The following is a 114,993-nucleotide window of genomic DNA, read 5'->3' as shown; positions in this document are numbered from 1 at the left end:
CACCTCAGCCAGTTCTTTGACCGCCTCGACCCCGCTCTTTACCCATCAACCGTTAAAATCGCTCCTCAGCTTTCCAATATTTCAATCGACGATGAATTCTCCTTTGGCATGAAGCTTATCATTCACGGCTTAGATTATGAGCTTAACCAAGCCAAACTTGCATAATATGCGCGCATCTTCATCCGCGAGAAGTGCCAGTGAAAACACAGTTCTGGGAAAGCACTGGGCTGGTACTAATCGGCACCTGGGGGCTTGTCGAGTTGCTCTCCTACCGTTAAAGCGGCGTATCGGCGTAGCCAGCATATCTACTTCTGAGAGCCAAAGTGGGCAGAGTTCATTATCAAGACCTCCGCATTTAGTCCAATGTGGGACAGGCATTACTGCCGATAGGATGTCGCCATGGTCTGTTCAGCTCTCAATCAAACCAGACTATTTGAACTCTGGTTCGGCCTGCGATGAGCTGCATCGCGCTTTCAGTCCCCTTGACTGGGCATCGAGACGCACAGCTTCATCAAAGGGGACATGCAGCAGCGCCCTCAGCCGAAGCGCTCAGCCGCTCTGCATGATGCATTGGTGTTCGCTAAGGGTTACACATCCCAATGCTATTACTCCTGAAACCGCTACCGCCCATCGGGCGTTTTCATCATAGAGCTTGAGGCTCTGCTGCACATGCCCTCATCTGCCTAGCGATGAAGGCGCCCTTAAGCTATAAAAAAAGACAAAAGTGGATAGCTGGATGCAAGATCATGGTTTCCCGAATTCACAATTCACACCCCCTTAAACATCATGAATTTACTTGGTTATTGGCGACGTTTAGCAAAGTTAATCCCGCGGTTCAGCGAGAACTCCTTAAGACGATCCACGAGCCCATCACTGCTGCTTGCACCCTGCACTTCTGCACTTTTTCCATAGCCTTTTCTACATACTTCGTCACTAATACCGCTTGGTCTTTAATCTGGACCTGCTCCGAAGCCCTAGTCGCGCTTATTAGAATAATACTTCTTCGACGCCTCAAAAGTGCGTTATCCGAAGTAATCCCTCTGTGGCTGCACCGGGTCACCGCCTTGTGGTTTATGTCCTTGGGATTTGCCGCTCTGGAGAGTATCAGGGAAGGCAATCCATTCTTTATACTTCTTACTTCAAACATGATCATCGTCTTGCAGGGTAGCATTGCTTCGAGATCCGCCCCCGCCCCTCGTCTCGCAGCGTTTCTTAATGTTGCGTTAATAACTCCCAGCATACTTGGCGCTTGGAGCAGCCAGGAGAGCTGGGCCTATGCTATACCTATCAGCTATTTCTTTTGCTTCCTAGGTATCCATCAGCTTACTAGCCGCAATTACAATATCTTGCGAGACAAAATAATCGCAGAGCATAAGAATCAAATTCTTTTGGGTCGCGATGCACTGACGGGGCTCGCAAATCGCCGCGAGCTGCGCAGCAAGATAGAAGCACTCAATTCATCTTCGTGTAAAAACTATGCCCTACTTTGCCTAGATCTCGACGGCTTCAAGGCCATCAATGATCAGCATGGCCACCTAATTGGTGATCAGTTACTTATTGCTGTCAGCCAACGCATTACCAACATGATCCGCTCGGAGGATCTTGCCTGCCGGGTGGGTGGCGACGAATTCATATTAGTTCTCGAAAATATCGACAAGGAAGGTGCAGGGCGCAAGGCTGCCGGAATTATCTCAAACTTGAGCGAACCCTATAATCTTCCGAACGGCATCAAATCTTGTATAGGCGCCAGTATCGGAATTGCCTTAGCAGGCGCCGAAAACAAATCTTTGGGAACAATAGTCAAGCAAGCTGATGATGCCCTTTATGAGGCCAAACGAGCAGGAAAAGGAATATATAAGTTCTGGGCAGACAAGGATACCGCCCCTCTGGACCAAGGCCGCACTATATCGGAGACAGATCAAAAAAATCAGAGCAACTAATATGAACAGATACACAGAAGGTCAACATGCATAGGCAAAGTATAATCTTAGCGGCACTGCTCGCTCTGTCTAGCCCCGCAATCGGTAAACAATTAACATGGTATACTTTACCACTAGCAGGCCTTATCGAACTTAAAGATGGGAAGCCATCGGATGGAGCAGTATTGGCCATTCAGAATCTCATCGAGGCAGAGCTTAGCGAGTTTAAGCACCAATATATTGTCAGCGCCGCCAATCGCATTGTATACGAGATGTCAAATGGATCACCCTTCTGCACTACAGTAGGGCCACAGATTTCTGAAAGAGACCACTTAGGTTATTTTGTACCCTTTCTTCCGATCCTACCCTTGCATCTTGTTGTCCGTCCGGAAACTCGCAGACACTTACCACTGAAGAATGGCGTAGTGAGCTTTGAGCAATTAATCCACAGCCAGAAACTTCGGGGGGTAATAACTCCAACACGAATATATCCCGCGGATCTGTCAAGCTTGATACATGAAGCAGCGCGAGACGGCCGGATATCCAGCATCAGTAGCAACTCATTAGGTGCCAACTTGCTGGCAATGGTTAGCTACAAAAGATTCGACTACACAATTGATTATCCAATCGTTATTAGCTCGGTTAATAAATCTAGGGAAAACCCAGCCAAACTCGTGAGTATTCCTATTGCAGAAGTCACTCACATCGGAACAGCTGGATTCTATTGCACTCGCAATAGCTGGGGAAGGAATATCGCACAGAAGTTAGACTTGGCGGTGCGCAATGTTGCTAGTAAGCCCGAGCAAATTATTGATATCTATCGGAACGCCAATGACGATGCAACCATTCTGCACTATGAATCGCAGATTCGAGCCTTCCTAAAAGAGCGCGCCGAGACTGAAACCCAATTCTAGGCCGCCGAGGCCATTCTGGATCAAATAGGTTACCAGGAATTATGCAAGAATCGCCTCCCTTCCATACAGTCAAGTAGACTCGATCGGCCTCGCAGCTGGCCGCCAATGCCTTCGTTCGCGCTACTACCACCACTATACTTAGGACGGCCTGTCATTGGTAAGGGGTGAGAAAAGCAACATGGCAAGTTTCGCTTACCTTCACGATCGTGAATGGGGGGCTCACCGGCCTCAGTCACCGGCGGATTTTTCTAGGGACTGGGTGCCGTGCTAGCGCGGCTACCGCTCTATTTTCGCTGTGCGTCACGCCTGATGCGGAAACAAAAGGGGCCGCGAATGCGGCCCTTTTTTACAGCTATAACTGGCTTATTGCAGCCAGCTCTCAACGTTTTCAGCTCCGTACTGCTCTTTCCAGGCCTTCAGCACTTTGTGGTTACCGCCTTTAGTTTCGACCACTTCGCCAGTTTCCGGATTCCGATATATCTTCAGGACGCGCTCGCGGCGGACGCCCTTCACCGGTGCCACAGAGCCCCTACTGGCGCTCGGATCGAGTAGAGCAATAATGTTTCGTAAAGAGTAACCGTAGTCAGCCAACAGTGCGCGGAGCTTGGTTTCGAACTCAAGCTCGCGTTTGAGTTTTTCGTCACCCTTGAGTGCCTCCAGGCGCTTTTGTTGCTCTGCGATTTGGGCCTCCAGAGCTTTGTATTCGGCAATAATCGACATTGCAATTCCTTAGATCATTGTTGACTTTCGTACGATACCTAGTAGGCGAGACAGAGTTCAACTAGAGATCGACTAAAAGAAGCCGCAACGACCGTTAGATCTCTTTCGTTGAGATGGCGGAGCGAGCGAAGCAATAATTGGACTGCTTCTACCTCTTCGCACGATGCTTCGCTATGAGGCGATCGCCGAATGGCTGCTTCTGGCCGGAAGCAGACGCCGGTGACATGTCTATCGGCCAAAATCTAGCGCTGGGTGGCAGCCCGGAAGAGCCTGATAATGTGTTAGATCAAACACGAGCAAAGAAGGCTGCCGGAGATACGAACAAGTGTGTCGGGAATGCGAATGGCTGTTGGAGTTACGCGATTGGCTGTCGATTTTGAAAATCAGTGTGGTGTCGATTTCGAGTGCGAATCAGTGTCGGAACCGATGCGAGTACTCACTCAGGCTCACGAACTAGTCGTGAACGTGCGAGCTCCGAGAATTGTTGGCATCGCGCCGCCCCTGGAGACACATGAAAGCCCGCCAATTGAGGACTTTTTTATTGCCTACGTAGGCCGGCAGAAGATCGCTTGACTATGGGAAGAGGCCCAGGAGCATCCACCGTAGCGGGCGGCTGAAGGCTCTGAGAAGGACTTTATAGGGCTTTATAGTCAATTATAGAGCGATTATAGAATCCGCTTTCGGACGCGCGGATTACGCTGCCCATTAGACAGCTGCGATCCTGCGGCGGCGGCACCGGCCGTTCAGGCGGACTACCTGAGCGGCTACCACCACCAGGGCCAGAAACATCAACCTGCAGGCTGCCGGAAGTTCTCTTCGTTGGGCCCACGTACTAGATGTAGGCCCGAACAACTCGGCCAGTTGCTTTGTGCCCAGTGTTTTCACTCTGAAGCCCCCCGGGACCGAAGCCACCTTTATGGTCTCCATCACTTCCTCACGTAGCTCTTTTTCCGGGAGGGAGTTAGGCAGTAAACGCCTCCGCGCGGGCCCGTGCAGAAAGTATTGGTGCCGCACGTGCACTCGCCGTTGTCTTGCAGAAGCTGTTGAGGGGCCGCAGTTGGAGCACTGCTCCCCACGTAGGCCGAGCAGCTCTTCTTTGAGCCGCTGATGGAGCCGTCATTGCATAGGAACAGGTCACCATCGCAGCCGGCGATGCCACCTTTCCTGCCCGAGCAGGGAGTGTTAGCCGCGATGACTTGGAGCGAAGCCAGACCGAGCACGGCAGCAATGATCAAGCACAGCGAGAAAGATGTTTTGGGCAGCCGTGCGGATGGGCTATTCATCGAGACCACTACAAGGGGTCGCCGACTAAGACCGCACGACCTGAGTCGCCCTTGCATCCAGCGGGAGGAGACCAATTCAATGCTGCAGAACTGTCAGTGACGTGAATAACGAGGCGCCGCTCCAAACAGTCACCCATCGCCCTCTCAGCTACGGCCTCAAGCCGAGTCGCGTCCCAGAGACTGACCTTGTAGCTAAATACTTGCGCTTCCAGGTCTTCACCCTCGGCATGATGGAGAATCAAGGCGATCGCCTCATGGCACGTACCGGCGGTGCGATTGCAACGGATTTCAACAGCATTAGCTCCTGGAGCTTGATAACCCGCAATCGTTTTCCAGCCTCCCCAGATAACGAGTTCGTCCTGATCCTCCTTGATGATCAGAGGTGGAATCGTGGTGTTCTAGAGCGGAGCAGGCTTCACGAACCAAAGCACTAGGTAGGCCGCGCCTAGAGCCGATGCGAGAACGATGAGCAGCATGTTGAGGTAGCGCATACAGAGTCCTTTCTCGAGTCCGCCATCCTAGCAAACCTCACACTAGAACACTTTGTGAAATCGAGCTAATCGACAGACTACTTCTGCCCCCGAACCTACCTTACCGACCAAAGCAAACTTGGCATTGAGGAAGAGGCAGCCGAACACCTCGTGCGGCTCATGCGGATGTATTTGAGTCTGTCGCAGCGGTAGCAACGGGCAGCCTCGGAAAAAAGTGGCACTTTGACATTGAAATCACCTTTTCTGCCCATAAGTAAAGAGGACTCAATCACAAATCGGTCAAGGACAAGAGCGAAAATGCCCCAAATTTCTGACGAGTCTCTTAGCGAAACCGCCTCCCCTCGCAATTTTGACGATCAGAGTTTGGCCGCCTGGCTAAAGGGTTGCTTGGCGCAAAAGCATCGAGTCGCATACGTCCGCGCAGGCTATCTGTGCAAGGTGGTCGACCTTGATGATTCTGCCCTTGCTCTTCACCTTGCTGATCCAGGACCAAAAGCTAGGGGCGTATTGCAGAGCCTGGTTGGAAAGAAGCTGCTCTCTAGCCTTGATCTTTCGTTTGAGGTCCTCAGTGATGCCCTGGTCGCAAATACTGAGTGGAGATATTCCCTAGTACCTGAGAAAGGCATCGTTACCACCCTCATTGCCGAGCGAGACGGCTTACTTGGAAGGACCAGCGGCCGAGGAAAAGATATTTCGCCTAAAACAGCTCAGAAGGTATGGGCTGATGCAGGCGCCAGGTGCATGTTCCATGGGTGCGGTAAAAATCTGTCAGAAATCCCCCTATGGACTCCGCCCGCCCGGGTCGGATACCTGGCTCACATAGTTGCCTCCGATCCGGCAGGCCCTAGAGGTAGTCAAGCGGACTCTCACAGACTCTCAGACGCTCCAGACAACATCATGCTGATGTGCGACGAGCACCACCGTTTGATTGACTCTTTCGCACCTCAGCACTACACAGCAGACGTTCTCAATGAAATGCGCCAATGCCATAGAGATATGGTCCGAAACTATCTGGACTCGATGGCATTTCCCCATACGAAAGCAGTCACCCTGCATGCCAATCTGGCAAACGTTCCAACCTACTTCCACGACTCCGAGCTGATTGAAGCCATCGTCGCTACGAAAAGAGCGATGCTGCCCGGAGTGGTCCACTACATTCGAAGGAAGTCACAGCGCGACGATCGTCATCTTCCAGGATTCTGGCACCAGTATCTAAGAGAGCATGAGAGTCACATCAGGCAGCTCGTGGCAGGGTTCGAGGCGAGCAACTCAGCCACGGAAAGCATGGCTGTTTTTCCGCTACACCACATCCCGACACTTGTTTTGGCTGGCCGGGTGATGGGAGAGGCGCAGGCCATTCAAGTCTTCCAATACGACAAGGCACGGAGAACATGGGCATGGAACCCTCAGGCCACAGCGCATCCACCGGGAACGTTCAACGTTGGGCCACTTCCAACGGGTCGTGTACAAGAAGCCCTTATTACACTTGAGCTGACAGCTCAAGTGGATGAGGAAGCGTTACCAGCAAACCTGAAAACATCTTTAGCTTCTGGCAATCTTCCGTGGATTCGAGTGACGACCTCCAAGACAGGGCACGACTGCATCAGCCACCCTGAAGATCTTGATCAGTTTGCGCAAACAGCTCGCAAAGCAATCATTCATGCCCAGGATGTAATGCGGGTTCAAAAGGTCCATCTCATCGCTGTAAGTCCCGCGAGTACAGTACTTCGCTTCGGTCAAATGCTTCAGGCAGGAAACCATCCCGAATACCTCGTCTATGACCGTGCTGGCCGCGACTATGACTTTGCGCCTGCCCTATCGATTACTGGCCATCAAGTGTCAGCCACTTATGGACAGAGCACCTGCACCATCTCTCTCCGATAAGCCGCCTGAACGAGCCCGAGACCATGAGCATTACTAAAAGCGCAGCCCTGGTGAACTACGCCGAGCAGGCGAAACCCGCTCGACTGACGAAGTCGCTCGATTCCTTCGCAATCTTGAACGAACGCTTCGTTACCAACGATAGGGAGAGGTATCTCCGATACAACCCCTGGGCCCAAGCGCTAAACGCAGCGAACTTGCACATTACTGTACGTGAAGACGAGATCAGCGCAGCAGCGAGTGCTTACCAAGAGGTCGCTGAGCATCTGGCCGCAAATCTTTCCTGGCCCCCAGAAGCGATATCGATTCGGACACAAGGCTCCGTAAGCACGAAGACTCTTATTCGCTCACCTATGGGTGGAGAGAAGTTCGACATCGACGCTGTGTGCGAAGTCGACATCTCTCGCGTTCAGGCAGCGAATCCTATGGGGTTCTTTGAGTCCGTTGGTCGAGCTTTGGCGGAGTTGGAAGCCCAAGCAAAACGGCGATGCTGGAACATCCCTTTCCCTCGGCAGCCCTTCTACCTCGAGTTCACGCCCTCTGTACCTTTGGATAACGTACCTGCACAGACGCTAGCGACCATGGCACCGCGCTATCGCGCGTCCCGATACGAAAGAACTGCACTTGCGGTTGTAGACACGCCGACTCGAAATTGGAAAACCTCAAATCCGGCAGGCATGAGCCAATGGGTTGAAGACACGTCGAAACGCTCCCTCATACGGGTGGTGACGATGGAGGCCTATGCAAAGGACGAGGCTCGGGCAAGCGTCTCTCCAGTTCCGGATCAGACTGTGGAAATCACAGACACCCTACGAGTTGCCATCCGACTGTTTAAACGGCACCGCGATATGTGCGTTAGACGCAACGTCATTGAGGCCGGTGTAAAGCCGATCTCCATCATCATCGTGACCTTACTGACCACCTGTTATGAAGGGCTTGCCGACCTCAATCGCTCCTTCGTGCACCCGGTGGAGCTGCTGGATGAGCTTGCCGCCTTAATGCCTCACCTCGTTCTAAATCTCGACGGTAAGCACCGAGTCGATAACCCTACAGTCGAAGGGGAAAACTTTGCTGAGAAGTGGAACGATGACGATGGTGAACGTTATCGGGCATTTATGACTTGGTGCGATGCGCTGTCTGCAGATCTGAAAACCATCCTTGCCCTGACCGATCCGCAGGAAATTTCCAAGCGGGTACGAGAAGTGTTCGGGATTCCTGCCCCCTCAGGCGGGGGCAATGGTCTTCCCAGCATCCAGATCCCAGCACCGAAAGCCACGCCAGCAAGTCGCGGATTGGCCTAAGCAGCGAGGGATAAATGGGCCTCGATCTGACATTCTTATGTTCGCGGTTCCCGGCCTTGCAGCCATCATCTGTAAGTCGGGAGCCAGGGGTTACTTGCTACCAGTTGTTGTTGCCGCAGCTCCCGCAAGGAAGGGCGTTCAAGTGGGCAGAGCTGCGTGTGCCTAAAGGGTTCCCTGAGCATGACAGTGCTTTTGTTCAGTTGTCTCCCGATGCTGTGCTGAACGTCCCACACCTCGATGGCGCAGGGGTGCTTTGCATTAAGGGAGATCCAGGACCTGGTCCTGGCTACTCGGCAGAAGAGCGGATCTTGTTCCTCCTTCACGCCTACCTCGAGCAGTTCTTAAAGCCCTGGTTGAATGGCGATCTTGACGGGGACTTTGAAGCGGAAGCCCTGAACTATTGGGCGATAGAGGTAACTCGAGCACGCTCGAACACAGACCCGGTGCGAGCTGTTTGGACAGTCGATCAGCCTCCACTGAGGGCAAGACTCAGAAATGGTCTGCTTCTCATTCCAAACAGAATCATCATCGCAGCTGATGAGCAGCTGCGCATTACAAACCGCGTCGTGCAATCCATGGGGCAATCAGCAGCACAGCGTGTCAACGTGCTGATCGCGGACATCCCAATTGCACATGCATTGATCCCAGCCACATGGCCACACACCACATCTGATTTAGATCGCATTCTCAAAGGGCGACTTCCTAGAGCGGAGTTTTTGCGACTTAAGGGCAGCCAAAGCCGCCGAGGGCGAGAGATACATCGCGTCGCTCTCTTAAGAACCCCCGACTTCGCTTTTGCCTATCTTCTTCCCGGCGGTCCGCCGACTGTTATCAAGCTGGATCGAGGCAAGAAGACGTTCCCTCCTTTAAGAAAACCTCTACCACTCATGACGTCGCGCTTGGATCCAGACTGGACGGTCGGACGAGATCAGCACCCAGAAGTGAAAGCACGTCAGACAAAGCACGTTCTCGTATTGGGGGCTGGTGCACTTGGAAGCCCCTCCATTGACCAATTGGCAAAAGCAGGAATCGGGCAGATTACCGTTGTGGATGCTGACACGATGTCCTCCGCAAACATCGGGCGGCACCTTCTCGGCGCTGAATCAGTGGGTAAAACAAAAGCGGATGCCATCGCTCAGCGGATCAATCTTGGTTATCCAGCAACCGTAGTGATACCTCATGCAATTACCACCGCAGAGTGGCTAAAGAAAAACACCCTTGCTGATGTCGACGCGGTGTTAGATCTCACTGGCGAACCAGATGTACGGGCTCAACTCGAACAGGCCCGATTGACTCATCCATGTCCGGTACTGATTGGGTGGATGGAGCCCTATGTTGCCGCCGCCCATGTCTGCCTTTTACCGGCAGGTCAGAGATGGCTACAGGGGGCCCAGGATCCAATGTCTGGACTTGAAGCAGTGGTATGGCCAAGCGAAGTAATTCGCCAGGAGCCTGGTTGCAGTAGCCGATTCCAAAGCTACACCGCGGCGGCAGCAGCGCACGCAGTGGCACTTGTTGCCGAGTGTGCATTGGAGATGATCGACAGCGCTTCAGACTCGCTTGATCCCATAGTACGGAGCTGGGTCCGCGGACAACGTTTCTTAGACAAACACTGGCCAGGCCTCTTGCACAAGGAATGGGCGTCATCTGCGCGCGAGCACGATGGGATGACCCTTGTCCGGCCGTTCCCATGAACAGGATTTTCTTTTACCCCGACAATACCCGCTACGTCCTATTTACTGACCAAGCCCTACTTCACATGTACGCTCACGCCCAGCGAAGAATCTGGCAAACGGAAGCTGGCGGAGAGATATTCAGTTCCGAGCCAGACTCCAACGGCATGATCATTACCACCGCCACAGGACCGAATCCCACGGACTATCGACGTAGAAGCGCGTGGAACCCGGACACACGGGCATCAGATAGGAACAGGGAGGTCGAGTTCACGCACAATCGACATGTAGTAGGACTATGGCACACACACCCCGAGCGCTCGCCGTCCCCGTCGGGTCGTGATCAAAAAACGACATGGGAATACCTCGACTCATTCCAGGGCGATAGATCTCGGTACCTGATGGTGATCGTTGGCAATCATGGTCGGATCCCCAATATTGCGGTGTGGGTTGCGTCCGACGGCCCCAAGCGTGAGTGGACCCAACTAGGTGAAATCTCAAACTCGCAGGCTGATCGGGTAAACATTCGGTGAGGCATCCAAATGGTGCCACTACGCGCATCGCAGGTCGCGGAAGGGAGTAGTCGCATCGGTTCCGACACTAATTCGCCTGCCTAATCGACACCGACTCGCACTCAAGATCGACACCAAACAGTGCCCGCTCTTGGCCGAAACAGACGCTGGGGACAGGCAGCTATCGGCCAGAAGCGGACATTAGCTATTCGCCACTAGCCTTGCATCGAACCGTCTCACCCACTTCTGATCACGGGAGTGCTCGGCCAGGTGATCAATGAACGCCCGTGTCTTGGCCGGTAACAGCTTCTGGCTGGCAAAGTACAGCGAGATGGGGCCGGCATCGACATACCAGTCAGGTAAGACGCGTTGCAGCGCACCGCTTTGCAAATGGCCCAGCACATCGGGTACAGCAAGTAGTGCCACGCCCAGCCCGAGCAATGCGCTCTGACATAGCGCCTGCGGATCATTCACTAGCATCCTCGGGCGCAACTCCAGCGGCGCGCGCTCGCCCTTGGGGTTCTGTAGCATCCAGTTTCGCACTTTACCGCTCTGCGCCGACCTCATGCCCAAATGGTCGATTTCGGCGAGCTGCCCTGGCTGACGTGGTGCTGGCCTTCCGGCTAAGTAGGCTGGCGAAGCAACCATTACCAGATGCGCTGGCGCCAGTTCGCGCGCCACCACGCCGGGCGTCAATTCGATGCCGCCGCCAATAGCTGCATCAAAGCCATCCGTGATCAGCTCAACCTGGCGGTTATCGAAATGCCATTCCGGCGTGACTCCCGGGTAGCGGGCCAGGAACTCGGGCATCAGGGGGAGCAGATAGTCGCGACCAAAGGCCGGTGCCGCCGAGATGCGCAGCAGGCCGGCCGGGGCACCGGCGCTGCTGGTGAGATCGGCAACGGCTGCCTGGATGCTTTCCAGCCCAGCGCCGACATTCCCGAGGAAGCGCTCCCCGGCTTCAGTCAGGGTCAGACGCCGGGTGCTGCGCTGGAATAGGCGTACGCCGAGATTGGTTTCCAGCTTAGCTACATTACGACTGATGGCCGCTGGCGTTAAGCCAAGACGACGTGCGGCTGCGGAGAAGCTACCGCACTCGGCGCTGCGAACGAAAGATTCTAAATTTGCCAAGGTCTCCATAACCGCACCTTCAATCATTGATTGGAGGTGATTCTAGTCATTACCTGCTACTGCGGGGAAAGCGAAAGGCGTTTCATGAGCACACCAACCATCCACACGAGGTCTGCATCATGAACAACGTCAATCTTCCCCTGAGTGGCCAGGTCGCCCTAGTCACCGGCGGATCGCGCAGCATCGGCGCCGCTATCGCCAAACGCCTGGCCGCCGACGGAGCCAGTGTCGCCATCACCTACAACGCCTCGCCGGCCAAGGCCGAGGCACTGGTCGACGAGATAGTTGCCGCCGGTGGCAGTGCAATGGCCATTGCCGCCGATGCGGGTGACCCGCAGGCGGTACGCAAAGCGGTGCAGCAGGTCGCTAGCACGTTCAGTCGGCTGGACATTCTGGTCAACAACGCCGGCATCAGCGTACTCGGCGCCCCGGAGGAGATAGCCTTCGAGGATTTCCAGCGCATTCTCGCGGTGAATGTGACTGGCGTGTTCGTCGCCACCCAGGAGGCGCTCAAGCACATGGGGCGCGGCGGGCGAATCATTCATATCGGCAGCTCCATGGTGCAGTACGCCGCCTTCGCCACCGCCTCCGCCTACACCCTGACCAAGGGCGCCTTGGCCGGCTTTAGTCGCGGGCTGGTGCGCGATCTCGGCCCGCGCGGCATCACGGTCAATACCGTGCATCCAGGCCCGACCGACAGTGACATGAACCCGACGGATGGCCCTGTGGCCGATTTCGTCCGCCCCAACATTGCCGTCGGCCGCTATGGCGAGGGTCGCGATATCGCGGCTGCCGTGGCCTGGCTGGCCAGCCCCGAGGCGGCCTTCGTCAGCGGCGCCGAGCTGCTGGTAGATGGCGGTTTCACCGCCTGAGGAGAAAGGACATGAAGATTGGAATCATCGGCGCCGGCGCCATAGGCAGCGCCATCGCACGCGCCCTGAGCAAGGCGGGTATTGAGATCGAAATCGCCAACAGCCGTAGGCCGGAGAGCTTGCAGAGCCTCGCTGACGAACTGGGGCCAAAAGTCATACCGGTAAGCCGGGAGCAAGCCGCCCAGGCGGACATCGTCTTTCTTGCGGTGAACTGGTCGAAAATTCCCACCGTGCTAGAAAATCTGCCTCCCTGGAATGGACGCATCGTGGTCGACACCAACAATCCAATCGAGGCGCCGACTTTCAGCCCCTTCGATCTGGGCGGCGAGAGCTCTAGCGAGGTGGTTTCACGGCTGCTTCCAGGGGCGCGCTTGGTCAAGGCGTTCAACCACCTGCAACCGGCGCTGCTAAGTGGCGATCCCACGGCCGAGGGAGGCCGAAGGGTGCTGTTCTACTCAGGGGAGGATGCCGAGGCCAAGGCCGAAGTGGCCCAGTTGATCGAGCGACTGGGTTTCGCCGGTATCGACCTGGGTGGCCTAAGCGAAGGGCGCCTGGCGCAATTCCCTGGGGGCCCATTACCGGCACTCAATCTAGTAAAACATAGCTGACCCACAATTGGCGGACGTTCTAAGCGTCCGCATCTAGACGGACCGCTATCGACCAGAACCACCGCTCCCGACGATTTGAACTGGTCAACTGACCCGCATCATCAAGATGCCATCGTATTGGGGGACGTCCATCTCTAGAGGAATCGCCTTTGGAGCAGTTCGGGTGCTCCGATTCAGAACACTTTTGAGTGGCTCCAATTGGTAAATTGCGAGACGACAGGCCCGCTCTAAATCCTCCAAGCCTTGGATAACCGTGTTCGCATAGAGGATGGCTTCGCTCCGACCATTGAACCTGAGGGTGACCAGAAGCAGCTTCTCCTGCTGGCACACCACTTCGAGTTCCGCCGCTTTACCACCAAGCCAGTTGGGCACCTCGAAGGTTGCCCGAGTTAATGGCTCCATCTCTATCCTTTCTCTCGATCCACGCCCCTCAGAAAGAGCTCTGTTTGGAGCCCCGCAGCCGAAACTCTCCTGTGTTATAGCGGCACGCAGCCCACTAAGCTAGGGCCGTCTCGCCGAGTTTTATGCGATTTGCAGTTGGCTCACATTGCGCGCGTTGAGCCAGCCCAGACCAGGAGCTCCTGATCGCTGGGCCGGCTCCTTAGTGGGCAGTTCGGGGCCTAGGTAAGTGCGGATTCCGCCAAGTAGCGGGACGTGTTGCAGCGAGAACAGCTCTGGCAGAGCAGCACTTCCCTGCCGATCTTGATTGGCGTGGCCTCGCACCAGTCACAGCCTTTCAAAAAGCATATGAATGTCATGGAGCCTCCCGTCTAGCTGATTACCTCTCTTGTTTCGAGGGAGCTTGAGGGAGAGAAGTTGCCACCAGAACCGGTCGGTCGCCGTGGTTCTTATGCGCCTTTGATCTAACGGGGTTGGTCGGGCACTGATAGGGTCGCTTCCTCCAATGCCTACTGCTGCGACAAGCGTCCCTCAACCAGACGCCTGGCGGTTTCCGCTTCGTACGCATCACTGTCGTACACATAAACCAGCGTAGGCTCAAGGGCTGACGTGAGGATCAAGGTTGAGGCTGAGCGCTCCAGCAGATCTACCAGGTACCGCACGACGGCCACCTTGTCTTGTACTTCCACCTGCGCACCGCGTATGCCTGCAATTCCATTGCTTAGGACTTCGGCGACAATCTCATTCGGATCAGCAGAGCTGTTGAAGATGGTGGTCATTCCATCGCTATCCCTAAACACTGGAGGCTTTGCTCGCCGGAGCCCCTTTCGGCGTACTGAAATAGTGGAACTGCATAGCCATCGCGACTTGAAGCTCCATCACAGCGGCGTTCTACCGAGAAATCAAGCGAAGTTGCGGCAGAACCGCTGCAACTGACTATCGCTACTGACCATAAATTACTTGGATTAGATGTGGCCAACGCCCATTGGCCATCGGCGACTTGCTCGTGGTGTTCAAGGTTACAATGTAGGCACTTCTTTGGCCCCGAAACCTGAGGACGATGCAATCTAGAGCGTATTCTTCCGGCACTTCGTGCCATTGGCCGCGCCAGTAATCAGGCTTATTAGACTCTGCATCGTCGACAAGAAAGCGCAACGCATAAACCAAGCCACGCTGATATCTAAAAGTTGTGTTTGTCGCCTCGTCTTCGGTTAACCATCCTCCTTGGGGTAGATCTCCTTTCTCACCCTCGCGTCGCCCCCAAGTGATCCATTCGAGCCGACCTCCAATCCAAACAGGCAATGCCGCGATGTGGCTAGGAGCAAAAATCTCCCAGCGCTTGCCCTCCTCGATCACCTCAACGCCGTTGCACATTCGACTGGCCCTTTACCTCTCCTACGGCACGTTAGACCTCGGTGCGAAGAGCAAGCTCCATTAGTTTGCACGTGCAGGGCCAAGATCGAGTCCAGGGTTAATCGACTACCGCAGTTGATTTAGAAACCGTGGAGCACCGGAGTGCCAGGAGAAGCGCAGTCAAAGCATTTGGTATCTCTTCGTCGCTTTCTCGGATCCGTAGCTGACGCAGACTAGACTTAAAGTAGGCTCAAAGGAGCTAGATCATGCGATGCCCCGTTTGCCAGAGGCATGCTAAAAGCGTGAATCGGACAATCCAGTACCACCGCATAAGCTGTCCCAGGTGCGGTGAGTTCAAGATCTCCGATGCTCTGGAAATGGCTCTGAATGATTGCTCCCTAGACATGGAGCCGAGCCAGCATCGCCTCGCCGTTTTAAGGGAAACCACGAAAGTCCCAACGCTGACAGCCTACGACAGCGATTTGTTGATTCCGCGATAAGACAGACGTGCCGCGTCGCTTAAGCCGTTGGATCCCACTCCGGCGAGCCAGCTATGGCCTATGCGCCCCCTCTCTAGGGAACAGCTACGAGTCTCGGCTAATGAAGCAAGGCAGAAATGCGAGCTTCCAAAGCGCCAGGAAGAAATGGCTTCTCCAGCAACTCAAAGCCCTCCAGTTCGACCTGCACGACCTTGGCGTATCCCGTGATGATCAGTACAGGTAGGTTGGCGAAGCGCTGACGCAGCTCCTTTGCAAGCTGAAGCCCATTCTTCTGCGGCATAGTGAAGTCCGTGATAAGCAGCTCGGGAATGAATCCGAGATCTACCAGGTTCAACGCCGCCTGCGCAGACGCTGCCTCGGAGACGTGGTAACCCAAGTCTTCCAGAAGCATGGCGGCGGTGAGACGAACCATACGGTCGTCATCGACCAGAAGCACTCGCCGTTTCGTGTTGATCTGAGCTGACATCAGAAATTCCGTACATCGTGTCTACAAATCGGAACAGCTGCTAACTCGGTTTCTTCCTGAGCTTTTCGCTTCGTAAAGAAGCTCATCTGCTGTCTTGAGTGTTTGTATGGGGCTGCTGAAGTTGCTGGACGACTGGGCCACCCCAAGCGAAATCGTCAGGCGTCCGACCCTTGGAAACTCGGTTGACTCGACCGCAACCCGTAGCCGCTCAGCAACCGTATAAGCAGTTTCGACCCCAGTCCCTGGAAGCAGGATGCTGAACTCTTCACCGCCGGTACGGCAGGGCACGTCTGACTCACGCGAATGTTGGACAATGAGCTCAGCTACCCGTTTGAGAACAATGTCACCGAGGTCATGCCCGTAGGTATCGTTAACGCTTTTGAAGTGGTCGATATCAATCGCAATAACGGAAAACTGTTTGCGCTCCGCCTTCCATCGCTTGAGTGCGAGCTCCATGCATCGGCGGTTGTTAAGTCCAGTCAGTGGGTCGGTCTGGGCTTCGTGATTGAGTTCGCCGAGACGATCATGCATCTGCTCCAGACCGACAAGCAGCGCGCGCTTCAACTCTTCTGCTTCGAAGTACCACGCATTGATCACCTTGATCCGCTCCGCTGTCTTAGGACGCCCAATCTCCGGCGCGCCCTGAGCCATAAGGGTTAAGGGAAGCGAGATCCTTCGGGCAATCCACCAGACCAGGACGAAGCTCATGACCGCGAATGGAAACGTTTTCATCACGACTCTGAGCATTAGATCGTCCAACGGAGCTAGGGTCTCATCTACGGGACGTTGAGAAACGATTCCCCAACCGGCGGTGGGCACAGTGGCGAACCCCGCCAGCATCTCTACTCCCTGGCTATTGATAACTCGCTGAGTTCCATCAGAGACGTTGGCCAGGTTATCTACGAGAGCGTTGTTCGCGACCAGCGTACCAACCCGCTCCGGTTCCGGGTGATAGAGCAGGCGCTTGTTGCGGTCGACGACGTAAACGTATGAATCCCGTTGGCCAGCTTGCTCGGTGAGCAGCTGACGGAGGGTGTTGTCGTGCTTCAAGTGAAGCGTTCCACCCACGTACCCCAGATACGATCCGTTGGAGCCGGTGATCGGCTGGGAGATAAACACCACCAGGTTGCCGGCGGCCGACATGTACGGCGAGGAAACTGTGGCAGCGCGATTGCGCAAAGCCTCATGAGCGCCAACTGAGTCGAGCCTCTTTCCCTGAAGCGACAGGGAGAAAGGCGCGGTAGCTCGAACAACGCCCGCTCGGTCGACCACGGCAACTGAATTGAAACTCGTGGTTTGCCGCAGCAACCGCTCCGCCTCATCCTGAAGAACTTGCTGGTCGTCGAAGGAGCGGCCCTGAAGTCGAGCGCTAAAGTTGAGCTGTTGCAACGCGGAGCGCAGGTAAGCCTCGGTGCTGACAGCAAGCTTAGTGGCGTAGGCGTGATTGGAATCGAGAGCGTTCTCGATGAGCAGACGGCGCTGTACGTCATAGCTCGCGTAGAAGCTACCAGCGAGCATCCCCAAGGCAGTTAAAGCAGACAGCGAAACGATGAGTACGCTCAGCCCAATTCGAAAGCGCCGCAAGGGCAACCCCCATTTAGTAATCGAACGTCGTCCCTGACAATAACCACTGAAATTGTGCTGGAATGATAGCACTTTGACTGCCGACGCTTGTGACTGGTCGTCTGCTTTTGGCCGATAGGGGCCTGCCACCGGTGCCCGCTACCGGCCAGGAGCGGTCATTCAAGGCAAGTCTCTTATGGTTTCGGCTCCAGTATCGGACTTTTGAAAACTCCGCCTAATGCCTTCCGCTCGGATAGTACGTATCCGTGCTAATGGGGTAGAGCCCGGCCAAGGGAATACCGCTAGCGCTACTGGGTTAAATAAGCAGTGAAGTACTCATCTAGCTCGCCTTCGTACTCATCCAAAACACTCAGTGCTGAAGAAGCAAGTAAATCCAGCAGTATCAGCCCGTTTACGCTTGAGTCTTCCTGGGCTGCGTGACGCAGACGCTTTGCGATGCCTTGGTTGACCTGCCGAAGCTTCTTGTAAGCCTCGCGCAGACCGCCCAGAGACCAGTCGGCGTCCAGCCCGTGCATGGCGCGCAGGTGCTGGCCAAGCAGATAGGTTCCGACGGCGCGAAACAGGGTTTCGTCGTTGTCACTGAACGGCTGGTGGAACCAGGCCATGGCCCTGAGAAACTCGGTATGCGGGCAGCCGCTGGTTGCACCTACGGCACCCAGCATGGTGCCGACGGCGCGCTGTAGCGTCGTGTGCTGTCGGATGTCTCGGTCGCGATAAAGCACCTGCACGTCCACCTCGGTGTGCGAGAGGCGATCCCCGAGAAAGCGCACCGGGGTTTCGAGCGCTGTGGCGAAGGGGCAGTGCTCCACCTCGTCGTTTGCCAGGGGGCAGTGCGGGCATTGGTGGAAGCCCAGCCTTGTCCACTCGGCGTGCTCGCCGGGCGTTGACCTGCCCGCCGGGAATATTGAGTGCTCTACCACCTGGCCATCGGCGAAGCTGAAACGGTAGAGGATAAAACTTTCATTCCTGTCCAGTGTCATCAGCTAATCTGACCTCCGCACTCGGTTATTCGGAGTATGGCCTATCGCCATCATGACTTTCTTGTGGCGCCCGAATCTTGACGCCATAATCAAGTCACAACATCAGAGTCGGTCTGCATCAGGAATGAATCTGGAGTAGAACATGGACAAATCTTCCCCAGGGTTATTCGGCGCCTTGGTCGAGCAGATCGATCTTGGAATCATCGTCCTGGATTCCAATCTGTGCATTCGCTGCTGGAACGGCTTCATCAGCCAGCGTAGCGGAAAGGACCGAGCAGAAGCCATCGGACGCCCCTTTCTGGAAGTGTTTCCGGATGCCGACCAGAACTCCTTCACCAAGACCGTCGAGTTGGCTCGGCAGCGCGGCATTCACGTCTACAACCATTGGTTGGAGCAGGCACCTCTGGTCAGATTGAGCAGCGAGGCTCCTGCCGAGATGGGCCAGCACCTGCAGAGCACGCTGTTTTTTCCCTTCGATGGTGAGGATGGTGAGCCGCTGTTCGGCCTGGTGATGTACGACACGGGCGCCATCGCCAAGTCCAGTGCCCACCTGGAATCTGCGCTCAATGCCCTGCGTCGCAAGCAGGTGGAACAAGATCAGCTGCTGCGCAAACTGGAGACCGCCAACAGCCAACTGCTGCAATCCGAGAAGCTCGCGGCCATCGGCCAACTGGCAGCTGGTGTGGCCCACGAAATCAACAACCCCATCGGCTTCGTGTTCTCCAATCTGAAAACCCTCAGTGGCTATGTACGTGACTTGCTGAAGATCATCGATGCTGTAGACGGTGTCGCCGATCTCGATGAGTTGCGCCAGATCAAACGTGGCCTCGAATACGACTACATCCGCAGTGACGTGGAGGCGCTGATCCACGAGTCCGAGGACGGCATAGACCGGGTCAAGCGCATCATCAGTGCGCTCAAGGACTTTTCCCATATCGAAGAAGAGGAGTTCCGTCCGGCTGACCTGCATCGTGGTCTGGACACCACCCTCAACGTGGTCAACAACGAGCTCAAATACAAGGCCGAGGTGGTCAAGGAGTACGGTGAACTGCCCGAGGTCGAATGCATTCCATCGCAGATAAATCAGGTCGTGATGAACCTGCTGGTGAACGCGGCCCATGCCATCGAACAGTTCGGGCGGATCTCCCTGCGTACCGGCTGCGAGCAGGACGAGGTCTGGCTTGAGGTGGAAGACACCGGCAAGGGCATTGAGCCGAAAGTTCTCAATCGCATCTTCGAGCCGTTCTTCACTACGAAGCCGGTTGGCAAGGGCACGGGCCTGGGGCTGGCGCTGTCCTACAACATCGTACAGAAGCACCACGGCCGCATCGATGTGCAAAGCGAGGTTGGCGTCGGCACACGCTTTCGCATCTACCTGCCGATAACACAGCCGGACGAGCCGCAGCAGGAGGTTTCTCCATGACGGCTGCGCCCGGTGAGAGACTTACCCTCCTACTGGTAGACGATGAGGAGAACATCCTCAACAGTCTGCGCCGGGTATTGCGTAGCGAGCCCTATGAGGTGCTGACCGCCGGTAGTGGCGAGGCTGCCTTGCAGCAGCTGGAGTCGACGCATGTGGATCTGGTGATTTCCGACGCGCGCATGCCGGGTATGGATGGCGCCACTCTGCTAACCCAGGTTCAGCAGCGCTGGCCGCACTGCCTGCGCATCCTGTTGACCGGCTACGCCGACCTGACTACCACGGTCAAGGCGATCAACGAGGGGCAGATCTACCGCTACATCAGTAAGCCCTGGGATGACGACGAGCTGCGTCTGATCATCCGCCAGGCCCTGGCCTTCCAGCATTCTGAGCGTGAGCGCGGTCGGCTCGAGCTGTTGACCCTCGAGCAGAACCGCCAGCTGCAGGAGCTCAATGCTTCCCTCGAGCAGCGCGTCAAGGCGCGCACGGCCGAACTGCAGCAGACCGCCGATATGCTCGACCTCGCCTACGAGGAGTTGCGCAACAGCTACATCACCGCAACCGAGGTGTTTTCCAACCTGGTCGCCCAGCGCCTGAGCAAGGAGCGTCAGACCAATACCCAGGTGATCGCATTGGTCAAGGCCTACGCCGAGCACTATCAACTGGACGCCCGCCTGGGCGGCGATCTCGCCATGGCGGCGGCGCTGTACAACATCGGCAAGCTGACCTGGAACGACCATCTGCTCTCGCGGCCCTCCGACCTGCTGTACAAGGAGGAGAGGGCGCGTTTTCGCAAGTATCCGGAAATCGGTGAGAGCCTGCTGATGACGCTCGAACCGATCCAGGATGCGGGACTCATCATCCGTAGCCACCAGGAGCGCTGGGACGGCCAGGGTTACCCCGATCGGTTGGAAGGCGAAGCCATTCCACTGGGCTCGAGGGTCCTGCGGTTGGCGGTGGATTTCATCGAGTTGCAGCGCGGCATGATCCTCGAGCGCAAGCTCAGCCGCGACGAAGCACTGCTGCTGATCAAGAAATTCGCCGGACGCCTCTACGATCCACAGGTCTGCGATTGCTTCATCGAACTGTGCACCACCCTGGCCCCCGACCTGGTGCTCGCCGACAACAGCATCATCGCGCTGGATACCCGCCGTCTGGAGCCTGGCATGGTGCTGGCGCGCAACCTCTATGCGGAGAACGGCATGCTGCTGCTGAACGAGGGCAAGCCTCTGACCCGTCCGCTGATCGACAAACTCACGGCCTTCGAGGCGTCCGAGGGCGCGCGCTACACCTTGTTCGTGCGTAAGCCCGAAGCCGTGGCCGAGTCCGGTGTTCTGACGGGAGTATCCTGAGTGATCAAGATCCAGTTGGTAGATGACGAGCCGAACATCCTTGCCGCGCTGCAGCGCTTGCTGCGTCCGCATCATTGGGAGGTACAGGTTTTCACCGATGCCCAGGAAGCGCTGCAGGCGCTGACCGAGCATGAATATGCGGTGATCATTTCGGACTACAAGATGCCCAGCCTCGATGGCATCACTTACCTGCAGTTCGCCAAACAGCGCCAGCCACAGGCCATGCGCATGGTGCTCAGCGGGCATGGCGATCGCCAGTCGATGATGCAGGCAATCAACCGCGCGGAGATCTACCGCTTCCTGTCCAAGCCCTGGGAAGACTATGAGATCGAGACGGCGCTGAAAGCGGCCATCGACCTGTATCAGCTGCGCTCGGAGAACCAGCGTCTGCTGGCCCGGGTGCGCAACCAGCAGAGCGCGCTGGAGCGTCAGCGCCAGGAGCTGCAACGCCTGGAGCAGGAGCATCCGGGAATCACCCGGGTGCTGCGCGACGCAGACGGTGCCTTGCTGCTGGACGACGTTGACGACGAGAGCGGCCATGGCTGAGTACCTGGCGCCTGAGCGCAAGCTGATGCTCAAGGTGGTGTATTACGGGCCGGCATTGAGCGGCAAGACCACCAACCTGATGCAGCTGCACACATTGTTGCAGCCGCAGCGCAAAGGCGAGCTGATGGTGCTCGAGACCCGCGACGACCGCACCCTGTTCTTCGATGTATTGCCCATTGGCCTGCGCAGCGCGACCGGCCTCGATCTGCGCCTCAAACTCTACACCGTTCCCGGCCAGGTCCAGCACGACAGCACTCGCAAGGCCGTGCTGTCGCGTGCCGACGGGGTGATCTTCGTCGCCGATTCGCAACCGGCGCAGCAGGATAACAACGCCAATGCCTTCGATAACCTGGCCGACAGCCTGCAGAAGCTGGGCATGGATATCGAACAGCTGCCGCTGGTGGTGCAGTTCAATAAGCGTGATGTGCCCGGGGCTGTGGAAGAGGCTGAGCTGCAGGCGCGCTGGGCGGCGACGCCCTGGGCGCCCTTGAGCATGGCCTCGGCGCTCAATGGAGTAGGAGTGGTCGAGAGCTTTCGCCAGCTGCTGCAGCGCCTCTATCCGCGCCTCGATGCCGAGTTTCAGCTGGCCGAGCGCGAAGGCCTGTCGCGGGATGATTTTGTCCGACACCTCAGCAGTCTGGGTGGTACCGCGCATGCGCAGGTTCGATGATGATCCGGGCCTGAGCGATCTGCTCGACGATGAGCGGCGTGCACGCCTGCTCGGCCTGTTGCAGGGCCTGTGTGTCGATGGCTTCGGACTGCAGGCCGAGGCCTGCGCCGGAGCGGAGCCGGTGGAGTTCAATCTGGAGACCATTGCCTGGCTGAGCTGCCCGGCGGCGCCGGCTCGGCAGGCGCCGGCGGCGCGTCTTGTGGAGTTCATTCTGTATTACGTGGCCAAGTACCGCCTGGCCGCCAGCCTGCACCATGACACCACCGAGGCCAGCTTTGCCGAGCTGCAGCGCCAGCATGCGGCGCTGCAGGAGTCTGAGGCGCGCTACAGGGAGCTGTCCGAGCAGCTGCAGTTGCGTGTGAGCGAACAGGTGCGGGTGATCGAGGATACCCAGCAACAGCTCTACGAGAGCGCGCGCCTGCGTGCCATCGGCCAGCTTGCCGCGGGGGTAGCCCACGAGATCAATAACCCGATCGGCTTCATCGCCAGCAATCTGCGCGTGGCCGACGAGTACCTCGATGAGCTGGGCGGCAAATTGCCCGCGGAACAATCCATCGCGGCTGTGCTGGAGGACTTTCGCGCGCTGTTGCAGGAGTCGCTAAGCGGTGCGCAGCGTATCGCCGCGATAGTGGCCGACCTGAAGACCTTCTCCAATATCGATCAGGAAGACTTCGTTCCCTGCGATCTCAACCAGCTGATCGCCAGCACCTGCCACCTGGTCGAGGCGGAGTTCAACCATGCGCTGACGATCGAGCAGCGCCTGGCTCCTCTGCCGCAGCTGGCGGGCTATCCGGCCAAGATTTCCCAGGCCCTGTACAACGTTCTGGATAACGCCGCGCAGGCGATTGCCGCCGATGGCCGGGTTCGCATCACGAGCCGGGTGGGCGAGGGTGGCTGCAGCGAAGTCCTGGTGGAGGACAACGGCTGCGGCATTTCAAGCGAGAACCTGGAGCGCCTGTTCGATCCTTTCTTCACCACGCGCCCGGTGGGCTCCGGCACCGGGCTGGGCCTGAGCGTGGCGCGCGACATCATGACGGCGCATCGTGGAGAGATCCTCGTGCGCAGCAAGCCAGATGCCGGAACGCGCGTGACCCTGCGCTTTCTGTGTCGGTAAGGAGCTGAAGTGGCCAAGCACTACGCATCGTTGTTCCTCGGCAAGGCGGCCCCCGCAGGGGAGGCCGTGGATGCGCAGCCCGAGACGCCTTATCAGCTGCTGCTGGTGGATGACGAACCGGGCATCCTGGCCGCGCTGCGCCGGGTGTTCCAGCGCGAAAACTACCAGCTGCACTTCGCGCGCAATGGCATCGAGGCCCTGAAGATACTCGCCAGCCAGGACATCCACCTGATCATCAGCGACTTCATGATGCCGGAGATGAACGGCAGCGAGCTGCTGGCGCAGGTGCGCGAGCGCTGGCCCGACTCCATCCGCATCATGCTCACCGGACATGCCAATACCGAGGCTGTCATGGGCTCGATCAGGGATGGGGCGGTTTACCGTTTCATCCTCAAGCCTTGGAACGACGATGATCTGCGGCTGACCATCGCCCTGGCGCTCGAGCAATACGCGCTGCAGCAGCGCAATCGGGCGCTGGAACAGCAGAATCAGAAGCAGCACCGCGATCTGGAAACCCTGGCCAAGCTCAGTGTGACCAACCGCAGCCAATTGGCCATCCTGCTGCACAAGAAAGGTCTGCTCAACGCCCAGCAGATCCAGCAGCTGCACAAGGAAATGCAGGTTCACAAGACGCCGGTGCTGCGCCAGTTGATGCAACACGACTGGATCGACAGCCAGAAGATCCATGAGCTGCTGCGCAAGGACCTGATGTTCGAGGAGATCGACCTGCGTGAATTCGAGGTTGACCCGGCGCTGTTGTCACTGATTCCGCAAAGCGTGTGCATGCGCCAGTTGGTGCTACCGCTGCGTGTGCTCGACAAGCGTCTGCGCCTGGCCATGGCCGACCCTTTGGACCAGGGGTTGATCGACGAATTGGGTTTCATGACCGGGCTCAGCATCCACCCACTATTGTGCGATCTGCAGCAGATGCAGGCCAAGCTGGGCGAGCTGTTCGGCGACTCGGAGAGGCTTGAAGACATTGCTACCGTGGTCGGTAGCAGCGACCCTTACGAAGGCATCGAGATCGTCCTCGATGACGATGGCGGTGCCGAAAGCCTGGAGCAATTGCTGGGCAGCTCGGAGGAGCCGCCGACGATTCGTCTGGTCAATGCCATCATTCTCGAGGCACTGCGCCTGAGGGCCAGCGATATCCACATCCACCCGCGCACCAAGCATGTGGTGGTGCGCTACCGCATCGATGGCGTGCTGCAAGACAAGATTCAGGTTCCCAGCGCGCTACTGATGCCGCTGGTGTCACGGATCAAGGTCATGGCCGAGCTGGACATCACCGAGCGACGGCGCCCTCAGGATGGTCGCATCACCGTCAAGACGCCGATGCGCATCGTCGATCTGCGCATCTCCACGTTGCCCACCATCAACGGCGAAAAGATCGTGATGCGCGTGTTGGAGCGCCAGTCGGCCGCGCAGTCACTGGAGGAGTTGGGGCTGTCTCCGCACAACCTGCGCCGCCTGCTGCATGTGGTGAACAAGCCGCAGGGCATCATTCTCGCCACCGGGCCCACTGGCAGTGGCAAGACCACTACCCTGTTCGCCCTGCTGCAGCACGAGGCCTCGTCGGAAAAGAACTACGTCACCATCGAGGACCCCGTGGAGTTCCACGTTGACCTGGCCGGCCAGGTGCCAGTTCGCGAGCGCATCGGCCTGAGCTTCGCCAGCGTGCTGCGGGCCATCCTGAGGCAGGACCCGGACGTGATTTTGCTCGGCGAGATCCGCGATGAGGAAACCGCCGATGTGGCCTTCCATGCCGCGCTGACCGGCCACCTAGTGTTCTCCACCCTGCACACCAACTCGGCGGCGGCGACCATTGCACGATTGTTCGATCTGGGCCTGAAGCCCTATGTGCTGGCCTCGGCCCTGGAAGCAATCATCGCCCAGCGCCTGGTGCGTCGCATCTGTCCTAACTGCAAAGAGCCTACGCAACCCAGTGAAGCGCGGCTGCGTAGTTTGGGTGCGGAGTTCCTGGCGCCGGATATGCAGTTCTTCCAGGGCAAGGGATGCAATCAGTGCAATCAGGGGTATCGCGGGAGGGTCGGTATTCACGAGGTTCTGACCATGAGTGATCGTTTGCGCGATGCCATTGCCCAGGGCGTCGGTGCCATGCAGTTGCAGGCTATCGCGCGTGAACAGGGCATGACCACGCTGCTCGACGATGCCCGGGAGAAGATCCACCAGGGGCTCACCACCATAGACGAAGTCCTGCGCCTGCTCGGCCCGCAGGACCTGCAGGAATAGAGATGAGCACGCGTCAGCTGATCATCGAGGCCTACCTGCATGTGCTGGCGTTCGCCCTGCTGGCCATGGGGCTGATCAGCCTCGCCGGTTACCTGGGGCTGGATAACCCGACCGTGCACACGGTGGTGCTGCTGCCGGACAGTGCGGTCCTGTCGACCTTGCTGGGCGGGCTGCTGCTCTGCGCCGTACGCCGTGCGATGCGTCCGCTGTGGCTGTTTGCTGCACTGATGATTGGTTGCACCCTGTATACCCTGGTTCACAACTATCTGGCGGGTGGCTCTGAAGTAGGTCGATCACTGCTCACCGGCTTCATTCGCATGCGCAGCGCGCTGGTGGCGACCCTGTTGGTCAGTGCGCTCGCCATCTGCCTGTGCCTGGGACCCGCACTGGCCAAGCGAGTCGCGCGGGCGCTCGGGCTGGCGATCATCCTGCTGGCTGCTGTCGCGCATTTCTCTTGGGATCTGTCTGCAACGAGCATGTTCAGCCTGGGTTTCAAGTTCTCTTCGACCCATATCGCCAACCTGTTCACCTTCCTGCTGGGGGGCGCCATCATCCTGCTCAGCCTGCAGGAGTCGCGGGCCGACGTGCCGATGTGGCGCTTGCCGCTGCTGGCCGGAGCGCTGGGGGCGACCCTCACCTGTGGCGGCTGGTACCTGCTGAGCCTGCAGACCATCGATACCCTGACCCGAGAAAGCGATCTGCTGCTGTCCAAGGTGCAGACCCTGGCCGAGGGCACTCTGCAGAACCGGCTGGATCTGATGAAGCGTATGGCGGAGCGCTGGCAAGTGCTGGGTGCCCTGCCATCTGAGGCCTATTGGCAGCAGGAGGCACGCAGCTATCTGCGCGACTTCCCCAACCTGCATCTGGTCGGTGTGCTCGACGAACAGCTCAAGCCTCACTGGCTGGAGGCCCGTGATGAGGAGAAGGCGCGGCGGCTAAGGGACTTTCTGGCCCGCCCAGAGCAGGCCGAGTGGTTGAACCATGCCCTGAACGACGATGTACCGCATATCAGTCGGGCCGTCGGACGTGTGGATGGCGCCGGAGCTCACGCCCTGCTCGCCAGCTCTTTGCGCATTCCTGGCGATGCACCCCGGCTGATTGTTGCCATGCTGGATATTCAGGGCGCACTGGGTGAGCTGCTGGGCGACGAACTGGGTGGCTTCATCGTCAAGGCCTATGAGGGCGAGATGCCGATCTATAGCTCTCGGAGCCACGGGCGGCAGCGCTTCAACACGCCGGTGGGCGAGGGTCTCATCGACTTCCATCACGATCAGCGCTGGCGACTGGTTTCCTATATCGACGATTCGGTTGCCCTCAATACTTCACGCTTGTTGCCTGCGCTGATCATGCTGTTCGGCTTGGTCCTGAGCTTCTTCCTGATGCTCAGCCAGCGCCTGGCTGGCCTGGCCATCGAGCGTGCGGCTCACCTCCAGGGGGCCAACGGCGAGCTGCAGCGGAGCCTGGCCAGTCAGCTCAAGGCCCAGGCGCTCAACCAGCGGATCATGGCGTTCACCCAGGACGTGCTGTGCTCCTTCGACCGCGAGGGACGTTTTCTCGAGGTGAGTCCCTCCTGCGTCAAGCTGTTCGGCTACCGGCAGAATGAGCTGATCGGGCGCCCCTATCTGGAGCTGGTGTTGCCCGAGGATCATGAGCTGACGCAGATGGAGGCCGCGGAGGTGATGGCCGGACGACCATCCTATGGTTTCCGCAACCGTTATCGGCACAGGGATGGGCGCATCTTGCACATCCTCTGGTCTGCCGACTGGTCGGCGGAGGAGGAAACCCTCTTCGCCGTTGCCCACGATATTACTGCGCTGGTGCACAACGAGGCCTTCACGGAGAGCCAGCGCGATATTCTCAGCATGATATCCATGGATCGCCCGCAGTCAGAGACGCTCGAGGCCATCTGCCATATGGTCGAGGCACAGGAACCCGGATCCTTCTGTTCGGTACTGCTGCTCGACGCCGAGGGCAAGCAGCTGTATACGGGGGCGGCGCCGAGCCTGCCGGCGGCCTACAACCGCGCCATCGATGGCGCCGCCATCGGTCCCAATGCTGGCAGCTGCGGTACGGCGGCCTACCGCCGCCAGCTGGTGGTGGTCGAGGACATCGAAATCGACCCGCTCTGGGCGGACTATCGTGACCTGGCCAGGCCCTACGGCTTGCGTGCCTGCTGGTCGTTCCCGCTGATATCCCACCATGGCCAGGTGCTGGGTACCTTCGCGTTGTATCAGAAGGCACCGCACGCACCCAGCGACGAGCAGATCCAGCACCTGGCCATGGCCGCGCAGCTGGCGGCGATAGCCATCGCCCGCACCCGAGACCGCCAGCAGCTGCAGGAGAGCGAACAGCGCTTCCGTTCCCTATTCACCTTCAACCCCGACCCGGTCTTCGCCTTCGATCTCAAGGGGCACTTCCTCAGCATGAACGGGGCCGGCATGGAGCTGACGGGGCTGCGCGAGGAGCAGATTCTTGGGCGCCATTTCGCCGAGCTGGTGGTGGCCGAGGATCTGAAACGTGTCCTGCAGCATTTTGCTTCGGCCTGTCGTGGTATTCCCCAGCGCTACGAGATGAGCATCCAGGATGCAGCCGGCAGACAGCTGCACCTGGATGTCAGCAATCTGCCGATCATGGTGGATGGCGAGCTGGTCGGGGTTTTCGGTCTGGCCAAGGACATCACCGAGCGTGAGCGCATCACCGCCGAGCTGAACAGCACCCTGGCGCGCAGCGAGCGGCAGGCCGAACAGCTGCGTGGCCTGGGCGCGGCGGCAATCGCCACGGCCAAGCTGCACGATCACCAGACGCTGATCAATTATCTGGTGGAGCAGGTGCGCATGGTGATCGGCGCGCACCAGGCGGTGCTCAGCCTGACCCGGGAAGCGGATTGGAGTCAGGCCATCAATGGTGTCGCACTGTCGGACAAGTACGCCGCCTGGCGGGAGTACGTCGCGGTTCCCGACGGCAGTGGCATCTATGCCCTGATCTGTGAAACCAATGAGCCGCTGATGCTGACCCAGGAGGAGCTTGAGCGGCATCCGCGCTGGGCTGGATTCGGCGAGCATGCCGCGGCGCATCCACCCATGCGCGGCTGGCTGGCCGTGCCCCTGATCGACAAGAACGGTGCCAATCTCGGCCTTTTGCAGCTATCGGACAAGATGGACGGCGAGTTCGATGCCGACGATTTGACGATCGTGCAGCAGTTCGCCCAGATGGCCGTCTCTTTCCTGGAGAACAACCGCCTGCTGAACGAGGTCATGGCCGCGGAGCGGCGCCTCAAGGCCCAGCTGGATTTCACCTTCGCCATTACCGACTGTCTGGCCGAAGGGTTGCTTGCCATCGATGAACACGGCGTATTGACCTTCGTCAATCCGGCGGCCAGAAGGCTGCTGGCGGCTGAACAGGAGCCGCTGGGGCTGCAGATGAAGCAGCTGCTGCCGCTGGATCCGCGAGTCTGGGAGACTGCTGCTGCAGGCGCGGGCAGTCGTGGCGAGTTCGAGCTGCAAGGACAGACCCTGCACTATGACGCCCGCCCGCTTATCAGCCTGGTCGGAGCCCATGGCTGGGTGGTCGCGCTACGCGACGTGAGCGTCCAGCGCCGCGCCGAGCAGGCCATGCGCGAGCGCAACCAGTTCTTCAGCCTGTCGCTGGAAATGTTCTGCATGGTCAGCCTGCAAGGGCACTTCATCCAGGTCAACCCGGCCTTCGCCAGCATCCTGCATTACCGTGCCGAGGAGCTGGTCGGGCTGCCCTACATAGAGCTGATCGATACGGCCGACCGTGACCGGGTGCAGCAGGCCATCGAGCAGTTGCAGGATGGCGAGCTGATCCGCGATCTGACCATACGTGTCTGGGATGGGCGGGGCCGTCCGCACTGGCTGCAGTTCAGCGCCGCGCTGGGCGAGGATCGGGTGATTTACTGTGCCGCCCGCGATATCACCGAGCAGAAGGCCATCGAAGATCAGATTGCCCAGCACAACCTGATCCTGAGCATGGCAGGGCAGACCGCCAGGCTGGGGGGGTGGAGCATCGAGTTGCCCGGCCGCGAGGTTGTTTGGTCGGAGGAAATGTTCGGTCTGCTTGGCTTCGAGCCGGGCAAGGTTCCAACCCTGGACGAGGGGCTGGCGCTGTATCCGCCCTACCATCGCGCCGCCATCAGCGCCGCCCTGGAGGCCTGTGTCACCGAGGGGCAGAGCTTCGACCTCGATGTGGAAATCAGGCATGCCAGCGGCATGCTGCTGGATGCGCGTCTGGCTGGCCAAGCCGTGCGTGGGGAAGATGGTCGTATCGTGCGCATTTCGGGCGCGCTGCAGGATATCAGCGAGCGCAAACGTGCCCAGCGCGAAATTCAGCGCCTGGCCATGCGGCTGACCACTACCCTGGAGAGCATCACCGATGCCTTCTATACCCTGGATACCCGCTGGCACTTCAGCTATGTCAACCAGGAGGCCTCCCAGCAGCTGCGGGTATCGGTAGATGAGATGCTGGGTAAGGACATCTGGGAGGTGTTCCCGGGGGCTCGTGAAAGCGAGATCGGCTCGCGCTATATGCAAGCCATGGCGGATCACCAGGCGGCGCATTTCGAGGCCTATTATCCCCCCATGGAGCGCTGGTTCGAGGTGCATGCCTACCCATCGGAGGAAGGTCTGGCGGTTTATTTTCGCGATATAACCGAGCGCAGACGCACCGAAGAGGAGCTGCAGGCGACGCTGCTCGAGCTGGAGCGCAGCAATCGCGAGTTGCAGGAGTTTGCCTTCGTCGCCTCGCATGATCTGCAGGAGCCGCTGCGCAAGATTCAGGCCTTCTCAGACCGCCTGGCCGCCCGGGCCGACGGATTGGACGAGGAGGGCCGTGACTACCTGCAGCGCATGACCTCGGCGGCCTCGCGCATGCAGGCACTGATCATCGACTTGCTCAACTATTCGCGGGTCAACACCCGTGGTCAGTCGTTGCAGGCCGTGGAGCTGGAGCGGGTCCTGGACGAGGTGCTGCTGGACATGGAGGCCGGCATCGAACAGGCCGCCTGTCGCATCGAGCGCCAGCCATTGCCCACTGTGCTGGGTGACGCCAGCCAGTTGCGCCAGGTGATCCAGAACCTGCTGAGCAATGCCCTGAAGTTCCAGGCGCCCGGCAACTCGCCGCTGATCCGCATTTATGCGGAGCCAGCAACCGGCGGCGGATCGACCCTGTGCATCGCCGACAACGGCATCGGTTTCGACGAGAAATACCTGGATCGTATCTTCAACCCCTTCCAACGCCTGCATGGCCGCGAGGCCTACTCGGGAACAGGAATAGGGTTGGCGATTGTCAAAAAAATAATTGAACGGCACGGCGCGAGTATCACGGCCAGCAGTACGCCAGGTCAGGGCAGCGTGTTTCGTATCACCTTCCCGCGAATCAACAAGGACTCGCCATGAAGACCAAGATCGCCAATATCCTGATCGCCGATGACGATCAGGATGACTGCCTGATGACCCGGGAGGCTTTCCGGGAGTGCCGGATCGCCAATCGACTGCACTTCGTGCATGACGGTGAAGCCCTGCTCGACTACCTCAAGCGACGTCCGCCCTACGACGACGAACAACGTTTCCCGATGCCCGGGCTGATTCTGTTGGATCTCAACATGCCGCTCAAGGACGGGCGGGAGGCGCTGATGGAAATCAAGGCCGATGCCGCGCTGCGGGTCATTCCCGTGGTCATCCTAACCACCTCGTCGGCTGAGGAAGACGTCCTGCGCAGCTACGATATTGGAGTGAATTCCTTCATCACCAAGCCGGTTAGCTATTCCGGGCTCCTCGAGGTCATCCGTGCCCTCGGTCGCTATTGGCTGGATATCGTCGAGCTACCACTCGAGGGGGCTGGTGTATGACTCGAGGAGAGACGCATTGGCGTGTGTTGCTGGTCGATGACGACGAGGATGACTTCATCATCACTCGCGACCTTCTGCGTGGCTCCAAGCAGGAGCAGGTCAGCCTCGACTGGTGTGGCTCCTCCGAGCTGGGTTTGGCGGCGATCTGCCGTCAGGAGCACGATCTGTACCTGGTGGACTATCGGCTGGGCTCCGACACGGGCCTGGACCTGATTCACAAGGCCCGCCAGGCCGGCGTCAACAGGCCGATCATCCTGTTAACCGGACAGGGAGATGCCCGTCTCGATGCCTCGGCCATCGAGCAAGGTGCTGCTGATTACTTGGTCAAGGGCCAGTTTGATAGCCAGCAGTTGCTGCGCAGCGTGCGCTATGCCATCGACCGTAGCCTGGCCATGGCCAGGTTGGCCGAAAGCGAGGTGCGCTACCGTCTGCTCTTCGAAGCCAACCCCGAGCCCATGTGGGTGTTCTCCAGGGAGAGCCTGGGCTTCGTGGCGGTCAACCAGGCGGCTGCCCACTTCTTCGGTTACAGCCAGGATGAGCTGCTCGGCATGACGATTCTGGACATTCGCAGCGAGCAGGAGCGTGCGCGTTTTCTGGAGTATTTCGATTCCTCCATTCGCGAGCGCATCACCGATCCGTCTGCAGGGATCTGGTGCTACCAACACAAATCCGGGCGCGAGCTTTACGCCGAGATCCTGGTGCATGACTTCGACTTCGATGGCCAGTCGTCCTGCCTCGTGCTGGCCATCGATGTTACCGAGAAGCAGGCTGCCCGCGAGCAGGCGCGCCTGCGTGAGCAGGCTTTCCGCCAGCTGCTGAGCGACAATCGGGATGCGCTGCTGGTGATCGACGGCAAGGGCAGCGTGCGCTACACCAACCCGGCGGCCCAGAAGCTGCTGCAGTTGAGTGCCGAGCAATTGCAGGAGCGTCGCCTGCCACTGCCGCCCGTGCAGGAGCGTTTAGTCGAGTGGACACTGCCTCTGCCCGAGGGGGGGCAGGTCGAGGTAGAAATCCACAGTTCCACCACCGACTGGGAGGGAGAGCCGGCGCAACTGCTCTCGCTGCGCGACATCGCCGATCGCAAGGAATCAGAAAAGCAGTTGCGCCTGTTTCAGCGCAGCCTGGAGGCCAGTTACAACGGCGTGGTGATCGTGGATGCCTGCGCCACCGATATGCCGATCATCTACGTCAACCCAGCCTTCGAGCGGATCACCGGCTACAGCGAGGACGAGGTGATGGGGCGCAATTGTCGGTTCCTCCAGGGCCAATCGCGCGACCCTATGCGCGTAGAAGAGATCCGCCGCGGGCTGAGCCAGGCTCGTGACGTTCACGTCGTGGTACGCAACTTCCGCAAGGATGGGCAGGCCTTCTGGAATGATCTGTACATCTCGCCGATCTTCAGCGAGCGGGGCGTCATAACCCATTTCGTCGGCGTGCAGAATGACATTTCCGAGCAGAAGCGTTTCGAGGACGAGCTGAGCTTCAACGCCAGCCATGATGTTCTGACCGGTCTGCCCAACCGGGCTCTGCTCGAGGATCGTCTGCGTCAGGGCTGCAAGATATCCCAGCGCTATCAGCGCAGCCTGTCGGTGATGTTCATCGACCTGGACGGCTTCAAGCCGATCAACGACTCCATCGGGCACAACTTCGGCGATCTGTTGCTGATTGAGGTCGCCAAACGCATGTGCGAGCAGGTGCGTCCCGGCGATACGGTAGCGCGGATGGGCGGCGACGAGTTCATCGTCCTGCTGCCCGATCTGGCCATGGAGGAGGATGTGATCCCGGTCGCGGAGCGATTGATCGCGAGTATCTCCAAGCCCTATCGCATCCAGGGCATCGATCTGCATGTCACGGCCAGCATCGGCATCACGCTGAGCGACGGTGCCCTCGAGCAGCCCATGCAGCTGATCCAGCAGGCCGACCTGGCCATGTACAAGGCCAAGCAGGAGGGGCGCAACAACTACCAGTGGTATACCAACGATCTCAATCTGCGGGTCAGCGAGCGGGTAAACCTGCGCAATGAGTTGCAGAAGGCCATCGAGTCGGAAGGCTTCGAGCTCTATTACCAGCCACAGATCGATGGCCGCAGTGGCCGGGTGGTCGGCCTGGAGGCGCTGTTGCGCTGGCAGCATCCGACACAGGGATTCGTTTCGCCTGCCGTGTTCGTGCCAGTGGCCGAGGATACCGGGCAAATCATCCCGCTGAGCATTTGGGTGCTCGATACTGCTTGCCGGCAGATACGTCTGCTCAGCGAGCAAGGCATGAAGGGACCTTCGGTTGCGGTGAACATTTCCCCGGTGCAGTTTCAGCGCAGCAACTTCGTAGAAAGCGTGCAGGCGATGCTGCACAAGCATGACCTAGGCGCCGATATGCTGGAGCTGGAGATCACCGAGACCGTTCTGCTGAACAACGCGGACAAGGCGATCGAGACACTACATCGGCTCAAGGCGCTGGGCGTGCGTATCGCGATCGATGACTTTGGCACTGGCTTTTCCAGCCTCAATTACCTGAAGCGTTTGCCCATTGATAAGGTCAAGATTGATCGCTCTTTCGTGCAGGAAATCATCAGCGACCGTCACGATGCGGCCATCACTCAGGGCATCATCTCGATGGCGCACCATCTGCGACTCAAAGTGATAGCCGAGGGAGTGGAAACCGAGCCTCAGCTCGCCTTCCTCAAGAAGAGTCACTGCGACGAGTTCCAGGGTTACTACTTCGCCAAGCCGATGCCCTCCTCCGAGGTCGAGGACTACCTGCGTCAGCGCATGCTGGTGCATGAGCCTGCCACTAGCACGGTGGCCGAGGAGCAGGTGCAGACGGTGCTGCTGCTGGACGACGAGGAGAATATTTTGCGGGCGTTGGCGCGGGTTCTAAGGCGCGATGGCTACAAGATCCTGATGGCTACGCGAGCTCAGGATGCATTCGAACTGCTCGCCAAGCACGATGTCCAGGTGATCCTCTCCGACCAACGAATGCCAGAGATGAACGGGACGGAGTTCCTTAGCAGGGTCAAAGACCTGTACCCAGACACTATTCGTATTGTGCTTTCTGGATATACCGACCTTAAGTCGGTGACTGATGCCATCAATAAGGGGGCGATATACAAATTCCTCACAAAGCCCTGGGATGACGAGCTTTTGCGTCAGGACATCGCTCAGGCCTTCAGGGAGCTGAGTGTGGGCCGTGATTGAGGGATTAATCTGCCTAGAGCATGGTTTTCTATTTGTCTCTTTTCAAGGAGGCGCATTGGCTTGAGCCGGGCATGGCATATCAATATGGCGGGCTTTTGGCTGTGTGTCTTTTGCCCAGAATTACCTGCTTCCGGCCGGAAGCAGTAAGTAAAATGGGTTGAGCTGCCAGGGTCAGCTTTTGGCCGGCAGCTGCCTGTCATCGATGACCGCGTCCGGCCAAAAGGAGGCGCTGGGTGGCAGTCCCGTAAGCACATGTCGGTGCGTTAGATCAAACACGAGCGAAGCAGGCTGCCTGTTATAGGACTGGCTGTCGATTTTGAGTGCGAGTCGGTGTTGATCAGGCATGCGAATTAATGTCGGACCCGATGCGAATACTTACCTAAGGGCCAGTGCCTGCTTGCATGCTGCGGGCCAATAATCCTGGCGGTCTCTGGCCTTCGAGTCGACAGCTCCATCATGCTGTCGCAAAGGGGATCGTGAAGCGCGCTTATCGATCAGCAGGACTGAGATGCAAGTCCAACGATTATGTGCAGAAGGGGATGGTGATACTGCTTGTCACCATTGAGTACCTGCCGGATGGGTCTCTGGAGAAAGCCCGCAGGCTCAAGCGCCAGGAACCTAAACTCCCCCCAAAATGGAAGCTGCGCTGCGATCGCTTCTGTCGCCCGCACAAGCGTTAGCGATGCTCGACCGTCTACCCTCAAGCGTTCTAATGGAAGCTCATGATTGATTAGTCGCTCGGTTAGGCCTGCAATGTCTTGAAGAAGTGCTGAGTTTGCACATCTTGCGGGAGCCGAATGAGCTTTGATGCTCGGATGATCTGGCAGCGTAAGAAACTGGATGTGATTCTTCAGCCAAACATCGTCCATGACCCGCAAGAGGCACCTGTGGCGATTACAGACGAAGACTCCTGCTGGTTGGTGCTCGCGATGCCAATACGGCTGCCCCGCTTCGATGTTGTCTTGCACGATGCATTCTTCACAGTATTTCCCGCGGAGCTGACCGTGGGTCGAAAGGTAGAAGCCAAGCGACCGCTTCCTTCTTGTAGAACTGGTTGCGGCTAGGCAGCTCTCGAGCTGGGGCTCAGAAAGGAAAGGAGAGAAATAGGGCAGCCAGGTATGACGCTCGATCAAGTGGGGAAGAGATATCGAGTGCCCCAAGGCGGTCTTGGTGATGAGGTTCTGGCACGCGATAGGGACGTCCGCAAAACCAAAGCAGGTACGATCGCACCCAAGGGCTTTTCTAGTTCGAAGTGGATTATCGCTTGCTGAAACCTGGTGGAAGCGAGCGCACAGGCTGTACAGGGTCTCCCCGGGAAATGGCGTAGGGAAGTAGCTCGTTGCGCCCAGCATCACAGCGTTTCTCTTACCGCTTTGCTCCAGAATCCAAGAAGTCTAGGACATGGGGTACGACGTGTTTGGTGACGTCTATCTTCATCGCGTCTACAGCAGGCTTCTTTACGGTGCGTTTGCGGCGCTGAGGCTCTGCTTGAGCAGGAGGGGCTATCTCTTCTTCAACGTAAGAGTCGAGCGCTTCTAGGACCGATTCAGCATTGAAGGGATCGAACTGACACATCGCGGCTATCTGATCAGCGGTGGGTAACAGGTCTTCAAAATGCTGGGTTTTGTACCCGCCGTCTCTAAGCGCATGGAGCGCTGGCTTAAGAGTGATGAGATAGCGGTCAAACGCATCAATGAAAAGCGACGCTGTCAGCTTTTCCACTCCCGTGCTGATCGCATGGTGCTGCGCGGCCTGTAGAAGTACAGCGAGCACCGCGGTTACACCCTGGGTTAGTTGAAAAAGGGTGTCTTCGATTTCAAGGGTAAGTGGAGCAATTTCACGACACCACTGATACTTCCAAAGACGCTTTAACAAAGAGTGCCATTCGGGGTCATCCTTCTTGAATGGGGAGAATTCAATGTGGCTTAGCCCTGTGACCCGTCTCGCAGTCTTTAGGTCACTGCTAATCAATTGAAGCGCTGAGTAGGTTCCCACGAAAAGGAAAGGAATGCCGACGTCGTTTACCAGATTAACAAAGAAATTGATAAGTTCTACTTTATTGCTGGCTTTCTTGACTGGTCGATTGGGCTGGCTCTTCCGCGTAAGGTTTTGCAGTTCGTCGATAACAATTAGACCGATACTATAGGTCTTCGAGAGCTGCGCCATCTTCTGCACGAGTTGCGTTGTGCCGATCCTGGGGTTTATCGCCGATATAGACGCGTCGCCAAGTGCTTCTCCAAGTTTTCGAAAGAAGCTTGCGCATAGTGTTTTAAGTGAACCATCGGGAGGGCAATCAAGTTTAAGCCAAACTACTTGAGTCTGGGTAAGCATAGAGCCTTGATAGCTGGTGTGCGAAATTGTTTGCGGGTATAGCGACAGAACGCGTTCGATCGCTGTGCTTTTCCCCATTCCGCTTAAGCCGATTACTGAAGCAGTAGAGGCAGATGTAGAAAATCCATCGCTTAAATGTGTCGGGTTGTGGAGATGACGGACCATCGTAGGCGAAAGCGGGTTTCGGGCAACATAACCCTTACGGAGCAGTACCGATATCATCCGTTCGAGATGAATATGAACGGCGCGCGGTTGTACGACAAACGATAGCTGGCCAATCGCGTGGTAACGGAGTGCGTCGGACATCGTGGATGAATCTTTGGGGATATCAATGTAATTTTTTAAGAGCTTGACTATCTCCTGAACATCTTCGGCAATTGGAGGTAAGGCCTCAATAAGAGGGTTCCCTTTGTATATGTCGAGCGCTTGATCAATGTAGACGGCATCAGTCATCGTCGTTGTCCAAGCTGCTGAGGATGTCGATAACCTGCATTTTTAGATTATCGTGAGAGTCAGTTGCCGTAACAGCAGTTGATTGCAAAGGCCTTATGTGGACGATGTTGTCATGTACGCCCTCGATTTTCTCACGAGCGTTATCAAGTAGCGCCTTCTCCTTCGTGCGGTGCTCCCGGATATCCGAGGTCTTGGCTCTCTTGGATGTGTGTTTCGGTAGCTTTGCTTTTTCTTGCTTAGCGTTCTTCTCCATATCTTTGTAGTCCAATAGGTCTGCTACTTTGGCCGCTAACCCTTTATGCTTTGTGCTCGCCGGAACATAGCTGTAGCGCTGCTTCGCATCAGCAATCACCTCATGTCGCAAGTCTTGGAACGGTTGTTCATCTTCTCGTGGAAGGAAACACCTTTCGATCTTTCCGTCAGCCTGTTTAAACCAGATGTGGCGTACGGAATGAGGTTCGAAATAGATCTTAATCTTCTTGTTGCCCGTTACTGCGGCGTTCTTGAAGGTGACATTGAGTTCTTCATTCTCAAAGAAGTAATGGAGGTGGTTGTAGGTAATGCCACTGCGGGTGATCCAAGCGTCATCTTGCCGAAGGAGATTCAGATAAACTAAGTCGCGAGGCATGCTGTGCCCCTGCATTCTGTCGTTCGCAATGGACCAATTCCAAATCGAGATTGGAGTCGGTTCGATATCATCGCGCATCATATCGATAGTAAGCAGGTCTGGCTTTAGAGCGTGACGGTTGTTCCTCAATACGTTTTGAATAATTATCTTCGAAAACTCTTCCAGCGTGAAAAGCGCGCTCAATCGAGGGTCGGGCTGACCTCGCTGACCGCTTCTCTTGTCTGTGGCGCCTGGTGCCGTTTTGAGAGGGCCGCCTTGGACAATCGGAAAATGGCTCTCAACGACAGCTTTGAGTTCGGGCCTTCCAGCCGGAGCATAGGTTAGGTTAACGTTGATTCCTTCAATAATTCCTTCGGCTGGGAGGCTCTTGATTTCCCCTCCGTCTGCAGTAATCTCCTGCGGCAATAGGGCGCTTGGCCATTCCTGCTCGCTAATTTCAACTCCATTCAGCTTGCAGTAATAAACTTTATCCGTGAAGGCATTAAAGAGCGCTTGCTTAGCCTCATCCCAACTAGGGCCAGCGAGACCAATGTGTAGGCCAACTATCATCCCGGAACAAGGATCTACGACGCCATAAACGACAGGGCGCCCAATAACACGGTTCCTGTTGATGCTGCTGACCAAATAGATGTCGGCTATTGTCGCGTCAATCTCATAGCGGTGTGCGGGGCCAAATAACCCATCGCGGGCGGTGCCTATAATTACTTTGAAATTTTTCTTGTAGGCAATGTCTCCCGACTTTCCTCGTAGTACGTCAGCGCGAGAGTTCTGTTTCTTGCCGTGGTATAGAAACTGTCCAAATGAAGGGTATTTCCCTATTTCTGTAAGAACTTTTCTACCGATATCCGAAGGATCGACTTCCACGTAATATTCGCTGAGGAGCTTGTCATACGCATCAGGAAGGGTCATCTTGTCCTGGTTTGCATACTTTTTATAAGTAATCTTTATCCTGCGAATATCCTCGCCAGATAAGGTATAGGTTTTCTCGCCTTCACCTTTCGGTGGTCGGCCTAATTTAATGCCATTCTTTGCAAGCCGCTCCTTTCCTCTCGCTCCGCATTGCGTTCGATTTTCCAGAAGCCCATTCTTGAGCATTCCAAATTTCCAGAATCGATATATTATGCGATAAATATCTCGAGTGGTCATGCTAAGCTCGGTCGCTCGCTCTCTCACTAGATATTTAAGGGCGCCGCGCTGGAATATTGTGCCTGTACGGCTCGCATGAATAAGCGGCTCAATAATTTTCCACTTAGCGTCGCGTTTATTGCGCTCTACCTCGGATATCTGATTCTCGCTTCTTGTCATGAAGGAGGGCGTGTGTTCCGGGTAGATTATTAAAAGGTTCTTTTCGAGCAGCGTTTTGATATCCGCAAGACCATGCTGGGTCGGCGGGCTATAGTCTGAAATCAGCGGGAATAGCGTAATGCTATCTTTAGTGCTATCGATCCAAAGCACGCGCATCGGCTCAGTGATTTCGTCGCATCCATCTATTGGGGATAAAATCGAGTTTTTAGTAATTTGCATAGCGACCTCCCACACTATCAGCTAGCAGATGAATAGACGTGATCATTATGGGGCGGTTAGGCTCTATTGCCTCGATGCGTATCTCCGCCTGGATATACTTGTGCCAAAGACACCAGTAAAAAATATGTTGTACGTCGGGCTTTGCAACAGATAATTCCAAGCTAATGGTTTCATGCAGCTGAGATAAACTCATTTTGCTTGAGTCGACGCGGCTAAGATATTGAAGGATACGGTTAATAACTACCACATTCATCAAGCGAGCGGGTAATGGAACCTTTGCTTTTCCGTAGATATACCGAATATTGCGAGTCAAGGGCTGCTCGATCTGCTTCTCCGTGACGATCCCCCAGTCGACGGATTGCGCTCTCCAGTATTCCGCTTCAATCGCTTGTTTTTCGCTAGTTCTATTTCCAGGTACTAAATCTGCTCCGTATTTCATCGAGCGCGCAACATAGAACGCGTCGCTCTTAGGGCGCTTTACTGTCAACAAAAAATCAGTGGTCATCACCTTCAAGTAGCTCGTCCTCGGTTCTCTAGGGTGAGCAACGCCGAGATGACTAGCGATCTTTTCGGTTTCTTCGAGGGGAAGGGGGTATTGCTCTCTTATATCGATGACTTCTTTTGTGAAATCCATGTTTAAAAAGAAGTGGTATTCAAGATCGGACAGCAGGTGATAGAGGCGGTTGATAGTCATGCCTTGGACTATTCGCGAGCGACCGCTATTTCCCCGGACGTCTCTCACGCTTAACCACGGGTTATAGCTTTCTTCGGTTCCTTGACCTGCTCCCGACAGGATGTGCCTGCGGATCTGATCGGGCGTCGCAAGCTGTTTCCCTCGCATAGAGAATCTCCTGAGCTCGGCAGTGCCTAAGGCTCTCCGCTCGCTTGGCAGTCGCTGGGCGGCTTCGCCAGGCTCGAAAAAACCAAATTATTTTTTATTTTCCAATTTATATTTGTTTTCTCCAAGTTTTATTTTTTCCAGCCAGCTGCAATTTGGCCGAATCGTCGTTTTCCTCAAGAAGTGAATCGTGATTCACTGATCTGAATTCATGAACATGGATTCAGATCATGGTCTATCGCACCACCGCCGCCCGTATCGACCGCGCCCAGGAACTGCGCGAACGCATCCTCGTCTGCGCCCACGATCGGGTCGCCGAGGGCGGTTTCGCCAGCCTGACCATGCAGGCCCTGGCCGAGGACGTGGGCATTGCCACCGGCAGCCTCTATCGGCATTTCAGCGGCAAGGGCGAACTGGCCGCGGAAGTGTTCAGCGATGCCTGCCGCATCGAGGTGGATGCCCTGGCCGAGGTCCTGCGTGGCCCCGGTAGCGCCACTCGGCGCCTGGCCGCCGGTCTGGAACAATTCGCCGCGCGTGCCTGGCACAGTCGGCAGCTGGCCTTCGCCCTGATCGCTGAGCCGGTGGAGCCGGAAGTGGACGAGCAGCGCCTGCTGTTCCGCGAGGCCTATGCTGAACTGTTCGTCGACCTGCTCGAGGAGGGCGTGCGCAGCGGCGAGTTCCGCGTGGCGCAGGTCAATCTGGTGGCCGCCTGCCTGGTCGGCGCCATTGCCGAGGCCCTGGTCGGCCCGCTCTCCCCGCCGGCCCGCGCGGCCCGCGACGCCGGTCTGCCGGCGCCTGACCTGGCCACCGTCAGCCAAACCCTGGTCACCTTCTGCCTGCGCGCCGTCGGCGCCTCGGAGTCCTGAAATGTCCCTGCACGAATTCGCCGAAACCCATGAGGTGTTCAACCAGGTGCCGTCGCTGGACGGCGCCAACCTGTACCGCGTCGACCTGCCGCTGCAGGAATGGACCCGGCGCTTCGGTGGCGGCTGGGCCGAGGACAAGCTGCACGTCTACGGCGCCCTGGCCGGCGGCCCGCTGATGCAGGCCGGCTTCCTGGCCAACGAGAACAAGCCGGTGTTCAAGAGCCATGACCGCTACGGCAACCGCGTCGACCTGGTGGAATTCCACCCGGCCTACCATGAGCTGATGCGCACGGCGGTCGAGCACGGCATCCCGTCGCTGCCCTGGACCGACCCGCGCGAAGGTGCCCAGGTCGCCCGCGCCGCGCTCAACTACCTGCACAACCAGCCGGAGGCCGGCAACGCCTGCCCGCTGACCATGACCTACGCCGCCGTGCCGGCGCTCAAGCTGCAGCCTGAGCTGGCCGAGATCTGGCTGCCGAAGATCCTCGCCACCGAATACGACCCGCGCAATGTCGGCATCGAGCACAAGGCCGGCGTCACCATCGGCATGGCCATGACCGAGAAGCAGGGCGGCACGGACGTGCGCGCCAATACCACCAAGGCCCATCCGGTGGGCATCCCCGGACCGGGACAGGCCTACGAGCTGGTCGGCCACAAATGGTTCTGCTCGGCGCCGATGTGTGACGCCTTCCTCACCCTGGCCTACACCGACAAGGGCCTCTCCTGCTTCCTGCTGCCGCGTCATCGCCCGGACGGCACGCGCAACCAGTTCTACATCCAGCGCCTGAAGAACAAGCTGGGCAACTGGGCCAACGCCTCCAGCGAGGTGGAGTTCCGTGGCGCCCTGGCCTGGATGGTCGGCGAGGAGGGCCGCGGCGTGCCGACCATCATCGAGATGGTCTCGCTGACCCGTTTCGACTGCATGATCGGCTCCAGCAGCCTGATGCGTCAGGCCCTGACCCAGGCCGCCCACCACTGCGCGCACCGCAAGGTCGGCGGCCGGGTGCTGGCCGAACAGCCGCTGATGCAGAACGTGCTGGCCGACCTGGCCCTGGAAAGCGAGGCGGCCCTGGCCCTGACCATGCGCATGGGCAAGGCCCTGGACAACCCGCACGACGAGCAGGAAGACAAGTTCGCCCGCCTGGTCACGGCCATCGGCAAGTACTGGATCTGCAAACGCGCCCCCGCGATGATCAACGAGGCCCAGGAATGCATGGGCGGCGCCGGCTATGTCGAGGAAACCATCCTCCCAAGGCTGTACCGCGAGGCGCCGGTCAACTCGATCTGGGAAGGCTCGGGCAACGTGCAGTGCCTGGACGTGCTGCGCGCCCTGTCCAAGGAGGCCGGCGTGCTCGACGCGCTGTTCGCCGAGCTGGGCGACGGCCACGGCGATGCACGCCTGAAGGCGCATATCGGCAAGCTGCAGGCGGACTTCCGCGACACCGCCGAGATCCAGTACCGCGCCCGCCAGCTGACCGAGGACGTGGCCGTGGCCCTGCAGGCCAAGCTGCTGCTGGAGGCCGGCAACGCCACCGTCTCCGACGCCTTTATCGCCAGCCGCCTGGGTGGTCATGGTCGTGTCTACGGCACCCTGCCGCGTGGGGCTGATGTCGAGGCGCTGGTGGCACGCAGCATGCCGCACCTGGTCTGACCGTGCAGTGCCCCGCGGCCATCCGGTCGCGGGCGTCCCTTGAAAAGGAATCCTCCATGCAGGCCCATCCGCGTTACCGCGAGCTGGTCGAACAGGGCTTCGCCGCCGCCAACTTCATTCAGGACCTGGGTATCCGCCTGCTCGACTGTGGCCCGGGCTGGGTCGAGGCCGAGCTGGACATCCTGCCGCGCCACCTGCAGCAGAACGGCTTTATCCACGCCGGGGTGCAGACCACGCTGGCCGATCATTCCGCCGGTGGCGCGGCCGCCACCGTGCTGGTGGACGGCAGCACCGTGCTGACCCTGGAGTTCAAGGTCAACCTGTTGCGCCCGGCGCGCAGCGAACGCCTGCTGTGTCGCGCCGAAGTGCTCAAGGCCGGACGCCAGGCCACGGTGGTCGAGTCCGAGGTATTCGGCTACGAGAACGGCGAGCGGCGCCTGTACAGCAAGGCCAACGTGACCATGGCCGTGGTCGACCTGCCTGCCTGACTTAGCGGGCCTGCTGGCGCCGCCAGTAGATCAGGTAGATCAGTGCCAGCAGGGCGGCCAGCGCCGCGGGGCCGAGCAGGGCGCGGTAGTGCCATCCGGCATAGCCGAGGGCGCCGAGCACGCCGCCGCCGATAAAGCCGCCGATCAGGATCAGGTACAGCAGGATGCGTCGGCGGTCCGCCGGCTGCCCGCGCAGCTTGAGGCCGAGCATGATGCCGAGGTCGGTGAACAGCCCGGTGACGTGGGTGGTGCGCACCACTGCGCCGCTGTAGGTGCTGGTCATGGCGTTCTGCAGGCCGCAGGCGGCCGAGGCCAGGTAGTGGCCGAGGTCGCTGCCGCGCTCCAGCATCAGCATCGCCAGCAGCAGGGCCAGGCTCTCGGCCAGCAGGGCGACGCTGTAGCGGCGGCCGAGCTTGAGCGACTGGTTGCCGATCACGCAGCCGCTGATGGCGGCGCCGAGCACGAAACTGAGCAGAATCAGCAGCAGGTGCAGTGCTTCGCCCGGCGCGCCCTGGGCCAGTTCCACGCCGAGCAGGCTGGAGCTGCCGGATAGATGCGACACACCCTGATGGTTGAAGCCGAGCAGGGCGATGGCATTGACGCTGCCGGCAATCAGGGCCAGGCAGAAGCCGCCGATTTCCACCCAGCGTGGTAGCTGATTGATCATGCTGTGACGTCCCCCCGGCCGTCATCCCAGTTATGCCCTAAATCACCGCAGGCTGGCCATTGGTCCTTGGCATAGAGGGTGGAGCGCAGGCCGTAGCGCCACGACCAGATGCCGGGCATGACGCGGTGTTCGCCCGGAGGCGCGTGAGCGGTCGGGCGTCATCTCGCGTGGCGGCGGGTTCCATGCTGGCGGCGCAGTCGTTTGGGCGCGCGCCTAGCGGCGCTGCCAGATCATCTTGCCGGTGTTGCTCTCGGTGACCAGGTACGGCGTGCTGAAGTGGTAGCGCGCCGCCGGCTGGTAGTCGGTGGTGCCTTTCAGCTGCACCAGCAGCAGGCCCTTGTCGCTGCGCCAGCGCCCGCTGTACTGCAGCTCGCCGGGGCGGTCGTAGCTCCACTCGCTGCCGCCGGCCACGCTGCGGCGCCACTGGTCGATGCTGCCGTCGGCGCGGATGCGCAGGGTGGTGACGGTGGTCATCGAGGCGAATTCCAGGCCCTCGCTGTTGGTCATCTGCTCGTAGATCCAGGTGCCGACCAGGGCGGCATCCTGGTTCGGGTCGGGCGGCGCGGGTGCCGGTCCCACGCGCTGGAACATGGCCTCGCGCACCAGCGTCTCGCCGCTGCGCGGGTCGCGGGCGGCCAGGCTGGTGGCGAGCATGCCGTTGGCATAGTTGCCGTTCATGTTGGCCAGCGCCTGGCCGGAAGTCGGGTCGCTGATCTGCGCCTGCAGCGCCTGGCCGTCGAAGCTGCCGCTGAGCTTGAGGCGCAGGTGCGGTCCCTCCCGGTATTCGCCCTCGACCTGCTGGCCCTGGCTGCGCAGGACCAGTTCGGTGGGCTGGTTGTCGACGGTGGCCTGGTACAGGCCATCCAGCTCGGCGGCCAGGCTGTGGCCGGCTACGCAGATGAGCAGACAGCAGATCGACAGGGCGCGCACTGTGGCTCTCCTCGGGGTGGATGAGAAGAGCCTAGATGGTTCTCGGTGGCCTTGCCCTGCCGCCGGGCGTCGACCAAGCGAGGCTGGCGAGGCGACCGTCGCAAGGCGCAAGATAGGGCCGTGATCCCAGCCAGGAAGCTGACCCGTGACTGCCATGCCGCATACCGATTTCGTCGTCGCCGCCACCGCCGAGGAGGCCGTCGAGCGCCTCGCCGACCTGCACCGCCAGGCCACCGGCGGGCTGAGCCAGGCACTGAGGAACTACCTCAAGGAGCGCAGCGTGCCGAGCCAGGCCGAGCGCGCGCTGTTCCGCTACCCGGAGCTGCGCCTGACCTACCTGTGCCAGGGCGAGGTGCCGAGCACCGTGCGCGCCTACGCCAAGGTCCAGGTGCCGGGCACCTACCGTGCCACCGTGACCCAGCCGGAGGCATTCCGTGGCTACCTGCTGGACCAGCTGCGGCCGCTGATGGAGGACTTCTCGGTCACCGTCGAAGTGGGTTTCAGCCAGCAGAACATTCCCTATCCCTACGTGGTCGAGCAGGGTGACGAGCTGGCCGGCACCGGGGTCAGCGCCGCCGAACTGGCGCGGGTGTTCCCCAGCACCGACCTGTCCGCCGCCACCGACTCGGTGGCCGACGGCCTGTATGGCTGGGGCGACAGCAATGACCTGCCGCTGGCGCTGTTCGACGCGGCGCGCACCGACTTCTCGCTCAAGCGCATCCAGCACTACACCGGCAGCGACTGGCGCCATGTGCAGCCGTGGATCCTGCTGACCAACTACCACCGCTATGTCGACCAATTCATCCGCCATGGCCTGGAACAGCTGCGCGACAACCCGCGCTTCCAGCGCATGGTGTTGCCGGGCAACGTGATCATCGAGCGCGGCACCTCCGAGGAGGATGCCCAGGCGGTGGCCGACGCGGTGGTCTGGCATCGCTATCAGATGCCGGCCTACCACCTGATCGCCAACGACGGTCACGGCATTACCCTGGTCAACATCGGCGTCGGCCCGTCCAACGCCAAGAACATCACCGATCACCTGGCCGTGCTGCGTCCGCACTGCTGGTTGATGATCGGCCACTGCGGTGGCCTGCGGCAGTCGCAGACCATCGGTGACTACGTGCTGGCCCACGCCTATATGCGCCGCGATGGCATCCTCGACCGGGTGCTGCCGCCGCATATCCCGATCCCGGCCCTGGCCGAGGTACAGCAGGCTCTGCAGGAGGCGGCCGCGACCGTCACCGGGGAGAAGGGCGAGACCCTGAAGAAGCGCCTGCGCACCGGCACCGTGCTCACCTACGACGACCGCAACTGGGAGCTGCACTGGGCCCACGAGCGGCCGCTGATCAACCTGGCCCGCGCGGTGGCGGTGGACATGGAGAGCGGCACCATCGCCGCGCAGGGCTATCGCCTGCGGGTGCCCTACGGCACCCTGCTGTGCGTGTCGGACAAGCCGCTGCACAGCGAGATCAAGCTGCCTGGCTCGGCCACCGGTTTCTACCAGCGCGCGGTCAGCCAGCACCTGTCGATCGGCATCGCCGCCCTCGACCTGCTGCGCTGCCAGCTCGACTCGCTGCACTCGCGCAAGCTGCGCAGCTTCGACGAGCCGCCGTTCCGCTGATCGAGTAGTGAGTGGATGGGGGCCAACTGCTACGAGGCCCCGGCGAGCTCTGCGCGCCATGGTGCACTGCCTGCGGCGAGTACACCCTAGTGCCAATCAGGCGCTTTCGCGCAGGCGCAGATGCAGCAGCGGGAAGGGGCGGTCGGCGCCATCCAGGGGCGAACGGCCGATCTGCTCGAAGCCCTGGCTGAGGTAGAAGGCCACGGCGCCGGGGTTCTGCTCGTTGACGTCGACCAGGCGTACGCCGTCGTGGTCGATGGCGTGGTGCAGCAGCGCCTTGCCGAAGCCGCGGCCATGGGCGATAGGGTCGACGAAGAGCATTTCCAGGCGGTCCTCGGCGGTGCCGGAAAAGCCCTGCACGCGGCCCTGTTCGTCGCGCAGGCAGGTCAGGCGCACCAGGTCGAAATACTGCTCGCCGAGCATGCGCCGGTAGAACTGGATGTCCTCCTCGGCGAGGAAGTGGTGGGTGGCGCGTACCGCCGCCTCCCACACCTCCAGCAGGCGCGGGCGGTCGGTGCCGTCCACCGCGCCCAGATGCCAGGCGGCGTTGCGCCGCCAATGGAACAGGTCGGTCATTTGCTGGCGTCCAGCACCACTCGGTAGCGCGCCTTGCCGGCGCGCAGGTGGTCGAGCGCGGCGTTCACCTGGCTCATGGGGAAGTGCTCCACCTGCGGCAGGATCTGATGACGAGCGCAGAACTCGAGCATGGTCGCCATGGTCTTCGGCGAACCCACCGGCGAGCCGGACAGGCTCTTCTGCTGTGGTATCAGGCTGAACACATGCACCGGGATGGCGCTCGGCACGATGCCGACGAAGTGCAGGCGGCCCTTGCCGCGCAGGGTGGCGAGCAGGGCGTTCCAGTCCAGGTCGGCGCTGGCGGTGACCAGCAGGAAGTCGAGGGTGCCGGCGATGGCCTTCATCGCGGCGCTGTCGGTGGACGCCACCACCTTGTGCGCGCCCAGGCGCTTGGCCTCGTCCTGCTTGCTCAGCGACGAGGTGAAGGCGGTGACGTCGCAGCCCCAGGCGTTGAGGAAGCCCAGGGCCAGATGGCCGAGGCCGCCGATGCCGACCACGCCGACCCGGTCGGTGGGCTTCACGTCGAAGTCCAGCAGCGGCGAGAATACCGTGGAACCGGCGCAGAACAGCGGGCCGACCAGCGCCGGGTCGAGGCCTTCCGGCAACGGCACAGCCCAGGCCCAGTGCGAGCGCAGGCGATCGGCAAAGCCGCCGTGACTGCCGACGATGGTCGGCTTCACCGTGCGGCACAGCTGGTGCGAGCCTTCCATGCACGAGCCGCAGTGCATGCAGCTGCCCTTGTACCAGCCGATGCCCACCCGCTGGCCGAGCTTGAGGCCGCGTACCTGATCACCGACACGCACCACGGTACCGACCACTTCATGGCCGGGGATAAACGGGTAGCGGGCGTTGCCCCATTCGTTGTCGATCATCGACTGGTCGGAGTGGCAGATGCCGCAGTACTCCACCGCCACCTCGACTTCCTCGGCGCCCAGCGGGCCCGGGTCGTAGCTGTGACGTTCGAGCGGCGCGCCCGGCGCGGTGGCGGCCCAGCCGGTGAAGGTGGCGAGTTCGTTGCTCATGGCGGAATCCTCTGCAGTCGATTCGATGGGAGCAGCTTAGCCCGACGAGCGGACGATTGGGCCATCATCAGCGATCCTGATGATGCTCGGTTACACTGCGCGCTCTGCAACCGCCCCGGAACCCGCATGCCCCGCCCGCCCCGTTCTCCCGCCCCACGCCGTCCCGGCCCCGCTCCCGCGCGGCGGGTGGCCAAGGCGCCGCCGGCCGAGCCGCGGCTGATCGTGCTGAACAAGCCGTTCGACGTGCTCACCCAGTTCAACGACGAGCAGGGCCGCGCCACCCTCAAGGACTTCGTCGCGGTACCCGGCGTCTACCCGGCCGGACGCCTGGATCGCGACAGCGAAGGCCTGCTGCTGCTGACCAACGACGGCCGCCTGCAGGCGCGCATCGCCGACCCCAGGCACAAGCTGGCCAAGACCTACTGGGTGCAGGTGGAGGGCGAGCCGAGCGAGGAGCAGCTGCGCCAGCTGCGCGAGGGCGTGCAGCTCAACGACGGTCCGACCCTGCCGGCCGAGGCGCGCCGGCTGGATGAGCCGCAGCTGTGGGAGCGCAATCCGCCGGTGCGTTTTCGCAAGAGCGTGCCGACCGCCTGGCTGGAGCTGGTGATCCGCGAGGGGCGCAACCGCCAGGTGCGGCGCATGACTGCTGCGGTCGGCTTGCCGACCCTGCGCCTGGTGCGGGTGCGCATCGGCCCGTGGAGCCTGGAGGGGCTGCAGCCGGGCGAGTGGAAGGATCTGCCGCCGCAGTTGTAGAGCGCTTAGCCGTGGATGCCGCGGCTCATCTCGATGAGGTAGGTGATCAGCGGCTTGGCCAGGAAGGCGAACAGGCACAGGCCCAGGCCGAGGAACAGGATGGCGGTGCCGAGGCGACCGGCCTTGGACTTCTTCGCCAGGTCCCAGATGATGAAGAACATGAACACCATCAGTCCGCCCACCAGGACGTACATCATCAGGGCTTCGAACTGTTCGGTTTCCATGCTGGCCTCGCGGGTATGACTGGGACTTCGACGGGGCGGCGATTATACGCGCGCCGTCGCTGTCCGCAGTAGACGCCAGCCGGCCCTGCGGCGTTCAGCCGCGCAGGTGTTCCAGCGGCAGCTCGGTGCTGGACAGCACCTGGTTGAGCACGAAGCTGGAGCGCACGCTGGTCACGCCCTCGATGCGAGTCAGCTGGCCGAGCAGGAATTTCTGGTAGTGGTCCATGTCCGGCACCACCACCTTGAGCTGATAGTCGGCATCCATCCCGGTCACCAGGCTGCACTCCAGCACCTCGGGGCACTGGCGGATCACCGACTGGAAGTGCTCGAAGCGCTCCGGGGTGTGGCGGTCCATGCCGATCAGCACGAAGGCGGTCAGCGACAGGCCGAGCTTCTTGCGGTCCAGCAGCGCCACCTGGCGGGCGATGTAGCCGTCGTCTTCCAGCTGCTTGACCCGCCGCGAGCAGGGCGAGGGTGACAGGCCGATGCGCTCGGCCAGCTCCTGGTTGGAGATGCGCGCGTCGCGCTGCAGTTCGGCGAGGATGCGCAGATCGTAGCGGTCCAGTTTGTTCATTGTGCGGCTTCTTTGTATTCGGATTGCGCTGAATCATCTCTCGGTGAGCGATTATTGCGCAAGTGATATGCTGGTGAGCAATCTTCGCAATCACTTGGCGCGTTGTGCTGGTTAAGCTTTCCCTCAGTTTCATGGCCCGGACGTTATGTCCAACCGCGGCGCCCAATCAGGTGTCGCGGCGCCGGCGGTCCTACCGGATCGTGCAGGCCCCCGGGTCCGCACCGCTCAACCAGGCGGGCGAGGAAAGCGGCGACACGATTGCCAGTGCCGGACAAGCAGTTCTAGGGGGGAGGCCGCGAGGCCTCCCCCTTTTCTTTGTGCTGCGGCAAGATCGACCCATGCACCTTAGCGATGATCTGCGCCGCCGCGCCGGCCTGCTGTTATGGGCCTTCGCCCTGCTGTGCGCCTGCTGGCTGGCGCTGCGGGCCGGCGAGCGGCCACCTGCGAAAACTACTCGCGAGGAGCGGGTGGAGGCGGCCTTCGTCGCCCTGGGCCAATCCACCCGCCGCGCGCCGCTGGTGCTGCTGGGCGACTCGATCAGTGCCGGCCACGCCTGGAGCGCCGGCCGCGGCTGCATGGCACCGCTGAACCTAGCGGTGTCCGGGGCGCAGAGTGGCGACCTGCTGCGCCACCTGCACCTGGTGGAGGCCGCCGGTGCCGAGCGGGCGCTGCTGATGATCGGCATCAACGACCTGCGCCATGGCGTGAGCGACGAGCGCCTGCTGGCCAACTACCAGGAAATTCTGTTGCGCCTGCAGGCGCAGGGCGTGACTCCGCTGCTGCAATCCACACTGCGGGTGACGCCGCTGCATGAGCATCACCAGGCGCTCAACCGGCAGGTCGCCCGCCTGAACGAGCAGCTGCGCGCCTGGGCGCGAGAGCAGGGTTGGCAGTATCTGGATGTGCAGGCCGTTCTCGATGGGCGCAGCTATCGGGGCGACGGCCTGCACCTCAACGCCGGTGGCTACCGGGCGTGGGAGCAGCTGCTCGCGCCGATCCTGCGCGAGCGGCTGTGTGCGGGATCAGACCAGGCCAGCCAGTTGCAGCAGACACCAGGCCAGAACCAGCATCTGCACCAACAGGCCGGCGAAGCGCAGCCAGACGAACGGCACGCTGGTGCTGATCAAATGCATGACCGACTGGAACAGGCGCGCGCCGAGTAGCACGCAGGCCAGCGGGTCGGTGATCGCGGTCTGCCCGGCGTGCATCGCGTACAGCAGCACGGCGGCCTGCAGCGGCAGGTTCTCCAGGCTGTTGGCGTGGGCCCGCACCAGGCGCTGGCCGAACGCGCTGGGCGTGTTGCTGCCGTCCGGGGCGAAGGCGTTGACCTTCACTCTGCCGCTGAGCACGAACAGGCCGCGCTGGTTGATGATCAGGAACATCAGCAGCAGCGGCCAGGCAACCAGGCCGAGCAGGGCGATGGCGGAGGGGGAAAGGGTCATGCGGCACCTCGTCTTGTTGTTGTGCCGGCAGTCTAGAGAAATTAGAGCAATTGCTCTAGTCGATTTCTTTACCGCTTTCCGCGTGCTCTTTACCAGGCTTTACCCCGCCCGGCGCGGCGATCGGGGAGACTGGCGGCCACACGTTCAGGGACGCCATGGCGATGCGCAAGACCATAGTGATCACCGATATCTGCCTGCTTCTGCTGCTCGGCCTGACGCCGCTGATTCCCAGGCCGTCAGCGGGCGACGACTTCGCTCGGGTCGGCGTGCACCAGCACCTCGGCGCGGGGAAACTCGGCGCGGATCGCCTGCTCGACCAGCACGCAGAGGCTGTGCGCCTGCCTTAGGCTGAGCTCGCCCGGCAGCTCCAGGTGCAGCTGGACGAACCAGCGGGTGCCGGAGATGCGCGTGCGCAGGTCATGGGCGCCGAGCACGCCGGGCACGGCGCAGGCCAGCGCGTGCATGCGTTCGCTGACGTCGGGCGCCAGCTCCTCGTCCATCAGTACCGCCACCGCCTCGCGCACGATGCTGATGGCGCTCCACAGGATGTAGGCGGCGATACCCAGGCCGAACAGCGCGTCCAGCTGCTGCCGGCCATAGGCCGCCAGCACCAGGGCGAGCAGGATGCCGCTGTTGAGCAGCAGGTCGGAGCGGTAGTGCAGCGAGTCGGCGCGGATCGCCGTGGAGCCGGTGACGCGCACCACATGGCGCTGGAACAGTAGCAGGGCGCCGGTCAGGCCCAGCGACAGCAGCATCACCACGATACCCAGCGCCTGGGCGCCGAGCGGCTCCGGATGCTGCAGGCGCTGCCAGGCCTGCAGCGCCACCAGCACGGCGCTGGCGCCGACGAACAGCGCCTGGGCCAGACCGGCCAACGCCTCGGCCTTGCCGTGGCCGTAGCGATGATCCTCGTCGGCCGGGCGCAGGGCGTAGTGCACGGCGATCAGGTTGAGCAGCGAGGCGGCGCCATCCAGCAGCGAGTCGGTCAGGCCGGCCAGCAGGCTGATCGAGCCGCTCAGCCACCAGGCCACGGCCTTGGCGCACGCCAGCAGCAGCGCGGTGGCCAGGGCCGCAGCCGTGGCCTGGCGCAGCAGGCGGGCGTGCTGTGGTGCGATGGTCATGATCTGTGCGAGGGGAAGGGGCGCCGCCGCCGAGCGGCGGGCGCCCCGTGCATCAGGCGGCCGGACGCAGGCCGTAGGCGGCCAGTTGCTCGACGCTACCGTTGTGCTGAATCAGGCGCGGGTCGTCCAGCGGCAGGTCGCGGCCGATCTCGCGATGGAGGATGGCCTTGAGCTTGATCTGGTCGACCTTGCCGTCCGCGCCGATGGCCTCGCGCAGTTTCTCGGGCGCCACCGAGTACTGGTCGTTGGGCAGGTAGATGGCGCCGGTGGCGAAGTCGATGCCGAAGGCGATCAGCCCGGGGATCACGTAGAACAGGATGCCGATGGCATCCAGGCCGACCACCACCGGGTCGACCTGGCCTTCGATCTGGCCACGGCGGTCGGGGAAGAACAGCGTGCCGCAGGCGGACAGTTGGGTCAGCAGGGTCGCGGCGAGAACGCCGCCGATAACGCGGGAATGCATGCGCATGGGCACCTCCTGGAAATGGTGCGGCACTATACCAAGGCCGTCATTGCAGTTGGATGCCCGGCACTGCGCTTCGGTTCGACCAGGTGTTGTTTCCGCGTCATTCGCGGCCCCTTGCTGCGGACCGCACAGCAACGCGTTTGGCGAGTGAAGCGGGAACAGGCCCTATAATCGCCGGCTGTTTTCGGAGAGCCCATGAACCGCCTGCCCATCGACGATGTTTTGCCCGCCCTGCGCGCCGCCCTGGCCCAGCGCCACGAGGCCGTGCTGGAGGCGCCGCCCGGCGCCGGCAAGACGACCCGCGTGCCGCTGGCGCTGCTCGATGAGCCCTGGCTGGCCGGGCAGAGCATCCTCATGCTCGAACCGCGGCGCCTGGCCGCACGGGCCGCGGCCGAACGCCTGGCCAGCGAGCTGGGCGAGAAGGTCGGCGAGACGGTGGGTTACCGCATCCGCCTGGACAGCAAGGTCGGCCCCAATACCCGCATTGAGGTGGTCACTGAGGGCATTCTCGCCCGCCGCCTGCAGGACGACCCGGCGCTGGATGGCGTCGGCCTGGTGATTTTCGATGAGTTCCATGAACGGAGTCTGGATTCCGACCTGGCCCTGGCGCTGACCCTCAACGGCCGCGAGCTGCTGCGCGATGAGCCACCGCTCAAGGTGCTGCTGATGTCGGCGACCCTGGAGGGCGAGCGCCTCTCCGCACTGCTCGGTGACGCGCCGGTGGTGTCCAGCGAGGGCCGCATGCATCCGGTGGAGATGCGCTGGGGCGCGCCCTGGCAGCCGGGCGAGCGCATCGAGCCGCGGGTGGTGCAGACGGTGCTGCAGGCCCTGGCCGATGGTCCGGGCAGCCTGCTGGTATTCCTCCCCGGTCAGGCCGAGATCCGCCGGGTGCATGAGCAGCTCGAAGAAAGCCTGGGCCAGCGCCCGGAGGTGCTGCTCTGTCCGCTGCACGGCGAGCTGGAGCTGAGCGCCCAGCGCGCCGCCATCGAGCCGGCACCGGCCGGCAAGCGCAAGGTGGTGCTCGCCACCAATATCGCCGAGACCAGCCTGACCATCGACGGCGTGCGCGTGGTGGTGGACGCGGGGCTGGCGCGGGTGCCGCGCTTCGATCCGGCCAGCGGCATGACCCGCCTGGACACCCAGCGCATCTCCCGCGCCTCGGCCACCCAGCGCGCCGGCCGCGCGGGGCGCCTGGAGCCGGGCGTGTGCTATCGCCTGTGGTCGCAGACCCAGCACGAGCAGCTGGCCGCCTACGGCGCGGCGGAAATCCTCCAGGCCGACCTGGCCGGCCTGGCCCTGCAGCTGGCGCGCTGGGGCGTCGAGCCTGCCGAGCTGGCCTGGCTCGACCTGCCACCGGCCGCCGCCTTCGCCCAGGGCCGCGACCTGCTGGCGCGCCTCGGTGCGCTGGACGAGCGCGGCGCGCTGAATGCCCACGGCCAGGCCATGGCCGAACTGCCTGCCCATCCACGCATCGCCCACCTGCTGCTGCGAGGCCAGGCCCTGGGCCTCGACGCGCTGGCGGCGGACCTGGCTGCGCTGCTCGGCGAGCGCGATATCCTGCGTGGCGGCGGCGCCGACCTGCACAGCCGCATGGCGCTGCTGGCCGGCGAATCGCGCGCCGCCGGTGGCTCCCGTGGCGGCGTGCAGCGCGCGCGCCAGCTGGCCCGGCAGTTCCGCGGCTATCTACGCGGCAAGGCCATTGATGCGGTGGCCGATCCCGAGCATCCACGCTGGCTCGGTGCGCTGCTGGCCTTCGCCTACCCGGACCGGGTCGCCCGCCAGCGCGGCAAGGGTGGCGGCGACTACCGCCTGGCCAACGGCCGCGCCGCGCTGTTCGGCGAGCCGGACGCGCTGATGAAGCACGAGTGGCTGGTGATCGCCGACCTCGGCAGCCGCCAGGGCCAGCGCGACGAGCGCATCTACCTGGCCGCCGACCTCGACCCGGCGCTGTTCGACTCGGTGCTGGCCGAACAGGTGAGCGTGCGCGAGGAGCTGGAGTGGGACGAGCGCGAGGGCGTGCTGCGCGCCGAGCGCCAGCGTCGGGTCGGCGAGCTGGTGCTCAGCCGCGAGGCGCTGACCGGCCTGGACGAGGCCGCCCGTGGCCGCGCGCTGCTCGGTCTGGTACGGCGCAAGGGTCTGGAGCTGCTGTCGTGGACGCCCGAGCTGCGCCAGTGGCAGGCGCGCGTGACGCTGCTGCGCGGTCTGGACCTACAGCAAAAGGGCGACAGCGAATGGCCGGACCTGAGTGACGCCGCGCTGCTGGCGACGCTGGAAGACTGGCTGCTGCCGTACCTGGGCAAGGTCAGCCGCCTCAGCCACTTCGCCAATCTCGACCTGCCGGCCATGCTTGCCGGCCTGTTGCCCTGGCCGCTGCCACAGCGCCTCGACGAACTGGCGCCGAGGCACCTGCAAGTGCCGTCCGGCTCGCGCATCGCCATCGATTACTCCGCGTCGCCGCCGGTGCTGGCGGTGCGTCTGCAGGAGCTGTTCGGCCTGGCCGCCACCCCGCGCATCGCCGGTGGCCGCCAGGGCGTGCTGCTGCACCTGCTGTCACCGGCACGGCGCCCGGTGCAGGTGACCCAGGACCTGGCCAGCTTCTGGGCCAATACCTATGCCGAGGTGAAGAAGGATCTGAAGGGCCGCTACCCCAAGCACTACTGGCCGGATGACCCGCTGGTGGCGGAGCCCACGGCACGGGCCAAGCCGCGCGGCACCTAGTCGACCTGCATCTTCTCGCCGGCGGCCTGCAGCTCTTCGAAGGCGCGATCCAGCTGGTCCAGCAACTGCTGGCCGCCGGCGGCATGGCGCGAGGCGATCAGGCGCAGCTGGATGTGTTGCAGCACGGTGAAGGGCAGCGGCGACAGGCCCAGGGCTTTGCGCGTCTGCTCCACCGGTGCCTGGTAGTCGAGCAGGTAGTCGCCGCGCTTGCGCAGCAGCATCTCCAGGGCCGAGGCATGGGTGCTGGTGCGGTGGGTGCTGATGCCCATGGCCGGGTCGGCGAGCAGGTCGTTGACCTGTTTCCAGTAGCTGTAGCCGGTGATGACGATGATGCCCTTGCCGCGCAGGCCTTCGGGAATCTGCGGCGGCGGTGTGTCCTGGCGGTGATACAGCGCCAGGCTGAGGTCGCCCATGCTGTGCCTGGCCTCGTAGGTATGGCCGACCAGCTCGGTCTTGCCGCCGGCGCCGGCCCACAGTTGCACGCTGCCATCCTGCAGTCCGGCATACAGACGCGCGCCGGGCAGCGAGCGGTATTCGCCGCGGTAGCCGGCATGGCGCAACAGGCGTTCGGTCAAGGCGAGGATCGAGCCGCGCGGCTTGCCGTCGTCATCGGTCCAGGAATAGGGGGGGAATTCGTAAAAGCCGACGGTGACCGTCGGATCGGGCGCGTTCTGCGCCAGGGCGCCAGCACAACAGAGCCATGCCAGCAGGGCAGGGAAGAGGGTTCTGCGCATCGTCTACCGCGCGGCTCGGGGGCCGTCTTGTTGTTCGTTCTGGCCCCGAGCATGGCGGCAGCCGCAGGCTTTGTCCAGCGCCTCGAGACAACTGTCTGCATGGCTCGCGAGGCCGCGGCCTGGCTGGCTCGCGAGCTATGCTGAGCGCAGCGGCGCCATGTCGAGTTACCATGCCAGACGGAAATGGGAGAACATATGTACCAGCCATTCGCCTTGCAGTCCGAGTGCGCTATCTCGCTCCAGTCGGTGCGCTAGATGATGCGGCGCGCGCTCGTCCTGTTGCTGTTCAGCGGCTGCGTCTCGGCGCAGCAGGCGGGCGAGCCTTTGCGCGTGGTCACCGACTACTGGCCGCCGTTCCGCATGCAGGGTGCCGGCGGCCGGCTGGAAGGCCTGGATATCGACCTGCTGGACGAGCTGCAGCGGCGCACCGGTCTGCGCTTCGAGGTGCGCCTGCAGCCCTGGGCGCGGGCGCTGGAGGACATGCGCCGCGGCCAGGCCGACCTGATGACCGGCCTGGCGCGCACGCCCGAGCGCGAGCAGTACATCGACTATCTGGAACCCACCTACCACGCCTGCGCGCCGCGCCTGTACGGCGCCCCGGAGCGCGCGGCCATCGGCGACTACGCCCAGCTGGGCGGCATGCGCATCGGCTATGTGCTGCAGTCGGCCTATTTCGAACCGTTCGACTCGGATGCGGCGCTGACCAAGATCGGCGTGAAGAACGAGGAGCAGCTGCTGCAGATGCAGCTGCGCGGGCGGGTCGAGCTGATGATCGGCACTGACTGCCAGGTGGACTTCCAGCTACGTGACCCGATGCTGTCCCGGCAGTTGGTCAAGCTCGCCTATCTGCCGCCGGCCCAGACCCGCCTGTACGTCGGCCTGGCGCGCGGCGGTCGTGGCGCGGCGGAGCGCGGGCTGCTGGCCCGCACCCTGCAGCAGCTGCTGCAGGACGGCTGGATGGAGCGTGCCGCTCAGCGGTACCGCTGAGACGGCTTTTCCTAAGCAGCCCGGCGGTACCGCTGAACTGGCGCTAGTGGCTATGCGGCTCGACGTACAGCTCGTAGACCAGCTCCGTGTCCCAGTAGGCCGCCTCGATCTTGTGCCCGTCCAGATCGCGAACGAAGCAGCCGTAGTAGGGCTCGCCATAGTGCGGGCGCGGGCCGGGCGGGCCGTCCGGGCTGGCGCCGGCTTCCAGTGCCGCCTCGTAGAAGGCGTGCACCGCCTGCTTATCCGGGGCGACGAAGCCGAAGTGGGTGCCGTTGCCGACATTGGCCGGCTTGCCATCGATCGGTGTCTGCACCCAGAACTCCGGGTACTCGCGGCCCCAGGCCACGGCGCCGGGGTGTTCGAGAACGCGCTTGCAGCCGAGAGTGGGCATCACCTTGTCGTAGAAGGCCACGGCCCTGTCGAACCGGTTGGTGCCGATGGACACGTGGGAGAGGATGCTGGGGTTCTGTTCGGACATGAGGATTCTTCCCTGGTAAGTCGGACGCCCAAGCCTAGCAGCTGATCTCTCGGTTTTCTGTCGGACGAGTCAGCTACTGTGGCTGTCTTCGGTCGGTCGCTGGCTGCACAGCATGTAGCAGCGGAACAGCACCACGCTGGAGAACAGCTGGAGGAAGCCGTTGACCACGTCCAGCAGCAGGCTGCCGACCGCGTCGGGCTGCTCGCCGAGCAGCTGCAGGGTCCAGTCGTCCAGCAGCCACAGTGGCACTATCACCAGCAGCACGCAGGCCAGCAGCGACCAGAAGTGGCCGATGCTGAGCAGGAAGCTCTCGCGCATCGCCTGCAGCGGCGACAACCCGCGCAGCACCAGCAGGTACTCAGCGAACGCCAGCTTGACCATCACCCACAGCGCCAGGGGCAACAGCAGCGCGCCGCTGAGCATGATCAGCAGGGTACTCAGCCCGGCCAGCACGGCGAACGCCGGCCACAGCGGCAGGGCGGCGGCCAGCAGGTTGCGTACCGCCGGGCGCTGGCCCTGGCTGCGGGCGTCGAGGAAGAGGATCAGCGCGGCGCTGTACAGCGGGTAGAAGAACAGACCGACCAGCAGTTCGTAGGCCGGCGCGTGGCTGGGGTCGGTAAGCCCGGAGACCAGCGCGCGCACCAGGCATTCGGCAGCGATCAGCGGCAGGCACAGCGGCGCGATGCTGGCCAGGTGGCGGCTGAAGAACTGGAAGGAGTCACGCAGAACGGTCAACGGGTTCATCGGCAGGCATCGCGGCAGTACTTCATGAAGTCACTTTAGCCGATGGCCGGGGGCGACGAACATGCTGGCCAATAGCGCATAATGCCGCTCCTTTCGTCCGGCCCTGTCTCGTGAAAAGAATCGCCCTGTTCGCCGATGTGCAGAACCTCTATTACACCGTGCGCCAGGCCCATGGTTGCCACTTCCACTACGCCGAGCTGTGGCGCCAGGTGGCGGCCGGGGGTGAGATAGTCGAGGCGCGCGCCTATGCCATCGACCGTGGCGACGCCAAGCAGCGCCAGTTCCAGCAGATCCTGCGCAACCTCGGTTTCGAGGTGCTGCTCAAGCCCTATATCCAGCGCAGCGATGGCTCGGCCAAGGGCGACTGGGACGTGGGCATCACCCTGGATGTGATGGAGGCCGCCGAGCGGGTGGACGAGGTGGTGCTGGCCTCCGGCGACGGTGACTTCGACCTGCTGCTGCAGAGGGTGCGTGAGCGCCGGGGCGTTGCCAGCACCGTGTACGGCGTGGCCGGGCTCACCGCCCATTCTCTGATTTGCGCCGCCGACCGCTTCGTGCCGGTCGAGGGCGCCCTGCTGTTGAAAAGCTGAATCGCTGAAGAACTGAGGAAGACCGATGCCAGAACGCATCGCCGTGATCGACTTCGAAACCACCGGCATGTCGCCGGCCCAGGGCGCGCGACCGACCGAGATCGGCGTGGCCATGATCGAGGACGGGCGCATCGTCGCCCGTTACCAGAGCCTGATGAATGCCGGCGCCTGGGTGCCGCCCTTCATCGAACAGCTCACCGGCATCAGCAACGCCATGGTGCGCAGCGCGCCGCCGGTGGCCGAGGTGATGGCGGAAGTCGCCGAGTTCGTCGGCGATGCCCCTATGCTGGCGCACAACGCGGCGTTCGACTCGAAGTTCTGGGATGCCGAGCTGGGCCTGGTCGGCCGCCGCCGTGGTCGTGATTTCGCCTGTTCGCTGCTGCTGTCGCGCCGTCTGCTGCCGGAGGCGCCGAGCCACAGCCTGGGCAATCTCAACCGCTGGGTCGGCCTGCCCAGCACTGGCCAGGCCCACCGCGCGCTGGCCGATGCGGAGATGGCGGCCAACCTGACGCTGCACCTGCAGGAGTTGCTGTGGGAGCGCCACGATATCCGCGCCGACCACGGCTACCTGTGCGGCCTGCAAAAGCTTTCGGCGGCCAAGGTGCGGGCGTTACTGCAGGCGAGCGTGTAGGCGTTCTCCCCTCTCCCTCAGCGAGAGGGGCGGGGTGAGGGATGATGCAGGCCACTCGCCGTTTCCCCTCACCCCAGTAGGAGCGAGCTCTGCTCGCGAATGGCTCTGTGCAAAAGCTTCGTGAGCAGAGCTCGCTCCTACACAAAGGCGCCCTGTAGAAACAAAACGCCCCGGTCTTGGCCGGGGCGTTTGTCTGTCAGTGGTGCTCGCGAGTGGCGCGGAACTGGATGTCCGGCCAGCGCTCTTCCATCAGGCTCAGGTTGACCCGGGTCGGCGCCAGGTAGGTGAGGTGCCCGCCGCCGTCCACGGCCAGATTCTCGAAGGCCTTGTCCTTGAACTCCTTGAGCTTTTTCTCGTCGCTGCACTCGATCCAGCGGGCCGACCAGACGGTGATCGCCTCGTAGGCGCACTCGACCTTGTATTCCTCCTTCAGGCGGCTGGCGACCACATCGAACTGCAGCACACCGACGGCGCCGAGGATGATGTCGTTGTTGCGCTCGGGGAAGAACACCTGGGTGGCGCCTTCCTCGGCCAGCTCCTGCAGGCCCTGGCGCAGCTGCTTGGATTTCAGCGGGTCCTTCAGGCGCACGCGGCGGAACAGCTCCGGGGCGAAGTGCGGGATACCGGTGAAGCCCAGGGCCTCGCCCTCGGTGAAGGTGTCGCCGATCTGGATGGTGCCGTGGTTGTGCAGGCCGATGATGTCGCCGGCGTAGGCCTCTTCCAACTGCTCGCGCTCGCTGGAGAAGAAGGTCAGGGCGTCGGCGATCTTCAGATCCTTCTTGATCCGCACGTGGCGCATCTTCATGCCCTTCTCGTATTTGCCTGAGCAGATGCGCATGAAGGCGATGCGGTCGCGGTGTTTCGGGTCCATGTTCGCCTGGATCTTGAACACGAAGCCGCTGAACTTCTCTTCCACCGGCTCCACCACGCGCTCATGAGCGGCGCGCGACAGCGGCTTGGGCGCCCAGTCGACGATGCAGTCGAGGACCTGGTCGACGCCGAAGTTGCCCAGCGCGGTGCCGAAGAACACCGGGGTCATCTCGCCCTTGAGGAAGGCGGCCTGGTCGAACTCGTGGCAGGCACCTTGGACCAGCTCCAGCTCGTCGAGGAAGCGCTCGTAGAGGTCGCCCAGGTGGGCGCGGGCCTCGTCCGAGTCCAGCTTGTCGATGATCTTCTGCTCGGTGCGCTCGTGGCCGTGGCCCGGCGTGTAGACGATGATCTTGTCCTGGGCCAGGTGGTAGACGCCCTTGAAGTCGCGGTAGCAGCCGATCGGCCAGGTGATGGGTGCGGCCTTGATCTTCAGCACCGCCTCGATCTCGTCGAGCAGCTCGATGGGGTCGCGGATATCGCGGTCCAGCTTGTTGATAAAGCTCACAATTGGAGTATCCCGCAGGCGGCAGACTTCCATCAGGGCGATGGTGCGTGGCTCCACGCCCTTACCGCCGTCGAGCACCATCAGGGCGCTGTCCACCGCGGTCAGGGTGCGGTAGGTGTCTTCCGAGAAGTCTTCGTGGCCGGGGGTGTCGAGCAGGTTGACCATGTGCGCCCGGTAAGGGAATTGCATCACCGAGGTGGTGATGGAGATGCCGCGCTGCTTCTCCATCTCCATCCAGTCGGAGGTGGCGTGACGGTCGGATTTACGCGACTTCACGGTCCCTGCGACCTCGATCGCCTTGCCCATCAGCAGCAGCTTCTCGGTGATGGTGGTCTTACCGGCGTCGGGGTGGGAAATGATCGCGAACGTGCGGCGTTTGGCGACTTCTGCGGCCTGGATGCTCATGGCGGAAAACCTGTCGACTCGGTCGTCGGAGTGTCAAAAAAGGCGGCGATTATACCGGTAAAGGCCTGGGGCTGTTTCCGTTTCGTCGCGGCCGCGCCGGCGCTGGTTTTGTGCAGCATTTCGGACGTTTTGTTAAGGATCGAAAACAGTCAATCAGGCAGGCGACAACCGGGTGCAAAAGCGCGGCAATTTTCGGTTGATCTGTGGGGCTCATGGTCCTAAAGTTCGCGCCCGAACGCTCATGCTGGAAACGATCCATCCGGCTCAAGTACTGACGACGAGAGAGTCGGCGGCTCTTGCAAAACCACCCTGGCGTTGTTGCTCCGCCTTGCCGTAGTCGGTCTACTGTCTGCGGCGAAGCGCCTAGCCATGATGATTTTGCAAGAGCCGCCGGTGCTGTATGCAGCAACTCGGCGACATGCCTTGGGAAGTAGGCGAACCAAAGTGGGGAAACTGATCAGGCGTTCGCGGCTCGTAATACAGAGCCACTCCCTCTTTCAATAACGTGTTTTGCCATTTGGAGTCCCGAGCATGTCGATCAAGGTCGAAGACTATTTCGCACCCGAAACTTTCAAGCGCATGAAGGCGTTTGCCGATCAGCAGGAAACCCCCTTCGTGGTGATCGACAAGCAGACCATCTCCAATTCCTACGATCAGCTGGTCAACTGCTTCCCCTTCGCCAAGATCTACTACGCGGTGAAGGCCAACCCGGCCATCGAGATCACCGAGCTGCTGCGTGACAAGGGCTCCAACTTCGACATCGCCTCGATCTACGAGCTGGACAAGGTCATGAGTGCCGGCGTCGGCCCGGAGCGCATCAGCTACGGCAACACCATCAAGAAAGCCCGCGACATCCGTTACTTCTTCGAGAAGGGCGTGCGCCTGTTCGCCACGGATTCCGAGGCGGACCTGCGCAACATCGCCAAGGCCGCGCCGGGCGCCAAGGTCTACGTGCGTATCCTCACCGAGGGTTCGACCAGCGCCGACTGGCCGCTGAGCCGCAAGTTCGGCTGCAACCCGGACATGGCCCTGGATCTGCTGATCCTGGCCAAGCAGCTGGGCCTGGTGCCGTACGGCATCTCCTTCCACGTCGGCTCGCAGCAGCGCGACATCGACGTATGGGACGCCGCCATCGCCAAGGTCAAGGTGATCTTCGAGCGTCTGAAGGAAGAAGACGGCATCACCCTGAAGATGATCAACATGGGCGGCGGCTTCCCGGCCAACTACATCCAGCGCACCAACGATCTGGAGACCTACGCCGAGGAAATCACCCGCTTCCTCAAGGAAGACTTCGGTGACGAGTTGCCGGAAATCATCCTCGAACCGGGCCGTTCGCTGATCGCCAACGCCGGCATCCTGGTCAGCGAAGTGGTGCTGATCGCGCGCAAGTCGCGTACCGCCGTGGAGCGCTGGATCTACACCGACGTGGGCAAGTTCAGCGGCCTGATCGAAACCATGGACGAGTCCATCAAGTTCCCGATCTGGACAGAGCGCAAGGGCGAGATGGAAGAAGTCATCATCGCCGGCCCGACCTGCGACAGCGCCGACATCATGTACGAGAACTACAAGTACGGCCTGCCGCTGAACCTGGCCGCCGAAGACCGCCTGTACTGGCTGTCCACCGGCGCCTACACCACCAGCTACAGCGCGGTGGAATTCAACGGCTTCCCGCCGCTGAAGGCCTTCTACCTGTAAGCCAGTGTGGTAACGCCAAGGCCCGCCTCGTGCGGGCCTTTTCGTTGTTGGGCTAGGCTCAGTTGCACGGCCTGGCGATTTACGCGATAACGCGCGACTTCCAGGAGGAGCGCAGATGTCCCGAATACTGCTGAACTGCGACATGGGCGAAAGCTACGGCGCTTGGCGCATGGGCGACGACGAGCACGCCATGCCGCTGGTGGACCAGGCCAACCTGGCCTGCGGCTTCCACGCCGGCGATCCGCTGATCATGCGCCGCAGCGTGGCCCTGGCCGTGCAGCACGGCGTGAGCATCGGTGCGCACCCTTCCTATCCCGATCTGCAGGGCTTCGGCCGCCGCCATCTGAATTGCTCGCCGGACGAGGTCACTGCCCTGGTGCTGTACCAGCTCGGTGCGCTGGAGGCCTTCTGCCGCGCGGCTGGCGCCCAGGTCGCCTACGTCAAGCCGCATGGCGCCCTGTACAACGACCTGGTGCGCGACGATGCGCTGTTCGGCGCGGTACTGGCGGCCTGCGCCTCGTACCGCCAAGGCCTGCCGCTGATGGTCCTGGCCCTGGCCGACAATACCCGCGAGCGCCGTCTGGCCAAGGCGGCCGGCGTGCCGCTGCTGTTCGAGGCCTTTGCCGACCGCGCCTATCTCGCCGATGGCCAGCTGGCGCCGCGGCGCCTGGCCGGCGCGGTGCACCAGCAGCCCGAACGCATCCTCCAGCAGGCCCTGGCCATCGCCGCCGGCGAGGCCTTCGCCGATATCGATGGCAAGCCGTTGCAGCTGCAAGCGGACAGCCTCTGCGTACATGGCGACAACGCCGAGTCGCTGGCCTTGCTGCGTCGCCTGCGAGCGCAACTGGACGCCCTGTGATCCGCCTCGAGCCTGCCGGCGCCGAAGCCCTGCTGCTGGTGCTGGCCGAGCAGCCGACGCCCGACCTGCCGCTGCGCATCGCCGCGCTGGCCGAGCGCATTCGTCATGAGCTGGGGCTGTTGCTCACCGATCTGGTGCCCGGCTGGACCAGCCTGCTGCTGCACTACAACCTGCTGCGCACCGATCATCTGCAACTGGCCGAGCGGCTCACGCCGCTGCTGGATGCCTGGCTGGCTGCGCCTGTGGTGAGCGATGCGGGGCGCCTGCACGAGATTCCCGTGTGGTACGCCGGCGAGGACCTGGCCGAAGTGGCGCGCAGCTGCCGGCTGTCGGTGGAGCAGGTGATCGAGCTGCACAGCGCTACCGAATACCGGGTCGGCGCCATCGGCTTCGCCCCCGGGTTCGCCTATCTGGGTGAGTTGCACGAGCGCCTGGCCCTGCCGCGCCGCGCCACGCCACGTACCCTGGTACCGGCCGGCAGCCTGGCCATCGCCGAGCGGCAGACCGCCATCTACCCGCAGGCCTCCCCCGGTGGCTGGCATCTGCTCGGGCTGAGCCCGTCGCAACTGTTCGACGCAGCCCGCACGCCGCCATGCCCGCTGGCGCTCGGTGATAGGGTGCGTTTTCTGCCCATCGACCAGGCGCGCTACCGCGCCGAGCTGCGTCGGTGAGCGGCCTGCTGGTGGTGCGTCCGGGGCCGCAGAGCCTGCTGCTGGACGGTGGGCGCCGTGGCTGGCAGCACCTCGGGGTGTCGCCCGGTGGTCCGCAGGATCTGCATGCGGCCGCCTGGGCCAATCGTCTGCTGTGCAATCCGCCGGGCACGCCACTGCTGGAGATCGCCCTGGGCGATGTGGAGCTGCACAGCCGCGTGGATACCTGGCTGGCCCTGACCGGCGCCGATGCACCGTTGAGCGTCGATGGCCGGGCGCTACCCGGCTGGTCACGCTTCGCCGTGCGTGCCGGCCAGCGGATTCGCCTGGGTTATGCACGCAGCGGCCAGCGTGCCTATCTGGCGGTGGCGGGTGGCTTTCGTGCCGCGCCGCTGTTGGGCAGTGTCAGCACTCAGTTGCGCGAGGGCCTGGGTGGCCTGGATGGCCGCGGCGGCAAGCTGGCTGCCGATGATGAACTGCCTTGTGGTTCGGCCCATTTCGCCTGCGCCGCCAGCGTGCCCTGGCCCTATCTGCCGGACTATCGCGCCGCGCCCCTGCTGCGGGTGATCACCGGTGGCGATGCGGTGGAGTTCAGCGAGGCCGCGCTGGCCACGTTCTTCGAACAGAGCTGGCAGCTCAGCCCACAATCCGATCGCATGGGTGCGCGCCTGCAGGGTGAGGCGGTATCGGCGCCGCAACGGCAGTGGTCGCTCGGCGTGGCTCGTGGCGCCATCCAGGTGCCGCCGGATGGCCAGCCGATCATCCTGCAGGCCGACCGCCAGACGATGGGCGGCTATCCCATCCTCGGCTGGCTGCACCCGCTGGACCAATGGCGCCTGGCGCAGTGTCCGGCGCAACAGAAACTGCGTTTCACCCAGGTCAGCGTCAGTGACGCCCAGGCCGAATTGCGCGAGTTCTATCGCTTCTTCAATAACTGACCGCCCAGAAAAGGCGAAGGCGCCACAATGGGCGCCTTCTGGCTTTCGAGCTGTGCACACGTCATTGCTTGCTGGCTCCTGACTCCATAGAGACTGCTCAGGCGATGTTGCTACCGGTGCGGTCGAAGCCGTCTTCGGCGACGTTGCTGCCAGTACGGTCGAAACCATCGGCGGCAATCTTGTCACCTACACGCTCGGAACCGTCTTCGGCCACGGCACTGCCAGTGCGGTTGAAGCCGTCTTCGGCGACGTTGCTGCCGGTGCGGTCGAAACCATCGGCGGCGATCTTGTCACCTACACGCTCGGAACCGTCAGCGGCGTAGTTGCTACCGGTGTTATCAAAGCCGTCTTCAGCAACGTTGCTGCCGGTACGATCGAAACCATCGGCGGCTACGGCGCTGGCGGTGCGATCAAAACCATCTGCGGCGATGTGGCTGCCGGTACGGTCGAAGCCGTCGGCTGCGAAGGTGATGCCGCTGGCGGCGAAGGTGGACACGAACAGGGCGGTGAGGATTTGCTTTTTCATTGTTTGGTGCTCCGAGTAGGGGGTGTAAGTTGTCTACGGAGCCTATGTTCGGGGAAGGTGTTCGCTGAGAGAACTTGAAGCGGTCGATGCTGTAAATCATCGCTGTTGATGGTTGCTTGAGGCGCTCTATATCAGCGCTTTCGGCCGATCTAGATGGTGCGCGCCAGTGTTCGGCAGAGGGGTCTATCAGTCCTATCGATGGTCTGATGAACAGGTTTTACTCGCCCCGATTCACCGTGGAAATCCTGAGCCGTTCCTGTGCGCAGGAAGCGGCGTGCGCGATAAGCATGGGACATCTCGGGCTGGCCTTGCGAAAGAAACAGGGCTGCTTGAGCGAGGAGGATTGCTGCGGCCTGGAGGCGGGTCTGTATGCTGGCGAGCCTCGCGTAACGGGGCGTAGCGAGCTCGATTTGCGTGGCGTGCCTGGCGGTGAATGCCTGGCTCACCGGCAGAATGCCTGCCGTAGAAAAGGCGAAGGCGCCACGGTGGGCGCCTTCTGGCTTTCGAGCTGTGCACACGTCATTGCTTGCTGGCTCCTGACTGCATAGAGACTACTCAGGCGATGTTGCTAGCGGTGCGGTCGAAGCCGTCTTCGGCGACGTTGCTGCCAGTGCGATCGAAACCATCGGCGGCAATCTTGTCGCCTACACGCTCGGAACCGTCAGCTGCAATGTTGCTACCGGTGCGGTCGAAGCCGTCTTCGGCGACGTTGCTGCCAGTACGGTCGAAACCATCGGCGGCAATCTTGTCACCTACACGCTCGGCGCCATCGGCGGCAATGTTGCTACCGGTGCGATCGAAGCCGTCCTCGGCGACATTGCTACCAGTGCGGTCGAAACCATCGGCGGCAATCTTGTCACCCACACGTTCGGCGCCATCGGCGGCTACGGCGCTGCTGGTGCGATCGAAGCCATCTTCGGCGATATAGCTGCCGGTGCGGTCGAAACCGTCGGCTGCGAAGGTGATGCCGCTAGCGGCGAAGGTGGATACGAACAGGGCGGTGAGGATTTGCTTTTTCATTGTTTGGTGCTCCGGGGTAGGGGTTGAAGTTGTCTACGGAGCCTATGTTCGGGGAAGGTGTTCGCCGAGAGAACTTGAAGCGGTTAATGCTGCGCATCAGCCTTATCGATTGTTCGTGCGACGGCTCTAGCTCGGTGCTATCACGCATAGTGCAGGTCGCTCAATGGGTCGCCATCCGCCTATTTCCAGGTGCTACACCCACCTGCGGCGGGTGCCACGTAAGGCCAATGAGGCTAAGCTGGCGCCTGTAAATGCCCGTCGAACTTGCTGCCTGTGAGCGCTGGAATCGCCGATAGAAACGACGGGACTGGAGCGTGAAGATGTTGCGACGGCTGCTGTGCTGTTTTGCTGTATCTGCCTTGTTCTATGGCGTTGCGCTGGGGGGCGAGACGGGAGTCGACGCCGAGGAGCTGCACCTGGGCATGGTCAATGCCCAGAGCGGGCCGGCGGCCGGCCTCGGCAAGGGCATGCTGGCCGGCGCCCAGGCCTATTTCCAGCGGATCAACGCTGCCGGCGGTGTGCATGGCCGGCGCCTGAGCCTGGTGGTGCGCGATGACGGCTACGAGCCGGCGCGTACCGCCCGTCTGACCGAGGAGCTGATCGCCTCCCGCAGCGTCTTCGCCCTGTTCGGCTATGTCGGCACGCCCACCTCGCGTGCCGCGATGCCGGCCACGCTGGCGGCCGGCGTGCCCTATCTGTTTCCGTTTTCCGGCGCCGAGGTGTTGCGCGAGCCGCTGCATCGCTGGGTATTCAATGTGCGCGCCTCCTACTTTGCCGAAACCGAATTGTTGGCGGCGCACATGACCGAGGAGCTGAGGCTGAGCCGTGTCGCCCTGCTGATGCAGGACGACTCCTTCGGCGAAACGGTCAAGGGCGGTCTGGCCGGGGCGCTGCTCAAGCGCGGCCTGCACATCGAGGGCGAGGCACGCATCCTGCGCAACTCCCTGGAGGTCGGCGAGGCCGTGCGTCAGCTGCTGCCGAGCCGGCCGCAGGCGATCTTCTTCGTCGGCACCTATAAGCAGCTGGCCGCGGCCATCCGCGAGGCCCGCGCCCTGGGCATGCAGGTGCGCTTCTTCAGCGTGTCCTTCGTCGGCACCGACAGCTTTATCGCCGAGGCCGCTGCGGGTGCCGAGGGCGTATATATCTCGCAGGTGGTGCCGTCGCCGGACGATACGCGGCTGCCGCTGGTACGCGACTACCGGGCGGACATGCGTGGCCCGCTCGGTTATGCCTCGCTGGAGGGCTATATCGGCGCCGCCGTGCTGGTGGAGGCGCTGCGCCGCACCGGGCCGCAGCCGACCCGGGCGCAGCTGGTCGAGGCCCTGGAGTCCATGGACCTGGATCTCGGCGGCTTTCGCATCCGCTTCGGGCCTAAGGACCACCAGGGCTCGGACGCGGTCTACCTGACCCGCATCGAGCAGGGCCGGGCGGTGCCGGTGCTGCTGCAGCCCTGACGGCGCTAGCCGGCGATCTCCTCGGCATGGTGGCAGGCCACCTGGCGCGCATCGATCAGGCGCAGTTCCGGTACCTCCGCGCGGCAGCGCTCGGTGGCGTGCGGGCAGCGTCGGTGGAAGGCGCAGCCGGGCGGCGGGTCGAGCGGGTTGGGCAGCTCGCCGGCGATCTTGATCTTCGGCTTGGCCGGGTCCGGATGGATGGCCGGGGTGGCCGAGAGCAGGGCGCGGGTGTAGGGATGCAGCGGCCGCTCGTAGATCAGCGCGGCCGGGCCCATCTCGGCCGGGCGGCCGAGGTACATCACCAGCACGTCGTCGGCCACATGCTGCACTACCGCCAGGTTGTGCGAGATGAACACGTAGCCGGTCTGGTACTGCTCCTGCAAGTCCATAAACAGGTTGAGCACCTGGGCCTGGATCGACACGTCCAGCGCCGAGGTCGGCTCGTCCGCCACCAGCACCTTGGGCTGCAGCATCATCGCTCGGGCCAGGGCGATGCGCTGGCGCTGGCCGCCGGAGAACATGTGCGGGTAGCGCTGGTAGTGCTCGGGGCGCAGGCCCACCTGCTGCATCATGGTCTGCACCTTCTCGCGGCGTTCGGCGCGCGACAGGCCGGTATTGATCAGCAGCGGCTCGGCCAGCTGGTCGCCGATCTTCTGCCGCGGGTTGAGCGAGGCATAGGGGTTCTGGAACACCATCTGCACGTCGCGGCGCAGCTGTTTGCGCTCGGCTTTGCCTGCGCCGGCCACTTCCTGTCCGGCGATCTGCAGGCTGCCGGCGCTGGGCTCCTCGATCAGGGTCAGGGCGCGGGCCAGGGTCGACTTGCCGCAGCCGGACTCGCCAACCACCGCCAGGGTCTTGCCGGCCTCCAGCGAGAAGGACACGCCGTTGAGCGCGCGCACCAGGGCATTGGCTTTGAACAGGCCGCGGGAGATCTCGTAGTGACGGGTCAGCTCGCGGGCCTCGAGGACGATGCTCATCAGGCCACCTCCGCGGTCAGGTTGAGGGGGTAGAAGCAGCGCACCGCGCCGCGCACGTGCGGCTCCAGCGCCGGCCGCTGCTCGCGGCAGTGCGGCTGGGCGTAGGGGCAGCGCGGCGATAGCAGGCAGCCGACGGGGCGGTCGTAACGGCCGGGCACGATGCCGGGCAGGGTGGCCAGGCGCTCGGCGCCCAGGCTGTGCTCGGGAATGGCCTTGAGCAGCGCCTCGGTGTAGGGGTGGGTCGGGGCGTCGAACAGGGTCGGCACGCTGCCGATCTCCACCGCTTGCCCGGCGTACATCACGCACACGCGCTGGGCGGTCTCGGCGACCACGGCCAGGTCGTGGGTGATCAGCACCAGGCCCATGCCCTCGCTGCGCTGCAGGTCCAGCAGCAGGTCCATGATCTGCGCCTGGATGGTCACGTCCAGCGCCGTGGTCGGCTCGTCGGCGATCAGCAGCTTGGGTTCGGCGGCGATGGCCATGGCGATCGCCACGCGCTGGCTCATGCCGCCGGAGAGCTGGTGCGGGTAGGCATCGAGGCGGCTAGCGGCGCCGGGAATCTCGACCCGCTCCAGCAGCTGCAGGGCGCGCAGGCGGGCGGCGCAGCCCTTGAGGCCGAGGTGCTGGCGCAGCACTTCCTCGATCTGGAAACCGACCGTGTAGCTGGGGTTGAGCGCGGTCATCGGATCCTGGAACACCATGGCCAGGTCCTTGCCCACCACCTTGCGGCGTTGCCGGCCCTTGAGGGTGAGCATGTCGTGGCCGGCGAAGCGCAGGCTGTCGGCGCGCACGATGCCGGGGGCGTCGATCAGGCCCATCAGGGCCATCATGGTCACCGATTTGCCGGAGCCGGACTCGCCGACTATGGCCAGTACTTCGCCCTTGTCCACGGACAGGTCGAGGCCGTCGACCACCGGAATGGCATCGGCCGCGCCGAAGCGCACGCTGAGGTTCTTGATATCGAGAAGGCTCATGGCGGGCTCCTTACTGCGCATTCTTTAGTTTCGGGTCGAGCGCATCGCGCAGCCCGTCGCCCATCAGGTTGATCGCCAGCACGCTGAGCAGGATGGTCAGCCCCGGCAGCGACACCACCCACCAGGCGCGTTCGATGTAGTCGCGCGCCGAGGCCAGCATGGTGCCCCACTCGGGCGTCGGCGGTTGCACGCCGAGGCCGAGGAAGCCCAGGGCCGCCGCGTCGAGGATGGCCGAGGAGAAGCTCAGGGTGGCCTGCACGATCAGCGGCGCCATGCAGTTGGGCAGCACGGTGACGAACATCAGCCGTGGCAGGCCGGCGCCGGCCAGGCGCGCGGCGGTGACATAGTCGCGGCCCAGCTCGCCCATCACCGCTGCGCGGGTCAGGCGCACGTAGCTGGGCAGCGAGACGATGGCGATGGCGATCACCGTGTTGATCAGGCCTGGGCCGAGGATGGCGACGATGGCCACGGCCAGCAGCAGCGAGGGCAGGGCCAGCATGATGTCCATCAGGCGCATGATCGAGGGGCCGAGCAGGCGCGGGAAGAAGCCGGCGACCAGGCCCATGAGGATGCCGGGGATCAGCGACATCAGTACCGAGGCCAGGCCGATCATCAGCGACAGGCGCGCGCCGTGGATCAGGCGCGAGAGCAGGTCGCGGCCCAGCTCGTCCGTGCCGAGCAGGAAGCGCGCCTGTCCACCCTCCAGCCAGGACGGCGGCGTGAGCAGGGCGTCGCGGAACTGCTCGCTGGGATCGAAGGGTGCCACCCAGGGTGCAAACAGCGCGCAGAACACGATGACCAGCATGAACAGCAGGCCGCCGACGGCGCCCTTGTTGTGGGCGAAGGCCTGCCAGAATTCCTTCAGCGGCGAGGGGTAGAGCAGCGCCTGGTCGGCGGCGGGCAATGCATTGGCTTGAGTCATGTGCGGGCCTCCTTAGCGCTGATGACGAATGCGTGGGTTAACCAGGCCGTAGAGGATGTCCACGACGAAGTTGACCAGTATCACCAGGCAGGCGATCAGCAGGATGCCGTTCTGCACCACCGGGTAGTCGCGGGCGCCGATGGCCTCGATCAGCCACTTGCCGATGCCCGGCCAGGAGAAGATGGTCTCGGTCAGCACGGCGCCGGCCAGCAGGGTGCCGACCTGCAGGCCGAACACGGTGAGCACCGGGATCAGCGCGTTGCGCAGGCCATGCACGAACACCACGCGCGCCGGGCTCAGGCCCTTGGCGCGGGCGGTGCGGATGTAGTCCTCGCGCAGCACTTCGAGCATCGCCGAGCGGGTCATGCGGGCGATCACCGCCAGGGGAATGGTGCCCAGCACGATGGCCGGCAGGATCAGGTGCATCAGGGCGTCCTTGAACGCGCCTTCCTCCTCGCTCAGGAGCGTATCGATCAGCATGAAGCCGGTCTTCGGCTCGATGTCGTAGAGCAGGTCGATGCGCCCGGACACCGGCGTCCAGCCCAGGTATACCGAGAAGAACATGATCAGCAGCAGGCCCCACCAGAAGATCGGCATCGAGTAACCGGCCAGCGACACGCCCATCACCCCGTGGTCGAACAGCGAGCCGCGCTTGAGGGCGGCAATCACTCCGGCTATGACGCCGAGCGTGCCGGCAAACAGCAGGGCCGCCAGGGACAGTTCCAGGGTCGCCGGGAACAGGGTGAGGAACTCGTCCCACACGCCCTCGCGGGTGCGCAGCGATTCGCCCAGGTCGCCCTGGGCCAGCTTGGTGATGTAGTCCAGGTACTGGGCCGGCAGCGGCTTGTCCAGGCCCAGGCGGTGCATGGCCTCGGCGTGCATCTCGGGGTCGACGCGGCGCTCGCCCATCATCACTTCCACGGGGTCGCCGGGGATCAGACGGATCAGCGCGAAGGTAAGCAAGGTGACGCCGAAAAAGGTGGGGATCAGCAGCCCCAGGCGTCTGGCGATAAAGGACAGCATTGCGTTGTGGTACTCCGCATCAGGTTGAGCCCGCGCCTTCGTGGGGCGCGGCTGTTATGGCTTGCGCTTTACATGGGTGAAGTTGTTGGAGCCCAACGGGCTGAGCACGAAGCCCTCGACATCCTTGCGCAGCACGGCGAACTGCTTGGGATGGGCGAGGGCGATCCACGGCGCCTGCTGGTGGAAGATCGCCAGCGCCTCGCGGTACAGCGCCGCGCGGCGCTCCGGCTCGGCGACCCGGCGGGCCTCGCGGATCAGCTGGTCGAATTCCTTGTGACACCAGCCTGCCTGATTCTCGCCACTCTCGGCGGCGGCGCAGGACAGGTTGGGGGTGAGGAAGTTGTCCGGGTCGCCGTTGTCGCCGGCCCAGCCCATGAACACCAAATCGTGCTCGCCGTTCTTGGCGCGCTTGATCAGCTCGCCCCACTCGAACACGCGGATATCGGCGGCGATGCCGATGGCGGCCAGGTCGGCCTGCAGCATCTGTGCACCGATGCCCGGGTTGGGGTTGGTCGGGCCGCCGCCGGGGCGGGTCCAGATCGACAGCTTGAGGCCCTTTTCATGACCGGCCTCGGCCAGCAGCTGGCGAGCGCGCTCCAGGTCCTTGGGCCAGGGCTGCAGGCGTTCGTCGTAGCCGAGCAGGGTGGCCGGGTAGGGCGCCGCGGCCAGGGTGGCGTTGCCTTCGCCATACTGGGCGCGCAGGTAGGCCTGGCGGTCGAATGCCAGGTTGATGGCCTGGCGCACGCGCACGTCGTCCAGCGGCTTGTGCCGGGTGTTGATGGCCACGTAGGCGGTGAGCAGCGAGTCCAGCTCCAGCACCTGCAGGTCCTTGTTCTCGCGCAGCTTGGGCACGTCGCTCGGCCGCGGGAACACGGCCACCTGGCAGGCACCGGCCTTGAGTTGCTGGATGCGCGTGTTCGGGTCGGGGGTGATGGCCAGCAGCAGCCGGTCGAGTTCCGGCTTGCCGCCCCAGTAGTGCGGGTTGGCGGCGAAGCGCACCTGGGCGTCCTTGGCGTAGCGCTCGAAGACGAAGGGCCCGGTACCGATGGGCTGGCTGTTGAGCTTCTCGGGTGTCTCGGCGTCGAGCAGCTGTTCGGCGTACTCGGCGGAATAGATGGAGGTGAAGCCCATGGCCAGGTCGGCCAGGAAGGGCGCCTCGGGGTGTTTCAGGGTGAAGCGCACGCGGTGCTCGTCGAGCGCCTCGATCTCGTCGATCAGCTCGGCGAAGCCCATGGCCTCGAAATAGGGGAAGCCGCGCGGGGCCAGCTCGTGCCAGTCGTGATCCTTGTCGCGCTGGCGCTGGAAGCTCCACAGCACGTCTTCGGCATTCAGCTCGCGGCTCGGCTTGAACCAGGGCGTCTCATGAAACTGCACACCCTTGCGCAGGGTGAAGGTGTAGGTCAGGCCATCGGCGCTGATTTCCCAGCTCTCGGCCAGGGCGGGGATGATGCGGGTGCTGCCGGGGGCGAACTGTACCAGGCGCTCGTAGACCGTCTCGGCCGAGGCGTCGGCGGTGGTGGCGGCGGTGTACTGGACGATGTCGAAGCCTTCCGGGCTGGCCTCGGAGCACACCACCAGGGACTGGGCGAATGCCGGCAGGCTGGCGCACAGCGCCAGGAGCAGGGTGAGACTGCGCATGCTCGATCCTTCTGTAGTGGAAGCCGGGCGGCAGGCCGCCCGGCCTACGCGGCTTACTTGCCGACGCCCACGCCGTAGAAGGAGTTGAGCGCGAACGGGCTGATCTTGAAGTCCTGCACGTTCTTGCGCATCGGTTGGTAGACGGTGGAGTGGGCGATCGGGGTGATCGGTACCTGGGTCTTGAGCACGTGCTGGGCCTGCTTGTACAGCTCGGTGCGCTTGGCCACGTCGGAAGTGGCCTTGGCGGCCTTGACCAGCTTGTCGTAGTCCTCGAAGCACCACTTGGAGAAGTTGTTGCCGTCGACCGCGTCGCAGCCGTACAGGGTGCCCAGCCAGTTGTCCGGGTCACCGTTGTCGCCGCTCCAGCCGATCAGCATGGCGTCGTGCTCGCCGCCCTTGGCGCGCTTCATGTACTCGCCCCATTCGTAGCTGACGATCTTGGCCTTGATGCCGATCTTCGCCCAGTCGGCCTGGAGCATCTCGGCCATCAGCTTGGCGTTGGGGTTGTACGGGCGCTGCACCGGCATGGCCCACAGGGTGATCTCGGTGCCTTCGGCGATGCCGGCGGCCTTGAGCAGGGTCTTGGCCTTCTCGGGGTCATAGGCCGGGTCCTTGACGCTCTCGTCGTAGGACCACTGGGTCGGCGGCATGGCGTTGACCGCCAGTTGGCCGGCGCCCTGGTACACGGCGTCGATGATCGCCTGCTTGTTCACCGCCATGTCCAGCGCCTGGCGCACTTCGAGCTTGTCGAACGGCTTGTGGGTGACGTTGTAGGCGATGTAGCCGAGGTTGAAGCCCGGCTGCGAGGGCATGCTCAGGTTCGGGTCCTGCTTGAGCGACTCGAGGTCGGCCGGGCGCGGGAACAGGGTGATCTGGCATTCGCCCTTCTTCAGCTTCTGCATGCGCACCGAGGCGTCGGTGTTGATGGCGAAGATCAGGTTGTCGATCTTCACGTCTTCCGGCAGCCAGTAGTCCTTGTTGCCGGTGAAGCGGATCTGCGCGTCCTTCTGGTAGCGCTTGAACACGAACGGGCCGGTGCCGATCGGCTTCTGGTTGATGTCGGCGGCCTTGCCGGCCTTGAGCAGCTGGTCGGCGTATTCGGCGGACTGGATCGAGGCGAAGCTCATCGCCAGGTTCTGGATAAAGGCCGCGTCGACGCTGTTGAGGGTGAACTTGACGCTGTGGTCGTCGAGCTTCTCCAGCTTGGCGATGTTGGCGTCCATGCCCATGTCGGTGAAGTAGGGGAATTCGGTGGGGTAGGCCTTACGGAACGGATGCTCCTTGTCGAGCATGCGATTGAAGGTGAACAGCACGTCATCGGCGTTGAATTCGCGGCTCGGCTTGAAGTACTCGGTGGTGTGGAACTTCACGCCCTTGCGCAGTTGGAAGGTGTAGGTCAGGCCGTCGGCCGATACGTCCCACTTCTCGGCCAGGCCCGGCACCACGGCGGTACCGCCACGTTCGAACTGGGTCAGGCGGTTGAACATGGTTTCCGCGGCGGCATCGAAGTCGGTGCCGGTGGTGTACTGGCCCGGGTCGAAACCGGCGGGACTGCCTTCGGAGCAGAACACCAGATTGCTGGCGGCGCTGGCGAAGGGGGCGCTGGCGATCAGCCCAGCGGCGAGAAGAGCCTGGATGACGGCGTTCTTACGCATGTTGACCTCATGTTTGTTTTGGTTTTGTTCCTTGAGGGGATGCCTTGTGGGCACCTTGCGTGAAGCTATGCACGGCATATGCCGCGAGCAAGCGTGAAACGCCAATGAGTGTAGAAGCTGTGACGAAGCTGTAATGCTTTGTCGCAATTGTGCAAATTTCGCCGGGAAATGTGGCGATGGGCCACTGCGCGAGCAGTGGCCCATCGCTCCCGATCAGGGCAGCTGCACCTCGATCACGCCATCGGCGCTCATGCTCACCCGGCTGGTGCCGGCCTCGATCTGCGGCGCCGCCTCGCTCTTGCTGAAGCTGCCGCGATCCATGGCCATGGCGTGCATCGGCATCACCGGCTGGAAGCCGCTGCCGTTGAGGCTCAGGCTGACCAGCTTGTAGCCCTTGCCGCCGACGGCCTCGGTGGCCAGCTGGGCACGAGCCTTGAAGGCGTTCACCGCCTGCTTGATCAGCTGGTCCTCGCTGGCCTTGCGGCTGTCCTCGGCCACGGCGAAGCTCATCTCGGCCATCTTCAGCTCGCCCAGCAGGTCGGCGGACAGCTGCGCCAGGCGGGCGAACTCGGCGCTCTCCAGGCGCAGCTCGGCGCGCTCGCGCCAGGCGCCAATCTTGCTGCCTTCGTCTTCGTACACCGGGTAGCTCTGCCGGCTGCCCAGGCTGACTTTCACGCCCTGCACCTTGCGCGCCTTGTCGATGGCGGCGTTGAGGGTCTTGGTCACGCCGACGGCCAGCTCGGCCGGGTCGTCGCTCTGCGCCTCGGTATAGAGGGTGACGTACATGCGGTCGTGGGCCACTTCCTGGCTGACTTCGGCGCGCAGCGATACCTGGTTGTAGCGCGGCTCGTCGGCCATGGCCGGCAGGCTGGCGAGGGTGGCCAGGCCGAGGGCGACGGTGGCGGCGAGACGGTTGAATGCGTGCATGGGGACTCCTTGCGGGTGGTTGTCCTGGTGTTTGACGAAGTGGTCAGACTATTCGGGTTAAAGCTTGTTCGCAGGTTTTCTTTTTCCAGTTGCCGGCTCGTTCGCGGCTTCGCTCGCAGGCGGGCCTCGCTGCGTCCGGTTGACGCAGGTCAGCGGCCACCCAAGCCCTCTGGTTATACTCGCCGGCATGCCCGGAGCCTCTATGTACGCACCCGTCCAATTGCTGTCCGCCAGCCGCCAGAATCTCTGGCGCCTGACCCTGATTCGCCTGCTGGTACTGGCCGCCCAGGCCGGCTCGGTGGGCATCGCCTACCTGTCCGACCTGCTGCCGCTACCCTGGCTGCCGCTGTGCATCACCCTCGGCGTGTCCCTCGGTTTGTGTCTGCTCACCGCCTTGCGCCTGCGCGGGCCGTGGCCGGTGACCGAGCTGGAGTACACGGTGCAGCTGGCCTGCGACCTGGTGATCCACAGCCTGCTGCTGTACTTCTCCGGCGGCTCGACCAACCCCTTCGTGTCCTATTACCTGGTGCCGTTGACCATCGCCGCGGCGACCCTGCCCTGGCTCTACTCGATGTTCCTCGCCGGGCTGGCATTGACCGGCTACACCGCGCTGCTGATCTGGTATCACCCGATGCACCTGAACAATGTGCAGCACGAGGCGATGCTGATCAGCCTGCACCTGTTCGGCATGTGGCTGAACTTCCTGCTGTCCGCCGCCTTCATCACCTTCTTCGTGGTCAAGATGGCCGGCGCCCTGCGCCGCCAGGACGAGCTGCAGGCGCTGCGCCGCGAGGAGGGCATGCGCGACCAGCAGCTGCTGGCCGTGGCCACCCAGGCCGCCGGCGCCGCCCACGAGCTGGGCACGCCGCTGGCGACCATGAGCGTGCTGCTCAAGGAGCTGCGCCAGGAGTACCGCGACAAGCCGACCCTGCAGGACGACCTGGCCCTGCTGCAGGAGCAGGTCAAGCTGTGCAAGGAGACCCTGCAGCACCTGGTGCGCGCCGCCGAGGCCGACCGCCGCCAGGCGGTGTTCGAGCAGACCGTCGTGCAGTGGCTGGAGGCGACTCTCAACCGCTGGCACCTGATGCGCCCCGAGGCCACCTATCGCTTCCAGTGCTTGGGCGGCGGTGCGGTGCCGCGCCTGTTGCCGCCGGCCGACCTGACCCAGGCCCTGCTCAACCTGCTGAACAACGCCGCCGATGCCTGCCCGGACAAGCTCGACATCCGCCTGGACTGGGACGCGAGCTGGATCAAGCTGAGCATTCGCGATCACGGCGCCGGTGTGCCGCTGGCCATCGCCGAGCAGATCGGCAAACCCTTCTTCACCACCAAGGGCAAGGGCTTCGGCCTCGGCCTGTTCCTCAGCCAGGCCAGCGTGACGCGGGCCGGTGGTTCGGTGAAACTCTACAATCACGAAGAGGGCGGCACGCTGACGGAACTGCTGCTGCCGAGGCTTGGAGATGAGCATGTCTGACGAACAACTGCACGATCAGGAAGACCAGCCGCACCTGCTGCTGGTGGACGACGACGCCACCTTCACCCGCGTCATGGCCCGCGCCATGGACCGCCGCGGCCTGCGCGTGAGCGTGGCCAACTCGGCGGAGGAGGGGCTGGCCCTGGCCAAGGAAGATCTGCCGGACTACGCCGTGGTCGACCTGAAGATGGAAGGCGATTCCGGCCTGGTGCTGCTGCCCAAGCTGCTGGAGCTGGACCCGGAGATGCGCGTGGTGATCCTCACCGGCTATTCGAGCATCGCCACCGCCGTGGAGGCGATCAAGCGTGGCGCAACCAACTACCTGTGCAAGCCGGCCGACGCCGACGACGTGCTCACCGCGCTGCTCTCCGAGCATGCCGATCTCAACACCCTGGTGCCGGAAAACCCGATGTCGGTGGACCGCCTGCAGTGGGAGCACATCCAGCGCGTGCTGGCCGAGCACGACGGCAATATCTCCGCCACCGCCCGTGCCCTCGGCATGCACCGCCGGACCCTGCAACGCAAACTGCAGAAGCGCCCGGTACGCCGCTGAGCCACTCCTGTTCGTGTTCCGCGCATGGCTGCGCGGGGCACGAGTGCCATTGAAAGCCTGGTGAAAGCCCCTTCCCGACTGCAGCGGTTATCATTAGCCGCCTAATCAAGTAGTCGGGGCTGCCATGCTCGCCGTTGTCCAGCAGACGCTCGCCATCACCGCGCCGGTGTTCTCCATGCTGTTCCTCGGGGTGGTGCTCAAGCGCCTGGCCCTGATCGACGGCCACTTCATCAACACCGCCTCGGCCCTGGTGTTCAACGTTAGCATGCCGGTCATGCTGTTCCTCGCCATCCTGCACGCCGACCTGAATACCGCGCTGCAGCCTGCAGTGCTCGGCTACTTCCTGCTAGCAACCGTGCTCGGTTTCCTGCTGGTCTGGGGCTGGGCCCTGCTGCGGGTGCCGCGGGCCGAACGCGGCGTGTTCGTGCAGGGCTCGTTCCGTGGCAACAACGGCATCATCGGCCTGGCCCTGGCCACCAGCCTGTACGGCGACTACGGCCTGTCGCTAGGTGGCATCCTCGGCGGGGTGGTGATCCTCAGCTACAACACCCTCTCGGTCATCGTGCTGGAGGTGTACAACCCCAACAGCAAGGCCAGTCCCTGGAGCATCCTCAAGGGCATCCTGCGCAATCCGCTGATCCTCGGCGTGCTGGCGGCGATTCCCTTCGCCTACTGGCAGGTGCGCCTGCCGACCTGGTTGACCACTTCCGGCGAATACCTGGCGCAGCTGACCCTGCCGCTGGCGCTGATCTGCATCGGTGGCACCCTGTCGCTGGCCTCCTTGCGCGCCAGCAGCGGCCTGGCCATCGGCGCCAGCCTGATGAAGATGGTCTGGCTGCCGATCCTCGCCACGCTTGGCGCCTTCGCCCTCGGCTTCCGCAATGCCGAGCTGGCCATCCTGTTCCTCTACTTCGCCAGTCCCACGGCCGCGGCCAGCTTCGTCATGGCCAAGGCGGCCGGCGGTAACCACGAACTAGCGGCGGCGATCATCGTGCTCACCACTCTGGTCGCGGTGGTCACCACCAATATCGGCCTCTTCGTGCTGCAGTGGGGCGGCTGGATCTAGACGGAAGATGTGAAGCGCTGCCGATCTCCGCAGGGTGGCACCGCGGCTCGATTGCCTGGCATGCTGCCGCCCGGTAGCCTATATACCTCGCGCTTTTAAAGGATTAATCATGCGCCCCCTGCTGTTGTCGGTGAGCCTGATGCTAGTGGCATCGGTTGCCTGGGCAGACCCCTCCGCCAGCCTCGAAGGCCCCACCGCCGGCTGGCGTCATGACGGCCTGCTGGAACGCTCGGCCGATGCCCGCGTGGCCTACCCGACGCCGCCCATCGACCGCGGCGGCCAGCGTGGCCGCAGCCTGATCGCCGGCAAGCTCGAAGGCACCCAGGGCCTGCGCCAGCCGCGTACCCTAGCGGTCAATGGCAATCCCCTTCCTCTATACACCGACGCCGAGGGGCGCTTCGTCCGTCCCTACAACTTCGGCGCCGGCTCTAACAGCGTCGAGCTGCGTGCCGATGGGAAGCCGCTGCGCCGCGTGCAGTTCTATGAAGCCAACCACCTGAAGACGCCGGCGCGGGTGCGCATCGTCCTCGGCTGGGACGACCCCAAGGCCGAGCTCGACCTGCACGTGATCACCCCCGACGGCCAGCACGCCTTCTGGGCCGACCCGGTGATGAGCAACGGCGGCGGCCTCGACGTGGACAGCGTCGACGGTCCCGGTCCGGAGATGTTCACCATGACCGCGCCGCTGCACGGCACCTACCTGGTGTACGTCAACTACTGGGGCAACCTGGGCAGCCAGGGCTACAACTTCCAGGCCGGCAGCAACCAGAACGAGATGATCACCTCGCAGATCAGCCTGGTGTTCAACGAGAACACCGTCAACGAGCGGCGCGAGACCTTCGTCGTGCCGCTGCGCACCATCGGCGAGTTGCTGCCGGTGAAGTCCTTCAACTACTGAACGCTCCCGCGGAGTCTTTACCTATGAGCGACACCACCACTCCCGTCGAGCCCGTCACCACGCCGGGCCCGCGCCGCTGGCGCCCGCTGCTGATTGGCCTGGCCGTGGCCCTGCCGGTGACCGCCGCCGGCCTGTTCGCCTGGCTCAAGTACGAGCCGCAGGGCGAGCGCCAGTTGGTCGAGGCCAACCACCTGGGCCTCGACCTGGCGCGCCCGGACGTGCTGATCGAGAGCGCCTCGCTGAGCCGCCTGCCCAAGGACGTGCTCAAGGTGCCGCTGCTGCGCGACACCCTTACCGAGGACCTGGTGTTCTACTACGAGGCCAACGCCGACCGCCTCGGCCTGACCGGCAGCCTGCGCCGGATCATCTACGAGCACGACCTCGAACTGCGTGACAACCTGCTCGACGAGCTGCTCGACCAGCCCGCCGAGGTGGCCCTGTGGCGTGACGCCGGTGGCCGCCTGCGGCATTTCGTGGTGCTGATCCAGCGTGGCGGCCTGGCCAAGCTGCTGGAGCCGCTGGCCAAGGTGGCACTGGACGACACCCAGCTGAGCCAGGCCGGCGAGTTCCTCGTCGATGGCGCGCCGGTGCCTTTCTATCGCCTGCGCTACAACGGCGATCGCTCGATCCTGTTCGCCTCCCATGGCGACCAGCTGCTGCTGATGTCCAGCGCCGACATGCTGTTCGGTCCTGCGCCGGAGCCTGAGGTCGATGAAGACGCTGCCGTGGCTCTGGATGAAAACGGTGAGGTGATCCCGCCCACACCGCCAGAGCCGGGCCTGGCCAAGGTCTCGGCCGAGGCCGCCGAGGCCCTGCTGGCCGGCCAGCATCCCTTCCCCGAGCGTTTCGGCCTGGCCGAACGCGGCGCCCTGCAGCAGCGCGTGACCCTGGGCGCGGACTTCCTCGCCTTGGGCTACCGGCGCTTCCTACCGGCCTTCGCCGGCCTGCGCTTCGAGCTGAACGACAAGGGCTGGGGCAGCTTCCTGGCCCTGGACGAGGTGGAAGGGCAGGGCGCCTTCGACTTTGCCCCGGTGTGGCGCGCCATGCCCATGGGCGCCAGCGCCTGCGTGGCGCTGCCGGTGGCGCCCGGCCTGCCCGAGCGGCTGCTGACCAAGGTCGGCGCTGAACCCAAGGCCGCCGCCGAGCTGGCCGGCCAGCTCACTAGCAGCGCCGGCCTGTGCTGGTATCCGGATTCGCGCCTGCACTCGCCGCTGCTGGTCGGCACCCTCAAGGACAAGCCCGGTGCACAGACCGACGCCGAACTGGGCAAGCTGTTCGACAGCCTGATCGGCGCCTGGGAGCCCTACGCCGAAGGCGGCAGCTTCCCAGTGCAGGACAGTGCCCAGGGCGAGCTGCACAAGTGGCAGCGCCAGGTCGGCTCCAACTTCGGCCAGTACCCGGCGGACCTCGCCGCGCAGCCGGATGCCCTGGCTTCGCGCGGCTTCTTCCGCGTCAGCCTGGCGCGCCACGGCTCGACCTTGCTGTTCTCGCTGGACGACCGCCTGCTCGACAAGGCCCTGCAAACCCTCGACAAGCGCTTCCCGCCGCTGGCCGAAGTGCTGCCGGGCAATGCCCTGGTGCCGGCCTACCTGGCGCCGGACAGCCTGGCTGCGCTTCTCGAACGCGAGACCCTGGACAGCCTGCCGGAAGACATCGAACCGGTGTTCCGCAACGCTGCCCAGGCCAACCTGTTGCCCAAACTGCGTTCGCTGTCCGGCCACGGCAAATACGCCCTGAGCCTGCCGGCCGATGCCGAGGCTAACGAAGCCTGGCAGTGGCTGCCGCTGCAGTGGCGCGCCCTGTGAAACGACTGCTGATAGGCGTGTTGCTGCTCGCCCTGGGCGGGCCGGCGTTCGCCATCGAGCAGGCGCCAGCGCTGGACGTGCAACAGTCCCAGGTGTTTCGCGCCTGGTTCGTGCGCATCGCCCAGGAGCAGCTGCGCCAGGGCCCCAGCCCGCGCTGGCACCAGCAGGACTGCGCCGGCCTGGTGCGCTTCGCCGCCAACGAGGCGCTCAAGGTTCACGACGCCAAGTGGCTGCACGCCAACGGCCTGAGCAACCGCTATCTGCCGCCGGAGCTGGAGCTGAGCGAGGCCCAGCGCGGCCTGGCCCAGCAGTGGCAGCAGGGCGGCGGCAAGCTCGGCCCCTACGTCAACGCGATCAAGCTGATCCAGTTCAACAGTGCCCTGGTGGGGCGTGACCTCAACCAGGCGCGCCCCGGCGACCTGATCTTCTTCGATCAGGGCGACGACCAGCACCTGATGATCTGGATGGGCCGCAACATCGTCTACCACACCGGCACCACCACCCCGACCGACAACGGCATGCGCTCCGTGAGCCTGCAGCAACTGATGACATGGAAGGACACCCGATGGATTCCCGACGCATCCAACCCCAACTTCATTGGCGTCTACCGGCTGCATTTTCTCAGCCGATAAGCGCGCCCATGAACCTGCTGCGTCTCGCCGCCGCGGCCCTGCTGGCCGCCGTGCTGCCGCTGGCCGCCCAGGCCGACGACAGCGTCGAGCCCAGCGGCTACTCGCCGGTGGCCGGGCAGTCGTTCTTCCTCCTGGCCGACAGCAGCTTCGCCAGCGACGAAGTGGCCAAGGTGCGCCTGGAGGCGCCGGGCCGCGACTACCGGCGCTACATGATGGAGCCCTACGGTGGCGTGGACGTGCGCGTGTATCGCATCGAGCAGCCGCTGGATTTCCTCAAGCGGCAGAAGAACCTGCACCGGGTGGTGGCCGAGGGGCAATACAAGGGCGAGGGCCTGTCCAATACCCTGGCCTACCTGTGGGACAACTGGTACCGCAAGTCGCGTCGGGTGATGCAGCGGGCCTTCTCCTACGAATCGCGGGTGCAGGTGACCGAAGAGGCGCCGGAGCTGAAGATGGGCGACGCGATCAAGGCGCCGACGCCCTTCGAGGCTCAGCCGCAGTACGCGCCGATGAAGGGCGTGCCGCTGGTGACTCAGTTCCGCTACCCGCTGTGGGACGCCAAGGCCATCCAGCCGCCCAAGGGCGTCGAGCTGGCCGGCTCGTCCAGCTCCTTCGTCACCGTCAATCCGGGCAACGTCTATATCCCGTTGGGCAAGCTCAAGCCGGGTCTGTACCTGGTCGAGGCGCTGGTCGGCAAGTTCCGCGCCACCACCGTGCTGTTCGTCTCCAACACCGTGGCGGTGAGCAAGATCGCCGGCAAGGAGCTGCTGGTGTGGACCGCGCATAAGCATGAGGGCAGCGCCGTGGCTGGCGCCAAAGTGCTGTGGACCGACGGCCTGGGCGTGATGCGCAGCGGCAGCACCGACGGCCAGGGCCTGCTGCGCCTGCAGCACGCCAGTCCGGAACGCTCCTACCTGCTCGGCGAGGATGCCGAGGGCGGCGTGTTCGTCTCGGAAAACTTCTATTACGACAGCGAGATCTACGACACCAAGCTCTACGCCTTCACCGACCGCCCGCTGTACCGCCCGGGCGACTGGGTCGAGGTGAAGATCGTCGGTCGCGAGTTCACCAGCGCGCGTGACTCCAAGGCCGCCGAGGCGGCGCCGATCAAGCTGGCGGTGCTCGACGCCAACGGCACCACCCTGCAGACCCTCGACCTGAACCTGGATGCCCAGGCCGGTACCCAGGGCCGCTTCCAGCTGCCGGACAATGCCGTGGCCGGCGGTTACGAGCTGCGCTTCCTCTACCGCGACCAGCTGTACAGCAGCGCCTTCCGCGTCGCCGACTACATCAAGCCGCACTTCGAGATCGCCCTCGACCTGGCCAAGCCGGACTTCCGCACCGGCGACAAGGTCACCGGCAACCTGGTGCTGCTCTACCCGGACGGCAAGCCGGTGAAGAGCGCGCGTCTGCAGCTGAGCCTGCGCGCCCAGCAGCTGTCGATGATCGACAACGAACTGCAGTACCTCGGGCAGTTCCCGGTGGAGCTCGCCAGCAGTGAACTGGCCACCGACGACCAGGGCCGCGCCGCCTTCGAGCTGCCGGCCGCCGACAAGCCGAGCCGCTACCTGCTGACCGTGTTCGCCAGCGACGGCGCCGCCTACCGGGTCAAGACCAGCAAGGAAATCCTTATCGAGCGCGGCGCTGCACGTTACCGCCTGGAGGCACCGCAGCGCTTCAGCGCCGCCGGCGAGGCCGTGCAGTTCAGCTATCGCAGCGAGCAACCGACCGAGCTCAAGCCGGCCAGCTACGAGTGGGTACGCCTGGAAGACCAGAGCAAGCACAGCGCCAGCCTGGGCGAGGACGAACAGGGCTTCAGCCTGAGCTTCGAGCACCCCGGCACCTACAACATCACCCTCAAGGACGAACACGGCCTGATCCTCGGCGCCACCGGTCACTCGGTCAGCGGCAGCGGGCTGAAGGCAGTGGCCGGCACCGTCGAGGTGGTGTTCGATCGTGATCAGTACCAGCCGGGTGACGAGGCGCTGGCGCTGATCACCTTCCCCGAAGCGGTGGGCGACGCGCTGCTGACTCTGGAGCGCGACAAGGTCGAGGCCACCGCGCTGCTCTCAAGCGGCGGCGACTGGCTCAAGCTGGAGAAACTCAATGACACCCAGTACCGCGCGCGTATCCCGGTGGACGATCACTTCGCCCCCAACCTGACCTTCTCGGTGCTCTACACCAAGGGCGGCGACTACAGCTTCCAGAACGCCGGGATCAAGGTGGCCAAGGCGCAGATCGAGATCACTGTTCGCACCGACAAGGAGCTCTACCAGCCGGGCGAGACGGTCACCGTCGATCTCGCCACCCAGTTCAAGGGCCAGCCGGCCGCCACCCGCCTGACGGTGAGCGTGGTGGACGAGATGATCTACGCCCTGCAGCCGGAGATCGCCCCTGGCATCGACCAGTTCTTCTACCATCCGCGGCGCAACAACGTGCGCACCAGCGCTAGCCTGTCGTTCATCAGCTACGACGTGGCCCTGCCGGGCGACGCCACCGCACCGGGGCGGGCCAACCGCAGCGAGCGTGGGGTCAAGGTGCTGGAGCGGCCGCGCCGCGAGGAAGTCGACACCGCCGCCTGGCAGCCGGACCTGGTCACCGATGCCCAGGGCAAGGCGCAGTTCAGCTTCCGCATGCCCGACTCGCTGACCCGCTGGCGCATCACCGTGCGCGCGGTCAACGACGGCGGCGAAGTAGGGCAGAAGAAACAGTTCATCCGCTCCGAGAAGCCGCTGTACCTGAAGTGGAGTGGGCCGACCCTGTTCCGCGACGGCGACAAGCCGCAGCTGGGACTGTTCGCCTTCAATCAGGGCGAGGAGGAAACCGAAGCGGAACTGGTTACCCGCTTCGCCGGCCAGGAACAGCGGCAGAAGGTCGAGCTGGCCCGTGGTGCCAACTACCTGTCCCTGCCGCCGACCGCCCTGGCTGCCGGCGAGCTGACTGCCGAACTGGTGCAGGAAGGCAAGCCGATCGATGCCCTGGCCGTGGGGCTGCGCGTCGCCGGCGAAGGCTGGCAGCGCCTGCATGTGCATAACATGGCACTCAACCCGGGCAGCAACCCGCTGAGCCTGCCGGCGGACGCCAGCAATATCCGCCTGCGCCTCGGCGACAGTAGCCAGATGCTGTTCCGCTCGGCCCTCGACGACCTGCTGGAATACCCCTACGGCTGCGTCGAGCAGACCGCCAGCCGCCTGTTGCCGCTGAGTCTGGCCTACCCGACGCTGGCCAAGGGCGAGACGCGTATCGGCGACCGCCTGCGCCTGATCATGCAGAACAGTCGCCTGCGCCTGGTGCAGATGGCCGGGCCGGAAGCGACCTTCACCTGGTGGGGCGAGGGTGAGAACGCCGATGCCTTCCTCACCGCCTACGCCTACTACGCCGACTGGCACGCCAGCCGCGCCCTGGCCGTGCAGCTGCCGCCGGAGCACTGGCAACGCGTGCTGGATATTTACGCCGCGCAGGCGCCGAGTGTGCCGCTGCTGCAGCGCGCGCTGATCCTCGGCTTCGCCCGCGAGATGCAGCTGCCCACCGAGACCCTGCTCAAGGGCCTGCTCGACGACCTGGCCGACGCTGCCGAGGGCGAGGAGGTGGCACTGGACGACAGCGGCGAGACCAGCCTGGTGATGGCCTACCCGGACTCGCGCCTGGGCCTGGACCTGGCCCGCGTACTGGCCGCCGACATGGCCGGCGGCAAGGTCGGCCTGCCGCCGCGCTTCGCCGTCGGCCTGGCCGCCGCCCGCGAGCGCGTCGCGGCCAGCACCCAACCGTTCGCCGAGGCGATACGCCTGTCCCGTGGTCCGGTCGATCCGCTACAGATCAATGCCCTGCTGCAGCGCCTGACCCCGGCCCAGGCCACCCTGGAGCGTGCCCTGGCGCTGACCTGGCTGCAGCGTCGCCTGGGCGATGCCCCGCTGGTCGCTGTACCGCAGCCGGGCGCCAGCTGGCAGGCCCGCGAGGGTGCCAGCGGCGAGACCCTGTGGCAGTGGCAGGGCAACCAGCCGCCGAGCGCGCTGGAGCTGCCGGCCGAGCTGGGCAGCCCGCTGGTTGCAGCGCTCAGCTATGACAGCGCCGCCACGCCGCCGAGCGGCCCGCTGGAGGTGAAAGTAACTCGTCGTCTGCTGCGTCTGGTGCCGGGAGAAGCGGCATTCAGCTTCAGTGCCGAGGAAGTGGGCGATGGCCCGATCTCCGGCGACCAGCTGTATCTCGACGAGATCACTTTGGAGAGCGAGGCCGAGACGCCACGCCGCTACGGCCTGCTGGAAGTACCGCTGCCGCCGGGCGCGGACGTCGAGCGCACCACCTGGGGCCTGCAGGTCAGCGGCCTGGATTCGGAAGAGGCGGCGCCGCTGGAGAAGGCCCGCCACGAGCCGGGCCAACTGCTCTACGCGGTGCCGGTGGACAGCCTGCAGGGCAAGCTGGTGCTGCGTCACCTGGTGCGCTTCTCGCAGAAGGGTGAGTTCCACCTGCCGCCGGCACGCTACTCGCGCATGTATGACCCGCAGGCCCAGGCCTTCGAGCAGAAGCCGGCACTGGCCGAGCTGAAGGTCGAGTAAGGATGCGCGCGCTCGCCTGGCTGGCGCTGCTGCCGCTGCTGGTCTCCGCTGGGCCGGCGCCGTTGCAGCTGGCCTGGCACACGCCGCAGGGCGCCGAGCTGTTGCGCCTGGACGAGCGGCAGCTGCTTTCTCGCGAGCCGCTGCCGGCGAGCCTGGAGGCGCCGCTGGGCAGCCTGTGGAAGCTGTTCGTCTACGCCTACCAGGTCGACCGCGGCCTGCCCGATCCGGGCTACGCCTGCACCGGCCAGGATCGCGAGGAGGTTTACTGCTGCAAGGCCGGCGAGCGCATCGATCGTGACCAGGCGCTGGTGCGTTCCTGTGGCCTGTACTTCGCGCCGCAACGCCTCGGCCTGCAGGCCGGTGAGTGGCGCGACTACTGGCAGGCGCGCCGCGCGCCGCAGTGGCTGCTCGATCTCGACGGCCTGCAGCCGCAGCGCCGGGTGGCGGTAGGCCAACTGCTCGACAGCCTGGCCACGCTGCCGGCCCAGGCCGAGGCGCGCCGCGTGCTGCTCGACGTGCCGGTGAGCGCCGCCGACGGCGCGCTGCTCGGCCCGCTCGGCGGCCGCCTGCGGGTGAAGACCTGGAGCTGGCTGGCCGATGGAGATGCCCAGGCGCGCCAGGGTGGTTTCGCCGGCTGGCTGGCTGACGGCACACCGCTCTGGGTCGGTGGCTCTGGCGCCAGTCATGGCGTGCTCAAGCGCCATGCCGAGGTTCTCGGCAAGGTGCTGCCGGCGCCCTGGCCAGCGGAGCCGGGTGGTTGCGTCGAGGTGGCACTGTTCGACCGCTATCCGCTGCGCGGCCTCAGTCGCGTGAATGGCGACATGGTGCGCCAGTCCGGCACGTTGCGCGGGCACTACCGGGCGGCATTCGCCAACGGCAACGCACTGGAGATCGAGAGCCAGGGCGAGCTGTTTCTGCTGGCTGGCGAGCAGCCGCGGCTGGTGGCGCGCCTGAGCCGCGAGGAATACGTGGCGCGGGTGCTGGACCGCGAGGCGACGGCGCAGCCGGCCGAGGCGGCCAAGGCCCTGGCGGTGAGCATCCGCAGCTACCTGCTGCAGAACGGCGAGCGCCGTGGCGAATGCCTGGCGATCCGCGATAGCAGCGCCCAGCAGCGGGTGGCGCCGCGTCCGGCCAGCGCCGCCGCCCGCGAGATCGCCGCCTGGACCGCCGACCTGGTGCTGGCCGGCAGTCCCGTCACCTATCACGCCGGCCAGTCCGGCGCGGATCGCCTGGCCTGGAGCCAGGCCGTCGAGCAGGCCCAGGCCGGCCTGCGCTACGACGCCATTCTCGCCCGCGCCTTTCCGCGTGCCAGCCTTGGGCGTTGGGACCGGCCGGTGGCCGCCTGCCAGCCTCTGCCTGCCGCCGAGGACTGGCTGCATAAGCAGCGCCGCAGCTGGCGCGAGCTGCTGGACAGCGAGCCGGGCTATGCCGAGACCGCCGAGTTCGCCGTGTGCCGCCTGTACAGCGGCAACCCGCATGTCGACCGCGAGCGCCGGCGCATCTACGTGCGTGGCCTGCACTCGCTGCAGGACCGCCTCGACCTGACCCACGAATACCTGCACCTGGCCTTCGACGCCCATCCAAATGGCCAGGATGAAACCTATATCGAGGGCCTCGCCCGCCATCTGCTGCTGGAAGCTCAGCCATGAATCATCGCCTGTATCCCTTCGTCCTTCTGGCCTGCACCATGCCCATCGGTGCTTTCGCCGGGATCACTCTGGACACCCCGCGCGCCGGCTGGCGCACCGGCTCCGACGAGGGCGCGCACTTCATGCAGGAGGTCAACTACCCGGCCTCGGCGGTCAACAGCGCGCCCGACCAGGGCGACAGCGCACGCATCCGCGGGCAGATCAGCGCCACCGACAAGGCGCCCAGCGGTGCGCCGGCGCGCCTGGTGGTCAACGGCCTGAGCATGCCGCTCAAGGTGCAGGAGGGTGGCGGCTTCGACCGGCCGTTCGTGTTCCCGGCCGGCAGCAACAATGTCGAGGTGCGCAGCCCGGATGGCCTGCAGGTACGCCGCGTGCAGTTCTACAACAACGGCAGCGGCGAGACACCGGCCAAGCTGCGGGTGGTGCTGTCCTGGGACAGCGACAACACCGACCTCGACCTGCACCTGGTGACGCCCGATGGCGGCCACGTCTGGTACGGCGAGCGCGCCCTGGCCAACGGTGCGGCGCTGGACGTGGACGTGACCGGCGGCTTCGGCCCGGAGATGATCGCCTCGCCGACCCCGCTCAAGGGCGAGTACCTGGTCTACGTCAACTACTACGGCGGCGGCCACGGCGTCGAGGGCGACCCGGCGCAGGCGCTGACCACGGCGCAGGTAACGCTGATCAGCGGCGAGGGCAGTTCCAACGAGAAGCAGGAATCCTTCCTCATCCCCATGCGCGCGCCGGGCGAACTGACCCTGGTGAAGCGCTTCAGCTTTCCCTGAGCGGTTGGATAGCTCGTGTAGGGAGGGTGAAACCCGCGCCACTCATGGCGCATCGCACGCGGGTTGCACCCGCCCTACGGTTCAGGCGTCGGGCGCCTGCCAGGCATCAATCACTTCCTGCGCCGCGCGGAAGGCATCGATGGCCGCCGGCACGCCGGCGTAGACGGCGCAGTGCAGCAGCGCCTCGCGGATCTCCTCCACGCTGCAGCCGTTGTTCAGCGCACCGCGCACGTGGCCCTTCAGCTCCTGCGGGCATTTGAGCGCGGTCAGTGCGGCCAGGGTGATCAGGCTGCGGGTCTTGCGCTCCAGCACGCCGCGGGTCCAGACCCCGCCCCAGGCGTGTTCGTTGACGAAGTCCTGCAGCGGCTGGCTGAACTCGGTGGCGTTGTTCAGCGCGCGGTCGACGAAGGTGTCGCCCATCACTTCGCGGCGCACCCGCTCGCCGGCTTTGGCGTTATCGGTCATGGCTGGCTCCGTCAGTTGTCCACGGTCTCGATGCGCACCTGGGCGACGCCGGCGCGGAGCATGCCCAGCTCCTTGGCGGCAGCCTGCGACAGGTCGATCAGGCGGCCGCGGGTATGCGGGCCGCGGTCGGTGATGCGTACCACCACCGAGCGCTCGTTGGCCAGGTTGGTGACCTTGACCCGCGTGCCGAACGGCAGCTCGCGGTGGGCGGCGGTGAAGGCGTTGTTGTTCAGGCGCTCGCCGCTGGCGGTGCGCCGGCCGTGGTGGCGCGAGGCGTAGTAGGAGGCCTTGCCCTTGGCCTGGTAGCTGGGCTCGGCCTTGGGCTTGGCGACCGGGGCGGGCGCCTTGACCACTGGAGCGGTCTTGGGTGGCGGCACGGGTGGCGTGGGGCGCTGCACGGCTGGCTGGCTGGCGCAACCGGCCAGCAGTGCCAGGGGCAGGATGAAAGTCGCGATCTTGTACATGGCGGCTCCCGGAGAAAGGAACGCCGGGTTGCCCCGGCGTCGCGCTCTTAGCTTTCGAGCTTCTTCTTCAGCAGCTCGTTGACTTGGCCTGGGTTGGCCTTGCCTTTCGAGGCCTTCATCGCCTGGCCGACGAAGAAGCCGAACATCTTGCCGCGCTTGGCCTCGTCGGCGGCGCGGTACTGCTCGACCTGCTCGGCGTTGGCCGCCAGCACTTCGTCCAGCATGGCTTCGATGGCGCCCGAGTCGGTGACCTGCTTGAGGCCCTTCTTCTCGATCACCTCGTCGGCGCTGGCGCCTTCGCCGGCGGCCAGGGCCTCGAACACCATCTTGGCGATCTTGCCGCTGATGGTGTTGTCCTTGATGCGCAGGATCATGCCGCCCAGCTGTGCGGCGGAAACCGGCGACTGCTCGATCTCCAGGTTGTCCTTGTTGAGCAGGCTGGACAGCTCGCCCATCACCCAGTTGGCGGCCAGCTTGGCATCGCCGCAGGCCTTGGCCACCTGCTCGAAGTACTCGGCCATCTCGCGGCTGGCGGACAGTACGCTGGCATCGTAGGCGGACAGGCCGTACTGGCTCTCGAAGCGCTCGCGCTTCTGCGTCGGCAGTTCCGGCAGCTGGCTGCGCACCTCGTCGAGGAAGCTCTGCTCGATCATCACCGGCAGCAGGTCGGGGCAGGGGAAGTAGCGGTAGTCGTTGGCTTCTTCCTTGCTGCGCATGGAGCGCGTCTGGTCCTTATTCGGGTCGTACAGGCGGGTTTCCTGCACTACCTTGCCGCCGTCCTCGATCAGGTCGATCTGGCGCTGCACCTCGTGGTTGATCGCCTTCTCGATGAAGCGGAAGGAGTTGACGTTCTTGATCTCGGCGCGGGTACCGAACTCGGCCTGGCCCTTGGGGCGAACCGAGACGTTGCAGTCGCAGCGCAGCGAGCCTTCAGCCATGTTGCCGTCGCAGATGCCCAGGTAGCGCACCAGGGCGTGGATGGCCTTCACATAGGCCACTGCCTCTTTCGCCGAACGGATGTCCGGCTCGGAAACGATCTCCAGCAGCGGCGTGCCGGCGCGGTTCAGGTCGATGCCGCTCATGCCGTGGAAGTCTTCGTGCAGGCTCTTGCCGGCGTCTTCTTCCAGGTGGGCGCGGGTGATGCCGATGCGCTTGGTGCTGCCGTCTTCCAGGGTAATGTCGAGGAAGCCCTTGCCGACGATGGGGTGATCCATCTGGCTGGTCTGGTAGCCCTTGGGCAGGTCCGGGTAGAAGTAGTTCTTGCGCGCGAAGACATTCTTCGGCGCGATCTCGGCGTCGATCGCCAGGCCGAACTTGCAGGCCATGCGCACGGCCTCGGCGTTCAGCACCGGCAGGGTGCCGGGCATGCCCAGGTCGACCAGGCTGGCCTGGGTGTTGGGCTCGGCGCCGAAGGTGGTGGCGCTGCCGGAGAAAATCTTCGATTGGGTGCTGAGCTGAGCGTGGATCTCAAGCCCGATCACGGTTTCCCATTGCATGTCTTGATCCTTCCTCAGAAGCCGCTCGGTGCTTGTTTGTGCCAGTCGCTGACCTGCTGATACTGGTGCGCGACATTCAGCAGGCGACCTTCCTGGAAGTAGTTGCCGAGCAACTGCACGCCGACCGGCAGACCGTCGACGAAACCGGCGGGCATCGACAGGCCGGGGATGCCGGCCAGGTTGGCGGTGATGGTGTAGATGTCTTCCAGATATTCGGCGACCGGGTCGTTGTTCTTCGCGCCGATCTTCCAGGCCAGGTTCGGCGTGGTCGGGCCGAGGATCACGTCGACCTCGTTGAAGGCTGCGACGAAGTCGTTCTTGATCAGGCGGCGAATCTGCTGGGCCTTGATGTAGTAGGCGTCGTAGTAACCGGCGGACAGTGCATAGGTGCCGACCATGATGCGGCGCTTCACTTCCGCGCCGAAGCCTTCGCCACGCGAGCGCTTGTACAGGTCCTGCAGGTCCTTGGGGTTCTCGCAGCGGTAGCCGAAGCGCACGCCGTCGAAACGCGACAGGTTGGAGCTGGCTTCCGCCGGGGCGATCACGTAGTAGGCCGGGATGGCGTGCTGCATATTCGGCAGCGAGATGTCCTTGACCGTGGCGCCGAGCTTTTTCAGCTCATCGACCACCGCCATGACCTTCGCGCCGATGCGGGCGTCGAGGCCAGCGCCGAAGTATTCCTTGGACAGGCCGATGCGCAGGCCGGCCAGCGGCTGGCTCAGGGCGGCCAGGTAGTCATCCACCGGCTGATCGACGCAGGTGCTGTCCTTCGGGTCGAAACCGGCCATGGCGCCCAGCAGCAGGGCGCAGTCCTCGGCGGTGCGGGCCAGCGGGCCGCCCTGATCGAGGCTGGAGGCGTAGGCGATCATGCCCCAGCGCGATACGCGGCCGTAGGTGGGCTTGATCCCGGTGAGGTTGGTCAGCGCGGCCGGCTGGCGGATCGAGCCGCCTGTGTCGGTGCCGGTGGCGGCCGGCAGCAGGCGCGCGGCCACGGCGGCGGCACTGCCGCCGGAGGAACCGCCCGGTACGCGGGAGGTGTCCCAGGGGTTCTTCACCGGGCCGTAGTGGCTGGATTCGTTGGCCGAGCCCATGGCGAACTCGTCCATATTCAGCTTGCCCAGGGTCACGGTGCCGGTGGCGGCCAGCTTGTCGACCACCGTGGCGTCGTAGGGCGCCTTGAAGCCGGTGAGGATCTTCGAGCCGCAGCTGGTCAGCACGCCCTTGGTGCAGAACAGGTCCTTGTGGCCGATCGGCGCGCCGAGCAGGGCGCCGTCTTCACCACTGGCGCGGCGTGCGTCGGCGGCCTTGGCCTGCTCCAGCGCCAGATCGGCGGTCACGGTAATAAAGCTGTTCAGTTGCGGGTCGAGCTGCTGGATACGGGCCAGCAGGGCGCCGGTCAGCTCGACGGAGGAGAAGGTCTTGTCCTTCAGGCCGCGGGCGATCTCGGCCAGGGTCAGTTGATGCATGGGGAACCCTTTCCTTTTATTCGATGACTTTCGGCACGAGGTAGAGGCCGCTTTCCACGGCCGGGGCGATGGCCTGGTAGGCGTCGCGCTGATTTTTTTCGGTGACGGCGTCGGCGCGCAGGCGCTGGGTGGCATCCAGCGGGTGGGCCAGGGGTTCGATGCCGCTGGTATCGACCGCCTGCATGGCGTCGATCAGGCCCAGGATGTTGTTGAGGGTCGCAGTGGTTTGCGGAATATCGCCTTCGTTCAGGCCCAGGCGGGCCAGGTGGGCGATCTTTTCCACGTCGGAGCGTTCGAGCGCCATCGTGATTCTCCAAGAAGCAGGCGGGTGACCGGGCGGAAGCAGGCGGGGAACGGATGCCGCATGGGGCGGTCAGATGCCGCGATTTGGGGCCCTAAAGGCCCGGAAAAGCAGGCAATTTAGCACAGACGCCGCCTTGCCCAAAAGGTCGCTCATTGATAGAGTTTGCCGCACTTTTTTACCCAGCGTTTTCATCGCGCTCTGTCTAGGGCTTCTTTCTCATGTTCAAGAAACTGCGTGGCATGTTTTCCAGCGATCTGTCGATCGACCTGGGCACCGCCAATACCCTGATCTATGTCCGCGAGCGTGGCATCGTCCTCAACGAGCCGTCTGTGGTCGCCATTCGTAGCAGTGGCAACCAGAAGTCCGTGGTCGCCGTGGGCACCGAGGCCAAGCGCATGCTCGGCCGTACCCCGGGCAACATTTCCGCGATCCGCCCGATGAAAGACGGCGTGATCGCCGACTTCAGCGTCTGCGAGAAGATGCTGCAATACTTCATCAACAAGGTTCACGAGAACAGCTTCCTGCAGCCTTCGCCGCGTGTGCTGATCTGCGTGCCGTGCAAATCCACCCAGGTCGAGCGCCGCGCCATTCGCGAATCCGCCCTCGGCGCCGGTGCCCGTGAAGTGTTCCTGATCGAAGAGCCGATGGCCGCTGCCATCGGTGCCGGCCTGCCGGTCGAAGAGGCCCGCGGGTCGATGGTCGTCGATATCGGCGGCGGCACCACCGAAATCGCCCTGATCTCACTGAACGGCGTGGTCTACGCCGAATCCGTGCGCGTCGGCGGCGACCGCTTCGACGAAGCCATCATCACCTACGTGCGCCGCAACTACGGCTCGCTGATCGGCGAATCCACCGCCGAGCGCATCAAGCAGGAAATCGGCACCGCCTATGCCGGCGGCGACGTGCGCGAGGTCGACGTGCGTGGCCGCAACCTGGCCGAAGGCGTACCGCGCAGCTTCACCCTCAACTCCAACGAAGTGCTGGAGGCTCTGCAGGAGTCCCTGGCGACCATCGTCCAGGCCGTGAAGAGCGCTCTGGAGCAATCCCCGCCCGAGCTGGCCTCGGACATCGCCGAGCGCGGCCTGGTACTGACCGGTGGTGGCGCCCTGCTGCGCGACTTGGACAAGCTGCTGGCCCAGGAAACCGGCCTGCCGGTGATCGTTGCCGAAGACCCGCTGACCTGCGTGGCGCGCGGCGGTGGTCGTGCCCTGGAGATGATGGATCGTCACTCCATGGACCTGCTGTCCACCGAGTGAGCCTGAAGTGGTAAGCCGAAGCCGGAAGCTGGTCCTTCCGGCTTTGTGTTTTCTAGCCGTCAGCTGAAAGGGGATTCGCCATCAAACCGCTATTCGCCAAGGGACCGTCGCTGGGCGTACGACTGCTGGTGCTGGTCGTGCTGTCGGCCGTGCTGATGGTGGTGGATGCGCGTTTCGAGGTGCTGCAGCCGCTGCGCACCCAGGTCGGCCTGATCACCGAGCCGGCCTATCGCATCGCCCGCCTGCCGGTCACACTCTGGGAGGATGCGACCCAGCAGCTCACCAGCCGCAGCGAGCTGATGGCCGAGAACGAGAAGCTCAAGGCCGAGTCGCTGCTGATGCAGGGTCGCCTGCAGAAGCTGGCCACCCTCACCGAGCAGAACGTGCGCCTGCGCGAGTTGCTCAACTCCGCCGCCCTGGTGGACGAGCGGGTGCTGGTCACCGAGCTGATCGGCGTCGACCCCAACCCCTTCACCCATCGCATCCTGATCGACAAGGGCGAGAAGGATGGCGTATTCCTCGGCCAGCCGGTGCTCGATGCCCGCGGCCTGATGGGCCAGGTGGTCGAGGTGATGCCCTATACCGCCCGCGTGCTGCTGCTCACCGACACCAACCACAGCATTCCGGTGCAGGTGAACCGCAACGGCCTGCGTGCCATCGCCGCCGGCACCGGCAACCCGGAGCGCCTGGAACTGCGCCACGTGGCCGACACCGCGGATATCAAGGAAGGCGATCTGCTGGTCAGCTCCGGCATGGGCCAGCGCTTCCCGGCCGGTTACCCGGTGGCCACGGTCAACGAAGTGGTGCACGACTCCGGTCAGCCCTTCGCCATCGTCCGCGCCGTGCCTACCGCCGCCCTCAATCGCAGCCGCTACATGCTGCTGGTATTCACCGACGGGCGGACCGCCGAGCAGCGCGCCACCGAGGCCGCCGAGGCGCAGGAAGCCGCCGACCGCGAGGCCGCCGACAGCCAGGCCAAGCCCGGGGCACAGCCGGCCCCAGCCGCCGTGCCGCCGCAGGGCGCGCCGAGCGGCACGGCGCCGGCGCAACCCACGGCCACCCCGGCGCCTGCAGCACCCGCCGCTCCGGCCGTCGAACGGGAGAGTCAGTGATGGTCCAGGTCAAGGCACGCAACAGCTGGATCATCTGGGCCAGCCTGGCGCTCGCCCTGCTGCTCAGCGTGGGGCCCATGCCGCAGTTCATGGAGATCGGCCGCCCGTTGTGGCTGGCGCTGTTCCTGTCCTACTGGGTGCTGGCCGTGCCGCACCGCATCGGCATGATCGGCGCCTGGTGCATGGGCCTGGTGGAGGACGTGCTGTTCGGTTCGCTGCTCGGGCAGAACGCGCTGATCCTGACCCTGATCATCTTCCTGGTGCTGTCCCTGCAGCGCCGCCTGCAGATGTTCCCCATGTGGCAGCAGAGCCTGGTGCTGCTGGTAGTGTTCGGCATCGCCCAGCTGGTGCAGCTGTGGCTCAACGCGCTGACCGGCAACCGCCCGCCGACCCTGGCCTTCGTCCTGCCGGCACTGATCAGTGCCTTGCTCTGGCCCTGGGTGTTCGCCATCCTGCGTGGGCTGCAACAACGCTTCGCCGTCCATTGAGTCCGGCCCGGACTGGTTCCGGGCGGGTTCCGCTTCATCCTCCACTCCACCCCTGACAGGGAGATGTCTGCATGGCCAAGCTGCACCTGGCCTCGGGTTCCCCCCGCCGGCGCGAGCTGCTGGCGCAGATCGGTGTGTCCTTCGTCACGCTGAGCGCCTCGATTGACGAGACGGCATTGCCTGATGAACCCGCCGAGCGCTATGTAGAGCGCCTGGCGCGGGAAAAGGCGCAGGCCGGGCTGGCTGCCTTGGCCGCCGCCGCAGATTGCGTGGTGCTGGGCGCCGACACCAGTGTGGTGCTCGACGGGCGTATTCTCGGCAAGCCGGAGAGTCGCGCCGAGGCGCTGGCCACCCTGGCGGCGCTGTCCGGGCGCGAGCATCAGGTGCTGACCGCCGTGGCCCTGGCCAGCGCCGGGCGCATCGAATCGCGGGTGGTGACCAGCCGGGTGCGTTTCCGCCCATTGCGTGCGGGCGAGGCCGAGGCCTACTGGGACACCGGCGAACCGTGCGACAAGGCGGGCAGCTATGGTATTCAGGGACTGGCGGCGGTGTTCGTCAGCCAGATCGAGGGCAGCTATTCGGCCGTGGTCGGCCTGCCGCTGTGCGAAACCGCGCAGCTGCTCGAGGAATTCGGGATTCCCTGCTGGCAGGCCTTACCTGCCGGCCCAAACAGTTAGAGTGGCTGCGGCCCCTGGCCAGCAGTCGCGACGCGCAGAGTAGGACGCATGAGCGAAGAGATCCTGATCAACATCACGCCGATGGAGTCGCGCGTGGCGGTGGTGGAAAACGGCGTGCTGCAGGAAGTGCACGTCGAGCGCACGCAGAAGCGTGGCATCGTCGGCAATATCTATAAAGGCAAGGTGGTGCGGGTGCTGCCGGGGATGCAGGCGGCCTTCGTCGACATCGGCCTGGAGCGCGCCGCCTTCATCCATGCGGCGGAGATTTCCACCCGCGAAGGCAGCGCGGTGGAATCAATCGGCGCGCTGGTCCACGAGGGCCAGAGCCTGGTGGTGCAGGTGACCAAGGACCCGATCGGTACCAAGGGCGCGCGCCTGACCACCCACCTGTCCATTCCCTCGCGTTACCTGGTCTACATGCCGCGTACCGCGCACGTCGGCATCTCGCTGAAGATCGAGGACGAGGCCGAGCGCGAGCGCCTCAAGCAGGTGGTGGCCGACTGCGTCGCCGCCGAAGGCATCGAGGAAGCCGGCGGCTTTATCCTCAGAACCGCCGCGGATGGCGCCGGCGCCGACGAAATCCTCGCCGACATCCGCTACCTGCGTCGCCTGTGGGAGCAGATCGCCGCGCAGATGAAGACCGCGCCGACCCCCTCGGTGATCTACGAGGACCTGTCCCTGGCCCTGCGCACCCTGCGCGACCTGGTCAATCCGAAGATCGAGAAGATCCGCGTCGACTCGCGGGAGACCTTCGGCAAGATCACCCAGTTCGTCGATGAGCTGATGCCTGAGGTCGCCGATCGCCTGGAGCACTACCCCGGCGAGCGGCCGATCTTCGACCTGTACGGCGTCGAGGACGAGATCCAGCGCGCCCTGGAGCGCAAGGTGCCGCTCAAATCCGGCGGCTACCTGATCGTCGACCCGGCCGAGGCGATGACCACCATCGACGTCAACACCGGCGCCTTCGTCGGCCACCGCACCCTCGAAGAGACCATCTTCAAGACCAACCTCGAGGCGGCCACCGCCATCGCCCGCCAGCTGCGCCTGCGTAACCTGGGCGGGATCATCATCATCGACTTCATCGACATGGAAGATGAAGAACACCAGCGCCAGGTGCTGCGCACCCTGGAGAAGCAGCTGGAGCGCGACCACGCCAAGACCAACATCATCGGCATTACCGAGCTGGGCCTGGTGCAGATGACCCGCAAGCGCACCCGCGAGAGCCTCGAACAGGTGCTGTGCGAGCCGTGCAGCTGCTGCCAGGGCCGCGGCAAGCTGAAGACTCCCGAGACCATCTGCTACGAGATCTTCCGCGAGATCCTGCGCGAGGCCCGCGCCTACCAGGCCGAGGGCTACCTGGTGCTGGCCGAGCAGAAGGTGGTCGACCGCCTGCTCGACGAGGAATCGGGCAATGTCGCCGATCTGGAGGCCTTCATCGGCCGGCCCATCAAGTTCCAGGTGGAGAGCATGTATTCCCAGGAGCAGTACGACGTGGTGCTGCTCTGAATGAACTTCCTCGCTAGCCTGCTGAACAGGCCGCTGCGCTGGGGTCTGGGCCTGTGCGCGCTGGTGCTGGTGCTGGCCGCGCTGTACGTCAGCCTGGGCCGCGAGCTGGTGCCGCTGGTGGCCGAGTACCGCGACGAAGTCGAGGCCAAGGCCGCCACCGCGCTGAACATGCCGCTCGCCATCGGCAGCCTGGAGGGCGGCTGGCGTGGCCTGGCGCCGGTACTCACGGCCCATGACGTGCTGGTCGGCGAAGGCGTCAGTGCCGTGCGTCTGGACCAGGTGCGCGTGGTGCCGGACTTATTGGCCAGCCTGCTGGCGCGCGCGCCGCGCATCGCCAACCTGCAGGTCGAGGGCCTGCAGCTGAGCCTGCGCCAGGATGCCGAGGGACGTTGGGCGGTGGAGGGCCTGCCGCAGCGTCAGCCATCCAAGCCGCTGGACCTCCAGAGGCTGATCGACGGCCTGGGCATGCTCAGCAAGGTCTCTCTGCTCGGCAGCCAGCTGACCTTCGAGCCCTTCGAACAGCCACCGCAGAGCCTCACCTATATCGACCTGACCCTGCGCAGCGGCAGCGTGCGCCAGCGCCTCGATGGCCGCCTGCGCCTGCCCGATGGCCAGCCGCTGGCGTTCAACCTGCGCGTGCGTCTGGATCCTCAGGACTGGCGCGCCAGCAGCGCCGACGCCTACCTCAGCCTGCCGCAGAGCGACTGGGCGACCTGGCTACCCAAGGGCCTGACCCGCGACTGGCAATTGAGCAAGGCCCAGGCCGGCGGCGAGTTCTGGCTGGAGTGGGCGCAGGGGCGGGTGCAGCGCGGCGCTGCCCGCTTGCATGCGCCGGAGATTCGTGGCGCCTACGCCAAGCGCGAGCCGGTGCAGGTCAGCGACCTGGGCCTGAGCGCCTATTTCGAGCGGCGCGTCGATGGTTTCGACCTGCTGGTGGATGCCCTGGTCCTGAGCCTGGGCGAGACCCGCTGGGGCGAGGCGCAGCTGGCCCTGAAGCAGACCCTGGACGCAAATGGCCAGGTCGAGCGCTGGAGCCTGAGCGCCGATCATCTCGACCTGACCCCGCTGACGCCGGTGGTACTGGCCCTGGCGCCGCTGCCGGACAAGGCCGCGGAGATCGTCGGCGCCCTGCGCCCGCGTGGCGCGCTGCGCAACCTGCAGCTGGATTACCTGCCGCAGCTGAGCGACGCCAAACGCGTGCAGTTCTCCAGCAATCTGGATCGCGTCGGCATCGGCGCCTGGCAGGGCGTGCCGGCGGTGGATAACGCCAGCGGCAGCGTGCGCGGCGACCTGGGCAGCGGCGAGGGGCTGGCCGCCAGCGAGAACTTCGGCCTGCACTTCCCCAACCTGTTCCCCGAGATGTGGCGCTACCGCCAGGCCGGCGCCCGCCTGCTGTGGGAGCTCAACGACGAGGGGCTGACCCTGCAGAGTCCCTATCTGCAAGTGGTCGGCGACGAGGGCAGGGTGGCCGGTGACTTCCTGGTGCGCCTGAAGAAGGATCCGGCCCTGGAGGACTACATGGACCTGCGGGTCGGTCTACAGGACGGCGACGCCCTGCAGGCCAAGAAGTACCTGCCGACCCTCTCGCCCGGCCTCAGCCCGGCCCTGGCCCAGTGGTTGAACGAGTCGATCCGCAAGGGCCATATCGACGACGGCTGGTTCCAGTACCAGGGCTCCCTGGCCAAGGGCGCCGAGGATGCCTCGCGCAGCATCAGCCTGTATTTCCTGGTGGACGGCGCCGAGCTGGCCTTCCAGCCCGGCTGGCCGGTGTTGCGCGATGCTCGCGGCGAGGTGCTGATCGAGGACGACGGCGTCGATGTGCGGGTGCCCGAGGCGCGCATTCTCGACAGCCGCGTACGCGACGTGACGGTCAACGTACCCAAGGCGCCTGCGGGGCAATCGCCGCGCCTGGCGCTGGATGGCGAGCTGGACAGCAGCCTGCCCGATGCCCTGAAGATTCTGCAGGAGGCGCCGATCGGCACTGCCGAGATCTTCGCCGGCTGGCAGGGTCAGGGCCCGCTGAGCGGCAAGCTGAAGCTCGACATCCCCTTAGCCAAGGGCCAGAAGCCCCAGGTGCAGGTGGACTTCGCCACCGAGGGCGCACAGCTGCAGATCAGCACGCCCAAGCTGGCGCTGAGCCAGATCAAGGGCGCATTCCGCTTCAATACCGCCACCGGCCTCAGCGCTCCGGATATCCGTGCCCATGCCCTGGGCCACGCCGTGCGCGGCCGGGCCGTGGCCGAAGGGGCGCGCGGCAATGCGCGCACGCGCATCGAGGCCAGCGGCAAGATCGCCCTGGCCCAGCTCACCGGCTGGCTGGGGGTGACCCAGCCGCTGCCACTGAAGGGCGAGATTCCCTACAAGCTCAACCTGGCGCTGGACGGCGGCGACAGCCAGCTGCGCATCGAGTCCGACCTTAAGGGTCTGGCCGTGGAGCTGCCGGCACCCTTCGCCAAGGCCACCGCCGATACGCGTCCCACTACCTGGCGCATGACCCTGCAGGGCAATGAGCGGCGCTACTGGCTGGACCATGGCAGCGTGGCCAGCCTGGCCTTCGCCGCGCCACCGGGGGCGGCGCTGCAGGGGCGTGGCGAGCTGCGCCTGGGCGGTGAGTCGGCCCGCTTGCCATCGGACCAGGGCCTGCGCGTGAACGGGCGCATCGCCGAGCTGGACTGGAGTGCCTGGCAGGCCGTGGCCAAACCACATGCCGGTCTGGCCGGAGATGGCCAGACCCTGCGCTTCTTCCGTGGCGCCGATCTCAACATCGATCGCTTCAGCGGTTTCGGCACCCAGGTCGACAACCTGGCGGTCAAGCTGGCGCGGGCCGAGGCCGGCTGGCAGCTGGGTCTGAAGAGTGCGCTGCTGGAAGGCCAGATCGGCCTGCCGGATGCCAAGGACGCGCCGATCAGCATCGACCTGGCGCGCCTGAGCTTTCCGCCGGCCGAGCCGCGCAAGGCCGACGAGCCATCCGAGCCGGATGCCCCCGACCTGCTGGCCGCCGTCGATCCGCGGCAAATTCCTGCCCTGGACGTGCGCATCGCCAAGGTCATGCAGGGCGATGCGCTGGTCGGCGCCTGGTCACTCAAGGCGCGGCCGACGCCGCAGGGGGTCGACTTCAGCGAGCTGTCGCTCGATCTCAAGGGCCTCAAGCTGGGCGGCAGCGCCGGCTGGCAAGGCGCGCCGGGGGCCAGCTCCAGCTGGTACAAGGGGCGCATCGAGGGCAAGAACCTGGCCGATGTGCTGAGCGCCTGGGGTTACGCGCCCAGCGCCACCAGCGAACGTTTCCGCCTGGATGTGGATGCCAACTGGCCCGGCTCGCCGGCCTGGTTCGGTCTCAAGCGCCTGTCCGGTCGTCTCGACGCCAGCCTGCGCAAGGGCCAGTTCGTCGAGGTGCAGGGCTCGGCCTCGGCCCTGCGCGTGTTCGGCCTGCTCAACTTCAATTCCATCAGCCGCCGTCTGCGCCTGGACTTCTCCGACCTGCTCGGTAAAGGCTTCAGCTACGACACCACCAAGACCCTGCTGGTCGGCCAGAACGGGGTGTTCCAGACCCGCGAGCCGCTGCGCGTGGTCGGCCCGTCCAGCACCCTGGAGCTGGACGGCACCCTGGACATGGCGCGCGATCAGATCGACGCCAAGCTGCTGGTGACCCTGCCGGTGACCAACAACCTGCCGCTGGCGGCGCTGATCGTCGGCGCGCCGGCCGTCGGCGGCGCCCTGTTCGTGGTCGACAAGCTGCTCGGCGACCGAGTGGCGCGCTTCGCCAGCGTGCAGTACAAGGTCAAGGGCCCCTGGCAGAACCCTGAGATCAGCTTCGATAAACCGTTCGAGAAGCCACGTTGAAGCCAGTACCGGCGACTTGCGGTAGCATGCGGGCAAGGAGGCGTTCATGTCCCTCGCCGTAATCCAGATGGTCAGCCAGGACGATGTCCTGGCCAATCTAGCCGCCGCCCGTCGCCTGCTCGAACAGGCGGCCGAGCGCGGTGCGCGTCTCGCCGTGCTGCCGGAAAACTTCGCCGCCATGGGCCGCCGCGACCAGGCCGACCTGGGTCGGGCCGAGGCCGCGGGCACCGGCCCCATCCTGCCCTGGCTGCGCCAGGCCGCCCGTGATCTAGGGTTATGGGTAGTGGCCGGAACCATCCCCCTGCCGCCGGACGCCCGCCCCGAGGCCAAGGCGCATGCCTGTTCGCTGCTGGTCGACGAGCACGGCGAGCGGGTGGCGCGCTACGACAAGCTGCACCTGTTCGACGTGGATGTGGCCGACAGCCGTGGCCGCTACCGCGAGTCCGACGACTACGCTTTCGGCGAGCAGGTGGTGGTGGCCGATACGCCCGTGGGGCGCCTGGGCCTGAGCGTGTGCTACGACCTGCGCTTCCCCGAGCTGTACAGCCGGCTGCGCGAGGCCGGTGCCGAATTGATCAGCGCACCGGCGGCCTTCACCGCCGTTACCGGCGCCGCCCACTGGCAGGTGCTGACCCGCGCCCGCGCCATCGAGACCCAGTGCTACGTGCTGGCGGCGGGGCAGGGCGGTACGCACCCGGGAGGGCGCGAGACCTTCGGCCACTCGGCGATCATCGATCCCTGGGGCCGGGTGCTGGCCGAACAGACGGAAGGCGAAGCGGTACTGCTCGCCGAACGCGATGCCGCCGAGCAGGCGGCCGTGCGCCAGCGCATGCCGGTGGCGCGACACAGACGATTCATTGCGCCGGCCGAGCCCGGTCCGGCGCCCACGGAGCAGTTATGAGCGACATCCTCGGCCGCGTCAGCGGCCACCTGCTGGCCCCCGGCAACCTGACCATCGAGCAGTTGCCAGCGATTCTCGGCGAACTGGCCGGCCCCGGCATCGATGCGGCCGACCTGTACTTCCAGAGCCAGGTCTCCGAGTCCTGGGTGCTGGAGGACGGCATCGTCAAGGAAGGCAGCTTCAACCTCGACCAGGGCGTGGGCGTGCGAGCCCAGTCCGGCGAGAAGACCGGTTTCGCCTACAGCAACGCCATCCATGCCGAGGCCCTGAGCCAGGCGGCCCGCGCCGCCCGCTCGATCGCCCGCGCCGGCCAGCAGGGCCGCGTGCAGGCCTTCGCCAGCCCGGCGGTGGTCGCTTTGTATGGCCAGGACAACCCGCTGGAAGTGCTGGAGCGCGCCGAGAAGGTTGAGCTGCTCAAGCGCATCGACGTGTTCACCCGCACCCTCGACCCGCGCATCAAGCAGGTCACCGTCAGCCTGGCCGGGGTCTGGGACCACGTGCTGGTGGCCGCCAGCGATGGCAGCCTGGGCGCCGACATCCGCCCGCTGGTGCGCTTCAACGTCAGCGTGATCGTCGAGCAGAACGGCCGCCGCGAGCGCGGTGGTCACGGCGGTGGCGGGCGCAGCGACTACCGCTACTTCCTCGAGCAGGACGGCAACGGCGAAGAGCGCGCCATGGGCTATGCCCGCGAGGCGCTGCGCCAGGCCCTGGTCAACCTGGAGGCGGTCCCCGCGCCGGCCGGCACCCTGCCGGTGGTGATGGGTGCCGGCTGGTCCGGCGTGCTGTTGCACGAGGCGGTCGGCCATGGCCTGGAAGGCGACTTCAACCGCAAGGGTAGCTCGGCCTACAGCGGTCGCGTTGGCCAGCCGGTGGCATCCAAGCTGTGCACCATAGTCGACGACGGCACCCTGGCCGGTCGCCGCGGCTCGCTGAGCCTGGACGACGAAGGCACCCGCACCCAGTGCACCACGCTGATCGAGAACGGCGTGCTCAAGGGCTATATGCAGGACAAGCTGAACGCGCGCCTGATGGGTGTGGCGCCGACCGGCAACGGCCGTCGCGAGTCCTACGCGCACCTGCCGATGCCGCGCATGACCAATACCTACATGCTGGCCGGCGAGAGCGACCCGGAAGAGATCATCCGTTCGGTGAAGCGCGGCATCTACTGCGCCAACCTCGGCGGCGGCCAGGTGGATATCACCAGCGGCAAGTTCGTGTTCTCCACCAGCGAGGCCTACCTGATCGAGGACGGCAGGATCACTGCCCCGGTCAAGGGCGCGACACTGATCGGCAATGGTCCGGAGGCGATGAGCAAGGTGTCCATGGTCGGCAACGACCTGGCCCTGGACAGCGGTGTGGGGACCTGCGGCAAGGACGGCCAGTCGGTGCCGGTGGGCGTCGGCCAGCCGACCCTGAAGATCGACGCGATCACCGTGGGGGGCACCGGCGCCTGAGGCGGGCGAGGGGCCTGGCCCGGAGGCAATCCGGGGCGCAGGTAAAGAGTTAACGCAGGCCGCGCTGGACCTCGTCCAGGTCGCGGATGTACTTGAAGATTTTGCGCGCGGCGGCTGGCGGTTTGTTTCGCGCCGCCTCGTGCTGGGCATGGCGGATCAGGCTGCGCAGGTGCTGGCGGTCGGCCTCCGGGTAGTCGACGACGAAGCTCTCCAGGGTGGTGTCGTCACCTGCGACCAGGCGATCGCGCCAGCGCTCGAGGGCGTGGAAGCGTTCGTTGTACTCGCGGGTGGAGCTGTCGACCTGGTCGATCAGGGCGAGGATGCCCTCGATGTCCTGGTCGCGCATGAGCTTGCCGATGAACTGGACGTGGCGCTTCTTGGCGGCATTGGCCGTGTGTTTCGGCGCCTCGGCCAGGGCCTTGCGCAGGCCATCGGTGATCGGCAGCTTGGCGATCAGGTCGGGCTTGAGGGTGGTCAGGCGAGCGCCGAGATCCTGCAGGGCGTGCAGCTCGCGCTTGATCTGGGTCTTGCTCTTCTCGCCGGAGAAGTCTTCGTCGTATGAATCAGCCATGGGGGCGGTCCGGATGGAAACGCCGCCATGATAACCAGTCAGGGAGGGCCTGTCCGCAGCGGACCGGCCGCCCGTCGTTGGAGTGCAACATGAGTTCAGCACAAGCAGTGGGCCCGCAGGCCCTGCCGGATCTGCAGGCGCAGGTCGAGCAGATCATCGCCGAGGCGCGCCGCCAGGGCGCCAGCGCCTGTGAGGTGGCGGTGTCGATGGAGCAGGGTCTGTCCACCACGGTGCGCCAGGGCGAGGTGGAGACGGTCGAGTTCAACCGCGACCAGGGCTTCGGCATCACCCTGTATGTCGGTCAGCGCAAGGGCTCGGCCAGCACCTCCGCCAGTGGCGAGGCGGCGATTCGCGAGACGGTGGCCGCGGCCCTGGCCATCGCCAAGCATGCCTCCGAGGACGATTGCGCCGGCCTCGCCGACGCCGCGCTGATGGCCCGCGAGCTGCCCGAGCTGGACCTCTACCATCCCTGGGCCATCGCGCCTGAACAGGCGGTGGAGCTGGCCCTGGCCTGCGAGGCGGCGGCGTTCGCCACCGACAAGCGCATCAGCAACGCCGACGGCACCAGCCTCAGTACTCACCAGGGCTGCCGGGTCTATGGCAACAGCCATGGCTTTATCGGCGGCTACGCCAGCACCCGCCACAGCCTGAGCTGCGTGATGATCGCCGAAGGCGACGGGCAGATGCAGCGCGACTACTGGTACGACGTCAATCGCCAGGGCGAGCTGCTGGCCGACCCGGCGAAGATCGGCCGCCTGGCCGCCGAGCGCAGCGTGGCGCGGCTCGGTGCGCGTCCCGTGCCGACCTGCGAGGTGCCGGTGCTGTTCGCGCCGGAGCTGGCCACCGGGCTGTTCGGCCACTTCCTCGCCGCCGTTTCCGGCGGCAACCTCTATCGCCACTCCTCGTTCCTCGAAGGCGCGCTGGGCCAGCGCCTGTTCCCCGAGTGGCTGAGCCTCGACGAGCGCCCGCACATTCCGCGCGCCATGGGCAGCGCCACCTTCGACGGCGACGGCCTGGCCACCTATGCCAAGCCCTTCGTCGCCGGTGGCGAGCTGGTGTCCTACATCCTCGGCACCTACTCCGGGCGCAAGCTGGGCATGCCGAGCACGGCCAACTCCGGCGGCGTGCACAACCTGTTCGTCAGCCATGGCAACGAGGATCAGCAGGCGCTGCTCAAGCGCATGGGACGCGGTCTGCTGGTCACCGAACTGATGGGGCAGGGCCTCAACCTGGTCACCGGCGACTACTCGCGCGGCGCCGCCGGTTTCTGGGTGGAGAACGGCGAGATCCAGTTCCCGGTGCAGGAAGTCACCATCGCCGGCAATCTGCGTGACATGTTCAGCCAGATAGTCGCGGTGGGTAGCGACCTGGAGCTGCGTGGCAACATCCGCACCGGCTCGGTGCTGATCGAGCGGATGACCGTCGCCGGCAGCTGAGCCCGCGCGGCTACGAAAAAGGGGCCCGAGGGCCCCTTTTTCATGCGTCGGCGTTTACTCGCCTTCGTCGAACTTGTTGTTGATCAGCTCGACCAGCGCGTCCAGCGCCTCGTCTTCACGCTCGCCTTCGCTGAACAGGTGCAGGTTGGTGCCCTTGCCGGCGGCCAGCATCATCACCGCCATGATGCTCTTGCCGTCCACCTGGCTCTCCGCCGAGCGGCCGACGCGGACCTGGCAGGGGAAGCCACTGGCCACGCCGACGAACTTGGCGGCGGCGCGGGCGTGTAGGCCGAGCTTGTTGATGATGGTGATTTCGCGGGTGGGCATTGCAATCCTTAGCCGAGGTCGCGGTGGCGGACCTGGACGTTCTTCAGTACGGGTTTCAGGGCTTCGCCCAGGCGGTTGGCCAGGTACACCGAGCGATGGTGGCCACCGGTGCAGCCGATGGCGATGGTCACGTAGGAGCGGTTGCTGGCGGCGAAGCGCGGCAGCCACTTGTGCAGGTAGGCCTGGATGTCCTGGTACATCTCCTCCACGTCCGGCTGCGCCGCCAGATACTCGGCTACCGGGGCCTCCAGGCCGGACATGTCGCGCAGGTCCGGCTTCCAGTAGGGGTTGGGCAGGCAGCGCACGTCGAATACCAGGTCGGCATCCACCGGCATGCCGCGCTTGAAACCGAACGATTCGACCAGGAAGGCGGTGCCCGGCTCCGGCTTGTTCAGCAGGCGCAGCTTGAGGGTGTCGCGCAACTGGTAGAGGTTCAGGTGGGTGGTGTCGATCTTCAGGTCGGCCAGGTCGATGATCGGTGCCAGCAGTTGCGCCTCGTCACGAATGGCCTCGGCCAGGGCGCGATCCTCGTTGGTCAGCGGGTGACGCCGCCGGGTCTCGGAGAAGCGCTTGAGCAGGGTGTCCTCGTCGGCATCGAGATACAGCACGTCGCACTGGATATGACGGCTGCGTACTTCGTCGAGCAGTTCGGGGAAGCGCTTGAGCTGGCTGGGCAGGTTGCGTGCGTCCACCGACACGGCGACCTGCGGGTGCAGCAGCTCGGTCTGCAGCAGGGCACGCTCGGCCAGATCCGGCAGCAGGCCGGCGGGCAGGTTGTCGATGCAGTAGAAGCCGTTGTCTTCCAGTACGTCGAGGGCGGTGCTCTTGCCCGAGCCGGAACGTCCGCTGACGATGATCAGACGCATGCCGCCTCCCGTGCTCAGTGGCCGCTCTGAACGTCGACCACGACCTGGTACAGGCTCTCGTTGCTCTGCGCCTGGCGCAGGCGCTCGCGCACCTCACTACGGTCGAGCATGCTGGCGATCTGGCGCAGCAGCTCCAGGTGCTCGTCGGTGGCCGCTTCCGGCACCAGCAGGACGAACAGCAGGTCTACCGGTGCACCGTCGATGGCGTCGAAGTCCACCACCGAGTCCAGGTGCAGCACGGCGCTGATCGGTGCGCTGCAGCCGGACAGGCGGCAGTGGGGAATGGCGATGCCATTACCGAAGCCGGTGGAGCCGAGCTTCTCGCGAGCGATCAGGTTTTCGAAGATGTCCTGGGCGTCCAGATCGGGGAGATCGCGGGCGACCAGGTTGGCAATCTGTTCGAGTACACGTTTCTTGCTGCCTCCCGGCACGTTCACCAGGGAACGTGCGGGAGTCAGGATGGTTTCGAGTCGGATCATCTGGGAGGGGCTGTCAGCGAGCCGTGGCGCCTTGCAGGCGACCCAGCTGCTTTTCCTTGTGCTTGATCAGTTGTCGGTCGAGTTTGTCGGTCAGCAGGTCGATGGCCGCATACATGTCTTCGTGTTCGGCGTTGGCGACGATTTCGCCGCCGGCAATGTGCAGGGTCGCTTCGATCTTCTGCTTCAGCTTCTCGACCTCCATGATGACCTGCACATTGGTGATCTTGTCGAAATGGCGTTCCAGCCGGCTCAACTTCTCGCCGACATAGTCACGCAGAGCGTCGGTCACATCCAGTTGATGTCCACTGATGTTGACTTGCATACCGCTTCTCCTTGTTGCCTGGTGTAAGAGACAGACTAGCTTGCCTGCCGCCGTAACACGTTGGCTGAAAGGGCTGGTGCACTGCGGGCCATGGTCCCCCCATGCAGGGTATCTGGCGCTCGGTACGGTGGTGCAGAAGCCTTCCGCTCAGGGCCGCTTACATCAGTCGCTTGCGTTCGCTGGATGGCGCTATGCCGAGCGATTCACGGTACTTGGCGACAGTGCGGCGGGCTACCTGAATGCCCTGTGCTTCCAGTAAACCAGCGATCTTGCTGTCGCTCAACGGCTTTTTCGCGTTTTCCGCGGCCACCAGTTTCTTGATGATGGCGCGGATCGCGGTGGACGAGCATTCACCGCCCTCGGAGGTGCTGACGTGGCTGGAGAAGAAGTACTTCAGCTCGTAGATGCCACGCGGGGTGTGCATGAATTTCTGCGTGGTGACACGCGAAATGGTCGACTCGTGCATGCCTACCGCCTCGGCGATATCGTGCAGGACCAGGGGCTTCATGGCCTCGTCGCCGTATTCGAGGAAGCCGCGCTGGTGCTCGACGATCTGCGTGGCCACCTTCATCAGCGTCTCGTTGCGGCTCTGCAGGCTCTTGATGAACCAGCGCGCCTCCTGCAGCTGATTGCGCATGAAGGTGTTATCGGCGCTGGAGTCGGCGCGTTTGACGAAGCCGGCGTATTGCGGGTTGACCCGCAGGCGCGGTACCGCTTCCTGGTTGAGTTCCACCAGCCAGCGTTCGTTGTGCTTGCGCACGATCACGTCCGGCACCACGTATTCCGGTTCGCTGGCCTCGATCTGCGAGCCCGGGCGCGGGTTGAGACTCTGGATCAGTTCGATGACCTGGCGCAGCTCGTCCTCTTTCAGCTTCATGCGGCGCATCAGCTGGCTGTAGTCGCGGCTGCCGAGCACGTCGAGGTGATCGCCGGCCAGGCGCTGTGCCTCGGCCAGCCAGGGCGTGCTGGCCGGCAGTTGGCGCAGCTGCAGGAGCAGGCACTCGCGCAGGTCGCGGGCGCCGATGCCGGCGGGCTCGAAATGCTGGATGCGGTGCAGGACGGCTTCGACCTCGTCGGCCTCGATCTCCAGTTCCGGATCGAAGGACTCGACGATCTCGTCGATGGATTCTTCCAGGTAGCCCTGGTTGTTGATGCAGTCGATGATGGTGACGCCGATCAGCTTGTCGGTATCGGACATCGGCACCAGGTTGAGCTGCCACAGCAGGTGGCTCTGCAGGCTTTCGCCGGCGGAGGTGCGGGTGGTGAAGTCCCACTCGTCGTCATCGTTGCTCGGCAGGCTGCTGGCGCTGGTTTGGTAGACGTCTTCCCAGGCGGTGTCGACCGGCAGCTCGCTGGGAATGCGGTCGTGCCATTCGCCGTCTTCGGCGCTCTCGTTGTTGTTTACCGCGACGGTACTGTCCTGGAAGCTCGAGCTGTCCTGCTGGGCAGGGCTGTTCTGCTCGGCGTTGTCGGCCATCGGGTCGGAGTTGTCGAAGTCTTCGCCTTCCTCCTGACGTTCCAACATGGGGTTGGATTCCAGGGCCTCCTGGATTTCCTGCTGCAGGTCCAGGGTGGAGAGCTGGAGGAGACGGATGGCCTGTTGCAGCTGCGGAGTCATCGTCAGCTGCTGGCCCATCTTGAGGACTAGCGACGGTTTCATGGTGTGGGGCTGGGTACCTTGTTCACTTGCCGGCGCGTGGCGCCATCCACTGCAAGGCGGCGAACCGCCCTAGGAAGCAAATTATATGCCTGACCTTGAATGATTCTAGCCCTTTGCGCAAGCCCCGCACGGGGCTCGGGCTCAGAGGCGGAACTCGTGGCCCAGGTAGACTTCCTTGACCAGCTGGTTGGCCAGAATGGTCTCGGCATCGCCCTCGGCGATCAGCTGGCCGTCGTTGACGATATAGGCGGTCTCGCAGATATCCAGGGTCTCGCGCACGTTGTGATCGGTGATCAGCACGCCGATGCCCTTGGCCTTGAGGTGATGGATGATCTGCTTGATATCGCCGACCGAGATCGGGTCCACACCGGCGAAGGGTTCGTCGAGCAGGATGAACTTCGGCTCGGTGGCCAGGGCGCGGGCGATCTCCACGCGGCGACGCTCGCCGCCGGACAGGCTCATGCCGAGACTGTCGCGGATGTGGTTGATGTGGAATTCCTGCAGCAGGGCTTCCAGCGCCTCCTGGCGGCCGGCGCGGTCGAGGTCCTTGCGGGTCTCGAGGATGGCCATGATGTTGTCGGTCACCGACAGCTTGCGGAAGATCGAGGCTTCCTGCGGCAGGTAGCCGATGCCGGAGCGGGCGCGACCATGCATGGGCTGGTGGCTGATGTCCTGGCTGTCGATCAGCACGCGGCCCTGATCGGCCTGGACCAGGCCGACGATCATGTAGAAGCAGGTGGTCTTGCCGGCGCCGTTGGGGCCGAGCAGGCCGACGATCTGGCCGCTGTCGATGGACAGGCTGACGTCGCGGACCACCTGGCGGCCCTTGTAGCTCTTGGCCAGGTGCTGGGCTTTGAGAGTCGCCATTACTGCGCCTGCTCCGGCTGGCCGTTCTTCTTGCGCGGCTGCAGGATCATGTCGATGCGCGGGCGCGGCGTGGAGACATCGCTGCCCGTGGCGCGGCCGGCGTTGACGATCTGGCGCTGGGTGTCGTAGACGATCTTCTCGCCTTCGAAGGTGTTGCCCTGCTGGATCACCTTGGCCTGGTCGATCAGTACGATGCGCTCGTTGCTCGCGTAGTACTGGATAGTCAGGCCATAGGCCTTGACGATGTCCTTGTCGACCGATGGCTTCTGCTCGTAGTAGGCCGGTTTGCCCACCGAGGTGAAGACTTCGATCTCGCCGTTGGCATCCTGAGTGATGGTCACGGTGTCGCCGGTGATCTTCATGGTGCCCTGGGTGATCACCACGCCGCCGCGATACACGGCTACACCTTGCTTGTCATCCAGTTCTGCGCTGTCTGCCTGGACCCGGATCGGTTGTTCGCGGTCGCTGGGCAGGGCCCAGGCGCTGGCGCTTCCGAGCGCGGCGCTCAGGCTGAGCAGTAGGGGGAAGGTTTTAACGAACCTCATGCTGGCCTCTTACGTTGGACAGCAAGTTGATCTTGCCGTCGTTCATGTACGCTTTCATTCCCTGTGCCGTGGTCACCCCATTGGCGGCCTCGATTCTAACGGCTTGCTGGGTCTGCGCATATTCCTCGTCGGGGAATACGGTGACCCGGCTGCTGGTGATCACGGTCGGGCGGTTCTTGGCATCGGTGCGGGCGATGCGCACGTTGTCGATCAGCTCGACCTGCTTGCCCTCCGGCGCCACCTCGCCCTTGTCGCTGCGCACGTGCCACGGGAACTGGGTGCCGCGGTAGAGTTGCAGGTCCGGCTTGTCCAGCAGGGTGATGTCGCTGGCCTTGATGTGTTCCAGCTTGGCGGCGGTCATCTCGTACTGCAGCTTGCCGTCTTCCTGGAACTGCTGGGTGCTGGCGCCGACCACGTAGAAGTCGATGGCGTTGTCGGCCTCGGCGGCCGCCCGGCGCTCCATGAAGCTCTCGGGGCGGACGTTCCAGTAGCCGAGTGCGCCGATCAGGGCGACTGCCAGCAGGCCGATCACGTAGTTGCGCAGTTTGCCGTTCATGGACAGATCCTAGAGATAGGCGGCCTGGACGGCTTCAAGTGTGCCCTGGCCGCGCATGATCAGTTCGCAGAACTCGCGCGCCGCCCCTTCGCCACCGCGGGCGCTGGTCACGCCATGGGCGTGCTGGCGGACGAAGCCGTCGGCGCTGGCCACGGCCATGCCCAGGCCGACGCGGCGGATCACCGGCAGGTCGGGCAGGTCGTCGCCCAGGTAGGCGACCTGTTCGTAGGTCAGGCCCAGCTCGCCGAGCAGTTCATCTAGCACCACCAGCTTGTCCTCGCGGCCCTGGTACAGATGCTGGATGCCCAGGTTCTGCGCGCGGCGCTCGACCACCGGGGTCTTGCGTCCGCTGATGATGGCGGTGCGTACCCCGGAGTTGATCAGCATCTTGATGCCGTGGCCGTCCAGGGTGTTGAAGGTCTTGAACTCGCTGCCGTCGACGAGGAAGTACAGCTTGCCGTCGGTGAGCACGCCGTCGACGTCGAAGATGGCGAGCTTGATGGCCTTGGTGCGTTGCAGCAGGTCGGCGGTCATTTACAGTACTCCGGCGCGCAGCAGGTCGTGCATGTTGAGAGCGCCAACCGGCTTGTCCTCGTCATCCACTACTACCAGTGCGTTGATCTTGTGGTCTTCCATGATTTTCAGGGCCTCGGCGGCGAGCATCTCGGCGCGGGCGGTCTTGCCGTGAACGGTCATCACCTGGTCGATGCTCGCCTCGCGCACATCGACGCCCTTGTCCAGGGTGCGGCGCAGGTCGCCGTCGGTGAAGATCCCGGCCAGCTTGCCATCAGCCTCGACGATCACGGTCATGCCCAGACCCTTGCGGGTCATTTCCAGCAACGCCTCGCGCAGCGAGGTGCCGCGCTGTACCAGCGGCAGGCGCTCGCCGGCATGCATCACGTTCTCGACCTTGAGCAGCAGGCGGCGGCCGAGGGCGCCGCCCGGGTGGGAGAAGGCGAAATCTTCGGCGGTGAAGCCGCGGGCTTCCAGCAGGGCGATGGCCAGGGCGTCGCCGATCACCAGGGAGACGGTGGTGGAGGAGGTCGGCGCCAGGTTCAGCGGGCAGGCTTCCTGGGCCACGCGGGCGTCCAGATTGACTTCGGCGGCCTTGGCCAGCGCGGATTCGGGGTTGCCAGTCATGCTGATCAGCTGAATGCCCAGGCGTTTGATCAGCGGCAGCAGGGTGACGATCTCGGCGGTGGAGCCGGAGTTGGACAGGGCCAGGACCACGTCGTCCTTGGTGATCATGCCCATGTCGCCATGGCTGGCCTCGGCCGGGTGCACGAAGAAGGCCGGGGTGCCGGTGCTGGCCAGGGTGGCCGCGATCTTGTTGCCGATATGGCCGGACTTGCCCATGCCGACCACGACCACGCGCCCGCTGCAGTTCAGGATCATCTCGCAAGCGCGCACGAAATCGGCGTCGATG

101 protein-coding genes and 1 pseudogene (2 of these 102 running past the window's edge) are annotated in these 114,993 nt (G+C 63.7%); 51 read left to right on the top strand and 51 right to left on the bottom strand.

Annotation, left to right across the window (positions count from 1 at the left end; genetic code table 11):
• From OH686_RS08865 to OH686_RS08855, 3 genes are all read left to right on the top strand, one after another.
• On the top strand, positions 1–165 hold the end of the coding sequence (locus tag OH686_RS08865; protein WP_354005293.1) for a TetR/AcrR family transcriptional regulator. Its footprint begins 576 nt before the window's first position; the window shows 165 of its 741 coding nt (coding positions 577–741); its start codon lies beyond the left edge, outside the window; the stop codon is at positions 163–165.
• A 581-nt stretch (positions 166–746) separates the two neighbouring features.
• Positions 747–1,940 carry a GGDEF domain-containing protein gene (locus OH686_RS08860; protein ID WP_289537849.1) on the top strand — a complete coding sequence of 398 codons (1,194 nt, stop codon included), beginning with the start codon at positions 747–749 and terminating at the stop codon, positions 1,938–1,940.
• 26 nt (positions 1,941–1,966) lie between these two features.
• A complete protein-coding gene (locus OH686_RS08855) occupies positions 1,967–2,833 on the top strand; it encodes a hypothetical protein (protein ID WP_289537847.1) in 867 nt (288 codons plus the stop codon).
• 363 nt (positions 2,834–3,196) lie between these two features.
• Here the strand turns inward: OH686_RS08855 and OH686_RS08850 are convergent, their stop codons facing one another.
• Both OH686_RS08850 and OH686_RS08845 read right to left on the bottom strand, forming a co-directional pair.
• Positions 3,197–3,553 (bottom strand): histone-like nucleoid-structuring protein, MvaT/MvaU family, encoded by a 357-nt coding sequence (locus tag OH686_RS08850; RefSeq protein WP_289537846.1) that lies wholly within the window; start codon positions 3,551–3,553, stop codon positions 3,197–3,199.
• A gap of 926 nt (positions 3,554–4,479) precedes the next feature.
• Positions 4,480–4,836, bottom strand: coding sequence for a YdcA family protein (locus OH686_RS08845; protein WP_289537844.1), 357 nt, complete (start codon positions 4,834–4,836; stop codon positions 4,480–4,482).
• Between the two features lie 788 nt (positions 4,837–5,624).
• Here OH686_RS08845 and OH686_RS08840 point away from each other — a divergent pair.
• Genes OH686_RS08840 through OH686_RS23235 form a run of 4 tightly spaced genes read left to right on the top strand, consistent with a single transcriptional unit; the run spans position 5,625 to position 10,715 of the window.
• Positions 5,625–7,211: an SAVED domain-containing protein gene (locus OH686_RS08840; protein ID WP_289537842.1), complete on the top strand. Its 1,587-nt coding sequence runs from the start codon at positions 5,625–5,627 to the stop codon at positions 7,209–7,211.
• Positions 7,212–7,234: 23 nt separating this feature from the next.
• Positions 7,235–8,509, top strand: coding sequence for a nucleotidyltransferase domain-containing protein (locus tag OH686_RS08835; protein WP_289537840.1), 1,275 nt, complete (start codon positions 7,235–7,237; stop codon positions 8,507–8,509).
• Positions 8,510–8,523: 14 nt separating this feature from the next.
• On the top strand, positions 8,524–10,203 hold the full coding sequence (locus tag OH686_RS08830; RefSeq protein WP_289537838.1) for a HesA/MoeB/ThiF family protein: 1,680 nt from the start codon (positions 8,524–8,526) through the stop codon (positions 10,201–10,203).
• Positions 10,146–10,715 (top strand): Mov34/MPN/PAD-1 family protein, encoded by a 570-nt coding sequence (locus OH686_RS23235; RefSeq protein ID WP_354005283.1) that lies wholly within the window; start codon positions 10,146–10,148, stop codon positions 10,713–10,715. Before OH686_RS08830 ends, OH686_RS23235 begins: the two co-directional genes overlap by 58 nt.
• Before the next feature lie 180 nt (positions 10,716–10,895).
• On the opposite strand, the gene OH686_RS08825 is transcribed toward OH686_RS23235, so the two are convergent.
• Complete coding sequence (locus tag OH686_RS08825; protein ID WP_289537836.1) at positions 10,896–11,834, bottom strand: LysR family transcriptional regulator; 939 nt, start codon at positions 11,832–11,834, stop codon at positions 10,896–10,898.
• A 110-nt stretch (positions 11,835–11,944) separates the two neighbouring features.
• Here OH686_RS08825 and OH686_RS08820 point away from each other — a divergent pair, with 110 nt between their 5' ends.
• Together OH686_RS08820 and OH686_RS08815 are read left to right on the top strand one after the other, a co-directional pair.
• Positions 11,945–12,697, top strand: coding sequence for a 3-oxoacyl-ACP reductase family protein (locus tag OH686_RS08820; RefSeq protein WP_289537834.1), 753 nt, complete (start codon positions 11,945–11,947; stop codon positions 12,695–12,697).
• An 11-nt stretch (positions 12,698–12,708) separates the two neighbouring features.
• The gene (locus tag OH686_RS08815; RefSeq protein WP_289537831.1) at positions 12,709–13,305 is read left to right on the top strand and encodes an NADPH-dependent F420 reductase; all 597 of its coding nucleotides are present in this window, start codon (positions 12,709–12,711) and stop codon (positions 13,303–13,305) included.
• A gap of 84 nt (positions 13,306–13,389) precedes the next feature.
• On the opposite strand, the gene OH686_RS08810 is transcribed toward OH686_RS08815, so the two are convergent.
• From OH686_RS08810 to OH686_RS08785, 6 genes are all read right to left on the bottom strand, one after another.
• Entirely contained in the window at positions 13,390–13,707 is a 318-nt protein-coding gene (locus tag OH686_RS08810) for a hypothetical protein (RefSeq protein WP_289537830.1), read from the bottom strand.
• A 218-nt stretch (positions 13,708–13,925) separates the two neighbouring features.
• Positions 13,926–14,063 (bottom strand): PSPA7_2676 family Cys-rich small protein, encoded by a 138-nt coding sequence (locus OH686_RS08805; protein ID WP_289537828.1) that lies wholly within the window; start codon positions 14,061–14,063, stop codon positions 13,926–13,928.
• A gap of 150 nt (positions 14,064–14,213) precedes the next feature.
• On the bottom strand, positions 14,214–14,483 hold the full coding sequence (locus tag OH686_RS08800; RefSeq protein ID WP_289537826.1) for a hypothetical protein: 270 nt from the start codon (positions 14,481–14,483) through the stop codon (positions 14,214–14,216).
• A gap of 1,171 nt (positions 14,484–15,654) precedes the next feature.
• The gene (locus OH686_RS08795; protein WP_289537824.1) at positions 15,655–16,023 is read right to left on the bottom strand and encodes a response regulator; all 369 of its coding nucleotides are present in this window, start codon (positions 16,021–16,023) and stop codon (positions 15,655–15,657) included.
• A 21-nt stretch (positions 16,024–16,044) separates the two neighbouring features.
• Positions 16,045–17,541: a sensor domain-containing diguanylate cyclase gene (locus tag OH686_RS08790; protein ID WP_289538890.1), complete on the bottom strand. Its 1,497-nt coding sequence runs from the start codon at positions 17,539–17,541 to the stop codon at positions 16,045–16,047.
• 353 nt (positions 17,542–17,894) lie between these two features.
• Entirely contained in the window at positions 17,895–18,587 is a 693-nt protein-coding gene (locus OH686_RS08785) for a DUF6901 family protein (RefSeq protein ID WP_289537822.1), read from the bottom strand.
• Between the two features lie 142 nt (positions 18,588–18,729).
• Between OH686_RS08785 and OH686_RS08780 the strand changes: the two genes are divergently transcribed.
• From OH686_RS08780 to OH686_RS08740, 9 genes are read left to right on the top strand one after another with little or no spacing between them, the layout of a single operon-like run.
• Entirely contained in the window at positions 18,730–20,010 is a 1,281-nt protein-coding gene (locus OH686_RS08780; RefSeq protein ID WP_289537820.1) for an ATP-binding protein, read from the top strand.
• Positions 20,007–21,359 (top strand): response regulator c-di-GMP phosphodiesterase, NosR family, encoded by a 1,353-nt coding sequence (gene nosR / locus OH686_RS08775; protein WP_289537818.1) that lies wholly within the window; start codon positions 20,007–20,009, stop codon positions 21,357–21,359. The genes OH686_RS08780 and nosR overlap by 4 nt, the downstream gene beginning before the upstream one ends.
• Positions 21,360–21,905, top strand: a complete 546-nt coding sequence (locus tag OH686_RS08770; RefSeq protein WP_289537816.1) for a response regulator — start codon at positions 21,360–21,362, stop codon at positions 21,903–21,905.
• Entirely contained in the window at positions 21,898–22,575 is a 678-nt protein-coding gene (locus OH686_RS08765) for a GTP-binding protein (protein WP_289537814.1), read from the top strand. Before OH686_RS08770 ends, OH686_RS08765 begins: the two co-directional genes overlap by 8 nt.
• Entirely contained in the window at positions 22,559–23,689 is a 1,131-nt protein-coding gene (locus tag OH686_RS08760) for a sensor histidine kinase (protein WP_289537812.1), read from the top strand. The genes OH686_RS08765 and OH686_RS08760 overlap by 17 nt, the downstream gene beginning before the upstream one ends.
• A gap of 9 nt (positions 23,690–23,698) precedes the next feature.
• A complete protein-coding gene (locus tag OH686_RS08755; protein ID WP_289537810.1) occupies positions 23,699–25,942 on the top strand; it encodes an ATPase, T2SS/T4P/T4SS family in 2,244 nt (747 codons plus the stop codon).
• Between the two features lie 2 nt (positions 25,943–25,944).
• Complete coding sequence (locus OH686_RS08750; protein ID WP_289537808.1) at positions 25,945–31,356, top strand: PAS domain S-box protein; 5,412 nt, start codon at positions 25,945–25,947, stop codon at positions 31,354–31,356.
• Positions 31,353–31,808 carry a response regulator gene (locus tag OH686_RS08745; RefSeq protein WP_289537806.1) on the top strand — a complete coding sequence of 152 codons (456 nt, stop codon included), beginning with the start codon at positions 31,353–31,355 and terminating at the stop codon, positions 31,806–31,808. Before OH686_RS08750 ends, OH686_RS08745 begins: the two co-directional genes overlap by 4 nt.
• Positions 31,805–34,999: an EAL domain-containing protein gene (locus OH686_RS08740; RefSeq protein WP_289538887.1), complete on the top strand. Its 3,195-nt coding sequence runs from the start codon at positions 31,805–31,807 to the stop codon at positions 34,997–34,999. The genes OH686_RS08745 and OH686_RS08740 overlap by 4 nt, the downstream gene beginning before the upstream one ends.
• 494 nt (positions 35,000–35,493) lie before the next feature.
• Here the strand turns inward: OH686_RS08740 and OH686_RS23230 are convergent, their stop codons facing one another.
• From OH686_RS23230 to OH686_RS08725, 4 genes are read right to left on the bottom strand one after another with little or no spacing between them, the layout of a single operon-like run.
• Positions 35,494–36,351, bottom strand: a complete 858-nt coding sequence (locus tag OH686_RS23230) for a TniQ family protein (RefSeq protein WP_354005282.1) — start codon at positions 36,349–36,351, stop codon at positions 35,494–35,496.
• Positions 36,352–36,364: 13 nt separating this feature from the next.
• Positions 36,365–37,783 carry an ATP-binding protein gene (locus tag OH686_RS08735; protein WP_289537804.1) on the bottom strand — a complete coding sequence of 473 codons (1,419 nt, stop codon included), beginning with the start codon at positions 37,781–37,783 and terminating at the stop codon, positions 36,365–36,367.
• A complete protein-coding gene (locus OH686_RS08730) occupies positions 37,776–39,935 on the bottom strand; it encodes a TnsB C-terminal domain-containing protein (protein ID WP_289537802.1) in 2,160 nt (719 codons plus the stop codon). Before OH686_RS08730 ends, OH686_RS08735 begins: the two co-directional genes overlap by 8 nt.
• On the bottom strand, positions 39,922–40,776 hold the full coding sequence (locus tag OH686_RS08725) for a TnsA endonuclease N-terminal domain-containing protein (protein ID WP_289537800.1): 855 nt from the start codon (positions 40,774–40,776) through the stop codon (positions 39,922–39,924). Before OH686_RS08725 ends, OH686_RS08730 begins: the two co-directional genes overlap by 14 nt.
• Positions 40,777–41,003: 227 nt before the next feature.
• Between OH686_RS08725 and OH686_RS08720 the strand changes: the two genes are divergently transcribed.
• From OH686_RS08720 to OH686_RS08710, 3 genes are read left to right on the top strand one after another with little or no spacing between them, the layout of a single operon-like run.
• A complete protein-coding gene (locus tag OH686_RS08720; RefSeq protein WP_289537798.1) occupies positions 41,004–41,639 on the top strand; it encodes a TetR/AcrR family transcriptional regulator in 636 nt (211 codons plus the stop codon).
• Position 41,640: 1 nt separating this feature from the next.
• Entirely contained in the window at positions 41,641–43,290 is a 1,650-nt protein-coding gene (locus tag OH686_RS08715) for an acyl-CoA dehydrogenase family protein (protein ID WP_289537796.1), read from the top strand.
• Between the two features lie 56 nt (positions 43,291–43,346).
• A complete protein-coding gene (locus tag OH686_RS08710) occupies positions 43,347–43,778 on the top strand; it encodes a PaaI family thioesterase (RefSeq protein WP_289537794.1) in 432 nt (143 codons plus the stop codon).
• A 1-nt stretch (position 43,779) separates the two neighbouring features.
• On the opposite strand, the gene OH686_RS08705 is transcribed toward OH686_RS08710, so the two are convergent.
• A complete protein-coding gene (locus tag OH686_RS08705) occupies positions 43,780–44,445 on the bottom strand; it encodes a YoaK family protein (RefSeq protein ID WP_289537792.1) in 666 nt (221 codons plus the stop codon).
• A gap of 213 nt (positions 44,446–44,658) precedes the next feature.
• Positions 44,659–45,375 carry a hypothetical protein gene (locus OH686_RS08700; protein ID WP_289537790.1) on the bottom strand — a complete coding sequence of 239 codons (717 nt, stop codon included), beginning with the start codon at positions 45,373–45,375 and terminating at the stop codon, positions 44,659–44,661.
• 154 nt (positions 45,376–45,529) lie between these two features.
• Here OH686_RS08700 and amn point away from each other — a divergent pair, with 154 nt between their 5' ends.
• A complete protein-coding gene (gene amn / locus OH686_RS08695) occupies positions 45,530–46,996 on the top strand; it encodes an AMP nucleosidase (protein ID WP_289537788.1) in 1,467 nt (488 codons plus the stop codon).
• 96 nt (positions 46,997–47,092) lie between these two features.
• Here amn and OH686_RS08690 read toward each other — a convergent pair whose 3' ends face one another.
• Together OH686_RS08690 and ahr are read right to left on the bottom strand one after the other, a co-directional pair.
• A complete protein-coding gene (locus OH686_RS08690) occupies positions 47,093–47,572 on the bottom strand; it encodes a GNAT family N-acetyltransferase (RefSeq protein ID WP_289537786.1) in 480 nt (159 codons plus the stop codon).
• A complete protein-coding gene (gene ahr / locus OH686_RS08685; protein ID WP_137975014.1) occupies positions 47,569–48,594 on the bottom strand; it encodes an NADPH-dependent aldehyde reductase Ahr in 1,026 nt (341 codons plus the stop codon). The genes OH686_RS08690 and ahr overlap by 4 nt, the downstream gene beginning before the upstream one ends.
• A gap of 186 nt (positions 48,595–48,780) precedes the next feature.
• Between ahr and OH686_RS08680 the strand changes: the two genes are divergently transcribed.
• Positions 48,781–49,347 (top strand): pseudouridine synthase, encoded by a 567-nt coding sequence (locus tag OH686_RS08680; RefSeq protein ID WP_289538885.1) that lies wholly within the window; start codon positions 48,781–48,783, stop codon positions 49,345–49,347.
• A gap of 5 nt (positions 49,348–49,352) precedes the next feature.
• Here OH686_RS08680 and OH686_RS08675 read toward each other — a convergent pair whose 3' ends face one another.
• Positions 49,353–49,571: a DUF2788 domain-containing protein gene (locus OH686_RS08675; protein WP_137975006.1), complete on the bottom strand. Its 219-nt coding sequence runs from the start codon at positions 49,569–49,571 to the stop codon at positions 49,353–49,355.
• A 94-nt stretch (positions 49,572–49,665) separates the two neighbouring features.
• On the bottom strand, positions 49,666–50,145 hold the full coding sequence (locus OH686_RS08670) for an Lrp/AsnC family transcriptional regulator (RefSeq protein ID WP_043308345.1): 480 nt from the start codon (positions 50,143–50,145) through the stop codon (positions 49,666–49,668).
• 131 nt (positions 50,146–50,276) lie between these two features.
• Here OH686_RS08670 and OH686_RS08665 point away from each other — a divergent pair.
• Positions 50,277–51,110, top strand: a pseudogene (locus tag OH686_RS08665) (GDSL-type esterase/lipase family protein); the annotation flags it as partial.
• Positions 51,111–51,167: 57 nt separating this feature from the next.
• On the opposite strand, the gene OH686_RS08660 reads toward OH686_RS08665, so the two are convergent.
• The 3 genes from OH686_RS08660 to pmcY all read right to left on the bottom strand — a co-directional run bounded on the left by OH686_RS08660 (position 51,168) and on the right by pmcY (position 53,177).
• Positions 51,168–51,587, bottom strand: a complete 420-nt coding sequence (locus OH686_RS08660; RefSeq protein ID WP_289537782.1) for an MAPEG family protein — start codon at positions 51,585–51,587, stop codon at positions 51,168–51,170.
• A gap of 236 nt (positions 51,588–51,823) precedes the next feature.
• The gene (locus tag OH686_RS08655; RefSeq protein ID WP_289537780.1) at positions 51,824–52,708 is read right to left on the bottom strand and encodes a cation diffusion facilitator family transporter; all 885 of its coding nucleotides are present in this window, start codon (positions 52,706–52,708) and stop codon (positions 51,824–51,826) included.
• Positions 52,709–52,760: 52 nt separating this feature from the next.
• On the bottom strand, positions 52,761–53,177 hold the full coding sequence (gene pmcY, locus OH686_RS08650; RefSeq protein WP_289537778.1) for a periplasmic Zn2+ metallochaperone PmcY: 417 nt from the start codon (positions 53,175–53,177) through the stop codon (positions 52,761–52,763).
• 192 nt (positions 53,178–53,369) lie between these two features.
• Between pmcY and hrpB the strand changes: the two genes are divergently transcribed.
• Positions 53,370–55,892: an ATP-dependent helicase HrpB gene (gene hrpB, locus OH686_RS08645; RefSeq protein WP_289537776.1), complete on the top strand. Its 2,523-nt coding sequence runs from the start codon at positions 53,370–53,372 to the stop codon at positions 55,890–55,892.
• On the opposite strand, the gene OH686_RS08640 is transcribed toward hrpB, so the two are convergent.
• Positions 55,889–56,626: a substrate-binding periplasmic protein gene (locus OH686_RS08640; protein WP_289537774.1), complete on the bottom strand. Its 738-nt coding sequence runs from the start codon at positions 56,624–56,626 to the stop codon at positions 55,889–55,891. The two genes, hrpB and OH686_RS08640, sit on opposite strands and share 4 nt — an antisense overlap.
• A 255-nt stretch (positions 56,627–56,881) precedes the next feature.
• On the opposite strand from OH686_RS08640, the gene OH686_RS08635 reads away from it, so the two are divergent.
• On the top strand, positions 56,882–57,613 hold the full coding sequence (locus OH686_RS08635; RefSeq protein WP_289537772.1) for a substrate-binding periplasmic protein: 732 nt from the start codon (positions 56,882–56,884) through the stop codon (positions 57,611–57,613).
• 43 nt (positions 57,614–57,656) lie between these two features.
• On the opposite strand, the gene OH686_RS08630 is transcribed toward OH686_RS08635, so the two are convergent.
• Positions 57,657–58,091 (bottom strand): VOC family protein, encoded by a 435-nt coding sequence (locus OH686_RS08630; RefSeq protein WP_289537770.1) that lies wholly within the window; start codon positions 58,089–58,091, stop codon positions 57,657–57,659.
• A gap of 69 nt (positions 58,092–58,160) precedes the next feature.
• A complete protein-coding gene (locus OH686_RS08625) occupies positions 58,161–58,835 on the bottom strand; it encodes a YciC family protein (RefSeq protein WP_289537768.1) in 675 nt (224 codons plus the stop codon).
• A gap of 110 nt (positions 58,836–58,945) precedes the next feature.
• On the opposite strand from OH686_RS08625, the gene OH686_RS08620 reads away from it, so the two are divergent.
• Positions 58,946–59,425, top strand: coding sequence for an NYN domain-containing protein (locus OH686_RS08620; RefSeq protein WP_289537766.1), 480 nt, complete (start codon positions 58,946–58,948; stop codon positions 59,423–59,425).
• A gap of 25 nt (positions 59,426–59,450) precedes the next feature.
• A complete protein-coding gene (locus OH686_RS08615) occupies positions 59,451–60,056 on the top strand; it encodes a 3'-5' exonuclease (RefSeq protein WP_289537764.1) in 606 nt (201 codons plus the stop codon).
• 196 nt (positions 60,057–60,252) lie between these two features.
• On the opposite strand, the gene OH686_RS08610 is transcribed toward OH686_RS08615, so the two are convergent.
• Complete coding sequence (locus tag OH686_RS08610) at positions 60,253–61,836, bottom strand: peptide chain release factor 3 (protein WP_289537762.1); 1,584 nt, start codon at positions 61,834–61,836, stop codon at positions 60,253–60,255.
• Positions 61,837–62,367: 531 nt separating this feature from the next.
• On the opposite strand from OH686_RS08610, the gene OH686_RS08605 reads away from it, so the two are divergent.
• The 4 genes from OH686_RS08605 (at position 62,368) to OH686_RS08590 (ending at position 65,978) form a co-directional block, all read left to right on the top strand.
• On the top strand, positions 62,368–63,531 hold the full coding sequence (locus OH686_RS08605) for a type III PLP-dependent enzyme (protein ID WP_289537761.1): 1,164 nt from the start codon (positions 62,368–62,370) through the stop codon (positions 63,529–63,531).
• 115 nt (positions 63,532–63,646) lie between these two features.
• On the top strand, positions 63,647–64,390 hold the full coding sequence (locus tag OH686_RS08600) for a 5-oxoprolinase subunit PxpA (protein ID WP_289537759.1): 744 nt from the start codon (positions 63,647–63,649) through the stop codon (positions 64,388–64,390).
• Positions 64,387–65,061 carry a 5-oxoprolinase subunit PxpB gene (gene pxpB / locus OH686_RS08595; RefSeq protein ID WP_289537757.1) on the top strand — a complete coding sequence of 225 codons (675 nt, stop codon included), beginning with the start codon at positions 64,387–64,389 and terminating at the stop codon, positions 65,059–65,061. Before OH686_RS08600 ends, pxpB begins: the two co-directional genes overlap by 4 nt.
• Positions 65,058–65,978 (top strand): 5-oxoprolinase subunit C family protein, encoded by a 921-nt coding sequence (locus OH686_RS08590; protein ID WP_289537755.1) that lies wholly within the window; start codon positions 65,058–65,060, stop codon positions 65,976–65,978. The genes pxpB and OH686_RS08590 overlap by 4 nt, the downstream gene beginning before the upstream one ends.
• A gap of 97 nt (positions 65,979–66,075) precedes the next feature.
• Here OH686_RS08590 and OH686_RS08585 read toward each other — a convergent pair whose 3' ends face one another.
• The gene (locus OH686_RS08585; protein WP_289537753.1) at positions 66,076–66,504 is read right to left on the bottom strand and encodes a heme utilization protein; all 429 of its coding nucleotides are present in this window, start codon (positions 66,502–66,504) and stop codon (positions 66,076–66,078) included.
• 555 nt (positions 66,505–67,059) lie between these two features.
• Positions 67,060–67,524 carry a heme utilization protein gene (locus OH686_RS08580; protein WP_289537751.1) on the bottom strand — a complete coding sequence of 155 codons (465 nt, stop codon included), beginning with the start codon at positions 67,522–67,524 and terminating at the stop codon, positions 67,060–67,062.
• A gap of 320 nt (positions 67,525–67,844) precedes the next feature.
• On the opposite strand from OH686_RS08580, the gene OH686_RS08575 reads away from it, so the two are divergent.
• Positions 67,845–68,978: an ABC transporter substrate-binding protein gene (locus OH686_RS08575; RefSeq protein WP_289537749.1), complete on the top strand. Its 1,134-nt coding sequence runs from the start codon at positions 67,845–67,847 to the stop codon at positions 68,976–68,978.
• Positions 68,979–68,983: 5 nt separating this feature from the next.
• Here OH686_RS08575 and OH686_RS08570 read toward each other — a convergent pair whose 3' ends face one another.
• The 7 genes from OH686_RS08570 to OH686_RS08540 form a co-directional block, all read right to left on the bottom strand.
• A complete protein-coding gene (locus OH686_RS08570) occupies positions 68,984–69,955 on the bottom strand; it encodes a peptide ABC transporter ATP-binding protein (protein WP_289537747.1) in 972 nt (323 codons plus the stop codon).
• Entirely contained in the window at positions 69,955–70,929 is a 975-nt protein-coding gene (locus OH686_RS08565) for an ABC transporter ATP-binding protein (protein ID WP_289537745.1), read from the bottom strand. The genes OH686_RS08570 and OH686_RS08565 overlap by 1 nt, the downstream gene beginning before the upstream one ends.
• Positions 70,930–70,939: 10 nt before the next feature.
• Complete coding sequence (locus OH686_RS08560) at positions 70,940–71,851, bottom strand: ABC transporter permease subunit (RefSeq protein ID WP_289537743.1); 912 nt, start codon at positions 71,849–71,851, stop codon at positions 70,940–70,942.
• A gap of 12 nt (positions 71,852–71,863) precedes the next feature.
• Positions 71,864–72,874: an ABC transporter permease subunit gene (locus OH686_RS08555; RefSeq protein WP_192400221.1), complete on the bottom strand. Its 1,011-nt coding sequence runs from the start codon at positions 72,872–72,874 to the stop codon at positions 71,864–71,866.
• 54 nt (positions 72,875–72,928) lie between these two features.
• Positions 72,929–74,512: an ABC transporter substrate-binding protein gene (locus OH686_RS08550; protein WP_289537740.1), complete on the bottom strand. Its 1,584-nt coding sequence runs from the start codon at positions 74,510–74,512 to the stop codon at positions 72,929–72,931.
• 53 nt (positions 74,513–74,565) lie between these two features.
• Positions 74,566–76,167 (bottom strand): ABC transporter substrate-binding protein, encoded by a 1,602-nt coding sequence (locus OH686_RS08545; RefSeq protein ID WP_289537738.1) that lies wholly within the window; start codon positions 76,165–76,167, stop codon positions 74,566–74,568.
• 213 nt (positions 76,168–76,380) lie between these two features.
• Positions 76,381–77,094, bottom strand: a complete 714-nt coding sequence (locus OH686_RS08540) for an SIMPL domain-containing protein (RefSeq protein WP_289537737.1) — start codon at positions 77,092–77,094, stop codon at positions 76,381–76,383.
• A gap of 202 nt (positions 77,095–77,296) precedes the next feature.
• Here OH686_RS08540 and OH686_RS08535 point away from each other — a divergent pair, with 202 nt between their 5' ends.
• The 9 genes from OH686_RS08535 to OH686_RS08495 all read left to right on the top strand — a co-directional run bounded on the left by OH686_RS08535 (position 77,297) and on the right by OH686_RS08495 (position 90,509).
• Positions 77,297–78,568, top strand: coding sequence for an ATP-binding protein (locus OH686_RS08535; RefSeq protein WP_289537736.1), 1,272 nt, complete (start codon positions 77,297–77,299; stop codon positions 78,566–78,568).
• Positions 78,561–79,121, top strand: coding sequence for a response regulator transcription factor (locus OH686_RS08530; RefSeq protein ID WP_192400226.1), 561 nt, complete (start codon positions 78,561–78,563; stop codon positions 79,119–79,121). Before OH686_RS08535 ends, OH686_RS08530 begins: the two co-directional genes overlap by 8 nt.
• A gap of 124 nt (positions 79,122–79,245) precedes the next feature.
• Positions 79,246–80,187 carry an AEC family transporter gene (locus tag OH686_RS08525; protein WP_289537735.1) on the top strand — a complete coding sequence of 314 codons (942 nt, stop codon included), beginning with the start codon at positions 79,246–79,248 and terminating at the stop codon, positions 80,185–80,187.
• Between the two features lie 109 nt (positions 80,188–80,296).
• Positions 80,297–81,085, top strand: coding sequence for a YfaP family protein (locus OH686_RS08520; RefSeq protein WP_289537734.1), 789 nt, complete (start codon positions 80,297–80,299; stop codon positions 81,083–81,085).
• Between the two features lie 23 nt (positions 81,086–81,108).
• On the top strand, positions 81,109–82,890 hold the full coding sequence (locus tag OH686_RS08515; protein WP_289537732.1) for a DUF2138 domain-containing protein: 1,782 nt from the start codon (positions 81,109–81,111) through the stop codon (positions 82,888–82,890).
• A complete protein-coding gene (locus OH686_RS08510; RefSeq protein ID WP_289537730.1) occupies positions 82,887–83,522 on the top strand; it encodes a DUF1175 domain-containing protein in 636 nt (211 codons plus the stop codon). The genes OH686_RS08515 and OH686_RS08510 overlap by 4 nt, the downstream gene beginning before the upstream one ends.
• Positions 83,523–83,530: 8 nt before the next feature.
• Positions 83,531–88,075 (top strand): alpha-2-macroglobulin family protein, encoded by a 4,545-nt coding sequence (locus OH686_RS08505; RefSeq protein ID WP_289537728.1) that lies wholly within the window; start codon positions 83,531–83,533, stop codon positions 88,073–88,075.
• A 2-nt stretch (positions 88,076–88,077) separates the two neighbouring features.
• Entirely contained in the window at positions 88,078–89,724 is a 1,647-nt protein-coding gene (locus OH686_RS08500) for a DUF2300 domain-containing protein (RefSeq protein WP_289537726.1), read from the top strand.
• Complete coding sequence (locus tag OH686_RS08495) at positions 89,721–90,509, top strand: YfaP family protein (RefSeq protein ID WP_289537724.1); 789 nt, start codon at positions 89,721–89,723, stop codon at positions 90,507–90,509. The genes OH686_RS08500 and OH686_RS08495 overlap by 4 nt, the downstream gene beginning before the upstream one ends.
• Before the next feature lie 81 nt (positions 90,510–90,590).
• Here OH686_RS08495 and OH686_RS08490 read toward each other — a convergent pair whose 3' ends face one another.
• From OH686_RS08490 to gatC, 5 genes are read right to left on the bottom strand one after another with little or no spacing between them, the layout of a single operon-like run.
• A complete protein-coding gene (locus OH686_RS08490; protein ID WP_289537722.1) occupies positions 90,591–90,974 on the bottom strand; it encodes a carboxymuconolactone decarboxylase family protein in 384 nt (127 codons plus the stop codon).
• A gap of 11 nt (positions 90,975–90,985) precedes the next feature.
• Positions 90,986–91,438, bottom strand: a complete 453-nt coding sequence (locus OH686_RS08485) for a septal ring lytic transglycosylase RlpA family protein (protein WP_289537720.1) — start codon at positions 91,436–91,438, stop codon at positions 90,986–90,988.
• A gap of 47 nt (positions 91,439–91,485) precedes the next feature.
• Positions 91,486–92,934: an Asp-tRNA(Asn)/Glu-tRNA(Gln) amidotransferase subunit GatB gene (gatB, locus tag OH686_RS08480; RefSeq protein ID WP_289537718.1), complete on the bottom strand. Its 1,449-nt coding sequence runs from the start codon at positions 92,932–92,934 to the stop codon at positions 91,486–91,488.
• Positions 92,935–92,948: 14 nt separating this feature from the next.
• The gene (gene gatA / locus OH686_RS08475; protein ID WP_289537716.1) at positions 92,949–94,400 is read right to left on the bottom strand and encodes an Asp-tRNA(Asn)/Glu-tRNA(Gln) amidotransferase subunit GatA; all 1,452 of its coding nucleotides are present in this window, start codon (positions 94,398–94,400) and stop codon (positions 92,949–92,951) included.
• Positions 94,401–94,416: 16 nt separating this feature from the next.
• Positions 94,417–94,704: an Asp-tRNA(Asn)/Glu-tRNA(Gln) amidotransferase subunit GatC gene (gatC, locus tag OH686_RS08470; protein ID WP_289537715.1), complete on the bottom strand. Its 288-nt coding sequence runs from the start codon at positions 94,702–94,704 to the stop codon at positions 94,417–94,419.
• A 218-nt stretch (positions 94,705–94,922) separates the two neighbouring features.
• Here gatC and mreB point away from each other — a divergent pair, with 218 nt between their 5' ends.
• From mreB to tldD, 8 genes are all read left to right on the top strand, one after another.
• Positions 94,923–95,960 (top strand): rod shape-determining protein MreB, encoded by a 1,038-nt coding sequence (gene mreB, locus OH686_RS08465; protein ID WP_021701292.1) that lies wholly within the window; start codon positions 94,923–94,925, stop codon positions 95,958–95,960.
• 128 nt (positions 95,961–96,088) lie between these two features.
• On the top strand, positions 96,089–97,072 hold the full coding sequence (gene mreC, locus OH686_RS08460) for a rod shape-determining protein MreC (RefSeq protein ID WP_502942782.1): 984 nt from the start codon (positions 96,089–96,091) through the stop codon (positions 97,070–97,072).
• A complete protein-coding gene (mreD, locus tag OH686_RS08455; RefSeq protein WP_289537712.1) occupies positions 97,072–97,560 on the top strand; it encodes a rod shape-determining protein MreD in 489 nt (162 codons plus the stop codon). The genes mreC and mreD overlap by 1 nt, the downstream gene beginning before the upstream one ends.
• 71 nt (positions 97,561–97,631) lie before the next feature.
• The gene (locus tag OH686_RS08450; RefSeq protein ID WP_289537710.1) at positions 97,632–98,237 is read left to right on the top strand and encodes a Maf family protein; all 606 of its coding nucleotides are present in this window, start codon (positions 97,632–97,634) and stop codon (positions 98,235–98,237) included.
• A 48-nt stretch (positions 98,238–98,285) separates the two neighbouring features.
• Complete coding sequence (rng, locus tag OH686_RS08445; RefSeq protein WP_289537708.1) at positions 98,286–99,743, top strand: ribonuclease G; 1,458 nt, start codon at positions 98,286–98,288, stop codon at positions 99,741–99,743.
• Complete coding sequence (locus OH686_RS08440) at positions 99,744–103,583, top strand: YhdP family protein (RefSeq protein ID WP_289537706.1); 3,840 nt, start codon at positions 99,744–99,746, stop codon at positions 103,581–103,583.
• Positions 103,584–103,629: 46 nt separating this feature from the next.
• Positions 103,630–104,484 carry a carbon-nitrogen hydrolase family protein gene (locus OH686_RS08435; protein ID WP_289537704.1) on the top strand — a complete coding sequence of 285 codons (855 nt, stop codon included), beginning with the start codon at positions 103,630–103,632 and terminating at the stop codon, positions 104,482–104,484.
• On the top strand, positions 104,481–105,938 hold the full coding sequence (tldD, locus tag OH686_RS08430) for a metalloprotease TldD (protein WP_137974953.1): 1,458 nt from the start codon (positions 104,481–104,483) through the stop codon (positions 105,936–105,938). Before OH686_RS08435 ends, tldD begins: the two co-directional genes overlap by 4 nt.
• 49 nt (positions 105,939–105,987) lie before the next feature.
• Here tldD and yjgA read toward each other — a convergent pair whose 3' ends face one another.
• The gene (gene yjgA / locus OH686_RS08425; protein ID WP_192400245.1) at positions 105,988–106,509 is read right to left on the bottom strand and encodes a ribosome biogenesis factor YjgA; all 522 of its coding nucleotides are present in this window, start codon (positions 106,507–106,509) and stop codon (positions 105,988–105,990) included.
• Between the two features lie 89 nt (positions 106,510–106,598).
• On the opposite strand from yjgA, the gene pmbA reads away from it, so the two are divergent.
• On the top strand, positions 106,599–107,945 hold the full coding sequence (gene pmbA, locus OH686_RS08420; RefSeq protein WP_289537700.1) for a metalloprotease PmbA: 1,347 nt from the start codon (positions 106,599–106,601) through the stop codon (positions 107,943–107,945).
• Positions 107,946–107,999: 54 nt separating this feature from the next.
• Here pmbA and OH686_RS08415 read toward each other — a convergent pair whose 3' ends face one another.
• The 10 genes from OH686_RS08415 to OH686_RS08370 all read right to left on the bottom strand — a co-directional run.
• Positions 108,000–108,272 (bottom strand): HPr family phosphocarrier protein, encoded by a 273-nt coding sequence (locus OH686_RS08415; protein ID WP_137974950.1) that lies wholly within the window; start codon positions 108,270–108,272, stop codon positions 108,000–108,002.
• Between the two features lie 8 nt (positions 108,273–108,280).
• On the bottom strand, positions 108,281–109,138 hold the full coding sequence (rapZ, locus tag OH686_RS08410; protein WP_289537698.1) for an RNase adapter RapZ: 858 nt from the start codon (positions 109,136–109,138) through the stop codon (positions 108,281–108,283).
• 14 nt (positions 109,139–109,152) lie between these two features.
• A complete protein-coding gene (ptsN, locus tag OH686_RS08405) occupies positions 109,153–109,617 on the bottom strand; it encodes a PTS IIA-like nitrogen regulatory protein PtsN (protein WP_289537696.1) in 465 nt (154 codons plus the stop codon).
• A 13-nt stretch (positions 109,618–109,630) separates the two neighbouring features.
• On the bottom strand, positions 109,631–109,939 hold the full coding sequence (gene hpf / locus OH686_RS08400) for a ribosome hibernation-promoting factor, HPF/YfiA family (RefSeq protein ID WP_021701305.1): 309 nt from the start codon (positions 109,937–109,939) through the stop codon (positions 109,631–109,633).
• A gap of 157 nt (positions 109,940–110,096) precedes the next feature.
• The gene (locus tag OH686_RS08395; protein WP_289537691.1) at positions 110,097–111,599 is read right to left on the bottom strand and encodes an RNA polymerase factor sigma-54; all 1,503 of its coding nucleotides are present in this window, start codon (positions 111,597–111,599) and stop codon (positions 110,097–110,099) included.
• A 141-nt stretch (positions 111,600–111,740) separates the two neighbouring features.
• The gene (gene lptB, locus OH686_RS08390; RefSeq protein WP_289537689.1) at positions 111,741–112,466 is read right to left on the bottom strand and encodes an LPS export ABC transporter ATP-binding protein; all 726 of its coding nucleotides are present in this window, start codon (positions 112,464–112,466) and stop codon (positions 111,741–111,743) included.
• On the bottom strand, positions 112,466–113,011 hold the full coding sequence (gene lptA / locus OH686_RS08385; RefSeq protein ID WP_137974945.1) for a lipopolysaccharide transport periplasmic protein LptA: 546 nt from the start codon (positions 113,009–113,011) through the stop codon (positions 112,466–112,468). Before lptA ends, lptB begins: the two co-directional genes overlap by 1 nt.
• The gene (gene lptC / locus OH686_RS08380; RefSeq protein WP_289537687.1) at positions 112,998–113,567 is read right to left on the bottom strand and encodes an LPS export ABC transporter periplasmic protein LptC; all 570 of its coding nucleotides are present in this window, start codon (positions 113,565–113,567) and stop codon (positions 112,998–113,000) included. The genes lptA and lptC overlap by 14 nt, the downstream gene beginning before the upstream one ends.
• 9 nt (positions 113,568–113,576) lie before the next feature.
• Positions 113,577–114,101 carry a KdsC family phosphatase gene (locus OH686_RS08375; protein WP_289537685.1) on the bottom strand — a complete coding sequence of 175 codons (525 nt, stop codon included), beginning with the start codon at positions 114,099–114,101 and terminating at the stop codon, positions 113,577–113,579.
• Positions 114,102–114,993: the 3' portion of a KpsF/GutQ family sugar-phosphate isomerase gene (locus OH686_RS08370; protein WP_289537684.1), read on the bottom strand. 83 nt of this gene lie beyond the right edge of the window; only the last 892 of its 975 coding nucleotides appear in the window; its start codon lies beyond the right edge, outside the window; its stop codon occupies positions 114,102–114,104.

The sequence above is a fragment of the Pseudomonas sp. SO81 genome (genome assembly GCF_030374125.1).
Lineage (GTDB): Bacteria > Pseudomonadota > Gammaproteobacteria > Pseudomonadales > Pseudomonadaceae > Aquipseudomonas.
The sequence above is the reverse complement of the archived record's forward strand: the minus strand, read 5'-3'. Positions and strand labels throughout refer to the sequence as shown.

Coding starts and splice junctions, on each gene's coding strand:
- OH686_RS08540 (WP_289537737.1), bottom strand. CDS start 77,094: ATGCACGCATTCAACCGTCTCGCCGCCACCGTCGCCCTCGGCCTGGCC.
- OH686_RS08630 (WP_289537770.1), bottom strand. CDS start 58,091: ATGTCCGAACAGAACCCCAGCATCCTCTCCCACGTGTCCATCGGCACC.
- pmbA (WP_289537700.1), top strand. CDS start 106,599: ATGAGTTCAGCACAAGCAGTGGGCCCGCAGGCCCTGCCGGATCTGCAG.
- gatB (WP_289537718.1), bottom strand. CDS start 92,934: ATGCAATGGGAAACCGTGATCGGGCTTGAGATCCACGCTCAGCTCAGC.
- OH686_RS08730 (WP_289537802.1), bottom strand. CDS start 39,935: ATGCAAATTACTAAAAACTCGATTTTATCCCCAATAGATGGATGCGAC.
- OH686_RS08705 (WP_289537792.1), bottom strand. CDS start 44,445: ATGATCAATCAGCTACCACGCTGGGTGGAAATCGGCGGCTTCTGCCTG.
- OH686_RS08850 (WP_289537846.1), bottom strand. CDS start 3,553: ATGTCGATTATTGCCGAATACAAAGCTCTGGAGGCCCAAATCGCAGAG.
- OH686_RS08860 (WP_289537849.1), top strand. CDS start 747: ATGGTTTCCCGAATTCACAATTCACACCCCCTTAAACATCATGAATTT.
- OH686_RS08615 (WP_289537764.1), top strand. CDS start 59,451: ATGCCAGAACGCATCGCCGTGATCGACTTCGAAACCACCGGCATGTCG.
- OH686_RS08720 (WP_289537798.1), top strand. CDS start 41,004: ATGGTCTATCGCACCACCGCCGCCCGTATCGACCGCGCCCAGGAACTG.
- OH686_RS08655 (WP_289537780.1), bottom strand. CDS start 52,708: ATGACCATCGCACCACAGCACGCCCGCCTGCTGCGCCAGGCCACGGCT.
- OH686_RS08710 (WP_289537794.1), top strand. CDS start 43,347: ATGCAGGCCCATCCGCGTTACCGCGAGCTGGTCGAACAGGGCTTCGCC.
- OH686_RS08520 (WP_289537734.1), top strand. CDS start 80,297: ATGCGCCCCCTGCTGTTGTCGGTGAGCCTGATGCTAGTGGCATCGGTT.
- OH686_RS08560 (WP_289537743.1), bottom strand. CDS start 71,851: ATGACTCAAGCCAATGCATTGCCCGCCGCCGACCAGGCGCTGCTCTAC.
- OH686_RS08485 (WP_289537720.1), bottom strand. CDS start 91,438: ATGTACAAGATCGCGACTTTCATCCTGCCCCTGGCACTGCTGGCCGGT.
- OH686_RS08785 (WP_289537822.1), bottom strand. CDS start 18,587: ATGACACTGGACAGGAATGAAAGTTTTATCCTCTACCGTTTCAGCTTC.
- OH686_RS08640 (WP_289537774.1), bottom strand. CDS start 56,626: ATGCGCAGAACCCTCTTCCCTGCCCTGCTGGCATGGCTCTGTTGTGCT.
- OH686_RS08610 (WP_289537762.1), bottom strand. CDS start 61,836: ATGAGCATCCAGGCCGCAGAAGTCGCCAAACGCCGCACGTTCGCGATC.
- OH686_RS08395 (WP_289537691.1), bottom strand. CDS start 111,599: ATGAAACCGTCGCTAGTCCTCAAGATGGGCCAGCAGCTGACGATGACT.
- OH686_RS08375 (WP_289537685.1), bottom strand. CDS start 114,101: ATGACCGCCGACCTGCTGCAACGCACCAAGGCCATCAAGCTCGCCATC.
- OH686_RS08830 (WP_289537838.1), top strand. CDS start 8,524: ATGGGCCTCGATCTGACATTCTTATGTTCGCGGTTCCCGGCCTTGCAG.
- OH686_RS08565 (WP_289537745.1), bottom strand. CDS start 70,929: ATGAGCCTTCTCGATATCAAGAACCTCAGCGTGCGCTTCGGCGCGGCC.
- OH686_RS08660 (WP_289537782.1), bottom strand. CDS start 51,587: ATGACCCTTTCCCCCTCCGCCATCGCCCTGCTCGGCCTGGTTGCCTGG.
- OH686_RS08580 (WP_289537751.1), bottom strand. CDS start 67,524: ATGAAAAAGCAAATCCTCACCGCCCTGTTCGTATCCACCTTCGCCGCT.
- OH686_RS23235 (WP_354005283.1), top strand. CDS start 10,146: ATGGGCGTCATCTGCGCGCGAGCACGATGGGATGACCCTTGTCCGGCC.
- OH686_RS08490 (WP_289537722.1), bottom strand. CDS start 90,974: ATGACCGATAACGCCAAAGCCGGCGAGCGGGTGCGCCGCGAAGTGATG.
- OH686_RS08625 (WP_289537768.1), bottom strand. CDS start 58,835: ATGAACCCGTTGACCGTTCTGCGTGACTCCTTCCAGTTCTTCAGCCGC.
- OH686_RS08795 (WP_289537824.1), bottom strand. CDS start 16,023: ATGTCAGCTCAGATCAACACGAAACGGCGAGTGCTTCTGGTCGATGAC.
- rapZ (WP_289537698.1), bottom strand. CDS start 109,138: ATGCGTCTGATCATCGTCAGCGGACGTTCCGGCTCGGGCAAGAGCACC.
- OH686_RS08675 (WP_137975006.1), bottom strand. CDS start 49,571: ATGGAAACCGAACAGTTCGAAGCCCTGATGATGTACGTCCTGGTGGGC.
- OH686_RS08745 (WP_289537806.1), top strand. CDS start 31,353: ATGAAGACCAAGATCGCCAATATCCTGATCGCCGATGACGATCAGGAT.
- OH686_RS08820 (WP_289537834.1), top strand. CDS start 11,945: ATGAACAACGTCAATCTTCCCCTGAGTGGCCAGGTCGCCCTAGTCACC.
- OH686_RS08740 (WP_289538887.1), top strand. CDS start 31,805: ATGACTCGAGGAGAGACGCATTGGCGTGTGTTGCTGGTCGATGACGAC.
- mreB (WP_021701292.1), top strand. CDS start 94,923: ATGTTCAAGAAACTGCGTGGCATGTTTTCCAGCGATCTGTCGATCGAC.
- OH686_RS08760 (WP_289537812.1), top strand. CDS start 22,559: ATGCGCAGGTTCGATGATGATCCGGGCCTGAGCGATCTGCTCGACGAT.
- OH686_RS08535 (WP_289537736.1), top strand. CDS start 77,297: ATGTACGCACCCGTCCAATTGCTGTCCGCCAGCCGCCAGAATCTCTGG.
- gatC (WP_289537715.1), bottom strand. CDS start 94,704: ATGGCGCTCGAACGCTCCGACGTGGAAAAGATCGCCCACCTGGCCCGC.
- OH686_RS08825 (WP_289537836.1), bottom strand. CDS start 11,834: ATGGAGACCTTGGCAAATTTAGAATCTTTCGTTCGCAGCGCCGAGTGC.
- OH686_RS08570 (WP_289537747.1), bottom strand. CDS start 69,955: ATGAGCATCGTCCTCGAGGCCCGCGAGCTGACCCGTCACTACGAGATC.
- OH686_RS08605 (WP_289537761.1), top strand. CDS start 62,368: ATGTCGATCAAGGTCGAAGACTATTTCGCACCCGAAACTTTCAAGCGC.
- OH686_RS08635 (WP_289537772.1), top strand. CDS start 56,882: ATGATGCGGCGCGCGCTCGTCCTGTTGCTGTTCAGCGGCTGCGTCTCG.
- OH686_RS08750 (WP_289537808.1), top strand. CDS start 25,945: ATGAGCACGCGTCAGCTGATCATCGAGGCCTACCTGCATGTGCTGGCG.
- OH686_RS08805 (WP_289537828.1), bottom strand. CDS start 14,063: ATGACATTCATATGCTTTTTGAAAGGCTGTGACTGGTGCGAGGCCACG.
- OH686_RS08440 (WP_289537706.1), top strand. CDS start 99,744: ATGAACTTCCTCGCTAGCCTGCTGAACAGGCCGCTGCGCTGGGGTCTG.
- OH686_RS23230 (WP_354005282.1), bottom strand. CDS start 36,351: ATGCTGGGCGCAACGAGCTACTTCCCTACGCCATTTCCCGGGGAGACC.
- OH686_RS08550 (WP_289537740.1), bottom strand. CDS start 74,512: ATGCGCAGTCTCACCCTGCTCCTGGCGCTGTGCGCCAGCCTGCCGGCA.
- OH686_RS08600 (WP_289537759.1), top strand. CDS start 63,647: ATGTCCCGAATACTGCTGAACTGCGACATGGGCGAAAGCTACGGCGCT.
- OH686_RS08725 (WP_289537800.1), bottom strand. CDS start 40,776: ATGCGAGGGAAACAGCTTGCGACGCCCGATCAGATCCGCAGGCACATC.
- OH686_RS08450 (WP_289537710.1), top strand. CDS start 97,632: ATGGCCAAGCTGCACCTGGCCTCGGGTTCCCCCCGCCGGCGCGAGCTG.
- OH686_RS08780 (WP_289537820.1), top strand. CDS start 18,730: ATGGACAAATCTTCCCCAGGGTTATTCGGCGCCTTGGTCGAGCAGATC.
- OH686_RS08575 (WP_289537749.1), top strand. CDS start 67,845: ATGTTGCGACGGCTGCTGTGCTGTTTTGCTGTATCTGCCTTGTTCTAT.
- OH686_RS08500 (WP_289537726.1), top strand. CDS start 88,078: ATGCGCGCGCTCGCCTGGCTGGCGCTGCTGCCGCTGCTGGTCTCCGCT.
- OH686_RS08835 (WP_289537840.1), top strand. CDS start 7,235: ATGAGCATTACTAAAAGCGCAGCCCTGGTGAACTACGCCGAGCAGGCG.
- OH686_RS08670 (WP_043308345.1), bottom strand. CDS start 50,145: ATGAACAAACTGGACCGCTACGATCTGCGCATCCTCGCCGAACTGCAG.
- OH686_RS08555 (WP_192400221.1), bottom strand. CDS start 72,874: ATGCTGTCCTTTATCGCCAGACGCCTGGGGCTGCTGATCCCCACCTTT.
- yjgA (WP_192400245.1), bottom strand. CDS start 106,509: ATGGCTGATTCATACGACGAAGACTTCTCCGGCGAGAAGAGCAAGACC.
- OH686_RS08815 (WP_289537831.1), top strand. CDS start 12,709: ATGAAGATTGGAATCATCGGCGCCGGCGCCATAGGCAGCGCCATCGCA.
- hpf (WP_021701305.1), bottom strand. CDS start 109,939: ATGCAAGTCAACATCAGTGGACATCAACTGGATGTGACCGACGCTCTG.
- OH686_RS08715 (WP_289537796.1), top strand. CDS start 41,641: ATGTCCCTGCACGAATTCGCCGAAACCCATGAGGTGTTCAACCAGGTG.
- OH686_RS08690 (WP_289537786.1), bottom strand. CDS start 47,572: ATGACCGACCTGTTCCATTGGCGGCGCAACGCCGCCTGGCATCTGGGC.
- gatA (WP_289537716.1), bottom strand. CDS start 94,400: ATGCATCAACTGACCCTGGCCGAGATCGCCCGCGGCCTGAAGGACAAG.
- nosR (WP_289537818.1), top strand. CDS start 20,007: ATGACGGCTGCGCCCGGTGAGAGACTTACCCTCCTACTGGTAGACGAT.
- pmcY (WP_289537778.1), bottom strand. CDS start 53,177: ATGCGCATGCATTCCCGCGTTATCGGCGGCGTTCTCGCCGCGACCCTG.
- OH686_RS08415 (WP_137974950.1), bottom strand. CDS start 108,272: ATGCCCACCCGCGAAATCACCATCATCAACAAGCTCGGCCTACACGCC.
- hrpB (WP_289537776.1), top strand. CDS start 53,370: ATGAACCGCCTGCCCATCGACGATGTTTTGCCCGCCCTGCGCGCCGCC.
- OH686_RS08855 (WP_289537847.1), top strand. CDS start 1,967: ATGCATAGGCAAAGTATAATCTTAGCGGCACTGCTCGCTCTGTCTAGC.
- amn (WP_289537788.1), top strand. CDS start 45,530: ATGCCGCATACCGATTTCGTCGTCGCCGCCACCGCCGAGGAGGCCGTC.
- OH686_RS08505 (WP_289537728.1), top strand. CDS start 83,531: ATGAACCTGCTGCGTCTCGCCGCCGCGGCCCTGCTGGCCGCCGTGCTG.
- tldD (WP_137974953.1), top strand. CDS start 104,481: ATGAGCGACATCCTCGGCCGCGTCAGCGGCCACCTGCTGGCCCCCGGC.
- OH686_RS08790 (WP_289538890.1), bottom strand. CDS start 17,541: ATGCTCGCTGGTAGCTTCTACGCGAGCTATGACGTACAGCGCCGTCTG.
- ptsN (WP_289537696.1), bottom strand. CDS start 109,617: ATGATCCGACTCGAAACCATCCTGACTCCCGCACGTTCCCTGGTGAAC.
- OH686_RS08765 (WP_289537814.1), top strand. CDS start 21,898: ATGGCTGAGTACCTGGCGCCTGAGCGCAAGCTGATGCTCAAGGTGGTG.
- OH686_RS08810 (WP_289537830.1), bottom strand. CDS start 13,707: ATGGAGCCATTAACTCGGGCAACCTTCGAGGTGCCCAACTGGCTTGGT.
- lptB (WP_289537689.1), bottom strand. CDS start 112,466: ATGGCGACTCTCAAAGCCCAGCACCTGGCCAAGAGCTACAAGGGCCGC.
- OH686_RS08435 (WP_289537704.1), top strand. CDS start 103,630: ATGTCCCTCGCCGTAATCCAGATGGTCAGCCAGGACGATGTCCTGGCC.
- ahr (WP_137975014.1), bottom strand. CDS start 48,594: ATGAGCAACGAACTCGCCACCTTCACCGGCTGGGCCGCCACCGCGCCG.
- OH686_RS08530 (WP_192400226.1), top strand. CDS start 78,561: ATGTCTGACGAACAACTGCACGATCAGGAAGACCAGCCGCACCTGCTG.
- OH686_RS08515 (WP_289537732.1), top strand. CDS start 81,109: ATGAGCGACACCACCACTCCCGTCGAGCCCGTCACCACGCCGGGCCCG.
- OH686_RS08735 (WP_289537804.1), bottom strand. CDS start 37,783: ATGACTGATGCCGTCTACATTGATCAAGCGCTCGACATATACAAAGGG.
- lptA (WP_137974945.1), bottom strand. CDS start 113,011: ATGAGGTTCGTTAAAACCTTCCCCCTACTGCTCAGCCTGAGCGCCGCG.
- OH686_RS08545 (WP_289537738.1), bottom strand. CDS start 76,167: ATGCGTAAGAACGCCGTCATCCAGGCTCTTCTCGCCGCTGGGCTGATC.
- OH686_RS08840 (WP_289537842.1), top strand. CDS start 5,625: ATGCCCCAAATTTCTGACGAGTCTCTTAGCGAAACCGCCTCCCCTCGC.
- OH686_RS08845 (WP_289537844.1), bottom strand. CDS start 4,836: ATGAATAGCCCATCCGCACGGCTGCCCAAAACATCTTTCTCGCTGTGC.
- OH686_RS08800 (WP_289537826.1), bottom strand. CDS start 14,483: ATGACCACCATCTTCAACAGCTCTGCTGATCCGAATGAGATTGTCGCC.
- lptC (WP_289537687.1), bottom strand. CDS start 113,567: ATGAACGGCAAACTGCGCAACTACGTGATCGGCCTGCTGGCAGTCGCC.
- OH686_RS08495 (WP_289537724.1), top strand. CDS start 89,721: ATGAATCATCGCCTGTATCCCTTCGTCCTTCTGGCCTGCACCATGCCC.
- mreD (WP_289537712.1), top strand. CDS start 97,072: ATGGTCCAGGTCAAGGCACGCAACAGCTGGATCATCTGGGCCAGCCTG.
- OH686_RS08585 (WP_289537753.1), bottom strand. CDS start 66,504: ATGAAAAAGCAAATCCTCACCGCCCTGTTCGTGTCCACCTTCGCCGCC.
- OH686_RS08525 (WP_289537735.1), top strand. CDS start 79,246: ATGCTCGCCGTTGTCCAGCAGACGCTCGCCATCACCGCGCCGGTGTTC.
- rng (WP_289537708.1), top strand. CDS start 98,286: ATGAGCGAAGAGATCCTGATCAACATCACGCCGATGGAGTCGCGCGTG.